This window comes from Mycobacterium sp. NGS11 (assembly GCF_059813315.1).
The window spans coordinates 56,540-137,966 of sequence record NZ_JCALEJ010000012.1 but is presented as its reverse complement, the minus strand read 5'-3'; the positions used below and the strand labels follow the sequence as shown (position 1 = coordinate 137,966).

Here is an 81,427-nt window from a genome sequence, read left to right as displayed (position 1 = left end):
TCGAGCCGCGGGACCGAACCCAGCAGCCCGACGGTGTAGGGCATTCGGCGATCCCGGTAAAGCGTTTGCACGTCGGCGGATTCGACAACCCGCCCGGCGTACATCACCAGGGCGCGGTCGGCGAATTCGGCGACGACGCCGAGGTCGTGCGTGATGATGAGCACCCCGGCGCCGGTGAGGTCGCGCGCCGTTTTGAGCACCTCGAGGATCTGCGCCTGCACCGTGACATCCAGAGCGGTGGTGGGTTCGTCGCAGATCAACAGGTCGGGGTCGTTGGCGATGGCGATCGCGATGACCACCCGTTGTCGTTCGCCGCCGGAGAGCTCATGCGGAAACGCGCGGGCTCGTCGCTCCGGCTGCGCGATTCCGACCAGCTCGAGCAATTCCACCGCCCGCCGGCGGGCGGCCTTCCCGCCCACCCGCGGCTGATGGATTTCGATCGCTTCGGCGATCTGGTCGCCGACGGTGTAGACGGGCGTCAGCGCCGACATCGGATCCTGGAAGACCATGCCGACCGTCTTGCCGCGAAACCGCGACATCGCGTCATCGCCGAGGCCCAGCAGTTCGGTGTCGTGCAACCGCACCGAGCCGCGCACCCGCGCGTACTCGGGCAACAGACCGATCGCCGCCATCGCCGAAACGGACTTCCCCGAACCGGATTCGCCGACCATCGCGACGACTTCTCCGGGTTCGATGTGGTAGCTGACACCGCGCACCGCGGAAACCGGCGTGCCACCCGTCGGGAAGGTGACCGCCAAGTCGGTCACCTCGAGCAGCGCGCTCATCGGCCGCCCCCGCCCAGCACCGCGCTGCCCGGGTCGAACGCATCCCGCAGGCCATCACCGGTGAGGTTGGCGCACACCAGGATCAGCACCAGCACGCCCGCGGGAAACAGAAACACCCAGGGAAAGGTGGTCGCCGATTGGGTGCCGTTGGCGATCAGCGTTCCCAGCGACACGTCCGGTGGCTGGATGCCGAAACCGAGGAAGCTCAGGCCGGTTTCGGCCAGGATGGCCGAGGCGACGTTGAGCGCGGCGTCGATGATCAAGATGGACGCCACGTTGGGCACCACGTGACCGATGATGATGCGGCGGCTGGACACCCCCATATACCTTGCGGCCCGGATGAATTCGCGTTCCCGCAGACTCATGGTCATGCCGCGCACCATGCGCGAGCTGACCATCCAGCCGAACCCGGCGAGCAGCAGGACCAGCATCAACACGTTGGCCGAGTTCTTGATTCGGGGTGTCACGATCGCGATGAGGATGAAGGCGGGCACCACCAGCAACAGGTCGACCACCCACATCAGCGCGCGGTCGCGCCAGCCGCCGAAATAGCCCGCGACCGACCCGACGGTGGCGGCGACGCCGGTGGAGATGACCGCGACGCAGACACCGATCAGCATCGACTTCTGCGTGCCGCGCAGGATCTGCGCCAGCAGGTCTTGACCCAGCGCGTTGGTGCCGAGCCAGTGGCGCGCGTTCGGCGGCTGCAGCAGGGCGGTGAAATCGAGATCGTCGTAGGAATAGGGCAACGCCGCGGGCAGGGCGTAACAACCGACGAACAGCAATACCAAGAACGTCAGCGATGCCACAGCGAACCTGTTTCGGGCAAACCTCCGAAGGACCAGGGTGCGGCGTGAGGTGAAGTCCGCGACTTCGTGACCCGAAAACCCGTGCGCGGCATCGACGTTCGGCTGGGACGTCATGACACCCGCACCCGCGGATCGAGGGCCGCGTAGAACACGTCCGACAGCAGGCCGGCCAGCAGCACCACCGCGCCGGAGAACACGGTGATCGCCGCGATGATGTTGGTGTCCTGCGTCGCGATGCCGGCCACCAGCCATTCGCCCATGCCGTGCCAGCCGAAGATCTTCTCCACGAACACCGCGCCGGTGACCAGGCCGGCCACGCCATAGGCGAACAGGGTGGCCAGCGGGATCAATGCGGTGCGCAGCCCGTGCTTGACCAGCGCCCGCCGGCGCGTGAGGCCCTTGGCGCGCGCCGTGCGAATGAAATCCTGGCCCAGGACGTCCAGCATCGCGTTGCGCTGGTAACGGCTGTATCCCGCCGCGGCGGCCAGCGCCAGGGTCAGGGACGGCAAGACCAGATGCCGCAACCGGTCGAGCAGTTGCGCGCCCGTCCCGCCGCTCACCCCCGGTGAGGTCTCGCCGGTGTAATCGAAGATGTGGATGCCCACGGCCCAGTTCACCCGCAGCGCGCCAAGGATCAGCAGGCTGGCGATCACGAATGTCGGCGTGCTGAGAACCAGCAGTGCCACCATGGTGACGACGCGATCGCTGAGTCGATACTGGCGGATGGCGCCCCACGCCCCGGCCGCTATGCCCAGCACGGTGCCCACCAGCGAACCGATGACCAGCAAGCGCAGGGTTACCCCGATGCGACGCCACAGCGTCGTCCCGACGGGCTGCCCGGTGACGGTCTTGCCGAAGTCCCCGCGCAGGGCGTGCGACGCCCAATGCGCGTAGCGGATCGGTATCGGCTCATCCAGACCCAGCGTGTGGGCCTTGGCGTCGATCACGGCTTGTGGCGGGCGCGGATTGCGCTGCAACAGGCTGTCCAGAGGCCTGAAGGCCACCGACGTCAGGCAAAACGTCAGAAACGATGCCAGCGCCAGCAGCACAACGTAGTTGAGCAACCGGCGTGCCAGGAACCGAGTCATGTCCGCCCGCACACCCCACGTCGCATTGGGACAGGCTATCGATCCCGCAGCACAGCGTCGTCCCGCGGCGCGCGGGGCATTGGTCTCGCCTTCGGATCCGGTTGATTCTCATGCGTGAATCGCGTGTGATCGGTTGTTAGGATCCACCGCGGTGCGAGCCGTGCAGCAAACGCAGCACGGCTCAGGCCGCGACCGTGTGAGGGAGGCCTGCGTGACGGTTACCGATGAATACCTGGCCAACAACGCCGATTATGCGAGCACTTTCGAGGGCCCGCTGCCGATGCCGCCGGGCAAACATGTCGCGGTCGTCGCGTGCATGGATGCCCGCCTCGACGTCTACCGCATCCTCGGACTGGGCGAGGGAGAGGCCCACGTCATCCGCAACGCCGGCGGAGTCGTCACCGACGACGTCGTCCGCTCGTTGGCCATCAGCCAGCGCCTGCTGGGAACGCGGGAGATCATCCTGATCCACCACACCGATTGCGGCATGCTCACCTTCACCGACGACGACTTCAAGCGCAGCATCCAGGAGGAGACCGGGGTCAAGCCGCCATGGGCGGCAGAGGCTTTCGGCGACCTCGCCGAAGACGTCCGGCAGTCGCTGCGCCGCATCGAGGGCAGCCCGTTCGTCACCAAGCACGTCTCCGCGCGCGGATTCGTCTTCGATGTGGCCACCGGCAAGCTCAACGAGGTCACGCTCTAGGGCTCAGCCGAGCCCTTTTCGCCGAGCGTGTTGTCACGGCGAAAAATCGGCCGGAATCTCGCCCTGAGCGCACGCTCGACGACGCGTCGGCTCGAGGCTGCTGCCCGCGGGCTCAGCCGACCTTGTAGGTCGCCAGCGCCTTGGCGACAAGTGTGCCCTGGGCGTCGACGATCTCGGCTTCGCAATTGACCAAGGACCGGCCGCGCCGCAACACCCGGCCGACGCCGATCAGGTCGGTGGCCCGGGCCGGCGCCATGAAGTCCAGCGCGATCGACACCGTGACGCCCCGCAGCTCGGGAGGGGCCTGCGCGCCGCACCATGCCGCCGCCATGACGGTGAGATCGGCGAGCGTGGCGATGGCGCCGCCGTGGACCATGTCGCCGATGGTCACGTTGGAAGGGTCCCAGGGCAGCCGGAGCCGCACTTCGTCCTCTTCCAGCCGGTCGGCGACGATGCCCAGCTTGACGACGAACGGGGACTGCGGGAGGAATTGCGCGATGACGTCACGGCCGCTCGGCGCGGAGGGGGAGGCTGGCATCCGTCCATGTTTGCGCACCCCCATCCGGGCGCAAAAGTGTCGTCGTGGCCCTTGGCGCGATGTGTCCGGTGGCTGGCGCGCACGCCGCGGACCGGGCGCTGGCAGGCCCCGAGGTTGACAGCGCCGGGCCGGCCTGGTGTCATTGCTTGCTAAGATGCTAAATCTGGTCAGTTCTGCCAGGTTTTACGAAGGAAGCTATGACCGGTGATCTGAAGGTGGCCCCCGCCGCAGGGCAGTACGAATTGAGTCATCTGCGCTCGCTGGAGGCAGAGGCGATCCACATCATTCGCGAGGTGGCCGCAGAGTTCGAGCGGCCGGTGCTGCTGTTTTCCGGCGGCAAGGATTCCATCGTCATGCTGCACCTGGCGCTGCGGGCGTTCCGACCCGGCCGGCTGCCCTTCCCGGTGATGCACGTCGACACCGGACACAACTTCGACGAGGTGATCGCGACCCGCGACGAGTTGGTGGCCGAGCACGGCGTGCGCCTGGTGATCGCCTCGGTCCAGGACGACATCGACGCCGGGCGCGTCGTCGAGCCGCGCCAGGGACGCAACTCGATTCAGACCGTGACATTGCTGCGGGCCATCGGGGAGAACAAGTTCGACGCCGCGTTCGGGGGAGCGCGCCGCGACGAGGAGAAGGCCCGCGCCAAGGAGCGCGTGTTCAGCTTCCGTGACGAATTCGGTCAGTGGGATCCGAAGGCCCAGCGCCCCGAGCTGTGGAACCTCTACAACGGCCGCCATCACAAGGGCGAGCACATTCGGGTGTTCCCGCTGTCCAACTGGACCGAATTCGACATCTGGTCCTACATCGGCGCGGAGAACATCGCGCTGCCGTCGATCTATTACGCGCACCGGCGCAAGGTGTTTCGCCGCGACGGCATGCTGCTGGCGGTCGACCGCAACATGCAGCCGGGCGCGGACGAGCCGGTGTTCGAAGCGACTGTGCGTTTCCGCACCGTTGGGGACGTCACCTGCACGGGCTGCGTGGAATCGCAGGCGGCCACGGTCGACGAGGTCATTGCCGAGACCGCAGTGTCGCGGCTGACCGAACGCGGGGCCACCAGGGCCGACGACCGGATTTCGGAAGCGGGCATGGAAGACCGCAAACGGCAGGGATATTTCTGATGACGACGTTATTGCGCTTGGCCACCGCGGGTTCCGTCGACGACGGCAAGTCCACCCTGATCGGTCGCCTGCTGTATGACTCCAAGGCCGTCATGGAAGACCAGTGGGCCGCGGTGGAGCAGACGTCCAAGGACCGTGGACACGACTACACCGATCTGGCGTTGGTGACCGACGGCCTGCGGGCGGAGCGCGAACAGGGCATCACGATCGACGTCGCCTACCGCTACTTCGCCACTCCCAAGCGGAAATTCATCATCGCCGACACCCCCGGTCACATCCAGTACACCCGCAACATGGTGACCGGCGCATCGACCGCACAGCTGGTGATCGTGCTGGTCGACGCGCGACACGGCCTGCTCGAGCAGTCCCGCCGGCACGCCTTCCTGGCGTCCCTGCTGGGCATCCAGCACATCGTGCTCGCGGTCAACAAGATGGACCTGATCGGTTGGGACAGAGAGAGATTCGAGGCGATCCGGGACGAATTCCACGCCTTCGCCGCCCGCCTGGACGTGCACGACGTGGCCACCATCCCGCTTTCGGCGCTACACGGCGACAACGTGGTGACCAAGTCGGACCACACGCCCTGGTACGAAGGCCCGGCGTTGCTGTCGCACCTCGAAGAGGTGTACATCGCGGGCGACCGCAACATGGTCGACGTGAGGTTCCCGGTTCAATACGTCATCCGTCCGCACACTCGCGAACACCAGGACCACCGCAGCTACGCGGGCACCGTCGCCAGCGGGGTCATGCGTCCCGGCGACGAGGTGGTGGTGCTGCCGGTCGGCAAGCGGACCCGCATCACCGCCATCGAGGGGCCGAACGGCCCGGTGGAAGAAGCCTTTCCGCCGATGGCGGTTTCGCTGACTCTGGCCGACGAGATCGACATCTCGCGCGGCGATCTGATCGCCCGCACGCACAATCAGCCCCGCGTCGCGCAGCAGTTCGATGCGACGGTGTGCTGGATGGCCGACAATGCGGCACTCGAACCCGGGCGCGACTACGTCATCAAGCACACCACCCGCACCACGCACGCCAAGGTGACTGCGCTCGACTACCGGCTGGACGTCAACACGCTGCACCGCGACAAGGCGGCAACGGCGCTGCAGCTCAACGAACTCGGCCGCATCTCGCTGCGCACCCAGGTGCCGCTGCTCCTCGACGAGTACACGCGCAACCCCAGCACCGGGTCGTTCATCCTCATCGACCCGCACACCAACGGCACGGTGGCGGCAGGCATGGTGTTGCGCGACGCATCGGCGCAGGCGGCGAGCCCGAACACCGTGCGGCACAAGTCATCCGCCATCGCCGAGGCCCGGCCCCGGGGCAAGACGGTGTGGTTCACCGGTTTGTCTGGATCCGGCAAGTCGTCGGTGGCCATGCTGGTCGAGCAGAAGCTGCTCGAAAAGGGTTCTCTGGCATACGTTCTCGACGGCGACAACCTGCGGCACGGTTTGAACGCCGACCTGGGCTTCAGCATGGCCGACCGGGCCGAAAACCCGCGCCGGCTGGCCCATGTGGCGGCGCTGCTGGCCGACTGCGGCATCGTCGTGCTGGTGCCGGCGATCAGTCCGCTGGCCGAGCAGCGCGCACTGGCCCGCAATGTGCACGCCGACGCCGGCTTCGATTTCTTCGAGGTCTTCTGTGACACCCCGATCGAGGAATGCGAGGCGCGCGATCCCAAGGGTTTGTACGCCAAGGCGCGCGCGGGGGAGATCAGCCAGTTCACCGGCATCGACAGCCCGTATCAGGCGCCGGTGAACCCCGATCTTCGGCTCACCCCCGACGCCACCGTCGAGGAGCAGGCGCAGCGGGTCGTCGACCTGCTCGAATCACGCGGGTAGCCGCCGGATCAGCCAGGCTGCGCCGAAATCGTGTCGTCGGGTGGCACAATCCTGTGCGTGCGCATGTCGGCGAAGGCGGAATATGCCGTGCGGGCGATGGTTCAGCTTGCCACGGTGCCCGACGGAACGCTGGTGAAGACCGACGATCTGGCCCACGCCCAGGGCATTCCGCCGCAATTCCTCGTCGACATCCTGACCAACCTGCGTACCGACCGGCTGGTGCGAAGCCATCGCGGTCGCGAGGGTGGCTATGAATTGGCCCGTTCGGGCAAAGACATCAGCATCGCCGATGTGCTGCGCTGCATTGACGGACCGCTGGCCAGTGTCCGCGACATCGGGCTCGGCGACTTGCCGTACTCGGGACCGACGGCGGCGCTCACCGATGTCTGGCGCGCGCTGCGCGCCAGCATGCGTTCGGTGCTGGAGGAGACGACGCTGGCCGACGTCGCCTCCGGCGGCCTGCCCAAGCATGTCGTGCAGCTGGCCGACGACTATCGCGAGCAGGAAAGCCGGCGGCACGGCACAGCGCGCACCGGCGACTAGGCGCAGCGGTTGCTCGCTCAGCCCGCCGATCCGTACGGGCTGGTAAGGATCTCCATGGCGTGGCCGGAGGGATCCAGGAAATAGACCCCGCGCCCGCCGTGATTGTGGTTGATCTCGCCGGGACGCTTGGCGCCCGGGTCGGCCCAGTGCTGCAGGCCGCGTGAGCGGATCCTGTCGTAGATGGTGTCGAACTCCTGCTCGGACACCAAGAACGCGTAGTGCTGCCGTGCAATGTCCGCGCCTTCGGGTGCGTCAGCGTAGTCGAGACTCACGCCGTGCTCGAGTTCGAGAACCATGAAGTGGCCGAAGGGCTTTGGGCCGGGCAGACCGAAGAGATCGGCGAGAAACCCGGCGGATTCCTGTTTGTCGCGTGACGCGACGATGGTGTGGTTGAAACTGATGGTCATAGTTCTTTCCAGTCAACCACTCCGATGCCCGGCCCGCCAACGCCGCGCTACTTCGGCGCGGTTAACTCCAAGGCGATGTTGTCGGGGTCGCGGAACTCCAATATGTAGGACGGCCCGATGTCTTTGAGCGGCTCGTGAACGACGCCGAGCTCATCGAGATGCGCTGCCGCCGAATCCAATTCATCTTTGCTGGCGAGGCGGAAGGCGATGTGGTCCAAGCCGACTCGGTCCTCGTCGAAGCGGTCATCGGCGACCGGCCGCAGCCCGAGCAGCGTGCCACCGAGGTCGTAGATGACGCCGCCGTACAGGAAGCTCAACTGGTTGCGGGCGGATTCGTCGGCGTTGTCGGGGACTTCCAATAGCACCGGCCAACCGAACACGCTCTCGTAGAACTGCCGCGACCGCTCGATATCGGTGACGGTCAGTCGGACATGTGCGATGGAACTACTCGTGAACGCCATTCGCCCCATGGTTCCACTGAAAGGCCGCATGGGAAACATGCCAGAATCGCCGTCGTGCGGATTGCGATGACCATGCCGGTGATGGAGCCGGATCTGGACGCGACGGTGCTCGAGACGTGGGCGCGCGCCATCGACGAGGGCCCGTTCTCCTCGCTGTGCTGGGGCGAACGGATCGCCTTCGACAACCCGGACAACTTGACATTGCTGGGAGCGCTGGCCGCCTGGACCAACCGGGTGCGGCTGCTGACGACCGTCATCGTGCCGCAGCTGCACGATCCCGTGCTGCTCGCCAAGGGGCTGGCGACCGGGGATCTGCTCAGCGGCGGCCGGTTGACCGTGGGCATCGGGGTGGGCGGCCGGCACGAGGACTACCACGCCGTGAGTGCCGATCCGGCAACCCAGACGATGCGCGGCATGGCCGAACGCGTGGCGGTGATGAGGCGCGTGTGGGCCGGGGAGAAGACCTCCGACTCGGTGCTGCCCGTCGGGCCTGCGCCGGTGCAGCCCGGCGGTCCGCCGTTGTTCGTCGGCAGCATCGGACCGAAAACCATCCGCAGTGCGGCCGCGTGGGCCGACGGGCTGGCCGGCACCACCCTCGACCTCGACGTCGCCAAGCAGAACGAGCTGTTCGACGTCACCCGGGACGCCTGGGCCCGGGCCGGCAAGCCCAAACCCCACCTGATCACGTCGTTCTGGTTCGCGTTCGGGTCACCCGAAAAATCCCGCGCCCAGATCCACCGTCATCTGCGCCGCTACATGAACTGGATTCCGGCCGAATACGTCGACGCGATGGCGCCGGCGACGGGCTGGGCCGGCAGCGAAGACGAGCTGCTGGCCGTGCTGCGGGGCTTCGAGGAGATCGGCACCGACGAGGTACAGCTCATCCCGACGAGCTCGGACGTCGATCAGCTTCGTCGCGCAGCGGACGTTGCCGCACGGCTGTAGTCGCCGTCGCTTCGCCGGCCGAACCGCCAAGCCTCAGGTCGCCGCCTTATCCGTCCGGCGCTCGTCGTTCGCGGCAGGCTCCTCCTGGGGTGGCTGCCCCTTGCGCAGCGTCTCCAGCAGCTCGCGGTACGGCCCCACCAGGTAGACGGTGTCGCCGCCGCGAAGCCACGCGTCCCGGCGTGGGTGCAGCTCGAGGGGCGTGTCCCGGCGGGTGATCGCGATGACACGGGTCTGGGTGGACATCTCGAACATCCGCAACCCGTCTAGTTCGCTACCGGCCGCCACGTGCATGGCGCCGACCATGAACGAACGCTGGCCGACCGAGAACGTGCCCAGCACCTGCAGGCCCATCGCGGCTCCGATGAACCAGGGCGCGGCCAGGTCGACGGTCGAGCGAACGTTCTCGAAACCGAACCGCTTGGCCACCGCGTCGCCGAGGGTGCGGTCATAGATTCGCAGCACGATCGGCACGTCGGGCCGGTTGACCTCGGGCATCACCCGGGGACCGAGCATCTCGCGCAGCACGATTCCGGTCTCGATGTTGACCATGTCGTCCTGGGTCAGCACCGCGACGGCGCGGGCGCGGTCGACGCGGGCCGCCTCCAGCGTCTGGCGCAGCGTCGCGTCCCCGAAGATCACCGGCACGTCGAGTTCGTCCGCGGTCGACAGGAACCGGTTGTTCTCGTCGCGCTCGATCACCGCGACGTCGTACCCGGCGGCGGTCAGGTCGCCGACGACGCGGCTGCCGAACGAGCCCAGCCCGACCACGATGATGTGGTCGCGCAAATGGCGTGCCCGCCGTTCCCCGGCCGACTGCAGGAAGCGGCGTGACAGCAGCAGGTCCGCCAAGAACGCGACGAGCAGCGCGGTGGTTGTCACGCCGGCGAACATCAAGGCGACGGCGAATATCCGCAACCACGCCGACTGGTGGGCGAAGCCGAATTCGCCATAACCCACGGTGGTGATGGTCTCCGCGGTGAAATACAGCGCGTCCAGCCAGGACAGGCGCGGCCTGGTGTAGGAGAAGTGCACGACCACGGTCGACGCGAGCAACAGGGTGATCGCGAGCAGGATCGCGGGGAACAGCATGGGATTGACGTCGTCGCGCATCGCCCGCGCCGCGTCCGAGAGTCGCCGCATCCACGATTGGCGAGAGCGTGTCGCGCTCGGCCGGGGCGTCTTTATCCCGCGCGCGGCCAGCTCATCGGCGCTGCCGATCATGGCCGTCCAGTCACCGGCACGCACCTCATGGTCTCGCCCCGGGCATGGCACCACCTCGGCGGGCGTAGCGGAGTTTTCGCCGTGGATCACGGCTACCGGTGCCAGGTCGCCGTAGATCTCGCGAAGCGTCGCGTCGCGGGGCGCCTCGGCTCCCGACACCAGAAATTCGATCCCGGCCGCCTCGACGGGGTGCGTGTGGCTTGACAGGCAGGCCTCGACGACCGACGGTGCCGCGAGATCGGCGACGTCCAGAATGGCGCCAGGACCGTTGTCGGCGGCCACCGCTGCACGCAGCACGTCGTTGCCCAGGCGGGCGACCACGCGCACGTTCGGGTTCGTTTTCCTTGCCAGCAAGGCGATTTCGAGATTCTTCGCGTCATCAGCACCCGCGCACACGATCGCGCTCGCGCGGGCAAGATCGGCACCGCTGAGCTCCTCGCTGTGCAGCTTGACGATCGTGGCGCCCGCGCGGTTCAGTTCCTCGGCGATCGTGGTCGCGAGCACGTCGTCGCCGCTGACGATGATGTGGCGGCGCGTGCTCATATGCGTTCCGCCGCGACGACCCCGGCACGATCGCGGTCGTTCCAGCATGGTGAGTCGTCACGCATAAACCCCACCTCTGATGACATCGGCGCTCACTTGTTGTTACGACTATCGGGCACTATGCCCACTGACGCCAGCGCGACATGTCCTCAAACGTGAAGATGGTTCGCCGAGGAGGTCCATCACGCGGTAAATGCGCTGAAGTCGACGAAGGGGTCGGCTGAATTCTCAAGCCCGTCAACCTCACTTAAGATCACGACATTCTGTGCTTCGCCTTCGAGCGCGCGAAGTCCAACGGGAGGCCACGACACTGACTACGACCCGCTCCTATGACCGCTAGCTGGCCGGGCCCGAGTTGGCCCAACCCCTTCGACCCCGGCGCGCCGCCGCCTCCGCCGCCGGGCCCACCGCCCCCGCACCCGCCATCGGATGAAGTGAACACGCTGGCGACGCTGTCGGTGGTGTTCGCATTTCTGCTGGCTCCGGTCGGAGTGGTGTTGGGGCACTTCGCCCTTAGGGATATCCGCCGGCGCGGTGACCGCGGCCGCAATCGCGCACTGGTCGGACTGACGCTGTCGTACGCGTTCACCGTGCTCGCCGTCGTCGCACTGGTGTTGTGGGCGACCCTCGGCAACCATCACGCCGGACAGCCGACGGCGCACTCCGGGGGAACCACCGCCGGGGGCGCGGTGAAGCCGAGTGCCACCACGGCCGCACCGCCGGAACCGTCGGTGACGCCCGAGGGCCTGCAATCGCTGGTGCTCACCGGCGAAGACGTCGCGGGCCTCATCAAGGCGCCCGGCATGTACGTCAACAAGACGTGGACCCAGACGCACGAGCTGCAGCCCGGCGACAGCTTTGTCCCCCCGGAATGCACCGAAGCGGTATTCAACGGCTTGACGGCGTCTTATCGCGACAGCGCTTATCGTGCGATCTACGGCGTGGACCTGGGTCAGCACACCAATGGTTTCCCGCACGGGGTCTCGGAGTTCGTCGCGACATTCGACAATGCCGCGGCCGCAAAGAGTTTCGTCACCGGCGCGGTCAATCACATCAACAGCTGCGCCGGAAGACAATTGACGTACTCGCACGGCGGCGTGTCCGGTATCTACAGCGTCGGAAACCCGGTGCAAATTGGGCCGGTGACATCGGTGCGCAGCACCCTGGGGGCCGTGCAGGACAATGGGCGGACCACCGACGTCGGCAACCAGCACACCAGCGCGCTGCGCGCCGTGGCGGCCAAGGCCAACGTCGTGGTCGACGTCGATGTCATCGGACGCGATCTCGGCGACGACGCCACCACCCTGGTGCAGGCCATCCTCGGCCGAATTCCGAGTTGAGCTCTCGGGCAACGAAATCGGCGAGCCTCGATCTATAGGACCTGGATGTCCGCGGGTGACCAGAACGCTCGCATCGACGTGATCTTGGCGTCCCCCATACTGGCGTCGTGACTTTCATCGAACGCCTCGCGAGCCGTGAGATCTATCGGAACGCGTGGATGGTGCTGCGAGAAGATGACATCCGTCGCGCCGACGGCAGCGTGGGCATCTACAGCGTCGTCGACAAGCCGGCCTACGCGCTCGTCATGCCCTACGACGGGCAGCGCTTCCGTCTGGTCGAGCAGTTTCGCTATCCCCTCGATGAGCGGCGCTGGGAGTTTCCGCAAGGCACCGCTCCCGATCTGGCCCACGCCGAACCGGCCGAACTGGCCGAACGCGAGTTACGCGAGGAAACCGGGTTGCGCGCAACGTCCTTCGAAGCGCTCGGCCAGCTCGACGTCGCCCCGGGAATGACCAGTCAACGCGGCTGGGTCTTCTTGGCGACGGGTATCGCCGAAGGAGAAGCCGACCGAGAGCTCGAGGAGCAGGACATGCGCAGTGCGTGGTTTTCGCGTGCAGAGGTCGAGCAGATGATTCGCGGGGGAGTCATCGCCGACGCGCAGTCGGTCGCCGCCTACGGGTTGTTTCTCCTGCGGGGGTGATGAATCCCGCGAGGACACCGTGATCGTGTCCGCGCCGAGATCGCGCCGCGTCATCGAACGCCCACCATTGACGCAATGCGGCCGGGGTTTCGGGTAGTTGCGATGGTTGCCGCCGTCGCCGCGTTGGTCGTCGGAGCACCCGGCGGGTGGGCGAATGCCCTGTCGGCATCGTGGAACGGGAAATACTCGCTGGTGCGGTATGCGGTGAGTAAATCCGGCACCAGCGTCGCCGCCAAACAAGCCGAACCGACCTTCAGCGCGGATTACGTGTTCGTCACCGCATGCTCGTCGGGTACATGCGTGGCCACCGCTACCAACGGCCCCACGCCGAAGAACCCGACGCTGCCCCAGCCGTCGCACTACGTCTGGGACGGAGCCAAGTGGGTCGAGCGCTTCGACTTCCAGTGGGATTGCTATATGGGCGAAGGCGTTCCGAAGGTGTGGGCACCGGCGAGGTCGTGGGCCTTTTACGCACCGCAGCCCGATGGGTCGCTACGCGGAACATGGCACACGGACATCATCAGCGGTCCCTGCCAGGGGAGCGTCGAAATGCCGGTGGCGGCGTTCGCCGCCGGGCCGGCATGACGGAGCCGCCTCGATCAGTCCGGCGGCGCCGGGGTCATCGAGGCGATGTAATACGTTTCGTGCCCGGTCGGGTAGCCGCCGCCGCCGGTGGCGATGTGAACATGGTCGTAATGGTCGGCGGTCTCTGAGCCCAGGTCCGCCATCCAGTTCCCGCCGCCGACGCCCGGGTAGATCTTCTGCCGCCAGATCACGTGGTTGATGCTCCAGCGTTTTGCGTTCGCCAAGGCGTAGCCGGCGATCTGGTTGCCGAGCTCGATGCCCTCGGGGCTACGGAAGTTCGGGATCATCACGTCGATCGCCAGCCCGTTGGGATGCCACGGCAACGGGTCCTCACGGTATCCGCCGATGGTTTTGATCTGAGGAAAGAGCACGCTGATGACGCGGGCCGCCCAAATGGTCTTGACCTGCAACCGTTCCTCGGACGCGACGCCGCGCGGCAAGGCGAGCTGAAATTGCGTGCCTGCGGAAGGCGCGGGGGGTGCCATCGCCGTCAAGGCCTCTACCTCGGCCGGGGTGGCGGCGCGCGGCGCGCCGGGGGGTGGCGGAGCCGCCACCGCGCTGGTGCTGGGAGCCGCTGCGGGGGTCTCGACGCAGCACCGTGGCTTGGTGCCCTGCGCGTGGATCATCGCGGCGGAGACGACGAGCGAAGCCGCGATCGCCAGCCATCGCCAGCGGCCCTTAGCGAACACCTTCGCCCCCACGACCAGCAGCTTAGTGTCGTTTGTGACGCGTGGGGTGCGTTTTTCGGATTGCTTGTCCACTATCGGGCGCAGGCACCACAATGGCAGCATGGCCGAGCGATCGTTTGACGACGCAAATGCCTTCCATCGAGCGATGCGCCGCTTCGCCTCCACGACCGTGGGTGTGGCGCTGCTTCGCCCGACCGCGCACCACCTCGACCGCCTCATCACCAAGGCCACCGGTGGTAGGCGCAGCTTCGCAGAGGTCGCGACCGGGGTCCCCGTCGTCATGCTCACCACCACGGGCGCCAAAACCGGGGAACCACGCACCGTCGCCGTCTACGGCATCCCGCATCCGGACGGCGTGGGCCTCATCGCCTCCAACTTCGGTGGCAGCAGGCATCCGGCCTGGTACCACAATCTGAAAGCCCATCCGCAAGCGACCGTCACCATCGGCCGCGATACCTGGCCTGCCACCGCACGGCTCGCGACGCCACGCGAGCGCGACGAGATCTGGGCCAAAGGGGTCGAGATGTATCCGGGCTGGCGGAAGTACGAAGCGCGGGCCAAAGATCGACGCATCGAGGCGTTCGTGCTGGCACGAAGCTGAAGTGACGGGCGGCAAACCCGGTTTTTGCACAGCCGCTATACGTGTGTCTAAGAAGCATTCCGAATAAGTCACGAAAAAAACACGGCCAGCGAGTCTGGCGATATATGTCCTTACAGTTAGCGAATGAACGTTACGAAAATGGCGATGACGGGCGCTCTAGGGTTCGCGACCGTGATTTCAGCGGCGTCCATAGCATCCGGTTATCCCCACCAGGAGATGCCCACTTTGCTTATGCTGGGTTTCTTCGGCATCCCGACAACTTCGACATGCTACGACAAAGCATGCCAATCACCTTTAGACAGCAATCCGGACGAATCGGCGAGCCTGCGCGCTGAGTCGGTGGCGATCGGCCCAACGCCATGACGGTGTTGTTCGCGACGGAGTGGCCCACGGAGGTATGGGCCGTCGAGCACACCAATATCCGCAACGAGCGGGTGGTAGAGGTCATGGAGGATTTGCATGCCGCCCAACGGTTCATCGACAAGGTGGACAGGAACTATTGGGCGGAGCCAGTACTTCTGCACAGCAGGGTGAACTTCTTCCCCTGCACGCCCGATCGCAACGGTTCAGACCATATCGACGAAGAACCCAAACCTGCCAAGCGGCAATGGTCGCTTTTCAAATCGGCGGTTAGCATTAAGCGCAGATATTCACGCCATACCGGGGACTACGCGAATATCCCCAAATGACGTGAGGAATGTGCCAACGGCCGCATCCGGATTTCGCTTATGAAATCCGGATCGCGCATGTGTCGTCGAATTAGCTCGGCGAAAACGGCCGAGCAGGACCGGTGATCACAATCTGGGACTAACGGCACCGCGTTGCGCGGACTTGTGGCCGTACTGGTCAGGTGGTGCCCCCGGCAGGATTCGAACCTGCGGCCTTCTGCTCCGGAGGCAGACGCTCTATCCCCTGAGCTACGGGGGCGCACCGACATACCTGTTGCGCCATGGGGCTTTCGAACAAGCACGGACAGACTAACGCATTGAACTTCCCGCCCTGCCACCGCAATGGATTCGGGGCGGGGGCACCCCAGCCAATAGGATGAACGTTCGTGACCCCCGCTGACCTCGCTGAGCTGCTCAAGACCACCGCCGCCGCGGTGTTGGTTGAGCGCGGGCTGGATGCCGCCTTGCTGCCGCAGGCGGTCACGGTGGAGCGGCCCCGCAATCCCGAGCACGGCGATTACGCCAGCAACCTGGCGCTGCAGCTGGGCAAAAAGGTCGGCGCCAACCCCCGCGAACTGGCCGGATGGCTCGCCGAGGCGCTGTCGCAGGCCGCCGGCATCGCGTCGGCGGAGGTCGCCGGCCCCGGCTTCATCAACCTGCGCCTCGAGGCATCGGCGCAAGCCGTCGTCGTCACCAACGTCATCGACGCGGGCGACCGTTTCGGCCACTCCGACGCGCTGGCCTGCCGCCACATCAACTTGGAATTCGTGTCGGCGAACCCCACCGGGCCGATCCACATCGGCGGCACCCGCTGGGCCGCCGTCGGCGACGCGTTGGGCCGGCTGTTGTCCACCCAGGGCGCCGACGTGGTGCGCGAATACTATTTCAACGATCACGGCGCCCAGATCGACCGGTTCGCCAGCTCGCTGATCGCCGCGGCCAAGGGCGAGCCCACACCCGAAGACGGCTACGCCGGCGCCTACATCAACGACATCGCCGCCCAGGTGCTGCAAAAGGCGCCGGAGGCGCTGAGTCTGCCCGACGACGAGATGCGGGAGACCTTCCGCGAAATCGGTGTCAATCTGATGTTCAGCCATATCAAAGAGTCGTTGCACGAGTTCGGCACCGACTTCGACATCTACACCCACGAAGACTCGATGCACACCAGCGGTCGGGTCGACCAGGCCATCGCCAGGCTGCGCGAGACGGGCAACATCTACGAGAAGGACGGCGCAACGTGGTTGCGCACCAGCGCCTTTGGTGATGACAAGGACCGCGTCGTCATCAAAAGCGATGGCAAGCCGGCCTATATCGCGGGCGACATCGCCTACTACCTGGACAAGCGGCAGCGCGGCTTCGACCTGGCCATCTACATGCTGGGAGCCGACCACCACGGCTACATCGCCCGGCTCAAGGCCGTGGCCGCCGCCTTCGGCGACGACCCGGCTCACGTCGAGGTGCTCATCGGCCAGATGGTCAACCTGGTCCGCGACGGCCAGCCGGTCCGGATGAGCAAGCGGGCCGGAACCGTGATCACGCTGGACGACCTCGTCGAGGCGATCGGCGTCGACGCCGCGCGCTACAGCCTGATCCGTTCCTCGGTGGACACCCCCATCGATATCGACCTGGCGCTGTGGTCCTCGGCGTCGAACGAAAACCCGGTCTATTACGTGCAATACGCGCATGCCCGGCTCTCGGCACTGGCCCGCAACGCCGCCGAACTCGGGCTGATCCCCGACACTGCGCACCTCGAGGTGCTCAGCCACGACAAAGAGGGGACGCTGCTGCGCACCATCGGCGAATTCCCCCGGGTGCTCGACACGGCGGCGACGCTGCGCGAACCCCACCGGGTGTGCCGGTACTTGGAAGACCTCGCCGGCGACTACCACCGGTTCTACGACTCGTGCCGGGTCTTGCCGCAGGGCGACGAGCAGCCGACCGATCTGCACACCGCGCGCCTGGCGCTGTGCCAGGCGACCCGCCAGGTGATCGCCAACGGGCTGGCGATACTGGGCGTCACCGCCCCGGAGCGAATGTGAACGTTCACCCCGCCGGTCCTCGGCACGCCGAAGAGACCCGCCACGCCGAAAGCCCACTGCGCCCGCAATCCTCCGAGGAGTTGCTGCTGCTGGCGCCGAACGTGTGGCCCCGCAACGTCGCTCGCGACGAAGCCGGAATCGCCAGCATCGCGGGGGTCACGGTGACCGACCTCGCCCAGGAGTACGGTACCCCGCTGTTCGTCGTCGACGAGGACGACTTCCGTTCCCGCTGTAAAGAAATCGCGTCGGCCTTCGGTGGCGGCGAAAACGTCCACTATGCCGCCAAGGCGTTCCTGTGCACCGAAATAGCGCGCTGGATCGACGAAGAAGGCCTGTCACTCGACGTGTGCACCGGCGGTGAACTGGCCGTCGCGCTGCACGCTGACTTCCCGCCTGAGCGAATCACCTTCCACGGCAACAACAAATCCATTGCCGAGCTGACGGCAGCGGTCAAAGCCGGTGTCGGCCACGTCGTGTTGGACTCGATGGTTGAGATCGAGCGGCTCGATGCCATCGCGGGGGAGGCGGGCGTCGTCCAGGATGTCTTCGTCCGTCTCACGGTCGGTGTCGAGGCGCACACCCATGAGTTCATCTCCACCGCGCACGAGGACCAGAAGTTCGGCCTGTCGTTGGCGAGCGGTGCGGCTTTGGACGCCGTCGGCAGCGTATTCGAAACGCAGCACCTGCGGCTGGTGGGTCTGCACAGCCATATCGGCTCGCAGATCTTCGACGTCGCCGGCTTCGAACTCGCCGCGCGCCGGGTCATCGGTCTGCTGCACCAGGCTGTCGAAAAATTCGGTGTCGAGAAGGCCACGCAGATCTCCACCGTGGATCTGGGTGGCGGACTGGGCATTTCCTACCTCGCCGCCGACGATCCGCCGCCGATGGGCGAGCTGGCCGCCAAGCTGAGCGAGATCGTGCGCAACGAGTCGGCGGCGGTCGGGCTGCCGACCCCGCGGCTGGTGGTGGAGCCGGGTCGCGCCATCGCCGGGCCCGGCACCATCACGCTCTACGAGGTGGGCACCGTCAAGGACGTCGATGTGAGCGCCACCGCGAACCGGCGCTACGTCAGCGTCGACGGCGGCATGAGCGACAACATCCGGACCGCACTCTATGACGCGCAGTACGACGCCCGTCTGGTCTCGCGGCTCAGCGATGCACCGGCCGAGCTGGCTCGCATCGTCGGAAAGCATTGCGAGAGCGGCGATATCGTGGTGCGCGACACCTGGGTCCCCGGGGATCTGCGACCGGGCGACCTGATCGGGGTGGCCGCCACCGGTGCATACTGTTATTCCTTGTCGAGTCGTTACAACATGATCTGCCGCCCCGCGGTCGTCGCGGTGCGCGACGGGCGCGCGCGTCTGGTCCTGCGCCGTGAGACGGTCGACGATCTATTGAGTCTGGAAGTGAGGTGAACTGTGCCCCGTGACGAAAAGCCGGTCGGTGTAGCGGTACTCGGGTTGGGCAACGTCGGCAGCGAAGTTGTCCGAATCATCGAGGACAGCGCTGACGACCTCGCCGCTCGTGTCGGCGCACCCGTGGTGTTACGCGGCGTCGGAGTGCGCCGCGTCGCCGAGGGCCGCGGTGTCCCCGTCGAGTTGCTCACCGACGACATCGAGGAACTCGCCGCGCGGGAGGACGTCGACATCGTCGTGGAACTGATGGGGCCGGTGGAGCCCGCCCGCAAGGCCATCCTGTGCGCGCTCGAGCACGGTAAATCGGTCGTCACCGCGAATAAGGCGCTGCTGGCCACCTCCACCGGCGAGCTGGCGCAGGCGGCCGAAAGTGCGCATGTCGACCTGTATTTCGAGGCGGCCGTCGCCGGTGCCATCCCGGTGATCCGTCCGCTGACGCAGTCGTTGGCCGGCGACACGGTGTTACGGGTGGCCGGGATCGTCAACGGCACCACCAACTACATCTTGTCCGCGATGGACGAGACCGGCGCCGACTACGACACCGCGCTGGCCGAGGCGAGCGCGCTGGGTTACGCCGAGGCCGACCCCACCGCGGACGTCGAGGGGTACGACGCGGCCGCCAAGGCTGCGATTCTGGCGTCCATCGCCTTTCACACCCGGGTGACCGCCGACGACGTTTACCGCGAAGGCATCACCAAGGTCACCCCCGCCGACTTCGAGTCGGCCCAGGCGTTGGGCTGCACCATCAAGCTGCTGTCCATCTGCGAGCGCATCACGACCGACGATGGACAAGAGCGAGTTTCGGCGCGCGTCTATCCGGCGCTGGTCCCGTTGTCGCACCCGCTGGCCACGGTGAACGGCGCCTTCAACGCGGTGGTGGTCGAAGGTAAGGCCTCCGGCCGGTTGATGTTCTACGGCCAGGGTGCCGGCGGCGCCCCGACCGCGTCCGCGGTGGCAGGCGACATGGTGATGGCGGCGCGTAACCGGGTGCTGGGCAGTCGCGGGCCCAGGGAATCCAGATACGCCCAACTCCCCGTCGCCCCAATGGGTTTCATCTCCACGCGCTATTACGTCAGCATGAACGTCGCCGACAAGCCCGGCGTGCTGTCCTCGGTGGCAGCCGAATTCGCCAAGCGCGAGGTGAGCATCGCCGAGGTCCGTCAGGAAGGCGTCGCGGACGAAGACGGACGACGGGTGGGGGCCCGCATCGTCGTCGTCACCCACACCGCCACGGACGCCGCGCTGTCTGAAACCGTGGATGCGCTGGCCGATTTGGACGCCGTGCAGAGCGTGACCAGCGTGCTGCGACTGGAAGGGACCACCCTATGAGCGCCCCTCGCACCGCCGTTCATCAGCCGTGGCCCGGTCTCATCGAGGCTTACCGCGACCGGTTGCCGGTCGGCGACGACTGGACCCCGGTCACCCTGCTCGAGGGCGGTACACCGCTGATCGCGGCGGGCCGGCTCTCGGAAAAGACCGGCTGCAACGTGCATCTCAAGGTCGAAGGCCTCAATCCCACCGGCTCTTTCAAAGACCGGGGCATGACAATGGCGGTCACCGACGCGTTGGCCCGTGGCCAGCAAGCTGTGTTGTGCGCGTCGACCGGAAACACCTCGGCGTCTGCGGCGGCATATGCGGCGCGTGCCGGCATCACCTGTGCGGTGCTCATACCGCAGGGCAAGATCGCGATGGGCAAGCTGGCGCAGGCGGTCATGCACGGCGCCAAGATCATTCAGATCGACGGCAACTTCGACGATTGCCTGGAGCTGGCCCGCAAGATGGCGGCCGACTTTCCGACGATCGCCTTGGTCAACTCCGTCAACCCGGTGCGCATCGAGGGCCAGAAGACTGCGGCGTTCGAGATTGTCGACGCGCTTGGCGCCGCACCCGACGTGCACGCGTTGCCCGTCGGCAATGCCGGAAACATCACCGCGTACTGGAAGGGATACACCGAGTATCACCACGAGGGCCTGATCGAGAAGTTGCCGCGCATGCTGGGCACCCAGGCGGCCGGCGCGGCCCCGCTGGTGCGCGGCGCCCCGGTCAAGAACCCGGAGACGATCGCCACCGCCATCCGCATCGGCGCGCCGGCATCGTGGACGGCGGCCGTTGACGCGCAGCGGCAATCGAACGGGCGATTCTTGGCCGCAACCGACGAAGAGATCCTGGCCGCCTATCACCTGGTGGCCGAGTCCGAAGGGGTGTTCGTCGAGCCCGCCTCGGCGGCCAGCATCGCCGGCCTGCTCAAGACCGTCGACGACGGTTGGGTGGCTCGCGGATCGACCGTCGTGTGCACGGTGACCGGCAACGGCCTCAAGGATCCCGACACCGCGCTGCGCGATATGCCAACCGTGACCCCGGTGCCGGTGGACCCGGTACTCGTGGTCGAGAAGCTGGGGCTGGCCTAGTGGCGATCGCGACCCCGACACTCCCTGTCGGGTTGGTGGCCAGCGCTGTGGTCTCGGCGTCCAGCGCCAACCTTGGCCCCGGCTTCGACACCCTCGGTCTGGCGTTGAGCCTCTACGACGAAATCATCGTCGAGACAACGGAATCCGGACTCGTTGTGCTGGTCGAGGGTGAGGGCGCAGGTCAGTTGCCGGTGGGGCCCGAACACTTGGTGGTTCGTGCCCTGGACTGCGGGCTGCGCGCCATGGGGGTCCGCGCACCGGGCCTGATAGTGCGTTGCCGCAACGCCATTCCCCATTCGCGTGGCCTCGGCTCCTCCGCGGCGGCGGTGGTCGGTGGCCTGGCGGGCGCGAACGGCCTTGTCGCACAAACGGATTGGACGCCGCTTAGCGACACTCAACTGATCCAGCTGTCCTCGGAGTTCGAGGGTCATCCCGACAACGCGGCGGCCGCCGTTTTGGGCGGTGCGGTCGTCGCGTGGGCTGACCGCAGCGGTACCCACCCGCAGTACGCGGCGGTGCCGCTGCGGCTGCACCCCGATATCCACCTGTACTGCGCGATTCCCGAGGAGCGCTCACTCACCGCGGACACCCGCATCCTGCTGCGCGAGCAGATCAGCCACGAGGACGCGCGGTTCAACGTGAGCCGCGCCGCGTTGCTGGTGGTAGCACTCACCGAACGCCCGGATCTGCTCATGGCGGCCACCGAAGACGTGTTGCACCAGTCGGAGCGCGCACCGGCCATGCCGGCCTCGGCGGAATATTTGCGACTGCTGCGGCGTCATAACATCGCGACGACGCTTTCCGGGGCGGGTCCTTCGCTGATTGCGCTGACCACAGCGCCGGAGTTGCCCGCGGAAGTCATGGACTATGGAGCCACGATCGGCTTTACCATCACCGAGATGACCGCTGGCGAACCAGCGCGCTGGAGCCCGGGAGTCACCGTCGTCGGTTGATCCATGGCGTGGCCGGAGGGTTTGCTTGCTTCCAGCAGGGATGGGGGCTATCCTCGGAGCCGTCCAGCAATCGCAGCATCTGCATCTGCATCCATACTGCCTTGCCGCTAGGACAACACCAATTCTTCTTGTGGACGAGGTTCGCCGCTTACTCCGCCGATCCAGGCGATCACCGTTGCAATGTCGATGATTGGGCGCACTCGGCAATTTGCCTGAATGCAACGAACCCCCCGTATGACCTGATCAGCGGGGGAAGAAAGGAAATCCGTGACTGATACGGACCTGTTCACGGCTGGCGAAAACACTGACGCCAATCAACTACCGAATGCCGTGAGGGCAGACACTCCAGACGCGAAACCCAATGTCTCGGGCGGTGCACTGTCCACGATGGTGCTGCCCGAGCTGCGCGCGCTGGCCAATCAAGTTGGCGTCAAAGGGACGTCGGGTATGCGTAAGAACGAACTGATCGCCGCGATCAAGGAAGTCCGGGGCCAGGCCAACGGCGCCCCCGCCAACGGCACGAAGTCCACTGAGGACAGCGGCAAGTCGGGCAACCAAGAGTCCGACAAGAACGACAACAGCGGCGCCGAAGCGCCGGCGGCCGAGCGCGGCCAGAACGGTGCGACGACCGAGGCGCCCCGCCGCGAACGACGCGGCGCTTCCCGCGAAGCGGGATCCTCGGCCCGCGGCAACGACGAGGCCGACCGCGAGAGCTCAGGCAGCCGCGAGGGCGCCGCTCCTAGTGAGGCGGACCGCCGCGAGAAAGCCAAGCAAGACAACCAGAATGACGACCGCGGCCAAGACGGCGGCAGCGACCAGGACCAAAGCTCCGGTGGCCAGCAGGGCCGCGGCGGCGCGAACCAGCAGGACGACGACGGCGAGGGCCGTCAGGGCCGGCGGGGCCGCCGCTTCCGTGACCGGCGCCGCCGGGGCGAGCGATCCGGTGAGGGTGGCGACACCGAGCTGCGCGAAGACGACGTCGTTCAGCCGGTAGCCGGCATTCTTGACGTCCTCGACAATTACGCTTTCGTCCGCACCTCCGGCTACCTGGCCGGCCCGCACGACGTCTACGTGTCGATGAACATGGTGCGCAAGAACGGCCTTCGTCGTGGTGACGCCGTTACCGGCGCCGTCCGCGTGCCGAAGGACGGCGAACAGCCCAATCAGCGGCAGAAGTTCAACCCGTTGGTGCGCCTGGACAGCGTCAACGGCGGCTCGGTCGAGGACGCCAAGAAGCGGCCCGATTTCTCCAAGCTGACGCCGTTGTACCCCAACCAGCGGCTTCGTCTGGAAACCACCAGCGACCGGCTGACCACCCGCGTCATCGACCTGATCATGCCGATCGGCAAGGGCCAGCGCGCGCTGATCGTGTCGCCGCCCAAGGCCGGTAAGACGACGATCCTGCAGGACATCGCCAACGCGATCACCCGGAACAATCCCGAATGCCACCTGATGGTCGTGCTCGTCGATGAGCGCCCCGAGGAGGTCACCGACATGACCCGCTCGGTCAAGGGCGAGGTCATCGCCTCGACCTTCGACCGGCCGCCGTCGGACCACACCTCGGTCGCCGAGCTGGCGATCGAGCGGGCCAAGCGGCTGGTCGAGCAGGGCAAGGACGTCGTCGTGCTGCTGGACTCGATCACCCGCCTCGGGCGCGCCTACAACAACGCGTCGCCCGCGTCGGGGCGGATCCTGTCCGGTGGTGTCGACTCGACCGCGCTGTACCCGCCGAAGCGGTTCTTGGGCGCCGCCCGCAACATCGAGGAAGGCGGGTCGCTGACGATTATCGCCACCGCGATGGTCGAGACGGGGTCCACCGGTGACACGGTCATCTTCGAGGAGTTCAAGGGCACCGGTAACGCCGAGCTCAAGCTCGACCGCAAGATCTCCGAGCGGCGGGTCTTCCCGGCTGTCGACGTCAACCCGTCGGGTACGCGTAAGGACGAGTTGCTGCTGTCGCCGGATGAGTTCGGCATCGTGCACAAGCTGCGCCGCGTGCTGTCGGGCCTGGACTCGCATCAGGCCATCGACCTGCTGATGTCGCAGCTGCGCAAGACCAAGAACAACTACGAGTTCCTGGTCCAAGTGTCCAAGACGACGCCCGGCGCGATGGACAACGACTAGCCCGGTCCGCCGGCCGCCGCGACACTTAAACCACGCACACGACACGCCGCGTGAGATCGCCGTGGTTTATGTCTCGCGCAGGCCGCCCACGCGGCGGGAATGCCCAGGGGCGCCCCCGTGTTTTGGGAGGACAGTGGTTGACCTGGCATAATCACGCTCGACAAGACCGAAGAGGACATCATGAAAGCTGACATTCACCCCGCCTACGCGGAGACCACGGTGCTCTGCGGGTGTGGCAACACCTTCCAGACGCGCAGCACCAAGGACGGCGGGCGCATCGTCGTCGAGGTGTGCTCGCAGTGCCACCCCTTCTACACCGGCAAGCAGAAGATCCTCGACAGCGGTGGCCGCGTGGCCCGCTTCGAGAAGCGGTACGGCAAGCGCAACGCCGGCGCTGCGGCCGACAAATAGCTCGGATACCGACGCCCGAACTGTGCGCACCGTCGCACGGGCCGGGCGTCGGTTTGCGTTTGCGGTGATGACAGGCGAAGCGGGGCAGGAGGTGCGGCAGTGACCAAGCCGGTACAGACCATCGACGTGCTGCTGGCCGAGCATGCCGACCTCGAGCGCCGGCTGGCGGACCCCGAATTGCACAGCAATCCCGACGAGGCCCGCCGGGCCGGGCGGCGGTTCGCGAGGCTGGCCCCGATTGTGGGCACCTACCGCAAGCTGGTGGCCGCGCGCGACGACTTGGAAACGGCGCGCGAGTTGGCCGCCGACGACCCGTCATTCGCGACCGAGGTGACCGACCTGGAGACCCAGGTGTCCGAGTTGGACACCCAGCTCACCGACATGCTGGCACCGCGCGACCCGCACGACCCCGACGACATCGTGCTCGAAGTGAAATCCGGTGAGGGCGGCGAAGAATCGGCCTTGTTCGCCGCCGACCTGGCGCGGATGTACATCCGCTACGCGGAACGGCACGGCTGGACCGTCACCGTGCTCGACGAAACCACTTCGGACCTCGGCGGTTACAAGGACGCGACGCTGGCCATCGCCAGCAAGGGCGACAGCGCCGACGGGGTCTGGTCGCGGATGAAGTTCGAGGGCGGAGTTCACCGGGTGCAGCGTGTCCCGGTGACGGAATCCCAAGGCCGCGTTCATACTTCGGCGGCCGGCGTGCTGGTGTATCCCGAACCCGAGGAAGTCGGGGAGGTGCAGATCGACGAGTCGGACCTGCGCATCGACGTCTACCGGTCGTCGGGCAAGGGCGGCCAGGGCGTCAACACCACCGACTCCGCGGTGCGCATCACGCACCTGCCCACCGGCATCGTCGTCACCTGCCAGAACGAGCGCTCGCAACTGCAGAACAAGGCGCGCGCCCTGCAGGTCCTGGCCGCCCGCCTGCAGGCCCTGGCCGAAGAGCAGGCGCTGGCCGATGCCTCGGCGGACCGGGCCAGCCAGATCCGCACGGTGGACCGCAGCGAGCGCATCCGCACCTACAACTTCCCCGAGAACCGGATTGCCGATCACCGCATCAATTTCAAGTCGCACAACCTGGATCAGGTTCTCGACGGCGACCTCGACGCCTTGTTCGACGCTCTGGCCGCCGCCGACAAGCAGTCCCGGCTGCAACAGGCATGAACGCCCTGCGGCGCGCGATCGACGATGCTGCGGCCACCCTCGCCGAAGCGGGAATCGATTCTGCGCGTTGGGATGCCGAGGAGCTGGCCGCACACCTGGCGGGAACCGATCGCGGACGCCTGGGCCTGCTTCGGGCCCCCGACGACGACTTCCTAGGGCGCTACCGCGAAGTCGTGGCCGTGCGTTCGCGACGGGTGCCGTTGCAACATCTGCTGGGGACCGCGGCATTCGGCCCCGTCATGCTGGACGTGGGTCCCGGGGTTTTCATACCCCGTCCCGAGACCGAGGCCCTGCTGGAATGGGCCACCTCGCAACAACTCGCGCCGCGGCCCGTCATCGTCGACTTGTGCACCGGTTCCGGTGCTTTGGCCGTGGCGCTCGCTCACCACCTGCCTGACGCGCGAATCATCGCCATCGATAACTCCGACGCCGCGCTCGACTACGCGCGTCGCAATACGCAGCGCACCGCGATCGAACTGCTGCGCGCCGACGTCACCGAGCCGGGACTGCTCGCCGAACTGAATGCTCGAGTCGACATGGTGGTGGCCAACCCGCCCTATGTTCCCGATGATGCCGTGTTGGATCCCGAAGTCACCCAACACGATCCGCGCCAGGCCGTCTTCGGCGGTCCGGACGGATTGGCGGTGACCGCCCCGCTCGTCCGCCTCGCCGGTCGCTGGCTGCGCCCGGGCGGACTGATCGCCGTCGAGCACGACGACACGACGTCGGCGCAGACGGTGGAATTGTTCGATCGCACAGGGTCTTTCGAAGACGTCCGGGCGCGGCGCGATCTGACCGGCCGGCCGCGATTCGTCACGGCCCGCAGGGCAGCGACACCGGGGGAGAACGGCGCCAATGACTGACGTCTTCGACTGTGCGGATCCCGGTCAGCGCTCCCTCGGAATCGCCGCGGCCGCGGGGGCGCTCAGGGGCGGCCGCCTGGTCGTCATGCCGACCGACACCGTGTACGGCATCGGTGCCGATGCGTTCAACAGCGCCGCGGTCGCCGCCCTCCTGTCGGCAAAAGGCCGGGGGCGCGACATGCCGGTGGGTGTGCTGGTCGGCTCCTGGCATACCATCGAGGGACTCGTCTACACCATGCCGGACGGGGCCCGCGACCTGATCCGCGCCTTCTGGCCGGGCGCGTTGAGCCTCGTGGTGAGCCAGGCGCCGTCACTGCAGTGGGATCTCGGCGATGCCCGCGGCACGGTGATGTTGCGGATGCCCCTGCACCCCGTCGCCATTGAACTGCTGCGCGAAGTCGGGCCGCTGGCGGTCTCGAGCGCCAATGTCTCCGGCCGCCGTGCCGCCGTGAACGCCGACGAGGCGCGCAGCCAACTCGGCGATCTGGTGGACGTCTACCTGGAGGCGGGCCCGTCCGATCAAGGGGCGGCCTCCACGATCGTCGATCTGACCGGTGCCTCGCCGCGAATTCTGCGGCCGGGTCCGGTGAGCGCGGAACGGATCGCGGAAGTACTCGCGGTCGATCCGGAGAGCTTGACCGCCCCGGCCTGACTGGAGCGGGTGTCGAGGTGCCAGCTTTGTCCAGTACGGTCTCGGTGATGTCCAGCGACGTGACCAACCTTGCCGGTGGGTTGCTCGCGCTGGGAGACCGCGGTGCCGGCGTTCCGCTTCGTGAGCTGGCGCTGGTCGGGTTGACCGCGGCGATCATCACGTACTTCGCGACCGGGCCGGTGCGGGTGCTGGCCACCCGGCTGGGCGCGGTCGCCTATCCGCGGGAACGCGACGTCCACGTCACGCCGACCCCCCGGATGGGCGGGCTGGCGATGTTTCTCGGCGTCATCACTGCCGTCTTTCTGGCGTCCCAACTTCCGGCGCTCACCCGCGGGTTCGTCTACTCCACCGGCATGCCCGCGGTCCTGGTGGCCGGTGCGGTCATCATGGGCATCGGCCTCATCGACGACCGTTGGGGTCTCGATGCTTTGACCAAGTTCGCCGGTCAGATCACGGCGGCCAGCGTGCTGGTCACCATGGGCGTGGCGTGGAGCGTCCTGTACATCCCCATCGGTGGCGTCGGCACCATCGTGCTCGACCAGGCATCGTCGATCCTGCTGACCCTTGCGCTGACCGTGTCGGTCGTCAACGCGATGAACTTCGTCGACGGGCTCGACGGTCTGGCCGCAGGCCTGGGGCTGATCACCGCGTTGGCGATCTGCATGTTCTCGGTCGGCCTGCTGCGCGACCACGGCGGTGACGTCCTGTTCTACCCGCCCGCGGTGATTTCGGTGGTGCTCGCAGGCGCCTGTCTGGGCTTTCTGCCGCACAACTTTCATCGCGCCAAGATCTTCATGGGCGACTCCGGGTCCATGCTGATCGGTCTGATGCTCTCGGCCGCGTCGACGACGGCCGCGGGCCCGGTCTCCCAGAACGCCTACGGTGCCCGTGACGTGTTCGTGCTGCTCTCCCCTTTCCTGCTGGTGGCCGCCGTCATCTTTGTACCGATGCTCGATTTGCTGTTGGCGATCGTGCGCCGCACCCGCGCGGGCCGCAGCGCGTTCAGCCCGGACAAGATGCACTTGCATCACCGGTTGCTGCAGATCGGCCATTCGCACCGCCGCGTGGTGTTGCTGATCTATCTGTGGGTCGGGATTGTCGCGTTCGGTGCGGCCAGCACGATCTTTTTCCGCCCACGCGATACCGCGGCGGTAATGCTGGGCGCCATCGTGGTGGCCGGAATCGCGACCGCGATACCGCTTCTGCGTGGCCGCGACGAGTACTACGACGACGAGTAGTAGTGGGGGTCGCCGGTGTGGTACGGTGCTGGTAGAACCCCAAAAAGCCGCGCAGGCTACCGGTCCATCGGAGGCTGATCCGACCGGGCTGGATCAAGACCGGCCTCGGGATATACCCCTTGGGTGATTCAACTGTGACGTGCGATACGCTCGGCGGACCACCGATCAGTCGGTCGGGGGGGTTCCCGTTTTACCAACCTGGGATTGAGGTGCTGCAGTGACGACACCAGCGCAGGACGCGCCGTTGGTGTTTCCCTCTGTTGCTTTCCGTCCGGTTCGGCTCTTCGCGATGAGCGTTGCCATCACCGCGGTGGCGGTGCTCGCCGCCGGACTGTCCGGTCACCTGATGGTTGGAGTCTTCTTCGGTGTCGGACTTCTCCTGGGTTTGCTCAATGCGGTGCTGGTGCGTCGCTCGGTTGAATCGATCACCGCCAAGGATCACCCGCTGAAAAGGTCGATGGCGGTCAACTCCGCGTCACGGCTGGCGATCATCACGATCGTCGGGCTGATCATCGCCTACGTCTTTCGGCCCGCCGGCCTGGGCGTCGTGTTCGGATTGGCGCTTTTCCAAGTCCTGCTGGTGTTCTCGACAGCGCTTCCGGTGTGGAAGAAGCTGCGCGCCGGCGACTGGGCGGAGCCTTCGGACGGTGCCGCAGGCGGCGTGATCGCGGGGTCCGACGGAACGGAAGGTAAGGAACAGCAACGATGACTGGGACGACGTTCCTGGCCGAGTCGGCAATCGAGGTTGGCGAGCACAACAAAGCCACCTGGCTTGGCCTGACCGTCAACACCGACACGATCCTGTCGACCGCGATCGCCGCGGTGATCGTGCTCGGGCTGGCTTTCTTCCTGCGCGCGAAGATCACTTCCAAGGGCGTGCCCAGTGGCGTTCAGTTGTTCTGGGAGGCGATCACCGAACAAATGCGCGGGCAGATCGAGAGCGCTATCGGCATGCGGATCGCCCCGTTCGTGCTGCCGTTGGCGGTCACGATCTTCGTGTTCATTCTGATCTCCAACTGGCTGTCGGTGCTGCCGCTGCAGTACAAAGACAAATCCGGGCACGCCTCCGAGCTGCTGAAGTCGGCGGCGGCGGACATCAATTACGTTCTGGCGCTGGCCCTCTTCGTGTTCGTCTGCTATCACGTGGCCGGCATCTGGCGCCGCGGCATAATCGGGCACCCGCTCGCCGTGGTCAAGGGCCACGTGGCGTTCCTGGCGCCGATCAACCTCGTTGAAGAGCTCGCCAAGCCCATCTCGCTGTCACTGCGACTCTTCGGCAACATCTTCGCCGGCGGCATCCTGGTCGCGCTGATCGCGCTTTTCCCGCCGTACATCATGTGGGCACCCAACGCGATCTGGAAGGCCTTCGACCTTTTCGTCGGCGCGATCCAGGCGTTCATCTTCTCGATCCTGACCATCTTGTACTTCAGCCAAGCCATGGAGATCGAGGATCACCATGATTGAGTCGCAGATGAAGTGTTTTGTCCCACGCACCATTACAAGGGCCTGGTAGACCCCTACCAGTTATCAAGGAGGAAACGAATGGCAGGCATGGACCCCCAAATCGCTGCCGCCGCTCTCATCGGCGGTGGCCTGATCATGGGTGGCGGCGCGATCGGCGCCGGCATCGGTGACGGCATTGCCGGTAACGCGCTGGTTTCGGGCATCGCCCGCCAACCCGAGGCGCAGGGCCGGCTGTTCACGCCGTTCTTCATCACGGTCGGTCTGGTCGAGGCGGCCTACTTCATCAACCTGGCGTTCATGGCGTTGTTCGTCTTCGCTACCCCGGTCAAGTAATTCGCCGCAATGCGTGACGCGAGTCTGAGCATTCTGGTATCCAGCCAGGTGGTGGCCGAGGGCGGCAACAACTTCCTCGTCCCCAACGGCACCTTCTTCTTCGTGCTGGCCATCTTCCTGATCGTGCTGGCCGTCATCGGCACATTCGTCGTGCCGCCGGTGATGAGGGTGCTGCACGAGCGCGAGGCCATGGTCGCCAAGACCGCCGCCGACAACAAGAAGGCGACCGAGCAATTCGAAGCGGCAAAGGCCGATTACGAAGAAGCGCTGAGCGAGGCGCGGGTTCAGGCGTCGTCGTTGCGCGACAATGCCCGCGCCGAAGGTCGTAAGGTGGTCGAAGACGCGCGCGCCCGTGCCGAACAACAGGTGATGTCGACGTTGCAAATGGCATCCGAGCAATTGAAGCGGGAGAGGGACGCCGTGGAACTCGATCTGCGTGCCAACGTGGCGTCGATGTCGGCGACGTTGGCAAGCCGCATCCTCGGCGTCGACGTCGCCCCCGCCGCCACCACATCCGCAACCAAGACATCCGGACGGTAAACACGTATGTCGACTTTCATCGGCCAGTTGGTGGGCTTCGCGGCCATCGTGTTCCTGGTGGTGCGCTACGTCGTGCCGCCAGTGCGTCGGCTGATGGCCGCGCGGCAAGAGGCCGTGCGTCAACAGCTGAAAGATGCTGCGACGGCGAGTGATCGGCTGACCGAGTCGACCACGGCGCACAACAAGGCCGTGGAAGACGCGAAGACAGAGGGCGAACGGGTCGTCGAGGAGGCCCAGACGGACGCGGGCCGTATCGTCGAGCAGCTGCGGGCGCAGGCGGATGTCGAGTCCGAACGCATCACCGCACAGGGCAGCCGTCAGGTCGATCTCTTGCGCACCCAGTTGAGCCGGCAGCTCCGGTTGGAACTCGGCCATGAAGCGGTGCGCCAGGCGGGCGAGTTGGTGCGCAATTACGTCGCCGACTCCGAGCAGCAGTCGGCCACCGTCGACCGGTTCCTCGACGAACTCGATGAGATGGCGCCCGTTGCGGCCGACGTCCAGTATCCGCTGATGACCAAGATGCGTTCGTCGAGTCGCGTCGCACTGGGCAACTTGTCGGACAAGTTCAGCGCCCTAGCCAAAGACCTTGACAACAAGGGGCTTTCGGCCGTCTCCAGTGAACTGGTAGAAGTTGCTCAGATGCTGGACCGCGAGATCGTCGTCACGCGCTATCTGACCGTTCCGGCCGAGGATGGAGCCCCCAGGGTCCAGTTGATCGAGCGGCTGCTCTCCGGCAAGGTCGGTGACGTCACCCTCGACGTGCTGCGCTCGGCCGTATCGGAGCGTTGGTCGGCCAACTCCGACCTCATCGACGCCATCGAACACGTGTCTCGGCAGGCGCTGCTCGAAGTAGCCGAACGTGAGGACAAGGTCGACGAGGTCGAAGAGCAGCTGTTCCGGTTCTCCCGCGCCCTCGACGCGGAGCCGCGGTTGGCGATCCTGCTGGGCGACTACTCCGTTCCGGTGGAGGGGCGAGTCGGCCTCCTGCGCAAGGTTTTTGACACCGCGAGCGGCCGGGTCAATCCGATCACGATGGCACTGCTGGCCCAGACTGTGGAGCTGCTGAGGGGCCAGAACGCCGATGAGGCCATTCAGTTCCTGGCCAAGGTTGCGGTGGCGCGCCGCGGCGAAATCGTGGCGCAGGTCAGCGCGGCAGCCGAACTCAGCGATGCGCAGCGCACCCGCCTCATCGACGTGCTCGGCCGCATCTACGACCACCCGGTGGCGGTGCAGCTCCAGATCGATGCCGACCTATTGGGCGGGCTGCTCATCTCCGTGGCCGACGAAGTGATCGACGGGACGCTCGCTTCTCGACTTGCCGCGGCCCAGGCTCAATTGCCCGACTGACCACCATTCGACCAATCACAATCACACGCGAACCAAGATCAAGTAGGAAGACGAAAAGCCATGGCCGAGTTGACCATCTCCGCTGAGGACATCCAGAGCGCCATCGAGGAGTACGTAGGCTCCTTCACCTCCGATACCGCCCGCGAGGAGGTCGGCTCGGTCATCGAGGCCGGCGACGGCATCGCGCACGTCGAGGGCTTGCCCTCCGTCATGACCCAGGAGCTGCTCGAGTTCCCCGGCGGCGTCCTCGGTGTCGCCCTGAACCTCGATGAACACGACATCGGCGCGGTGATCCTGGGTGACTTCGAGAAAATCGAAGAAGGCCAACAGGTCAAGCGCACCGGCGAAGTCCTGTCGGTGCCCGTAGGCGATGCGTTCCTCGGGCGCGTGGTCAATCCGCTCGGCCAGCCGATCGACGGCCAGGGCGACATCGATACCGACATTCGCCGCGCGCTGGAGATCCAGGCGCCGTCGGTGGTGCAACGGCAGAGCGTGAGCGAGCCGCTGCAGACCGGGATCAAGGCCATCGACGCGATGACCCCGATCGGGCGCGGCCAGCGCCAGCTGATCATCGGCGACCGCAAGACGGGCAAGACCGCCGTCTGCGTGGACACCATCCTCAACCAGCGGGAGAACTGGGAGAGCGGCGACGAACGCAAGCAGGTGCGCTGCGTGTACGTGGCCATCGGCCAAAAGGGCACCACGATCGCCTCGGTGCGACGTGCGCTCGACGAGGGCGGCGCGATGGACTACACCACCATTGTGGCGGCGCCGGCGTCCGACTCCGCCGGTTTCAAATGGCTTGCGCCGTATACCGGTTCGGCGATCGCGCAGCATTGGATGTACGAAGGCAAGCACGTGCTGATCGTCTTCGACGACCTGAGCAAGCAGGCCGAGGCCTACCGTGCCATCTCCCTGCTGCTCCGCCGCCCGCCGGGTCGCGAGGCCTACCCCGGCGACGTGTTCTACCTGCACTCGCGTCTGTTGGAGCGTTGCGCCAAGCTGTCCGACGATCTCGGCGGCGGTTCGCTGACCGGTCTGCCGGTTATCGAGACCAAGGCGAACGACATTTCGGCCTACATTCCCACCAACGTCATCTCGATCACCGACGGGCAGTGCTTCCTGGAGTCCGACCTGTTCAACCAGGGTGTGCGGCCGGCCATCAACGTCGGTGTGTCGGTGTCCCGCGTGGGTGGTGCGGCGCAGATCAAGGCCATGAAGGAGGTGGCCGGCTCGCTGCGACTCGACTTGTCGCAGTACCGCGAACTGGAATCGTTCGCCGCCTTCGCCTCGGACCTGGATGCCACCTCCAAGGCGCAGTTGGAGCGCGGCGAGCGGCTGGTCGAACTCTTGAAGCAACCGCAGTACCAGCCCATGCCCGTTGAGGAGCAGGTGGTTTCGATCTTCCTGGGCACCGGCGGTCACCTGGACTCCGTGCCGGTCGAGGACGTCCGGCGTTTCGAGACCGAGCTGCTCGACCACATGCGGGCCTCGGAGGAGAAGTTCCTCAGTGGTGTGCGCGACAGCGGGAAGCTGTCGGAGGAAGGCGAAAACCAGCTCACCGAGATCATCAACAAGTTCAAGAAGGGGTTCGCGGCCACGGGCGGCGGATCGGTGGTGCCTGACGAGCACGTCGAGGCCTTGGACGAAGAGGATCTGGAAAAGGAGTCCGTGCAGGTCAAGAAGGACAAGCCGAAGGACACAAAGCAGTCCAAGGACACCAAGAAGGAATCCGCCAAGGCCTCCGGCAAGGACAAGAAGTAGCTACCGATGGCGGCAACACTTCGCGAATTACGAGGCCGGATCCGATCGGCCGGGTCGATCAAAAAGATCACCAAGGCCCAGGAGATGATCGCGACCTCGCGCATCGGCAAGGCGCAGGCCCGGCTGGAATCGGCCCGGCCCTACGCATTCCAGATCACGTCGATGCTCACCACTTTGTCCTCCGAAGCCGCGTTGGACCATCCACTCCTGGTCGAGCGAGACGAGCCGAAGCGCGCGGGCGTCCTGGTGGTGTCTTCGGACCGTGGTCTGTGCGGGGCGTACAACTCGAGCATCTTCCGCCGCTCCGAGGAGCTGTTCTCCCTGCTGCGAGAGGAAGGCAAGACACCCGTCGTCTACACGGTGGGCCGAAAGGCGCAGAACTACTTCAAGTTCCGCAACTGGGACATCACCGAATCGTGGACGGGTTTCTCCGAGCAGCCCCAGGTGGAAAACGCCCGGGAGATCGCGTCCACGTTGGTCGACAGTTTCATGGCCGGGGTCGGCGATGACGAGTCACAGGACGACGAGGGCGTCGACGAACTGCACATCGTGTACTCGGAGTTCAAGTCGATGATGTCCCAGGCCGCGGTTGCCCACCGCATCGCTCCGCTGGTCATGGAATACGTCGAGGACACCGACGAGCTCCACACCCTGTACTCGTTCGAACCAGACGCCACAACGCTTTTCGAGGCGCTGCTGCCGCGGTACGTGACGACCCGGGTGTATGCCGCTTTGCTCGAGTCGGCGGCATCGGAGCTCGCGTCGCGTCAACGAGCAATGAAGTCGGCGACCGACAACGCCGACGACCTGATCAAAGAGCTGACGTTGATGGCAAACCGCGAGCGCCAGGCCCAGATCACCCAAGAGATCAGCGAAATCGTCGGCGGCGCAAATGCGCTGGCTGACGCTCAGTAGCACACGAGGAAGAAGAAAAATATGGCTGCTACTACCAAAAGCACCGAGAAGACCGACAAGAGCTCGACCAATGGCGACACCAGCGGCCGCATCGTACGGGTGACGGGCCCCGTCGTCGACGTCGAGTTCCCGCGCGGCTCGGTACCCGAGCTGTTCAACGCGCTCAACGCGGAGATCACGTTTGAGGAGCTGAAGAAGACCCTGACTCTCGAGGTTGCGCAGCACTTGGGCGACAACCTCGTTCGAGCCATCTCGCTGCAGCCCACCGACGGCTTGGTGCGCGGCGTTGAGGTCACCGACTCCGGTAGGTCGATCTCGGTGCCGGTCGGCGAGGGCGTCAAGGGCCACGTCTTCAACGCCCTGGGCGACTGCCTGGACAAGCCCGGGTACGGCGAGGAGTTCGACCACTGGTCGATTCACCGCAAGCCGCCGGCGTTCGAAGAGCTCGAGCCCCGCACGGAGATGCTGGAGACCGGCCTCAAGGTCGTCGACCTGCTCACCCCGTACGTGCGCGGTGGCAAGATCGCGCTGTTCGGTGGTGCCGGTGTGGGCAAGACGGTGCTGATTCAGGAGATGATCAACCGTATCGCCCGAAACTTCGGTGGTACTTCGGTTTTCGCCGGCGTGGGGGAGCGCACCCGTGAGGGCAACGACCTGTGGGTCGAGCTGAAGGAAGCCGACGTGCTCAAGGACACCGCGCTGGTGTTCGGTCAGATGGACGAGCCGCCCGGCACCCGTATGCGGGTGGCGTTGTCCGCGCTGACCATGGCCGAGTGGTTCCGCGACGAGGCCGGCCAGGACGTGCTGCTGTTCATCGACAACATCTTCCGATTCACCCAGGCCGGTTCGGAGGTGTCGACGCTGCTCGGTCGTATGCCGTCCGCGGTGGGCTACCAGCCGACGCTGGCCGACGAGATGGGCGAGCTGCAGGAGCGCATCACCTCGACGCGAGGCAAGTCGATCACGTCGATGCAGGCCGTCTATGTGCCCGCCGACGACTACACCGACCCGGCGCCGGCAACGACCTTCGCGCACCTGGACGCCACCACCGAGCTCTCGCGAAACGTGTTCTCCAAGGGCATCTTCCCCGCGGTGGACCCGTTGGCGTCAAGCTCGACCATCCTGGACCCGAGCGTCGTCGGTGACGAGCACTACCGGGTGGCCCAGGAAGTCATTCGGATCCTGCAGCGGTACAAGGACCTTCAGGACATCATCGCGATCCTTGGTATCGACGAGCTCTCGGAAGAGGACAAGCAGCTCGTGCAGCGCGCACGGCGCATCGAGCGGTTCCTCTCGCAGAACATGATGGCGGCCGAGCAGTTCACCGGCCAGCCCGGTTCGACCGTGCCTCTGAAGGAGACCATCGAGGCATTCGACCGGCTGACCAAGGGCGATTTCGACCACATCCCAGAGCAGGCGTTCTTCTTGATCGGTGGCCTCGATGACCTGGCTAAGAAGGCCGAAAGCTTTGGCGCCAAACTTGATTCCTGAGGCATGAGCGAACAGGCTCTGAAAGGCTCTGTCATATGGCGGAATTGAACGTCGAGATAGTCGCCGTCGACCGAAAGATCTGGTCGGGTGAGGCAACGTTTCTGTTCACCCGCACCACCGTCGGTGAGATCGGCATCCTGCCGCGGCACATCCCGCTGGTGGCGCAGTTGGTCGACGACGCAATGGTGCGCGTCGAAAGAGAGGGCGAAGACGATCTGCGGATCGCGGTGGATGGCGGATTTCTCTCTGTCACCGAGGAATCGGTGACGATCCTCGCCGAATCCGCCGAGTTCGAATCGGAGATCGACGAGAGCGCCGCCAGAGAGGCTGCTGAGTCTGACGACCCGCGTATCGCCGCCAAGGGGCGCGCGAGATTGCGTGCCGTCGGCGCGATCGACTAACCGCCGATGAGCGCGCCCATGATCGGCATGGTCGTGCTCGTCGTCGTGCTGGCCGCCGCCGTCATTGCGCTGAGTTATCGGCTGTGGAAGCTGCGCCAGGGCGGCACGGCGGGGATCATGCGAGACATTCCCGCGGTCGGAGGCCATGGCTGGCGCCACGGCGTAATCCGTTACCGCGGCGGCGAAGCCGCGTTCTACCGTCTCTCCAGCCTGCGATTGTGGCCCGATCGGCGGCTGAGCCGCCGAGGCGTCGAGATCGTTTCCAGGCGGGCACCGCGCGGCGACGAGTTCGACATCATGAGCGACGAGATCGTCGTCATCGAGCTGCGCGATACGACCCAGGACCGCAGGTCCGGCTACGAGATCGCTTTGGACAAAGGCGCGTTGACCGCGTTCCTGTCCTGGCTGGAGTCGCGGCCGTCGCCGCGGTCCCGCCGGCGCAGCCTGTAGACCGCGTGAGTCGCCGGTCGAAGAGCGCTCGGCTAACTCGTGGTGGCGTTCTCGCCGCCCGGCTTCCACAGCACGTCGCCATCGGGGTTGGCCACCCGCGACAGGATGAAAAGCAGATCCGACAGGCGGTTCAAGTATTTCGCGGGCAGCACGTTGACCTGGCCGGGGGCGGCATCGACCGCCGCCCACGCCGAGCGTTCGGCTCGACGGACCACGGTCCGGGCGACGTGCAGCAGCGCCGACAACGGCGAACCACCCGGCAGCACAAACGAATTCAGCTTGGGCAAAGGCGCGTTGTACGCGTCACACCATTTCTCGAGCCGGTCAATGTAGGGCTCGGTGACGCGCAGCGGCGGATACTCGGGGTTCTCGACAACAGGAGTCGACAGATCCGCGCCGGCGTCGAACAAGTCGTTCTGGATCTGCCGCAGCACGCCCGCGAGCTTCTCGTCGGGCTGACCGACGGCGACCGCCACCCCGATCGCGGAGTTGGCTTCGTCGCAATCGGCGTAGGCCACCAGCCGAGGATCGTTCTTGGAAACCCGCGAGAAGTCGCTCAATCCCGTCGTGCCGTCGTCGCCGGTTCGGGTGTAGATGCGAGTCAGGTGTACAGCCATGAGCAAACCGTACTCGGGTGTGGCTCGGCCGACTGACAAGCCGATACCGCTTCACTAGACTGACGCGGGTGGCTGAGCGATTCGTGGTGACCGGTGGCAACCGGTTGTCAGGCGAAGTCGCAGTAGGGGGCGCCAAAAACAGCGTTCTCAAGCTGATGGCCGCGACGCTGTTGGCCGAAGGCACCAGCACGATCACCAACTGTCCGGACATCCTGGATGTGCCGCTGATGGCCGAGGTGCTGCGCGGCCTGGGCGCAACCGTCGAACTGGACGGCGACGTCGCCCGCATCACCTCTCCGGACGAACCGAAATACGACGCCGACTTCGCCGCGGTACGACAGTTCCGGGCGTCGGTGTGCGTGCTGGGACCGCTGGTCGGCCGGTGCAAGCGCGCCCGCGTCGCGCTGCCGGGCGGCGATGCGATCGGGTCACGTCCGCTGGACATGCATCAGGCCGGCCTGCGACAACTCGGTGCGCAATGCAACATCGAGCACGGATGCGTAGTGGCACAAGCCGATACGTTGCGCGGCGCGGAGATTCAGCTGGAGTTCCCCTCGGTGGGTGCCACCGAGAACATCCTGATGGCCGCGGTCGTGGCCGAGGGGGTCACCACGATCCACAACGCGGCCCGCGAGCCGGACGTCGTGGATCTCTGCACGATGCTGAACCAGATGGGCGCGCAGATCGAGGGCGCCGGTTCGCCGACGATGACCATCACCGGCGTTCCGAAGCTGCACCCGACCGAACATCGCGTGATCGGCGATCGCATCGTCGCCGCCACCTGGGGAATCGCCGCCGCGATAACCCGCGGGGACATCACGGTGACCGGTATTGACCCGGCGCACCTGCAGGTGGTGCTGCACAAGCTGCACGACGCGGGCGCCACCGTCACGCAGACCGATGACAGTTTCCGGGTGGCGCAGTACGAGCGCCCGAAGGCCGTCAACGTGGCGACCCTGCCGTTCCCCGGATTTCCCACCGACCTGCAGCCGATGGCTATCGCCCTGGCCTCGATCGCGGACGGCACGTCGATGATCACCGAGAACGTATTCGAGGCGCGCTTTCGTTTCGTCGAAGAAATGATCCGCCTCGGTGCCGACGCCCGAACCGACGGGCATCACGCCGTCGTTCGGGGCTTGCCGCAATTGTCGAGTGCACCGGTGTGGTGTTCGGACATTCGGGCGGGCGCCGGCCTGGTGTTGGCTGGGCTTGTCGCCGACGGAGACACCGAGGTCCACGACGTCTTCCACATCGATCGCGGTTACCCGCTGTTCGTGGAAAACCTGGCGATTTTGGGAGCGGAGATCGAGCGGGTACAGTAACCAAAGTCAGTGCCCCACAAGCGCGGTCACCAACGCGAAGGTGAACGGAAGCGGGGCCTTGACTCCCTCGCTGGATTGGTACTAGCCTGGCACGGCTGCTCCCGACACGGTCTCTCGAAGATCAAAACTGGGAGTTGACTAACCTGCCGGACCTGTATTAAGCTGGCAGGGTTGCCCCAAAACGGGCGAAACAAGTGTTGTTTGAGAACTCAATAGTGTGTTTGGTGTTTATTATTTGTTGTTGTTTTTTGACCATACCTAACACCCCCCGTGTGTGGGTGTGGTCGTTATTTTGATGCCAGTTAATTGGTGTCTTTTTGTTAGGTCAGATTTTCTCTGATTGTAAATTCACCTCGTTTCTACGAGGAGTTTTTGTTTGGAGAGTTTGATCCTGGCTCAGGACGAACGCTGGCGGCGTGCTTAACACATGCAAGTCGAACGGAAAGGCCTCTTCGGAGGTACTCGAGTGGCGAACGGGTGAGTAACACGTGGGCAATCTGCCCTGCACTTCGGGATAAGCCTGGGAAACTGGGTCTAATACCGGATAGGACCTTTAGACGCATGTCTTTTGGTGGAAAGCTTTTGCGGTGTGGGATGGGCCCGCGGCCTATCAGCTTGTTGGTGGGGTGATGGCCTACCAAGGCGACGACGGGTAGCCGGCCTGAGAGGGTGTCCGGCCACACTGGGACTGAGATACGGCCCAGACTCCTACGGGAGGCAGCAGTGGGGAATATTGCACAATGGGCGCAAGCCTGATGCAGCGACGCCGCGTGGGGGATGACGGCCTTCGGGTTGTAAACCTCTTTCACCATCGACGAAGGTTCGGGTTTTCTCGGATTGACGGTAGGTGGAGAAGAAGCACCGGCCAACTACGTGCCAGCAGCCGCGGTAATACGTAGGGTGCGAGCGTTGTCCGGAATTACTGGGCGTAAAGAGCTCGTAGGTGGTTTGTCGCGTTGTTCGTGAAATCTCACGGCTTAACTGTGAGCGTGCGGGCGATACGGGCAGACTAGAGTACTGCAGGGGAGACTGGAATTCCTGGTGTAGCGGTGGAATGCGCAGATATCAGGAGGAACACCGGTGGCGAAGGCGGGTCTCTGGGCAGTAACTGACGCTGAGGAGCGAAAGCGTGGGGAGCGAACAGGATTAGATACCCTGGTAGTCCACGCCGTAAACGGTGGGTACTAGGTGTGGGTTTCCTTCCTTGGGATCCGTGCCGTAGCTAACGCATTAAGTACCCCGCCTGGGGAGTACGGCCGCAAGGCTAAAACTCAAAGGAATTGACGGGGGCCCGCACAAGCGGCGGAGCATGTGGATTAATTCGATGCAACGCGAAGAACCTTACCTGGGTTTGACATGCACAGGACGCGTCTAGAGATAGGCGTTCCCTTGTGGCCTGTGTGCAGGTGGTGCATGGCTGTCGTCAGCTCGTGTCGTGAGATGTTGGGTTAAGTCCCGCAACGAGCGCAACCCTTGTCTCATGTTGCCAGCGGGTAATGCCGGGGACTCGTGAGAGACTGCCGGGGTCAACTCGGAGGAAGGTGGGGATGACGTCAAGTCATCATGCCCCTTATGTCCAGGGCTTCACACATGCTACAATGGCCGGTACAAAGGGCTGCGATGCCGTAAGGTTAAGCGAATCCTTTTAAAGCCGGTCTCAGTTCGGATTGGGGTCTGCAACTCGACCCCATGAAGTCGGAGTCGCTAGTAATCGCAGATCAGCAACGCTGCGGTGAATACGTTCCCGGGCCTTGTACACACCGCCCGTCACGTCATGAAAGTCGGTAACACCCGAAGCCAGTGGCCTAACCCTTGGGAGGGAGCTGTCGAAGGTGGGATCGGCGATTGGGACGAAGTCGTAACAAGGTAGCCGTACCGGAAGGTGCGGCTGGATCACCTCCTTTCTAAGGAGCACCACGAAAAGCACTCCAATTGGTGGGGTGCGAGCCGTGAGGGGTTCTCGTCTGTAGTGGACGAAAACCGGGTGCACAACAGCAAATGATTGCCAGACACACTATTGGGCCCTGAGACAACACTCGGTCGATCCGTGTGGAGTCCCTCCATCTTGGTGGTGGGGTGTGGTGTTTGAGTATTGGATAGTGGTTGCGAGCATCTAGATGAACGCGTAGTCCTTCGGGGCCGGCGTGTTCATCGAAATGTGTAATTTCTTTGATTAACTCTTGTGTGTAAGTAAGTGTTTAAGGGCGCATGGTGGATGCCTTGGCATCGAGAGCCGATGAAGGACGTGGGAGGCTGCGATATGCCTCGGGGAGCTGTCAACCGAGCATTGATCCGAGGATTTCCGAATGGGGAAACCCAGCACGAGTGATGTCGTGTTACCCGTATCTGAATATATAGGGTGCGGGAGGTAACGCGGGGAAGTGAAACATCTCAGTACCCGTAGGAGAAGAAAACAATTGTGATTCCGTCAGTAGTGGCGAGCGAACGCGGAACAGGCTAAACCGCACGCATGTATAACCGGGTAGGGGTTGTGTGCGCGGTGTTGTGGGAGTGATATGTCTCAGCTCTACCTGGCTGAGGGGTAGTCAGAAAGTGTCGTGGTTAGCAGAAATGGCCTGGGATGGCCTGCCGTAGACGGTGAGAGCCCGGTACGCGAAAACCCGTCACCTACCTTGTATCAGTTCCCGAGTAGCAGCGGGCCCGTGGAATCTGCTGTGAATCTGCCGGGACCACCCGGTAAGCCTAAATACTTCTCGATGACCGATAGCGGATTAGTACCGTGAGGGAATGGTGAAAAGTACCCCGGGAGGGGAGTGAAATAGTACCTGAAACCGTGTGCCTACAATCCGTCAAAGCCTCCTCGTGGGGTGATGGCGTGCCTTTTGAAGAATGAGCCTGCGAGTCAGGGACACGTCGCGAGGTTAACCCGTGCGGGGTAGCCGCAGCGAAAGCGAGTCTGAATAGGGCGCATCCCCTTTGGGGTGTAGTGGCGTGTTCTGGACCCGAAGCGGAGTGATCTACCCATGGCCAGGGTGAAGCGCGGGTAAGACCGCGTGGAGGCCCGAACCCACTTAGGTTGAAGACTGAGGGGATGAGCTGTGGGTAGGGGTGAAAGGCCAATCAAACTCCGTGATAGCTGGTTCTCCCCGAAATGCATTTAGGTGCAGCGTTGCGTGGTTCACCACGGAGGTAGAGCTACTGGATGGCCGATGGGCCCTACTAGGTTACTGACGTCAGCCAAACTCCGAATGCCGTGGTGTAAAGCGTGGCAGTGAGACGGCGGGGGATAAGCTCCGTACGTCGAGAGGGAAACAGCCCAGATCGCCGGCTAAGGCCCCTAAGCGTGTGCTAAGTGGAAAAGGATGTGTAGTCGCAAAGACAACCAGGAGGTTGGCTTAGAAGCAGCCACCCTTGAAAGAGTGCGTAATAGCTCACTGGTCAAGTGATTATGCGCCGATAATGTAGCGGGGCTCAAGCACACCGCCGAAGCCGCGGCACATTCACGTTTACGTGGATGTGGGTAGGGGAGCGTCCCCCATTCAGCGAAGCCGCCGGGTAACCGGTGGTGGAGGGTGGGGGAGTGAGAATGCAGGCATGAGTAGCGATAAGGCAAGTGAGAACCTTGCCCGCCGTAAGACCAAGGGTTCCTGGGCCAGGCCAGTCCGCCCAGGGTGAGTCGGGACCTAAGGCGAGGCCGACAGGCGTAGTCGATGGACAACGGGTTGATATTCCCGTACCCGTGTATAGGCGTCCCTGATGAATCAGCGGTACTAACCACCCAAAACCGGATCGACCATTCCCCTTCGGGGGCATGGAGTTTCGGGGCTGCGTGGGACCTTCGCTGGTAGTAGTCAAGCGATGGGGTGACGCAGGAAGGTAGCCGTACCAGTCAGTGGTAATACTGGGGCAAGCCTGTAGGGAGAGCGATAGGCAAATCCGTCGCTCATTGATCCTGAGAGGTGATGCATAGCCGATTGAGGCGAATTCGGTGATCCTCTGCTGCCAAGAAAAGCCTCTAGCGAGCACATACACGGCCCGTACCCCAAACCAACACAGGTGGTCAGGTAGAGAATACCAAGGCGTACGAGATAACTATGGTTAAGGAACTCGGCAAAATGCCCCCGTAACTTCGGGAGAAGGGGGGCCGGAATACCGTGAACACCCTTGCGGTGGGAGCGGGATTCGGCCGCAGAAACCAGTGGGTAGCGACTGTTTACTAAAAACACAGGTCCGTGCGAAGTCGCAAGACGATGTATACGGACTGACGCCTGCCCGGTGCTGGAAGGTTAAGAGGACCCGTTAACCGTAAGGTGAAGCGGAGAATTTAAGCCCCAGTAAACGGCGGTGGTAACTATAACCATCCTAAGGTAGCGAAATTCCTTGTCGGGTAAGTTCCGACCTGCACGAATGGCGTAACGACTTCCCAACTGTCTCAACCATAGACTCGGCGAAATTGCACTACGAGTAAAGATGCTCGTTACGCGCGGCAGGACGAAAAGACCCCGGGACCTTCACTACAACTTGGTATTGGTGTTCGGTACGGTTTGTGTAGGATAGGTGGGAGACTTTGAAGTACAGACGCCAGTTTGTATGGAGTCGTTGTTGAAATACCACTCTGATCGTATTGGACACCTAACGTCGAACCCTTATCGGGTTCACGGACAGTGCCTGGCGGGTAGTTTAACTGGGGCGGTTGCCTCCTAAAATGTAACGGAGGCGCCCAAAGGTTCCCTCAACCTGGACGGCAATCAGGTGTTGAGTGTAAGTGCACAAGGGAGCTTGACTGCGAGACCTACAAGTCAAGCAGGGACGAAAGTCGGGACTAGTGATCCGGCACCTCTGAGTGGAAGGGGTGTCGCTCAACGGATAAAAGGTACCCCGGGGATAACAGGCTGATCTTCCCCAAGAGTCCATATCGACGGGATGGTTTGGCACCTCGATGTCGGCTCGTCGCATCCTGGGGCTGGAGCAGGTCCCAAGGGTTGGGCTGTTCGCCCATTAAAGCGGCACGCGAGCTGGGTTTAGAACGTCGTGAGACAGTTCGGTCTCTATCCGCCGCGCGCGTCAGAAACTTGAGGAAACCTGTCCCTAGTACGAGAGGACCGGGACGGACGAACCTCTGGTATACCAGTTGTCCCACCAGGGGCACGGCTGGATAGCCACGTTCGGACAGGATAACCGCTGAAAGCATCTAAGCGGGAAACCTTCTCCAAGATCAGGTTTCTCACCCTTTTAGAGGGATAAGGCCCCCCGCAGACTACGGGTTCGATAGGCCAGACCTGGAAGCCCAGTAATGGGTGCAGGGAACTGGCACTAACCGGCCGAAAACTTACCAACACACAATCGCAACCACAGTCCAGTTCACGGCAGCAATGTCGTGTAACGCCACACCCCCCACCAAACAAATTTAAATAGAGTTACGGCGGCCACAGCGACAGGGAAACGCCCGGTCCCATTCCGAACCCGGAAGCTAAGCCTGTCAGCGCCGATGATACTGCCCATACGGGTGGAAAAGTAGGACACCGCCGAACATACACAAAAACACCCCCGGAAACGGGGGTGTTTTTGCATTCGCAATCAATCGAATAGCGTCATATTCTCCCGTTGCTTTTCTAATTCGAGCAACGTGCGCTTTCGGCCGAGCCCACCGCCGAATCCGGTGAGGCTGCCGTTGGCGCCGATGACGCGATGGCAGGGAACGACGATGGCGATCGGATTGTGCCCGTTGGCCAACCCGACGGCACGGGCGGCGCCCGGTGCCGCGATCTGCTCGGCGATTTCACCGTACGAGCGGGTTTCGCCGTACGGAATGGTCAGCAGGGCCTGCCATACGCGACGCTGAAATTCGGTGCCCCGCAGGTCGAGCTGAACATCGAAATGCGTCAGCTCGCCGGCGAAATACGCGCCGAGTTGCTCGACCGCCTCGCCGAACGCCTGCGGGTTCGGCGACCAGTCCGTGCGGCTCGGCTCGTAGGTCTGGTCGACCATGCGAAGATTCGTCAGCACCGAGCCGCGACCAGCCAGGGTCAGCAGTCCGATCGGGCTGTCGATAATGCGGTACTCGATCATGCGACCTCCTGTGGCGGCCATTGATTTACCGGATGCTCGAGAGTGGTCCAAAGGTATTGGGTGGCATAGGAACGCCAGGGTCGCCACCGCGCACTGCGCGCGACGAGCGAGCGTTCGGCGGACGGCAGACCCAGCTGTTTGGCGGCCAGGCGCAGGCCCAGATCGCTGGCCGGGAATGCGTCGGGGTCGCCCAGGCCGCGCATCGCGATCACTTCCGCGGTCCAGGGACCGACACCCGGTAAGGCCAGCAATTGTGTTCGGGCGCTTTCCCAGTCGCATCCGGCACCCAACTCGACACTTCCGGCGGCGAGGCCGGCGACCAGAGCGCTCAGCGTCCGTTGCCGGGCCTTGGGCACCGCCAGATGGATGGGGTCGATGTCCGCGAGTTGCTCGACCGATGGGAAGATGTGGGTCAACGTTTTCTCGGGATCATTGATCGGCTGCCCGTAGGCGGCGACCAGTCGGCCCGCGTGAGTGCGCGCTGCCTTGGTGGACACCTGCTGGCCCAGCACCGCGCGCACCGCCAGTTCGGCTTCGTCGACCGTGCGCGGGATCCGCTGGCCCGGCGCCTTGGCGACGACGGCGCAGAATTCCGCGTCGTCGCTCAGCGCTTCGTCGACCGCGTCCGGATCGGCGTCGAGGTCCAGCAGCCGCCGGCAGCGCGCGATAGCCGTTGTCAGATCCCGAAAGTCGTCGAGTACGAGCACGCACCGGACATGATCGTCGGCGGGTGTCAGGGTGACGATTGCGTTGCCGAACGGAAGGCGCAGACTGCGTCGGTAGGCGCCATCGCGGACTTCCTCGCAACCGGGGACCGTGCTCGCGGCCAGGTGACCGAAGACACCGCCATAGGCGAAGGGTGTGCGCACCGGAAGCCGAAGACACACGGTGCCAGGGGATTTTGGGCTCGAGCCGGAGCGTGTGGTCGCGCGCTGGCGCAGCGCGCGCGGTGTGTTCTCGAAGACGGACCGCACGGTGTCGTTGAACTGACGGATGCTGGAAAAGCCGGAGGCGAAGGCGACATCGCCGAAGGGCAGGTCCGTGGTTTCGATCAGCACCCGGGCGGTCTGAGCCCGTTGGGCGCGGGCCAGGGCGAGCGGGCCGGCCCCGACCTCGGCCTGTAGCAGCCGCTCCAGCTGCCGGGTGGTGTAACCGAGATGGGCGGCCAGACCGCCGACACCTTCGCGGTCCACCGTCCCGTCGGCGATCAGCCGCATCGTTCGCGCCACGACGTCACCGCGCACATTCCACTCGGGAGAACCCGGGGACGCGTCAGGGCGGCACCGCTTGCATGCTCGAAAGCCCGCTCGCTGAGCGGCCGCCGCCGTCGGGTAAAACCGCACGTTACGCGCGAACGGTGGCCGCACCGGGCAGCTGGGCCGGCAGTAGATGCGGGTGGTCAGCACCGCGGTGACGAACCATCCGTCGAACCGGGCGTCCTTGGACTGGACGGCGCGGTAGCAGCGTTCGAAATCGTCGTGCACGTTTCCAGATTTACACCCGCGCGCCGACAAAACTGGCGGAAAAGCGACATCGTCGTGGAAGCTGGGACAAGCCGAGTCGCCATTCCAGGTAGCCGGTCTTAGTCGCGGTGACCGACGCATTGAATATTCATGGGTCGACGGGCGACGCCAGCTGAGTGGGACGCTCATGCCCGCGCAGGGTCACGGTGTCGCCCAACGACCAACGCGCCCGCTCGTTTTCGCTTGCGCCCTCGATCGCGTCGGCCGTCGCGAGAAGTCGGCTCGAGTGTGACTTGGCAAGCTCGCACAGCCGGGCCGCTTCGTTGACCGGTTCACCGATCACGGTGTATTCGAAACGCTCCCTGGCGCCGACGTTTCCGGCGACGGCGCGACCCGCCGCCACACCGATGCCGGCCGACAGCTCGGACATTTCATTGGCCAGCCGCTCGGTGATGCAGCGGGCGGCGGCGAGCGCCGCGTCCTCCGGGCTGTCGAGGCGGTTCGGTGCTCCGAAGATGGCCAGCGACGCATCGCCTTCAAACTTGTTGACCAGTCCGCAATGTCGATCCACCTCTTCGACGACAATGGCGAAGAATTGGTTGAGCACACTGACGACTTCGGCCGGTGGGCTGTTCGTCACCAGCTGCGTGGAGCCGATGATGTCGATGAATACGACAGCGACGTGGCGTTCCTCGCCGCCGAGCTTCGGCCGCTCGCGTTCGGCGGCCAGGGCGACTTCGCGTCCGACATGCCGGCCGAAAAGATCGCGCACGCGCTCGCGTTCGCGCAAGCCATCGACCATCGCGTTGAAACCGCGTTGCAGCTCACCGAGTTCCGTTCCGTCGAACACCACCAGATCGCCGCGGAGGTTTCCCCGCTCGACGCGCCGCAACGCCGCCATGACGACGCGCACCGGTGTCGCCGTCAGCCACGCCAGGATCCACATCAAGATGCATCCGAAGATCAGCGTCGCAAACGACACCATCAGCACAGCGACCGCGAACTCGGTCTCGGTCAAGTTTTTCATCAGGAGCTGGAAGGCGGTCAGGACGACGATGCCGATGACCGGCACACCCGACCCGAGGAACCACACCGTCATGGTCCGGCCCATGATGCCGGCCGTCAGTCGCCGTGGCGGCGGCCCCGCCTCGAGCGCCTGGGCGGCCACCGGCCGCAGCGCGAACTCGGCGAGCAGATAGCTCCCGGTGGCCACCAGAACCCCGCAGAAGCCAACCCCCACCAGGAACCGCGGGATGAACAAGGTGTTGACCAGGCCGTAGAGGACTGTGAGCACTACCGCCCCGACGCCCCACAAAACGAGGTCGACCAATGCGATTCGCCACGGGGCGATGAACGTGTTGCGCTCGTCCTCAGGGGTCGGCGCGCGCTCCTCGATCGCCCACCGCAATGCGAGCACGGTCCGGCGAGTGATCCAGTAGACGCCTATGGTCAGGGCCAGTGCGACATAGGCAGGCGCGGCGCCGAAGGTGACCCACCAGGGCGCGTCGTTGAACACGCTCGGTGCGGGAATGGCGACCGTCACCAACAGCAGCGCGGCGCCGATGCCGATCAGGTTTGCGCCCAGCACCAGCACGGTCAGGATGACCTGAATGCGGATGCGGCGGCGGTGTTGGCTCTCCGAGACCCGCCCGAGTAGGAATGACCCGTATGCAGGTGTTTCCGGCAGACGTCCGCTCTGACGGGTGACTCTCTCTAGCACCCGCCCTATACGTCGTGCCATCGTCTGACTGGCCAACATGGTGGCGTCAGCCTAATTCGTCGGCCAGGCTCTAAGGTGAGTCGGGTGCGTCTAGTGATCGCTCAATGCACGGTTGACTATGTCGGCAGGCTCACCGCGCATCTGCCTTCCGCCCGCAGGTTGCTGCTGTTCAAGGCCGATGGATCGGTCAGTGTGCACGCCGACGACCGCGCCTACAAGCCATTGAATTGGATGAGCCCGCCGTGCTGGCTGACCGAAGAGACCGGCGATCGGGCCCCGGTGTGGGTGGTCGAAAACAAGGCGGGCGAACAGTTGCGCATCACCGTCGAGGAGATCGAACACGATTCCAGCCACGAGCTCGGCGTCGATCCGGGGCTGGTCAAGGACGGCGTCGAGGCGCACCTGCAGGCGCTGCTCGCCGAGCACGTGCAACTGCTGGGCGAGGGGTACACGCTGGTTCGCCGCGAGTACATGACGGCCATCGGCCCGGTCGATCTGCTCTGCCGTGACGAACGCGGTGGCTCGGTGGCGGTGGAGATCAAGCGTCGCGGCGAGATCGACGGCGTCGAACAGCTCACTCGCTATCTGGAGCTGCTCAACCGCGACTCGGTGCTCGCGCCGGTGAAAGGCGTGTTCGCCGCCCAACAGATCAAGCCGCAGGCCCGCACACTGGCCACCGATCGCGGAATCCGTTGTCTGACATTGGATTACGACAAGATGCGCGGGATGGACAGTGACGAGTACCGGCTGTTTTGACGGCTCGCACTAGACTGCGCCCATGGCTCGGCGCCGTACCCCGCCACGTCGGCAGCGGCCGTTGGCGCCGCCGCCGGCGCCGCGGCGGGTGGAACTCGGGCCCGACGGCCACGAGTACGAAGTGCGTCCCGTCGCGGCGGCCCGTGCGGTCAAAACGTACAGGTGCCCCGGTTGCGACCACGAAATACGCTCCGGCTCAGCACATCTGGTGGTATGGCCGATCGATTCGACACTCGGGGCAGGCCCCGGTCAAGTCGAGGACCGCCGCCATTGGCACACGCCGTGCTGGGCGCACCGCGCTACGCGCGGTCCAACCAGGAAGTGGTCGTGAAAAGCCGGTTTCAGGCGCCCGGTTCGACGAGTTCGATGAGAACGCCGCCGCCGTCCTTGGGGTGGATGAAGTTCATCCGGGAGTTTGCCGTGCCGCGCCGGGGTGCGTCGTAGATCAGGCGCACGCCCTGCTCGCGGAGCTGTTCGGCGAGGGTGTCGAGGTCGCTGACCCGAACGGCCATCTGCTGGATGCCCGGCCCGCGCTTGTCGAGGAACTTCGCGATCGTCGAGGACTCGTCGATCGGGGCCATCAACTGGATTTGCGCGGTGCCCGCCGGGGCGCCGCGCACGGCCAGCATGGCTTCGCGGATTCCCTGCTCCTCGTTGACTTCCTCGTGCACCAGGATCATGCCGAGGGTGTCGTGGTACCAGGTGATTGCGGCGTCCAGGTCGGCGACTGCGATGCCGACGTGATCGATCGCCGTCACCAGTGAGGTGGCCAGGATCTGACGGGCGTCAACTTGATCGGTCGTCATCACATAACGGTAACCTGACGGCAAAGATTGCGCTTCTCCGGGAGGCCGAAACGGCCATCGAGGGAGCGCCTAGCAGGCCTTAGGAGATAGTCATGACGACGTCGGTGATCGTTGCTGGAGCCCGGACACCCATCGGAAAGTTGATGGGTTCGCTGAAGGACTTTTCCGCCAGCGATCTGGGGGCGATCGCGATCGCGGGCGCACTGGAAAAGGCCAAGGTTCCGGCCTCCGCAGTCGACTACGTGATCATGGGCCAGGTGCTCACGGCCGGGGCCGGTCAGATGCCGGCGCGCCAGGCGGCCGTGGCGGCCGGTATCGGGTGGGATGTTCCGGCGCTGACCATCAACAAGATGTGTCTGTCCGGTATTGACTCCATCGCGCTGGCTGACCAGCTCATTCGCGCCGGGGAGTTCGACGTGGTGGTGGCCGGCGGCCAGGAGTCGATGACCAAGGCGCCGCACCTGCTGATGGACAGCCGCTCGGGCTACAAGTACGGCGACGTGACGGTGCTGGACCACATGGCCTACGACGGCCTGCACGACGTGTTCACCGACCAGCCGATGGGGGCGCTCACCGAGCAGCGCAACGACGTCGACGAATTCACCCGGCAGGAGCAGGACGAGTTCGCTGCGCGGTCCCACCAGAAGGCAGCCGCGGCATGGAAGGACGGCGTCTTCACCGACGAGGTGGTGCCGGTCAACATCCCGCAGCGCAAAGGTGATCCGCTGCAGTTCACCGAGGATGAGGGCATCCGGGCCAACACCACCGCCGAGTCGCTGGCCGGCCTCAAGCCGGCATTCCGCCGCGACGGCACCATCACCGCCGGTTCGGCCTCGCAGATCTCCGATGGCGCGGCCGCGGTGGTGGTGATGAGCAAGGCCAAGGCCCAAGAGTTGGGCCTGACCTGGCTGGCCGAGATCGGCGCGCACGGCGTGGTGGCCGGACCGGACTCCACCCTGCAGTCGCAGCCGGCGAACGCGATCAAGAAGGCGATCGGCCGTGAGGGCATCTCGGTGGACCAGCTCGATGTCATAGAGATCAACGAGGCGTTCTCCGCGGTGGCGCTGGCGTCGACCCGCGAACTGGGCGTGAACCCCGACCTCGTCAACGTCAACGGCGGCGCGATCGCCGTCGGGCACCCCATCGGGATGTCTGGGGCGCGGATCACGCTGCACGCCGCGCTGGAGCTGTCCCGACGCGGGTCCGGGTACGCCGTCGCCGCGCTGTGCGGGGCCGGCGGGCAGGGCGACGCCTTGATTCTGCGCGCGGGCTAGCCGCAGTCAGGGGCTTATCGGACGTTGCTGGGACGACGCGCCGATGAATAATTGTGATCTTCGTCATATTTGCTGTTGACGACCCCGCCCGGGGCCCTTTTCGCCCGGTCGTGGCGCCGCCTGACGCGGTCGCGACCGGGTGGATGGGCAGCCCGGGCGCATGACAAACTTGACGGCGTGACGCGTCCGCGACCCTCTATCGGCCCCGCCCTGGCTGGTGCGGTCGATCTCTCCGGTCTCAAGCAACGGCCCCAGCCGGCGGGCGGCCCTCCCGCGGGGGCGGCGCCGTCGGCCGGCGAGGGCGACACCGGAATCATCGCGGTCACCGAGGCCAACTTCGAGGCCGAGGTGCTGCTCCGCTCCGAGGAAGTCCCCGTCGTGGTGCTGCTGTGGTCACCGCGCAGCGACGCGTGCGTGCAGCTGCTCGACACCTTCGCCGGCCTGGCCGCGCAGGACAACGGCAGGTGGTCGCTGACGACGGTCAACGTCGACGTCGCGCCGAGGGTCGCGCAAATATTCGGCGTCGACGCGGTCCCCACCGTCGTGGCCCTGGCCGCCGGTCAGCCGATATCGAGTTTCCAGGGAATGCAGCCGACGGAGCAGTTGCGCGGCTGGTTGGACCAGATTCTCTCGGCGACCGCCGGAAAGCTCAGAGGCTCAACGGGTCCCGGTGAGACGGAGGCCGTCGATCCGGAGCTGGCCGCGGCCCGTCAGCAACTGGAAGACGGCGACTTCGAAGCGGCCAAGACGTCGTATCAGTCGATACTGGACGCCAACCCCGCCAACGCCGAAGCCAAGGGTGCGATCCGCCAGATCGAATTCCTCACGCGCGCAACGGCGCAACCCCCGGATGCCGTCGCGGCTGCCGACGCCGCGCCCGGCGACATCCAAGCCGCCCTGGCCGCGGCCGACGTGCAGATCTTGAATCAGGATGTCGCAGGCGCCTTCGACCGTCTGATTGCCTTGGTGCGCACCACATCCGGCGACGATCGCACCCTGGTGCGCACCCGGCTGGTCGAGCTGTTCGAGATCTTCGACCCCGCCGATCCAGAGGTTGTCGCCGGCCGGCGTAACCTCGCCAACGCGCTGTACTGACGCGACCGTTACTCGGGTTCCAGCCACAGCGCCGAGGTGGGCGGTAGCACCAACAGCGCCGAGGCGGGCCGGCCATGCCACGGGTCTTCCGTAGCGTCGACGCCGCCCATATTGCCGATACCCGAACCGTTGTAGACCGTCGCGTCGGTGTTGAGCACCTCGCGCCAGCGCCCCGCCTGTGGCAGACCCAGCCGGTATCCGCCGTGCTCGGCGCCCGCGAAGTTGAACACGCACGCCATCACCGAGCCGTTCTTGCCGTAACGCAGGAAGCTCAACACGTTGTTACCCGAGTCGTTGGCGTCGATCCAGGAGTATCCGTCGGGCACGGTGTCCTGGCTCCACAACGCCGGGTGACTGCGGTAGACGCCGTTGATGTCGCCGATCAGGCGCAGGATCCCGTTGGAGAACCCTTGCTCGTCGAGCTGCCACCAATCCAGGCCGCGCTCCTCCGACCACTCGGCGCGCTGACCGAATTCCTGTCCCATGAACAGCAATTGCTTGCCCGGGTGCGCCCACTGGTAGGCGAGCAGGCTGCGCAGCCCGGCCGCCTTGACGTGGTTGTTGCCCGGCATCCGGCCCCACAGGGTGCCCTTGCCGTGGACCACCTCGTCATGGCTGATAGGCAGCACATAGTTCTCGCTGAACGCGTACAGCATCGAGAACGTCATCTCGTGGTGGTGGAAGCTGCGGTAGATCGGATCGCGACTGATGTAGTCGAGCGTGTCGTGCATCCAACCCATGTTCCACTTCATCGAGAAGCCCAGACCGCCAAGGTTTGTCGGGCGGGTGACCCCCGGCCACGAAGTCGACTCTTCGGCGATGGTGACGATGCCCGGGGCGGTCTTGTGCACCGTAGCGTTCATCTCCTGCAGGAACTGCACGGCCTCGAGGTTCTCCCGTCCGCCGTAGATGTTGGGGGTCCAACCGCCTTCCGGGCGCGAGTAATCCAGGTAGAGCATCGAGGCGACCGCGTCCACCCGCAGGCCGTCGACGTGGAACTCTTCGAGCCAGAACAGTGCGTTGGCCACCAGGAAGTTGCGGACCTCCCGTCGACCGAAGTCGAATACGTAAGTGCCCCAATCGAGTTGCTCGCCCCGCTTGGGATCGGAGTGCTCATACAGCGGCGTGCCGTCGAAGCGGCCCAGCGCCCAGGCATCCTTGGGGAAGTGGGCCGGCACCCAGTCCACCAGCACGCCGATGCCGGCCTGGTGCAATGCGTCGACCAGCGCCCGGAACTCGTCCGGTGTCCCGAAGCGCGACGTCGGAGCGTAATACGACGTCACCTGGTAGCCCCACGATCCCGCGAAGGGGTGCTCGGCGACCGGCAGCAGCTCGACGTGGGTGAACCCGTGCTCCACCACGTAATCGGTGAGCTCACGGGCCAACTGCCGATAGTTCAGGCCGGGACGCCAGGAACCCAGGTGGACCTCATAAGTGCTCATCGGCTCGAACACCGGGTTGCGCTGCGCGCGTGCCGTCATCCAGTCGGCGTCCTCCCAGGTGTACTGGCTGCGGGTGACCCGCGATGCGGTGTGCGGCGGCACCTCGGTGGCGAATGCCATCGGGTCGGCGCGGTCGGTCGCCACGCCGTCGGCGCCGTGTACGCGGAACTTGTACAGCCCCTCGAGCGGGAACCCGGGCCAGAACAACTCCCAGACGCCCGATGACCCCAGCACCCGCATCGGGGCTTCGGTGCCGGTCCAGCCGTTGAACTCACCGATCAGAGTGACACCTTTGGCGTTGGGCGCCCACACCGCGAACGACACGCCGGTGACGACGCCGTCGGCCGTGGTGAATGAGCGGGGATGTGCGCCAAGGACTTCCCAGAGCCGCTCGTGGCGTCCCTCCCCGAACAAGTGAAGGTCGACCTCGCCCAAAGTCGGCAGAAAGCGGTACGCGTCCGCGACGACGTACGGCTCGGCACCTTCATAGGTGATCTGCAGCCGATAGTCGATCAGGTTGACGAACGGCAAGACCACGGCGAAAAGGCCGGAATCGATGTGCTGCATCGGGAATCGGTCGTCACCGACCAGCGCGACGACTTCGGCCGCATGCGGCCGGTACGCCCGGATGACGGTGTGATCGCCGTATTCGTGAGCGCCAAGAATGCTGTGCGGGTTGTGGTGTGTGCCGGCGACCAGGCGCGACAGGTCGGCCGGATCGGGCGCCAAGTGTGTCCGAGCGAGTTGGTCGGCTTGGCTCATATCCCTTTCACCTCCGGTCCGTTTCATCGCCTGCGTATCAGGGTCATGCGTGCGTCATGCGGTATGAGCGGCATATTGATGATGTGCGCGACGGCCTGACCGGGGTCGATGCGAACGTAATTAGCCTGCCCCCATTGGAATTCCTGGCCGGTGATCTCGTCGCGCACCCAAAACCGCTCGTAGGGCTCCATACCCAAAGCGGCCATGTCTAAAAACAGGGTCGCTTCCTCGGCTCCGTACGCGTTGAGCGTCACGACCACCAGCACACAGTCGCCGGTCGCCGGGTCGAACTTCGAGTAGGCCAGCATCGCGTCGTTGTCCACGCCGTGGAAATGGATGGTGCGCAGTTGCTGCAGGGCGGGATGAAGTCGGCGAATTGCGTTGAGCTGTGTGATGAATGGCTCGAGCGATCGTCCCTCGGCGAGGGCGCCCGCGAAATCACGGGGCCGCAACTCGTACTTCTCGGAGTCCAGGTACTCCTCGCTGCCCTCCCGCACCGCGCGGTGCTCGAACAGTTCGTAACCCGAATACACGCCCCAAGCCGGCCCCATGGTGGCAGCCAGCACCGCACGGATGGCGAACATTCCGGGCCCGTTGTGCTGCAAGACGGCGTGCAAGATGTCGGGGGTGTTGACGAACAGGTTGGGGCGGCGAAAGTCGGCGAGGCTGGCGATGTCGTTGCCGAATTCGGTCAATTCCCACTTCGCCGTGCGCCAGGTGAAGTAGCTGTAAGACTGGGTGAACCCCAATTTCGCCAGACCGTACTGCCGCGCCGGTGGCGTGAACGCCTCGGACAAGAACAGGACGTCGGGATCGGCGGCCTTGACCGTGGCGATCAGCCAGGCCCAGAAATCCGGCGGCTTGGTGTGCGGGTTGTCGACGCGAAAGAACTTGACGCCGTGGTCGATCCAATACCGGACCACGCGCAGCACCTCGTCGTAGAGGCCGGCCGGGTCGTTGTCGAAGTTGATCGGATAGATGTCCTGGTACTTCTTGGGCGGGTTTTCCGCGTAAGCGATGGTGCCGTCGGGCAATTCGGTGAACCAGTTGCGGTGGTCACGCGCCCACGGATGGTCCGGCGCGCATTGCAGGGCGAGGTCCAGCGCCACCTCCATGCCCAGCTCGCGCGTCGCGGCGACGAACGCGTCGAAGTTCTCGATGGTGCCCAGGTCCGGATGGATGGCGTCATGGCCGCCCTCGTCGCTGCCAATCGCCCAGGGAGAACCCACATCGCCGGCTGCGGCGGTCGGGGAGTTGTTGCGCCCCTTGCGATGTACCTTGCCGATCGGGTGGATCGGCGGCAGGTAGACGACGTCGAATCCCATTGCCGCGATGCGCGGAAGCTGGGCGGCGGCGGTGGCGAAGGTGCCGTGCACCGGGTTGCCGTCGGCATCCCATCCGCCGGTCGAGCGGGGAAACATCTCGTACCAGGAGCCGAACCGCGCCAGCGGCCGGTCCACCCACACGCCGTGCTGTTCGCCGCGGGTCACCAGATCGCGCAGCGGGTAGTCGGCCAGAATCTCTTCGATCTCCGGTCCCAGCGCCAGCGCGGTGCGGGTGACTGGATCACCGGGCTTGCGCAGCGCAGTCGCGGCGGTCAGCAGCGGTTCGCGCAGCGGGCGGGGCACGCCCGTGGCCGCGCGCTCGAACAACCCGGCGCCGACCAACAGATCGTTGGACAGTTCGGTTTCGCCTTGACCCGCGTCCAGTTTGGCGATCAGCCCGTGTCGCCACGAATGAATCGGGTCGCCCCACCCGTCGACCCGGAACGTCCACAAACCGACCTGGTCGGGGGTGAACTGACCATGAAAGACATAGGGCTCGAGACCCATCGTCATCGGCAGCGACAGCGGCTTGATCCGTTGCTGATTGACCTTGCCGTCGCGTTCCGTGACCGGCTTTGCCGGCGCCTGAACCGCCTTGATCCGGCGGGTCTCGGTTACCTGCGGATAGCCGGTGCCGAGGTAGCGCACCACCAAGGTGGCCGCGACGGCCTCGTGACCCTCGCGCCATACCGCGGCGCTGACCGGTACGACTTCGCCGACCACTGCTTTCGCGGGATACGCGCCACAGGAAACGACCGGTTGGACGTTATCGATCTCGACACGACCGGGCACCAGCACTCCGTTCCGATTGTGTGCGGCCAACCCCCGCGATGTGTTCCGTGCGGATTGCCGCTCGTCGGGAAACTTCCTGTCGTGGGGAACTTTCTGTGCGGGGAGGCATCGTTGCGACCCCGGTAACTACCCGATACCCACCCTAGTCTCCGGTCACACACCGGCGAGGAAAGCGATCCTGTCCGCCGTGCGGCGGCGCAGAACCTCAGTAAGGTATTAACGCGTGAAAGCCCTCCGCCGGTTTACCGTCCGTGCTCACCTTCCGGAGCGTTTGACCGCGCTGGACCAGCTGTCGACCAACCTGCGATGGTCGTGGGACAAGCCCACCCAAGAGCTTTTCGCGACTATCGACCCCGAGCTGTGGGAGCGGTGCAGCAGCGATCCAGTCGCGTTGCTGGGCGCGGTGAAGCCGGCGCGGCTCGACGAGTTGGCGCTCGACGAGGCGTTCCTGGGCCGGCTCGATGCGTTGACCGCCGATTTGAACGATTACCTGAGTCGCCCGCTGTGGTACCAGCAACAGCAGGAGCGCAGCGCCGAAATGCCGGCCGCGATTGCCTACTTCTCGATGGAGTTCGGCATCGCCGAAGTGTTGCCCAACTACTCCGGCGGTTTGGGCATCCTCGCCGGCGACCACCTGAAGTCCGCGTCCGATCTGGGTGTCCCGCTGGTAGCGGTGGGCCTTTACTACCGCTCCGGATACTTCCGTCAGTCGCTGACGGCCGACGGCTGGCAGAACGAGACCTACCCGTCGTTGGACCCGCAAGGCCTGCCACTGCGGCTGCTGACCGATGCGACCGGCGAACCCGCGCTGGTTGAGTTGATGCTGCCGGACTCCGCACAGCTGCACGCCCGGATCTGGGTCGCTCAAGTGGGCAGGGTTCCGTTGCTGTTGCTGGATTCCGACGTCCCGGAGAACGAGCACGATCTGCGCGGCGTCACCGATCGCCTGTATGGCGGTGATCAAGAACATCGGATGAGGCAGGAGATCCTGGCGGGCATCGGCGGGGTGCGGGCGATCCGTGCCTTCACCGACATTCACGGACTGCCCGCGCCCGAGGTGTTCCACATGAACGAGGGCCACGCGGGCTTCCTCGGAGCGGAACGCATCCGCGAACTGATGACCGGCTCCGGGCTGGACTTCGACACCGCGCTGACGGTGGTGCGCTCTAGCACGGTGTTCACCACGCATACGCCCGTGCCCGCCGGGATCGACCGGTTCCCCATCGACATGGTGCGGTTGTACTTCGACGACCACGCGGGCGACGAAGCCGAACCCGCCGGTAAGGCCGCGACGTCTGACGCCTCGCCGGTGCTGCTGCCGGGTGTGCCGACGGCTCGCATCCTGGCGCTCGGCGCCGAGGACGACCCCACCAAATTCAACATGGCGCACATGGGCCTACGGCTGGCCCAGCGCGCCAACGGGGTGTCGTCGCTGCACGGACGGGTGAGCCGGTCCATGTTCAACGAACTGTGGCCCGGTTTCGACGCGAGCGAGGTGCCGATCGGCTCGATTACCAACGGAGTTCACGCCCGCACCTGGGCGGCGCCGCAGTGGCTGCAGCTGGGCCGCGAGCTGGCCGGTTCGGATTCGTTCAGCGATCCGGGGGTCTGGCTGCGCCTCAAGCAGGTCGACGCGGGCCACCTGTGGTGGATCCGCTCGCAGCTGCGATCCCTCCTGGTCGACGACGTCCGGCAGCGGCTCCGTCGGTCATGGCTGGAACGTGGCGCCTCGGACGCCGAATTGGGTTGGATCGCAACGGCATTCGATCCAGAGGTGCTGACCATCGGTTTCGCTCGGCGGGTGCCGACGTATAAGCGGCTGACGCTGATGCTGCGTGATCCGCATCGGCTGGAACACCTGCTGCTCGACCAGGAGCGGCCCATTCAGCTGATCGTCGCGGGGAAGTCGCACCCCGCCGACGACGGCGGCAAGGCGCTGATCCAGCAGGTGGTGCGCTTTGCCGACCGGCCAGAGGTGCGCCACCGCATCGCTTTTCTGCCCGATTACGACATGTCCATGGCGCGGCTGCTCTACTGGGGCTGCGACGTGTGGTTGAACAACCCCTTGCGACCGTTGGAGGCTTGCGGCACTTCGGGAATGAAGAGCGCACTCAACGGCGGCCTGAACCTGTCCATCCGCGACGGCTGGTGGGACGAATGGTACGACGGCGAAAACGGTTGGGAGATACCGTCTGCCGATGGCGTGACCGACGAGAACCGGCGCGACGACCTGGAGTCCAGTGGGCTCTACACACTGCTGGAAGAAGCCGTCGCACCGAAGTTCTACGAGCGCGACGAACACGGCGTGCCGCCGCGCTGGATCGAGATGGTGCGCCACACCGTGCAGACGCTCGGACCAAAGGTGTTGGCGTCCCGCATGGTGCGCGACTACGTCGAGCAGTACTACACCCCGGCCGCACAGTCGCTGCGCAAGACGATCGCACCGGCCGACGGTGCCGAAGACGCGGCGGGCGGCGGCGAGTTCGGCGCGGCCCGTGAGCTGGCCGCCTACCGCCGGCGCGCCCAGGAGGCCTGGCCCAAGATCGTCATCACCGATGTCGACAGCACCGGCCTGCCGGACAGTCCGGTGCTCGGCTCGAAGCTGACCCTGACCGCCACCGTCGCGCTGGCCGGGTTGGCGACCGACGAGGTCACGGTCCAGGCGCTGGTGGGCCGGGTCGACGCCAGCGATGCCCTGCTGGAGCCGATCACCGTCGAGATGTCCTACGCGGGTACCGCCGAGGGCGGCAACCAGGTCTTCTCCACGACGACGCCGCTGCCGCTGGCGGGATCGGTCGGCTACACCGTGCGCGTGCTGCCGCACAACCCGATGCTGGCGGCCAGCACCGAGCTTGGCCTGGTCACGCTGGCGCGATAGCCGGGTCGGTCAGGCCGACAGGCCCTCTTCCGAAGGCGCCGCGGTGCGCAGCCGCTGCAGCGCCTGGCGCACCTGGTCGCCGTTGGTGGTCTGCCAAAACGGTGGCAACGAGGCCCGCAGGTAGCCGCCGTAGCCGGCGGTGACCATGCGGGAGTCGAGCACAGCAACCACGCCGCGATCGCTGACGCGCCGCAACAACCGCCCCGAGCCCTGCGCCAGCAGCAGTGCCGCGTGGTTGGCGGCGACGGCCATGAAACCATTGCCGCCGCGCGCGGCGACCGCGCGCTGCCGCGCACCCAGCAGGGGGTCGTCGGGCCGGGGGAACGGGATGCGGTCGATCAGCACCAATGACAGCGACGGCCCGGGCACATCGACGCCCTGCCACAGCGACAGCGTGCCGAACAGCGACGTCTGCGGGTCGGCGCTGAACTGCTCGACGAGCGCCGAGGTGCTGTCGTCGCCCTGACACAGCACCGGCGTCGACAGCCGCCCGCGCATGGCCTCGGCCGCCGCCCGGGCCGCCCGCATCGACGAGAACAACCCCAGCGTGCGTCCGTCAGCCGCGGCGATCAGCTCGGCGATTTCGTTCAGCTGCTCGGCAGAGCCGGTGCCGTCGCGTCCCGGTGGCGGCAGGTGCGCGGCCACGTACAGGATTCCGGCCTTGGCGTGCTGGAACGGCGAGCCCACGTCGACGCCGCGCCAGCGCGCGTCGTCGCCTTCCTCGGCCGTCAGTCCCCAGGCCGCGGCCATGGCGTCGAACGAGCCGCCGATGGTCAGCGTCGCCGACGTCAGCACCACGGTCGAACGCGAGAACACCCGCGACCGCAGCAGCCCGGCGACCGACAGCGGCGCCACGCGCAACACCGGGCGCGAGGAACCCCTGATCTCTTCGTGCTCGAGCCACACCACGTCGGTGCGGTCGGGGATGGCCGGACCGAACGATCCCAGCACGCGCGACGCGGTGTCCGAGATCTCGCTCAGTGCCGCAACGGCTTCCGCGCGCGCCGACGCCGCCTTGGGGTCGTTGGTGGTGTCGATCGCCGAGCGCGCCACGCTCGCCACGTCGCGCAGCGCGGTCAGGTAGGTCGCCAGCTCGTCGTCGAGGCGGTCGATGCGGCCCGGCGTGCCGTCGTGGATGATCGAGGCGAAGTTCGCCGTCGCCGCCTCCAGCCGCTGGATCAACTCCGGCTCCACCAGGCGGGCGATGCGCCGGGCGGCCACGCCGAGGGAGGCCGACGTCAGCTCCGCGGTGGCCACCGATGTCACCCGATCGACCAGCTCGTGCGCTTCGTCGACGACCAGCAGCGCATGCTCGGGCAGCACCGCCGATTCGGCCACGGCGTCGATGGCCAGCAGCGCGTGGTTGGTGACCACGACGTCGGCGCGCCCGGCCCGGCTGCGCGCCCGCTCGGAGAAGCACTCGGCGCCGAACGGGCAGCGCGCCACGCCGAGGCATTCCCGCGCGGAAACGCTGACCTGCGACCAGGATCGGTCTCCGACGCCGGGTTTGAGGTCATCGCGATCACCGGATTCGGTGCTCGACGCCCATTCGGTGAGGCGCTGGACGTCGCGGCCCAGCGCGCTGACCGCCATCGGGTTGAACAGTTCCTCCTGCGGCCGGTCGTCGCCCTCTTCACCGTCGGCTGCCCCGCCATTGTGAATCTTGTTCAGGCACAGATAGTTTCGCCTGCCTTTGAGTAAAGCGAACTGCGGACGGCGCGGCAGCGCAGCGGCCAGCGCGTCGACCAGCCTGGGCAGATCGCGGTCGACCAGCTGGCGCTGCAGAGCGATCGTCGCCGTGGACACGACGACGGGGGACTCGTCGTCGATCGCGTGGACGATCGCGGGCACCAGATACGCGAGCGACTTGCCGGTGCCGGTGCCGGCCTGCACCACCAGGTGCTCGTCGGTGTCGAAAGCGCGCGCCACCGCGGCGGCCATCTCCTGCTGGCCGCTGCGCTCACTGCCACCGAGCGCGGCCACCGCGGTAGCCAGCAGCTCGGATACGGAAACGTCGGACGTGGCTACCCTCTTCGCTGTTCGGGGGCGGGAATCTGTGTCGTCGTGATCGCGGGATCGCCGTGCGACAAGTTCAATCCCTCCCACGGCAGAGTGCGCAGCCCGGAAGTTACCAGCTCGCGCGCCGCGGCGAGGTTCGGTTTGGACACCAGTTCGCCACCGCGGACCAGCGGGATGGTCAGCACCCGAGCCGGTTCGGAGACGACGGGCCGGTGACCGGCCGGATACACCACCTCCTCGGTGACGATGCCGGAATCGCGCGATAGGCGCAGCGCCTCCTTGCGCCCGCCCTGGGATCCCTTGTGGCTGCTGCGCTTTTGCACCGGCAATCCGTCCACCTCGACGAGTTTGTACACCATGTTCGCCGTCGGGGCGCCCGAGCCCGTCACCAGCGACGTGCCCACGCCGTAACTGTCCACCGGCTCGGCGGCCAAGGCCGCGATGGAGTACTCGTCGAGGTCGCCGGAGACGACGATGCGGGTCCCGGTCGCTCCCAGCTCGTCGAGCTGTTCACGCACCTGCCGGGCCAGCACGCCCAGCTCGCCGGAGTCGATGCGCACCGCGCCCAAGCCGGTACCGGCGGCGGCCACCGCATTGGCGACACCGGTCGTCACGTCATAGGTGTCCACCAGCAGGGTGGTGTTAACCCCGAGCGCGTCGACCTGTGCCCGAAATGCCGCCAATTCGGTGGATTCCGTGGGGGAGTCGGCGCGAGCATGCAGCATGGTGAACGCGTGCGCGGCGGTGCCCTCGGCGGGTACCCCGTAGCAGCGCTGCGCCTCGAGATTGGACGACGCCGCGAAACCGGCCAGATACGCGGCGCGGGCCGCGGCGATGGCGGCCTGTTCGTGGGTTCGTCGTGACCCCATCTCGATCAGCGGGCGTCCCCTGGCCGCGCTCACCATCCGCGCCGCGGCCGACGCGACCGCGGTGTCGTGATTGAAAATCGACAGCGCCAGCGTCTCGAGCACCACGCATTCGGCGAACGTCCCGGTCACCGACAGGACGGGGGATCCGGGGAAGTACAGTTCGCCTTCGGCGTAGCCGTCGATGTCACCGCCGAATCGGAATTCGCGTAAGTACCGCAACGTATCCGGGTCGAGGAACTGTGCCAGCGACTGGCACGCCTGGTCATCGAAGCTGAATTGCGGCAGCGCCTCGAGCAGCCGGCCGGTTCCCGCGACCACGCCGTAGCGGCGGCCGTCGGGAAGCCGGCGGGCGAAAAGCTCGAAGGTGGTCCGTCGATCCGCGGTGCCGTCTCGCAGCGCCGCGGCCAACATCGTCAGCTCGTATTTGTCGGTCAGCAGCCCAGTGACGACCGGGTCGTTCATTCCATAACGGTATCGGCTGCCATTGGGGCTCGGAAACGTCGTGCACCCCTCGGTATCGTGTACGCCATGGTTGTTATGTCAGCGCCCACTAAGCCGGGCACTACAGGACAACGAGAGTCCGCACCGGTAGAGGCCACGGCGAGCCCGTGGGTCACGATCGTCTGGGACGACCCGGTCAATCTGATGACCTATGTGACCTATGTGTTCCAGAAGTTGTTCGGCTACAGCGAGCCGCACGCCACCAAGCTGATGTTGCAGGTGCACAACGAGGGAAAGGCCGTGGTGTCCGCCGGCAGTCGTGAGTCCATGGAAGCCGATGTGTCCAAGCTGCACGCCGCCGGTCTTTGGGCGACGATGCAGCAGGACCGCTGAACCTCGAGGCGCTGGCGATTTCCTGTGCGCAAATGGAAGCGGGTCGAAACCGCTAGCGGCCCTCGCTTTCGGTCGTCCCTGGCATCGCACGAGGCCGCCCTGCTCAAGAACTTGGCCACCGCGATGATCGGCCTGCTCGACGAGCGTGAATCGTCTTCGCCCGCAGACGAACTCGAGGAGATCACCGGGATCAAGACGGGCAATGCCGATCCCCCGAAAGATCCCACGCTGCGCCGGCTGCTGCCCGACTTCTACAGGTATCACGACGAGGACACCGCGCCGCCCGATTCCGCGGACAGCCTGAACGCCGCGTTGCGCAGCCTGCACGAGCCCGACATCGTCAACGCCAAACGCGTTGCCGCACACCGATTGCTGAGCACGGTTCCCGACGATGGCGGCCGCTTCGAGCTGACCGAGGACGACGCGAACGCATGGATCGCGGCGGTCAACGACATCCGGTTGACCCTGGGAGTCATGCTCGAGGTCGGGCCGGAGGGTCCGGAGCGCCTGCCCGCCGACCATCCCCTGGCCGTGCACTTCGACGTGTACCAGTGGCTGACGGTGTTGCAGGAGTACCTGGTCCTGGTGCTGATGGGGCCCCGCGACCGATGAACGCCATCACCGACGTCGCGGGCATCCGCGTCGGCCACTACCAACGTCTGGATCCCGACGCGTCCCTGGGCGCCGGCTGGGCTTGCGGCGTCACCGTCGTGCTCACCCCGCCCGGCACCGTCGGCGCGGTGGATTGCCGCGGCGGAGCGCCCGGCACCCGGGAGACCGATCTCTTGGATCCCGCCAACACCGTGCGGTTCGTGGACGCGGTGTTGCTCGCCGGGGGCAGTGCCTACGGGCTGGCCGCCGCCGACGGCGCCATGCGCTTCCTGGAAGAACGCGAGCGCGGTGTGGCGATGGACGGCGGCGTGGTGCCGATCGTGCCGGGCGCGGTGATCTTCGATCTGCCGGTCGGGGGATGGGAGTGCCGCCCGACGGCGGAGTTCGGTTACGCGGCGTGCGAGGCCGCCTCGCAAGACGGCGAAGCCGGCGCGGCGATGGGCGTCGGGACCGTCGGCGCCGGGGTGGGGGCGCGCGCCGGGGCGCTCAAGGGCGGAGTCGGAACCGCGTCGAGGGCGCTTCCGTCCGGCGTGACCGTCGGGGCGGTGGCCGTGGTGAACTCCGCCGGCGAGGTCGTCGACCGGACCACCGGGCTGCCGTGGATGGCGGACCTCACCCGGCAGTTCGGGCTGCGGCCGCCGCCGGCCGAGCAGATCGAGGCGCTCGCCCAGTTGCCGTCCCCATCGGATCCGGTGGACAACCCGCTCAACACCGTCATCGCGGTGGTGGCCACCGACGCCGCCCTGAGCCCGGCGGCATGTCGGCGGGTGGCGATCGCCGCCCACGACGGCCTCGCCCGCAGTATCCGGCCGGCGCACACGCCGGTCGACGGTGACACGGTGTTCGTGCTGGCCACCGGGGCGGTCGAGGTAGGCGCGGACACCAGTCCGAAACCGGTGCCCGCCGCCTTCTCCCCAGAGACCCGGCTTGTCACCGAGGTGGGCATCGCCGCCGCCGATTGCTTGGCGCAAGCGGTGCTGGGCGGCGTGCTGGCCGCCGAATCGATCGCCGGCATACCGAGCTATCGCGACGTGCTGCCGGGTGCATTCGGTCGATGAGAGGCGACCGGCCGCGGCGCCGGTAGCCTTGACGATGCTGGAAACACGCTGGAAGGGCAGCCATGGGTAAGAGGACTCCCACCGGACGCCCCGGCGCGCCTGCAGCCCAGCCGAGGAAGCGGTCCGCCGCCGCCGTGGGAGCCGTCACGATCCTCACGTTCGTGGCCCTGCTCTACGTCGTCGAGCTGATCGACCAGCTGACGCGGCACTCGCTGGACGCCAATGGCATCAGGCCGCTGGAGGCCGACGGCCTGTGGGGCGTCATCTTCGCCCCGGTGTTGCACGAGAGCTGGCAACACCTGATGGCCAACACCGTGCCGCTGCTGATCCTTGGATTCCTGATGACGCTGGCCGGCCTGTCCCGGTTCGTCTGGGCTACCGCCATCGTGTGGATCGTCGGTGGCCTCGGCACCTGGGTAATCGGCAACGTCGGCAGCAGCTGCGGGCCCACCGACCACATCGGCGCGTCGGGCCTGATCTTCGGCTGGCTGGCCTTCCTGCTCGTATTCGGCATCTTCGTGCGCCGGATGCGCGACATCATCATCGGCCTGATCGTGATGTTCGCCTATGGCGGCGTCCTGCTCGGAGCCATGCCGGTGCTCGGCAGATGCGGAGGCGTGTCATGGCAGGGCCATTTGTGCGGAGCGATCGCCGGCGTCGTGGCCGCCTATGTGTTGTCCGCACCGGAGCGTCAGGGCCGAACGTCGGGGAAGGCCCGCACCGCTGTGCCGCGGCCCAAGATATGAGCTCGGCACTGGCGCCCATCGGGGTATTCGACTCCGGCGTCGGGGGACTCACCGTCGCGCGGGCGATCATCGACCAGCTGCCCGACGAGGACATCATCTACGTCGGCGACACCGGCCACGGTCCGTACGGCCCGTTGACCATCCCCGAGGTCCGCGCGCACGCGCTGGCCATCGGTGACGACCTCGTCGGCCGCGGCGTCAAGGCGTTGGTCATCGCCTGCAACACCGCATCCGCGGCGTGCTTGCGAGACGCTCGCGAACGCTACGACGTGCCCGTCGTCGAGGTCATCCTGCCCGCGGTGCGCCGCGCGGTGGCCACCACCCGCAACGGGCGCATCGGCGTCATCGGCACCCAGGCGACCATCAACTCGCACGCCTATCAGGACGCGTTCGCCGCCGCGCGCGACACCGAGATCACCGCGGTGGCATGCCCGCGCTTCGTCGACTTCGTGGAGCGCGGCGTGACCAGCGGCCGGCAGGTACTCGGGTTGGCCGAGGGGTATCTCGAGCCGCTGCAGCGCGCGCAGGTCGACACGCTGGTGCTCGGCTGCACGCACTACCCCCTGCTCTCCGGGCTCATCCAGTTGGCGATGGGGGAGCACGTGACGCTGGTTTCCAGCGCGGAGGAAACAGCCAAGGAAGTGCTTCGGGTGTTGACCGAACGGGACGTGCTTCGCCCGCACGACGCACCCCCTGCGACTCGCATTTTCGAAGCCACCGGCGACCCCGACGCATTCACCGCATTGGCGGCGCGATTCCTGGGTCCCGCGGTCACCGGTGTCCGGCCCGTTCATCAGGTGCGCATTGATTGACGACCGGACGAGATTCTCGTCACACCAATGCGGCGATGTTTTCGTCACGGTCCTACCGGGCATGGCACAGTAGTGTCCGTGCGAATAACCGTGCTCGGCTGCTCGGGCAGTGTGGTCGGTCCGGATTCGCCCGCGTCGGGTTATCTGCTCCGGGCACCGGACACTCCGCCGTTGGTCATCGACTTCGGCGGGGGCGTCCTCGGCGCGCTACAGCGGTATGCCGACCCCGGTTCCGTGCACGTGCTGTTGTCCCATCTGCATGCCGATCACTGTCTGGATTTGCCCGGGCTTTTCGTGTGGCGGCGCTACCACCCGACGCGTCCGCTGGGCAAGGCGTTGCTCTACGGCCCGGGGGACACTTGGTCGCGCCTGGGCGCCGCGTCGTCGCCCTACGGCGGTGAAATCGACGACTGTTCAGACATTTTCGACGTTCGGCATTGGATCGACGGTGAGCCGGTGACCATCGGCGCGCTGACGGTGACACCGCGTGTGGTGGCTCATCCGACCGAGTCCTACGGCCTGAAGATCACCGATCCCTCCGGCGCATCGTTCGTCTACAGCGGCGACACCGGTACGTGCGATCAGCTCGTCGAGCTGGCTCGTGGCGCCGATGTCTTCCTCTGCGAGGCTTCGTGGACGCACTCGCCGGATCGGCCGCCCGCGTTGCATCTGTCGGGCACCGAGGCCGGCCGCGCCGCGGCCGAGGCCGGCGTTCACGAACTGTTGCTGACGCACATTCCTCCGTGGACCTCGCGTGAGGACGTGATCAGCGAGGCCAAGGCCGAGTTCGATGGTCCCGTGCATGCGGTGGTGTGCGGGGAGACGTTCGATATCCGCCGCTACGAGCGGGTCTGAGCCACCCGCGGCGGTGGTGAATTGCCCGCTAGTGTTGGCGGCGTGACGAGACGAGAAGACGGCCGCCTCGACGACGAGCTCCGGCCCGTTGTCATCACCCGCGGTTTCACCGACCACCCCGCCGGTTCGGTATTGATCGAGTTCGGCCACACCAAGGTCATGTGTACGGCCAGCGTGACCGAGGGGGTGCCGCGCTGGCGCAAGGGATCGGGCCTGGGGTGGCTGACCGCGGAGTACGCGATGTTGCCGTCGGCAACCCACACCCGCTCGGACCGCGAATCGGTAAGGGGCCGCCTGTCCGGCCGCACCCAGGAGATCAGCCGCCTGATCGGGAGGTCGCTGCGTGCGTGCATCGACCTCGCGGCACTGGGGGAGAACACCATCGCCGTCGACTGCGACGTCTTGCAGGCCGACGGTGGCACCCGCACCGCGGCCATCACGGGTGCCTTCGTGGCGTTGTCCGACGCGGTGACCTATCTCGCGGCCTCGGGCAAGTTGTCGGATCCCCGGCCCTTGTCCTGTGCGATCGCGGCGGTCAGCGTCGGCGTGGTCGACGGGCGGATCCGCGTCGACCTGCCCTATGAGGAGGACGCCCGCGCCGAGGTCGACATGAACGTCGTCGCCACGGACACCGGGACCCTCGTGGAGGTGCAGGGGACCGGTGAAGGGGCGACCTTCCCGCGCTCGACGCTGGACAAACTGCTCGACGTGGCGCTGGCCGCATGTGACAAGTTGTTCGCCGCGCAGCGCGACGCGCTCCAGCTCCCATATCCCGGCGTGCTCCCCGAGGGCGCGCCGGCGCCGAAGGCGTTCGGCAGCTGACCGTGCCCGATGGTGACGACCCGCCGCCCCCGGCTTCGCCGCGGTTGCGATCGGCACGCCTGCTGGTCGCCAGCCGCAACCCGAAGAAGCTCGCCGAGTTGCACCGGGTGCTCGATGCTGCCGGCCTGACCGGGTTGAGCTTGGTGTCGCTCGACGATGTGGCGCCGTTCGAGGAAGCGCCGGAAACCGGCGCGACCTTCGAGGACAACGCCCTGGCCAAGGCGCGTGACGCGTTCACCGCGAGCGGTCTGGCGAGCGTGGCCGATGATTCCGGGCTGGAGGTCGCCGCGCTGAACGGCATGCCCGGTGTGCTGTCGGCGCGCTGGTCGGGCACGCACGGCGACGACGCGGGCAACACCGCGTTGCTGTTGGCGCAATTGCGCGACGTGCCCGACGGGCGTCGCGGTGCGGCATTCGTGTCCGCCTGTGCGCTGGTCTCGGCCGCAGGCGAGGTCGTCGTGCGCGGCGAGTGGCCGGGAAGCATCGCGCGCGAACCGCGCGGCGACGGGGGCTTCGGCTATGACCCGGTCTTCGTCCCCCATGGGCACGACCGCACCGCGGCAGAACTGAGCCCAGCGGAGAAGGATGCGGTCTCGCATCGCGGTCGCGCCCTGCGGCTGCTGTTGCCGGCGCTGGAAACGCTGGCGCGTTCCGGAATCAGCTAGGTTGGCGAGGTCCGGCCAGGCGTCGTTCACTTTCGCCCCACCAGACGCTCCGCGGGTTGATAGGCGTTTTGCCCGCCTTCGAGCGACAACTTTTCCTTGCCTGACCTTGTCGCTCCGAGGTGGGCATTCGCGGTGCCATACCGAGAAGGATCGGTGTGGCGGAGGTGGCCTACAAGCCGAAACGTGCCTTGACGTCCCGGGTTTGGAAGTGCTCGACGATGATGCCGAGCAGCGGGATGGTCCCGGATAGCAGCACACCGACCGTCTTGCCGAGCGGCCAGCGCACCTTGATCGCCAGATTGAACGCGGTCAAAACGTAGATGAAGTACACCCAGCCGTGGACGACCTCGATCCAGCGGATCTCGTGGTTGAAGGCGAGGTGCGAGACGATCTCGTAGCACAACGCGATGAGCCACACGCCCGTCGTCCACGCCATGACGCGGTAGCCGAGCAACGCGGTGCGGATCTTGTCGACGGGGACTGCGGGCGCCGATGTTCCGGGCGTCTCCGGTGTCGTCATGCGGTTGTCCTCTTCTGCTTTTCGGCGTCTTGCGCGGCGAGCTCGGCCAGGTAGGCGTTGTACTCCCGCAGCGCTGGGTCATCGGATGTCTGCGGCGCAAGCTTGGGTCGGTCGGGCAGCAACCCGGCGGGTATCTCCGTCATCGCGTCTGTGGTGCGCGGCTGTGGTGGTTCCTCTTCGTAGCGAACGAATTTGCGGTACGCGTAAACGCAGAACCCGGCGAACAGCGGCCATTGCAACGCATAGCCGAGGTTCTGGAACGAGCCGGAGACGGAATTGAACCTGGTCCACTGCCACCAGCCCAGGGCCAGGCAGCCGCACGCCGCGACGACCACCAGCGCGATCAGCGCCGGCCTGCGACGATGCGTAGTGGACACCCCTTGACCGTACCGCTCATGATTTGGGCCCGACGAATTCATCGGGTCCGCTCGTGACAACTTCAGGCTTTCGCAAGCGATACGATTGCCGGGCGCGCGGGCGTGGCGAAATTGGTATACGCGCCGGCTTTAGGTGCCGGTGCTCGAAAGAGCGTGAGGGTTCGAGTCCCTCCGCCCGCACTCGGAGCCGGCACCGAGGCCGTGTCACCTCAGCCCGTCGGTTCGGCCGACGCACAGCCTGAACAGGTGCCAGGAGATCTCGGCATGCACGCCGGCCTGGTCCAGGTACCTTCGCCAGTCGCTACGGCGAAAGCTTCGCGCGATGGAGATGACCCCGTCCTCGCGCAGGATGCGATGCCAGCCCATCAGGCGTGCCAGAGCCGGGAAACTGTAGTACGGCAGCGCGTGGCGCTGCAGGTCGACGATATGCCAACCGTACCTGGAGTTTTCGTTGAGCCAGGTCAAGAACTTGACGACATCCTCGTCGCTGAGGTGGTGGGTGAAGTCTGACGTGACGATGAAATCAGGCCGCTCGGCGAGGGCGCAGCGAAACACATCCGCCGTCTGGTACTCGATATCCATCCATCCAGGCGTCGCCGCACGTGCGATCACTGCACTGCGTGGATTGACGTCGATGCCCGACAGGCGCACTTTGAGCCCGCGCTGGTGCGCCCAGGCGGCGATGGCGCGCAACAGATCGCCATGCCCGCAGGCGACGTCCAACACGCTGACTGTGGCGTCGGCAGGGCGTGCCTCAGTGGCCCGCGCCAGCCACCGAAGCGTCGGGTAGTGGGTGAGCGTCAGGCGATTGACGACGCAAAGCTCATCCAGGCATCGGTGATAGGTGGCCAGGTCTGTGCTCTGGTCGTCTAATTGTTCTGGTTGCGTACTGCGCGCTGAGAGGCGCATCGGCCGCCCCTTTGCTTGCTTCTGCTGTCGGAGCGAGCGTAGGACGCTCGGACGCGGCGCGAGGCGAAAAAGCGAACATGCGATGCCAGGAGAATGCCCAGCCCGCCGCCGGCATCACGCGGAAGTACAGCAGGTCATGAATGACTCTGAGCGGCTTCGAGTTCGGCCGGCTGAAGTCCAGCACCATCAGGCGGCCACCCGGCCGCAGGACACGCCGGAATTCACGTAGCGCCTTCCCGCGATCCGCGACGTTGCGTAACCCGAAGCCGATGGTGACTACGTCGAACCGTGCGTCCGGGAACCGCAGATCCGTGGCGTCCCCTTCCTGGAAGGTGACGGACCCGTGCTGTCGGCCCCGGCCGACGTCGAGCATCGCTTCACAGGAGTCGACGGCCACGACCTCGCCGTCTAGGCCGACCGCGGCGTCCTCCACCAAAGCAAGGTCGCCCGTCCCGGTGGCGACATCCAGCACTCGTTCGCCGGGGCGGAGGGCGCAGAGTTCGATAGCCTGTCGCTTCCACACGCGATGAAGCCCCACCGTCCAAAGATCGGTCATCACGTTGTAGCGCGGCGCGAGCGCCGAGAACAGCTCCTTGACGTACCTGCTCTTAGCCTCGTCCGACTGGTTCCATCGCCGTGTAATCATCGGAAGCCTCCGCATATCGCGACGTTGCCCCCGATTCGTCGATGGGAGCATAAGCGCTGCCATGCTTATTCACTTCGGTAATTCCGGAATTACCGCGTCTGGTCGTAGCCCATCTCGGCTAGGTCACGACGGCAGGCGGGCGCGAAGCACTGGATCGTGCCTATCGGCGGCCGACAAGAAACTGGCAATCCCACGCGGGCCATCGGCGTGAATTCAGCGATTCAGGCACCCCACCTATGACGTTCCAGAACCGTCGGGGACATTGAAGTCTTTTCACCGATTAAAGGGTATTGCACACGCGCCCAATGACCGATATAACATCAATAACCGTCGGCGCTCAGAGCCACGGTGATTCAACTCGGAGAAAGGCGCGACCGATGAGGACAAAGAGCACCAAGAAGCTGCTGAAAGCCGCAGCACTGGCCGCCGTGTTGACCGGTGTGATGCTGGGATCCTCGGGCTGCATAACGATCGACCTTGGTGCGCCGGGCCGAATCGCAGCGCAATAACGCGCTGGCCGTACGCCGGAGATAAGGCCCGGCCCTTATCGCCGGCGTCGGCCACTGGCTCGGATAATGGCCGCCGTCACGTGCGCGCGGTCAACCCAAACAGGGCATTCCAATGCTTTGATTGTTCGTGCCGCGATGGCCGCCGTTACTATCGTTGAATAGACCGCACGCACACTGCGTTGGCAACGTGCCTATTCGGCATGCTTAACCGAAACGCCGATCACAACGCAAACGGTTTCATCCTCGCGGCCTGTGCGACGCGGCGACGAATTGTCACCGAATGCAGCCCAAAATCATTGCGGTTGACGATGCGATTCCTGGCCCCGGCTGCATTTGATGATGACACCGGCACGGCACTGAGAGCGCTGCCGTCTCGGAAGCGGAAGGCGTCCCGAACGGGCCGAAATCTCGACCGGCGTGAGCGTCAAATCCCTCCTGGCGGGTATCTGGAACCCACAGGAATACAAGGGAGGCGCCATGCCCACCGGAAACGAGCCATCACCACGAGGCGAAAACGCCGTCACCGCAGAAGATGTCGAGCTCGCCGAACGTAACGCCGCGGCGGCGCGCAAGCGCGCGGCTCGCGCGGGACTGTCCGCAGCGCAGAGTTTGGAGGCATCCGCGGCCCGCCACGAGCGATTCGCGAAGATCCAAGATCAAACTGTCCAACAAGGCGTCTCGCACACGGAAGAGCACCGCAGTTCGGCACTTAAGCACCGCCAAGCCGCCGAAGACGACCGCAGGCTGGCCGAACTGAAGCGGAAGGAATCCGAGGCGGACCTCGCATCGGCGCCGGGCACCGACTGACGCGCGGTCAGTCCTCGACGAAACGGGCGCGGACCTCCGGCGCCGGCAACGGGCAGCTGTCGTACTTGCCGCCGACGCGGTATCGAATCGCGGCGAACCTGTCGTAGAGCCAGTCGCGTAGTGGGGTTGGAATCACGCGCGCGACCGTGAACGCCCGCCACGCACCGCCGAGATAACTCGCAACGCGCAGCACTGCTTCGGACCGGACGGCCACCCGTTCCGCCGCCCCGCCCGGGTCATCCACGAATACCACCGAGTCGACGCTGCCGATCTCCGGGTGCCGCCCGATGATCGCTTTGGCGAAAACGCTCTCCAAAGCCGCGAACCGCAGGGGGCCGGTGGGATCGAATCGCAGGATCGTCCGCACCGACCGATTGCACACTCCGCAGACCCCGTCGTACAGCAGCACGGGCGCCGCCGACTCACCGCTCATGCCTCCCAGGTTACTTGAGCGGGATCCAGGTTGACCTATGGTAAGGCAACCCTTAGTTTGTGGGGTAACGTACCAGTTCGTGATCGCCCGGCCGCTGATCGCGGCGCCGATGTGGGGTCGTGGCAGGGCCGCATCCAGGCTCTGCGCCGCCCATGCGGGCCACATCGATCCGTGGCCTCGCGGTGGTGAATCCGCCGGGCCGACGCCGTCGATGGCGCGGGGCGCCGCGAGAAAGGACCGCTAATGGCACGCGGATTCTCCGGTGTGATGCTGCGCAGCTTCGGCGCGCGCGACCACACCGCGACGGTGATCGAAACCGTCCGGATCGCCCCGCATTTCGTGCGGGTGCGCATGACATCGCCGACGCTGTTCGAAGACGTCGATGCCGAACCGGCTGCGTGGCTGCGGTTCTGGTTCCCGGACCCGGACGGATCGAAAACCGAATTCCAGCGCGCCTACACGATCTCGGAGGCGGACGTTCCCGCCGGACGTTTCGCGGTCGACATCGTGCTGCACGATCCCGCCGGCCCCGCGTCATCATGGGCGCGCACCGTGCAGCCCGGGGCCACCATCGCCGTCATGGCCCTGATGGGCTCGTCGCGGTTCGACGTGCCCGACGAACAGCCGGCCGGCTACCTGCTGATCGGCGACTCGGCATCCATCCCGGGGATGAACGGCATCATCGGGGTCGTCCCCGACGACGTCCCGATCGAGATGTACCTCGAACAGCACGACGACAACGACACGTTGATCCCGGTCGCGCAGCATCCCCGGCTGCGGCTGCACTGGGTTGTCCGCCACGACGAGAAGTCGCTGGCCGCCGCGATCGAGAGTCGGGATTGGTCGGACTGGTACGCGTGGGCGACGCCGGAGGCCACCACGCTCAAGCAGGTGCGAGCGCGGCTGCGCGACGAATTCGGCTTCCCCAAATCCGAGGTGCACGCCCAGGCCTACTGGAGCGCCGGGCGCGCGATGGGCACGCGCCGCAACGACGAGCCGGAATCACCCGATCAGATCACGCCCAGCATTTCCACGGAAGACATTGCGGCGCAACTGGAATCGGCTCAGCAGGTGACTCCCGCCCAGGCGGCCCGCGGTAAGTGGCGTGCCCAGGGCGCCGGCCGACTCCTCGCGCCGCTGCGGTCGGCGCTGATCGTCTCGGGCGCGCTGCAGGCGGTGATCACCCTGGTGCAACTGGCGCCGTTCGTGTTGCTGGTCGAGCTGGCCCGCCTGCTGGTATCCGGCGCGCCCGCGTCCCGGCTGTGGGATATCGGCATCGCCGCGGTGTCGCTGCTGGGCCTGGGCGCGTTGCTCGGCGCCGCGCTCACCCTCTGGCTCCACGTCGTCGACGCGCGGTTCGCCCGTGATCTGCGAAAGCGGCTGTTGCTCAAGTTGTCTCGGCTACCCCTGGGCTGGTTCACCGCACGCGGGTCGGGATCGATCAAGCAGCTGGTGCAGGACGACACGCTGTCCCTGCACTACTTGGTCACCCACGCCATCCCGGACGCGGTCGCCGCTGCCGTCGCACCGGTCGCGGTGCTGGTCTACCTGTTCGCCGTCGACTGGCGGGTGGCGTTGGTGCTGTTCGTGCCCGTCCTGGTGTACCTGGTGTTGACGTCATCGCTGACGATCCAATCGGGCCCGCGCATCCCGCAGTCGCAACGCTGGGCGGAGACGATGAGCGGCGAGGCCGGCGCATACCTGGAAGGCCAGCCGGTGATCCGCGTCTTCGGTGGTGCCGCCGCATCCAGCTTCCGGCGCCGCCTGGACGACTACGTCGGCTTCCTGGTCGCCTGGCAGCGCCCGCTGGCCGGCAAGAAGACCTTCATGGATCTGGTCACCCGTCCGGCCACGTTCCTCTGGCTCATCGCGGTGACCGGCACCTTGCTGGTGGTCACGGGCCGGATGAACCCGGTGGACCTGCTGCCGTTCCTGTTGCTGGGCACCACATTCGGCGCGCGGCTGCTCGGCATCGCCTACGGTCTGGGCGGCATCCGCGCCGGCCTGTTGGCCGCCCGGCGCCTGCAGAACGCGCTCGACGAGGCCGACCTCGCCGTACACGACCACGACGAAGCCGACCAGGATTCGGCGGGCACGGTGGTGTTCGACAACGTCGGCTTCGGCTACCGACCCGACGTTCCCGTCATCCACGATGTCTCGCTGACCTTGCGGCCCGGCACGGTCACCGCGCTGGTTGGCCCCTCCGGGTCGGGCAAGTCGACGCTGGCCGCCTTGCTGGCCCGGTTCCACGATGTCGGGCAAGGCTCGATACGTGTTGGGGGACAGGATATTCGGTCGATGACCGCCGACCAGCTCTATGCCCAGGTCGGGTTCGTGCTGCAGGAGACGCAATTGGTGCACGGCACCGTGGCGGAAAACATCGCCCTGGCTGTGCCGGATGCCACCGCGGCACAAGTCGAGCAAGCGGCCCGCGACGCCCAAATTCACGATCGCATCATGCGACTGCCGAACGGCTACGACACCATGCTGGGCGCCGGAAGCGGGCTTTCGGGCGGCGAACGCCAACGGCTCACCATCGCCCGCGCGATCCTGGCCGACACCCCGGTGCTGATCCTCGACGAGGCCACGGCCTTTGCCGACCCGGAATCGGAATACCTTGTGCAGCAAGCGCTCAACCGGTTGACGCGGGACCGCACCGTGCTGGTGATCGCGCATCGATTGCACACCATCACCCGGGCCCACCAGATCGTCGTGCTCGACCACGGCCGCATCGTCGAACGCGGCACGCACGACGAGTTGCTGACCGCCGACGGCCGATACCGGCGGCTGTGGGAGGGCGGCCGCCGCGACCAGCTGACCGCAGGCACGTCCGGCGAGGGGGCACGATGATCCGCACGTGGTTGAGTCTGGTGCCGGCGGATCGCCGCAACCGGGTCATCACCTACACGGTGCTCGCATTGATCTCCGTGGTGGTGCGCGCGGTCGCCACCGTGCTGCTGGTCCCCTTGGTCGGGGCGCTGTTCAGTGACGACCCACGGCGCGCGCTGGTCTGGCTGGGCTGGCTCACCGCGGCCACCGTGACCGGCTGGGTGATCGACACCGCAACGGCGCGTATCGGTTTCAACCTGGGCTTCGCCGTGCTGGATCACAGCCAGCACGACGTGGCGGACCGGCTGCCCGGCGTGCGGCTGGATTGGTTCACCGCCGAGCACACCGCGACGGCACGGCAGGCGATCGCGGCCACCGGTCCCGAACTCGTCGGCCTGGTCGTCAACCTGCTCACGCCGCTGATCTCCGCCATCCTGCTGCCCGCCGCCATCGCGGTGGTCCTGCTGCCGGTCTCCTGGCAGCTGGGGGCCGCCGCGCTGGGCGGCCTGCCGCTGCTGTTGGGCGCGCTGTGGGCATCGGCCCGCCTGGCGCGGCGCGCGGATGCCGCGGCCGCCGACGCCAACAGCGCGCTCACCGAACGGATCATCGAGTTCGCCCGAACCCAACAGGCGCTGCGGGCGGCGCGACGCGTCGAGCCCGCCAGGAGCCTCGTCGGCGACGCACTGGCCGCACAACACGGCGCCACCATGCGCTTGCTCTCGATGCAGGTTCCCGGGCAGCTGCTGTTCAGCCTCGCCAGCCAGCTGGCGCTGATCCTGCTGGCCGGGGCGACCACAGCGCTGACCGTGAATGGAACGCTCACGGTGGCCGAGGCCATCGCGCTGATCGTCGTCATCGTGCGCTACCTCGAACCGTTCACCACCATCAGCGAGCTGGCGCCGGCGCTGGAAAGCACCCGCGCCACGCTCGACAACATCCGCTCGGTGCTCGCCGCACCGCTGGTGAAGGTCGGCGCTGCCTCACTGGCCGGCGGCGCCACGGCACCCCGCGTCGAATTCGACGACGTCGTATTCCGTTACGACGGCGCCGGTGCGCCGGTGCTCGACGGGGTGAGCTTCACCCTGGAGCCGGGCAGCACCACGGCGATCGTCGGACCGTCCGGCTCGGGCAAGAGCACCATCCTGGCGCTGATCGCCGGGCTGCACGAGCCCACCGGCGGCCGGGTGTTTATCGACGGAGTGGACGCGGCGACGCTGGACGGCGAAGCGCGGCGAGCGGCCAGCAGCGTGGTGTTCCAGCATCCCTACCTGTTCCACGGGTCGATCCGCGACAATGTGTTCGCCGGAGATCCCGGCGCCGGCGACGAGCAGTTCGCGCGGGCCGTGGCGCTCGCCCGCGTCGACGAACTCGTCGGGAGGCTTCCCGACGGTGCCGACACCGTCGTCGGAGAGGCCGGCTCGGCACTGTCCGGTGGTGAGCGACAACGGGTCAGCATCGCCCGCGCTTTGCTCAAGCCCGCACCGATACTGCTGGTAGACGAGGCCACCAGCGCGCTGGACACCGAGAACGAGGCCGCGGTGGTCGACGCGCTGACCGCCGACCCGCAATCGCGCACCCAGGTGATCGTCGCGCATCGGCTGGCCAGCATCAGTCACGCCGACCGCGTCCTATTCGTCGACAACGGCCGAGTGGTCGAAGATGGAACGGTTGACGAATTACTCGCTGCGGGTGGTCGTTTCGATGAATTCTGGCGCCAGCAGCACGAAGCTGCCGAATGGCGGATTCTGGCCGACTAGCGCACCGCGGTTGACCGCAACACTTGCGGTATGCCTTACAGTTTGTCAGTCGGACCCGAGCTGTACAGGAGGCGTGCTGCTAATGAGTGCTGTGCTGTCGATACCGCGTTACCCGGGCGATGTGACCCCGCAGTGGTTGTCGGCCGCGCTCAGCGGCGGCGGCACGCCCGTCGAGGTCGCCGACGTGGAGGTGCTCGCGATCGGTACGGGACAAACCGGGGCGACCTACCGGGTTACCGCCCGCTATGCGACGGATCCCGGCGACTTGCCGCAGACCTTTGTGATCAAACTGCCGGCCCAGGACGATACGGTGCGCGACCGCGTGGTGATCGGCTATCGCAGCGAATGCGCGTTCTACTCCTCGGTGGTGGATAGGGTCCAAGTGCCGACGCCACGGTGCTTCTATTCCGAGATCACCGATGATGCAATGGACTTCGCCCTGTTGCTCGCCGACCAGGCGCCGGCGGTGCAGGGCGATCAGCTCGTTGGGTGTGGCGAAACCGAAGCGCGCCTTGCGGTTACGGCGCTGGCGGGGCTGCACGCACCCAGCTGGTGCGATCCCGTCTGGCTTGATTTTCCTGGCATCGCGTTCGACCGGCCGGATGAGGCCGGCGCGAACGGTATGGGCGAGGTGGCCAAGATGAGCGCCGACATCACCCTGGAGAAGCTGGGCGATCGGATGAGCCCGGAAGACCGGGACACCTTCAGCGCGGCAATGGGTTCGATCGCACCGTGGCTGCTATCCGAGTACGACCGGTTTGCCTTGCTGCACGGCGACTACCGGCTGGACAACCTGCTGTTCGATCCCGAACGAACCAGGGTCAGCGTGGTCGACTGGCAGACGCTCGGTGTGGGCTTGCCGGCCCGAGATCTCGCCTACTTCACCGCGACCAGTCTCAATTCGCAGCTGCGCGCCGGCATCGAGGAAGACCTCGTCGCCGACTATCACCGCGCGCTGACGGCCGGTGGGGTCAGCGACTACGACAGCGAAACATGTTGGCGCGATTACCGCCTCGGGGTGCTGCAGGCGCCACTGATCTCCGCGCTGGGTTTCGCGTTCGCCGCGGCCACCGCGCGAGGTGACGACATGGTGCTGACCATGCTCAGCCGCGGCTGCCAGGCGATCCGCGAGCTGGGGACGCTTGACCTAATCGGCCACTGATCGGCGAGACGATTCCTGTGCCAACTGCATCCGCGACGTGAGCCCGAGTTTGGCGTACACGTGGGTGAGATGGGTCTGCACGGTGCGCGGGGAAATGAACAGCCGGGCGCCGATGTCCTTATTGCCCAGGCCCTCGCCGACGAGGCGGACGATATCGTGCTCGGTCGGGGTCAGCGAGTCCCAACCGCTCGGCGGGCGTTTGCGTTCGCCCCGCCCGCGGCGCGCGTAGGCGATCGCCTCGTCGGTCGGCAGGACCGCGCCGGCGTCCCAGGCCGCGTCGAATTCGTTTTCTGTCAACGCCGTGCGGGTCGCCTCGACCGACGCCGCGAAATCCGCGTCGTACACCCGGAAGCGGACTATGCCGGTGCGCTGCCGCGTCGCGTCCGCGGCCCCGAAAAGCCTGGCCGCTTCCAGGTGGCTCCCGCCGAGGTGGGCCAGCGCGGCCAGACACTCGAGCAGGTCGGGAACGAACAGGTGGGCCTGCGTCTCCGCGGCGCGGGTCAGCGCGTCATGGAGATCGCGTTCGGCCTGCCCCGGCTCGTTTTCCGCCAAGGCCACGCGAGCTCGAGTGAGCAGCGCCTGCACCGTGAACCAGCCCACCGCGGCCGCGACGTCTTCGTCGGCGAAGCGACGCGCAGCCGACAAATCGCCACGGGCCAGCGCGACCTCGGACGAGGGCTTGGCGGTGATGCTCGCAAGCGGCAAGCCGGCGAACCGCTCGCGTGCGGCATCGCTGGCATCGGTGGCCGCGCCCACGTCGCCACCGGCGAGCGCCGCGAAAGCCAGCGCCGCGTAAACGACACCTTCCTGGTACCGGCCGATCGCCACGGCATCGTCGAGCGCCTCCAGCGCGATCGCCCGGCCCGCGTCCGCCTGTCCGCTGTGGGCCAGCACGTGACCCAGGGCCGACCTGGCATTAACCTGCCAGATTAACGCGTGGGCCGCGTCCGCTTCGATCATCAATTCGCGATGCCGCGCTTCGGCCCCCGCGACATCGCCGCGCACCCATTGCACGTTGGTGAGACACCACCGGAATGCGCGCGAGTAGCCCCGGTCGCCGACCTCGTCGGCGAGGACGCGGCCCTCCGTCGCGGCCGCGGTCGCGGCGTCCAGATCTCCGGCGCCCAGCGCTGCAGTTAACGCCTGGCTGTAGAGGAGCTGGCTCAGTCTCCATCGGTCGCCCATGGCGCGGACCAGGTCCTCCGCCTCCGACAAGTACGGCCGAGCCAGTTCCGCGTTCCAGGCGGCGAGGCGGCCGCAGGCGGTGAGGGTGCGCGCCAGCAGCGCCGGATCATCCAGCTCGCGAGCTATTGCCAGCGAGCGCTGGGCTCGCGCAAGGCTTTCCGCGTCCCGCATGTTGTCCAGGAATGCCTTGTCGGCCAATGCCCGCGCCATTGTCCGGCGCGTCACCTCGGCGCCGGCCTCCGTGTCGGCCAGGCCGACTTCGAGCCAATCCGACCCTTCCTTGAGTCCGCCCCGCGTCAACCACAGCGGCTGCAGGGACGTGGCCAGTTGCAAAGCGCCGTCGGTATCGGAGTTCTCCCGGCTCCACGCGAAGGCGGCACGCAGATTGTCGATCTCGGTCTGCGCTCGATCGAGCAGGGGCTCCAGGCCGATGTCACCCGGAGCGTCGAGCACCGCCGCTATCGCGGTGAAATGGTCACGGTGCCGGTCGCGGACAGCGATGGCCTCAACCGATTCGCTCAGCCTTTCCTGCGCATACTGGCGGATCGTTTCCAGCAATCGGTATCGTGTTGCGCCGCCGACGGATTCGGCGATCACCAGCGACTTGTCAATCAGCAAAGCAAGCACATCGAGCACCTGGTGCGGCGCCAGATTCTTATCGCAGACCACTGCTCGGCAGGCGTCGAGGTCGAAGCCGCCCATGAAAACCCCGAACCTACGGAACAAGATCCGCTCCGGTTCGGTCAACAGCGCGTAGGACCAGTCCACCGACGCTTGCAACGTCTGCTGGCGGCGCACGGCCGTCCGCGACCGGCCCGTCAACAACCGAAATCGGTCTTGCAGGCCGGCCAGGATTTCGTCGGGAGACAACGCGCGCACTCGCGCCGCCGCCAGCTCTATGGCCAGGGGCATTCCGTCGAGCCGACGGCAGATCTCGTTGACCGCGACGGCGTTGTCGTCGTTGACGTTGAACCCGGGACGCGCGTGGCGGGCGCGGTCTTCGAAGAGCCGCGCGGCGTCGCCCTCGAAGGACAGCGACGGCACCCGCCATATCACCTCGCCGCTCACGCCGATCGGCTCGCGACTCGTCGCCAAGGCCGTCAGTCCCGGGCAGGACGCCAGCAACGCCGTGGCGAGCCCGGCGCTGGCATCCAGCAGATGCTCGCAGTTGTCGAGCACCATCAGCATGTGCCGGGCGCCGAT

General features: G+C 66.0%; 73 protein-coding genes, 2 tRNA genes, 3 rRNA genes and 1 pseudogene (1 of these 79 only partly in view). 55 read left to right on the top strand and 24 right to left on the bottom strand.

From position 1 onward, the window contains the following. The 3 genes from AC5Y4T_RS16010 to AC5Y4T_RS16000 form a co-directional block, all read right to left on the bottom strand. Nucleotides 1-785 (bottom strand): ABC transporter ATP-binding protein (locus AC5Y4T_RS16010; protein WP_499954265.1); only part of this gene is annotated, 785 nt, incomplete at its 3' end. Continuing rightward, the gene (locus AC5Y4T_RS16005) at nt 782-1,708 is read right to left on the bottom strand and encodes an ABC transporter permease (RefSeq protein ID WP_499921187.1); all 927 of its coding nucleotides are present in this window, start codon (nt 1,706-1,708) and stop codon (nt 782-784) included. The genes AC5Y4T_RS16010 and AC5Y4T_RS16005, both read right to left, overlap by 4 nt. Continuing rightward, nucleotides 1,705-2,682, bottom strand: coding sequence for an ABC transporter permease (locus AC5Y4T_RS16000; RefSeq protein WP_499921190.1), 978 nt, complete (start codon nt 2,680-2,682; stop codon nt 1,705-1,707). The genes AC5Y4T_RS16005 and AC5Y4T_RS16000 overlap by 4 nt, the downstream gene beginning before the upstream one ends. A 211-nt stretch (nt 2,683-2,893) precedes the next feature. Here AC5Y4T_RS16000 and AC5Y4T_RS15995 point away from each other — a divergent pair, with 211 nt between their 5' ends. Next, nucleotides 2,894-3,385, top strand: coding sequence for a beta-class carbonic anhydrase (locus AC5Y4T_RS15995; protein WP_499921192.1), 492 nt, complete (start codon nt 2,894-2,896; stop codon nt 3,383-3,385). A gap of 112 nt (nt 3,386-3,497) precedes the next feature. On the opposite strand, the gene AC5Y4T_RS15990 is transcribed toward AC5Y4T_RS15995, so the two are convergent. Beyond that, nucleotides 3,498-3,923 (bottom strand): PaaI family thioesterase, encoded by a 426-nt coding sequence (locus tag AC5Y4T_RS15990; RefSeq protein WP_499921194.1) that lies wholly within the window; start codon nt 3,921-3,923, stop codon nt 3,498-3,500. Nucleotides 3,924-4,120: 197 nt separating this feature from the next. Between AC5Y4T_RS15990 and cysD the strand changes: the two genes are divergently transcribed. Genes cysD through AC5Y4T_RS15975 form a run of 3 tightly spaced genes read left to right on the top strand, consistent with a single transcriptional unit; the run spans nt 4,121 to nt 7,434 of the window. Beyond that, on the top strand, nt 4,121-5,050 hold the full coding sequence (gene cysD / locus AC5Y4T_RS15985) for a sulfate adenylyltransferase subunit CysD (protein ID WP_499921195.1): 930 nt from the start codon (nt 4,121-4,123) through the stop codon (nt 5,048-5,050). After that, nucleotides 5,050-6,891, top strand: coding sequence for an adenylyl-sulfate kinase (gene cysC / locus AC5Y4T_RS15980; RefSeq protein ID WP_499954263.1), 1,842 nt, complete (start codon nt 5,050-5,052; stop codon nt 6,889-6,891). The genes cysD and cysC overlap by 1 nt, the downstream gene beginning before the upstream one ends. A 57-nt stretch (nt 6,892-6,948) precedes the next feature. Continuing rightward, nucleotides 6,949-7,434, top strand: a complete 486-nt coding sequence (locus AC5Y4T_RS15975; protein ID WP_499921199.1) for an Rrf2 family transcriptional regulator — start codon at nt 6,949-6,951, stop codon at nt 7,432-7,434. A gap of 17 nt (nt 7,435-7,451) precedes the next feature. On the opposite strand, the gene AC5Y4T_RS15970 is transcribed toward AC5Y4T_RS15975, so the two are convergent. Together AC5Y4T_RS15970 and AC5Y4T_RS15965 are read right to left on the bottom strand one after the other, a co-directional pair. Then, the gene (locus tag AC5Y4T_RS15970; protein WP_499921201.1) at nt 7,452-7,841 is read right to left on the bottom strand and encodes a VOC family protein; all 390 of its coding nucleotides are present in this window, start codon (nt 7,839-7,841) and stop codon (nt 7,452-7,454) included. A 47-nt stretch (nt 7,842-7,888) separates the two neighbouring features. Beyond that, nucleotides 7,889-8,302 carry a VOC family protein gene (locus AC5Y4T_RS15965; protein ID WP_499921203.1) on the bottom strand — a complete coding sequence of 138 codons (414 nt, stop codon included), beginning with the start codon at nt 8,300-8,302 and terminating at the stop codon, nt 7,889-7,891. Between the two features lie 66 nt (nt 8,303-8,368). Between AC5Y4T_RS15965 and AC5Y4T_RS15960 the strand changes: the two genes are divergently transcribed. Beyond that, the gene (locus AC5Y4T_RS15960) at nt 8,369-9,247 is read left to right on the top strand and encodes an LLM class flavin-dependent oxidoreductase (RefSeq protein ID WP_499921388.1); all 879 of its coding nucleotides are present in this window, start codon (nt 8,369-8,371) and stop codon (nt 9,245-9,247) included. Nucleotides 9,248-9,280: 33 nt separating this feature from the next. On the opposite strand, the gene AC5Y4T_RS15955 is transcribed toward AC5Y4T_RS15960, so the two are convergent. After that, the gene (locus tag AC5Y4T_RS15955; RefSeq protein ID WP_499921205.1) at nt 9,281-11,011 is read right to left on the bottom strand and encodes an NAD-binding protein; all 1,731 of its coding nucleotides are present in this window, start codon (nt 11,009-11,011) and stop codon (nt 9,281-9,283) included. Nucleotides 11,012-11,340: 329 nt separating this feature from the next. Here AC5Y4T_RS15955 and AC5Y4T_RS15950 point away from each other — a divergent pair, with 329 nt between their 5' ends. The 3 genes from AC5Y4T_RS15950 to AC5Y4T_RS15940 all read left to right on the top strand — a co-directional run bounded on the left by AC5Y4T_RS15950 (nt 11,341) and on the right by AC5Y4T_RS15940 (nt 13,577). After that, nucleotides 11,341-12,351 (top strand): sensor domain-containing protein, encoded by a 1,011-nt coding sequence (locus AC5Y4T_RS15950; RefSeq protein ID WP_499921207.1) that lies wholly within the window; start codon nt 11,341-11,343, stop codon nt 12,349-12,351. A gap of 158 nt (nt 12,352-12,509) precedes the next feature. Further along, the gene (locus tag AC5Y4T_RS15945; RefSeq protein WP_499921390.1) at nt 12,510-12,992 is read left to right on the top strand and encodes an NUDIX domain-containing protein; all 483 of its coding nucleotides are present in this window, start codon (nt 12,510-12,512) and stop codon (nt 12,990-12,992) included. A gap of 75 nt (nt 12,993-13,067) precedes the next feature. Beyond that, nucleotides 13,068-13,577, top strand: a complete 510-nt coding sequence (locus AC5Y4T_RS15940) for an Rv2253 family sensor-like surface protein (protein WP_499921209.1) — start codon at nt 13,068-13,070, stop codon at nt 13,575-13,577. Nucleotides 13,578-13,591: 14 nt separating this feature from the next. Here the strand turns inward: AC5Y4T_RS15940 and AC5Y4T_RS15935 are convergent, their stop codons facing one another. Next, nucleotides 13,592-14,266, bottom strand: a complete 675-nt coding sequence (locus AC5Y4T_RS15935; RefSeq protein WP_499921392.1) for a VldE C-terminal domain-containing protein — start codon at nt 14,264-14,266, stop codon at nt 13,592-13,594. Nucleotides 14,267-14,366: 100 nt separating this feature from the next. Between AC5Y4T_RS15935 and AC5Y4T_RS15930 the strand changes: the two genes are divergently transcribed. From AC5Y4T_RS15930 to AC5Y4T_RS15920, 3 genes are all read left to right on the top strand, one after another. Then, a complete protein-coding gene (locus AC5Y4T_RS15930) occupies nt 14,367-14,867 on the top strand; it encodes a nitroreductase family deazaflavin-dependent oxidoreductase (protein ID WP_499921211.1) in 501 nt (166 codons plus the stop codon). 123 nt (nt 14,868-14,990) lie between these two features. After that, nucleotides 14,991-15,230, top strand: coding sequence for a hypothetical protein (locus tag AC5Y4T_RS15925; protein WP_499921213.1), 240 nt, complete (start codon nt 14,991-14,993; stop codon nt 15,228-15,230). Then, nucleotides 15,227-15,556, top strand: coding sequence for a hypothetical protein (locus AC5Y4T_RS15920; RefSeq protein ID WP_499921215.1), 330 nt, complete (start codon nt 15,227-15,229; stop codon nt 15,554-15,556). The genes AC5Y4T_RS15925 and AC5Y4T_RS15920 overlap by 4 nt, the downstream gene beginning before the upstream one ends. Before the next feature lie 162 nt (nt 15,557-15,718). Here the strand turns inward: AC5Y4T_RS15920 and AC5Y4T_RS15915 are convergent. Further along, nucleotides 15,719-15,794: transfer RNA gene (locus AC5Y4T_RS15915), tRNA-Arg, on the bottom strand. A 127-nt stretch (nt 15,795-15,921) separates the two neighbouring features. On the opposite strand from AC5Y4T_RS15915, the gene argS reads away from it, so the two are divergent. From argS to AC5Y4T_RS15810, 21 genes and pseudogenes are all read left to right on the top strand, one after another. Continuing rightward, entirely contained in the window at nt 15,922-17,574 is a 1,653-nt protein-coding gene (gene argS, locus AC5Y4T_RS15910) for an arginine--tRNA ligase (protein WP_499954261.1), read from the top strand. A gap of 56 nt (nt 17,575-17,630) precedes the next feature. Continuing rightward, complete coding sequence (lysA, locus tag AC5Y4T_RS15905; protein WP_499954269.1) at nt 17,631-18,989, top strand: diaminopimelate decarboxylase; 1,359 nt, start codon at nt 17,631-17,633, stop codon at nt 18,987-18,989. Nucleotides 18,990-18,992: 3 nt separating this feature from the next. Continuing rightward, complete coding sequence (locus tag AC5Y4T_RS15900; RefSeq protein WP_499921275.1) at nt 18,993-20,318, top strand: homoserine dehydrogenase; 1,326 nt, start codon at nt 18,993-18,995, stop codon at nt 20,316-20,318. Beyond that, nucleotides 20,315-21,397, top strand: a complete 1,083-nt coding sequence (thrC, locus tag AC5Y4T_RS15895) for a threonine synthase (protein WP_499954259.1) — start codon at nt 20,315-20,317, stop codon at nt 21,395-21,397. The genes AC5Y4T_RS15900 and thrC overlap by 4 nt, the downstream gene beginning before the upstream one ends. 5 nt (nt 21,398-21,402) lie before the next feature. Next, nucleotides 21,403-22,350: a homoserine kinase gene (gene thrB / locus AC5Y4T_RS15890; protein ID WP_499921398.1), complete on the top strand. Its 948-nt coding sequence runs from the start codon at nt 21,403-21,405 to the stop codon at nt 22,348-22,350. Nucleotides 22,351-22,617: 267 nt separating this feature from the next. Beyond that, on the top strand, nt 22,618-24,474 hold the full coding sequence (gene rho / locus AC5Y4T_RS15885) for a transcription termination factor Rho (RefSeq protein ID WP_499954257.1): 1,857 nt from the start codon (nt 22,618-22,620) through the stop codon (nt 24,472-24,474). 180 nt (nt 24,475-24,654) lie between these two features. Beyond that, entirely contained in the window at nt 24,655-24,885 is a 231-nt protein-coding gene (rpmE, locus tag AC5Y4T_RS15880) for a 50S ribosomal protein L31 (protein WP_066873624.1), read from the top strand. Between the two features lie 99 nt (nt 24,886-24,984). Then, nucleotides 24,985-26,058, top strand: coding sequence for a peptide chain release factor 1 (prfA, locus tag AC5Y4T_RS15875; RefSeq protein ID WP_499921281.1), 1,074 nt, complete (start codon nt 24,985-24,987; stop codon nt 26,056-26,058). Beyond that, entirely contained in the window at nt 26,055-26,921 is an 867-nt protein-coding gene (prmC, locus tag AC5Y4T_RS15870; RefSeq protein WP_499954256.1) for a peptide chain release factor N(5)-glutamine methyltransferase, read from the top strand. Before prfA ends, prmC begins: the two co-directional genes overlap by 4 nt. Further along, a complete protein-coding gene (locus AC5Y4T_RS15865) occupies nt 26,914-27,573 on the top strand; it encodes an L-threonylcarbamoyladenylate synthase (RefSeq protein WP_499954254.1) in 660 nt (219 codons plus the stop codon). Before prmC ends, AC5Y4T_RS15865 begins: the two co-directional genes overlap by 8 nt. Before the next feature lie 28 nt (nt 27,574-27,601). After that, nucleotides 27,602-28,811: pseudogene (locus AC5Y4T_RS15860) on the top strand (glycosyltransferase family 4 protein); the annotation flags it as partial. 217 nt (nt 28,812-29,028) lie between these two features. Further along, complete coding sequence (locus AC5Y4T_RS15855) at nt 29,029-29,520, top strand: ATP synthase subunit I (RefSeq protein ID WP_499954252.1); 492 nt, start codon at nt 29,029-29,031, stop codon at nt 29,518-29,520. After that, the gene (atpB, locus tag AC5Y4T_RS15850) at nt 29,517-30,275 is read left to right on the top strand and encodes a F0F1 ATP synthase subunit A (protein WP_067137958.1); all 759 of its coding nucleotides are present in this window, start codon (nt 29,517-29,519) and stop codon (nt 30,273-30,275) included. The genes AC5Y4T_RS15855 and atpB overlap by 4 nt, the downstream gene beginning before the upstream one ends. An 87-nt stretch (nt 30,276-30,362) precedes the next feature. Beyond that, entirely contained in the window at nt 30,363-30,608 is a 246-nt protein-coding gene (locus AC5Y4T_RS15845) for a F0F1 ATP synthase subunit C (protein ID WP_065052998.1), read from the top strand. A 9-nt stretch (nt 30,609-30,617) separates the two neighbouring features. Further along, the gene (locus AC5Y4T_RS15840) at nt 30,618-31,148 is read left to right on the top strand and encodes a F0F1 ATP synthase subunit B (protein WP_499954250.1); all 531 of its coding nucleotides are present in this window, start codon (nt 30,618-30,620) and stop codon (nt 31,146-31,148) included. Nucleotides 31,149-31,154: 6 nt separating this feature from the next. Beyond that, entirely contained in the window at nt 31,155-32,495 is a 1,341-nt protein-coding gene (locus AC5Y4T_RS15835) for a F0F1 ATP synthase subunit B/delta (protein WP_499950272.1), read from the top strand. 60 nt (nt 32,496-32,555) lie between these two features. Next, nucleotides 32,556-34,259: a F0F1 ATP synthase subunit alpha gene (gene atpA / locus AC5Y4T_RS15830; protein ID WP_499921291.1), complete on the top strand. Its 1,704-nt coding sequence runs from the start codon at nt 32,556-32,558 to the stop codon at nt 34,257-34,259. A 6-nt stretch (nt 34,260-34,265) separates the two neighbouring features. After that, complete coding sequence (locus AC5Y4T_RS15825; RefSeq protein WP_499921293.1) at nt 34,266-35,174, top strand: F0F1 ATP synthase subunit gamma; 909 nt, start codon at nt 34,266-34,268, stop codon at nt 35,172-35,174. Nucleotides 35,175-35,195: 21 nt separating this feature from the next. Beyond that, complete coding sequence (atpD, locus tag AC5Y4T_RS15820; protein WP_499921295.1) at nt 35,196-36,665, top strand: F0F1 ATP synthase subunit beta; 1,470 nt, start codon at nt 35,196-35,198, stop codon at nt 36,663-36,665. A gap of 35 nt (nt 36,666-36,700) precedes the next feature. Beyond that, complete coding sequence (locus AC5Y4T_RS15815) at nt 36,701-37,066, top strand: F0F1 ATP synthase subunit epsilon (protein WP_499921296.1); 366 nt, start codon at nt 36,701-36,703, stop codon at nt 37,064-37,066. Nucleotides 37,067-37,072: 6 nt separating this feature from the next. After that, a complete protein-coding gene (locus AC5Y4T_RS15810; RefSeq protein ID WP_499921298.1) occupies nt 37,073-37,516 on the top strand; it encodes a DUF2550 domain-containing protein in 444 nt (147 codons plus the stop codon). A gap of 32 nt (nt 37,517-37,548) precedes the next feature. On the opposite strand, the gene AC5Y4T_RS15805 is transcribed toward AC5Y4T_RS15810, so the two are convergent. Further along, on the bottom strand, nt 37,549-38,133 hold the full coding sequence (locus AC5Y4T_RS15805; protein ID WP_499954249.1) for a cob(I)yrinic acid a,c-diamide adenosyltransferase: 585 nt from the start codon (nt 38,131-38,133) through the stop codon (nt 37,549-37,551). Nucleotides 38,134-38,201: 68 nt separating this feature from the next. On the opposite strand from AC5Y4T_RS15805, the gene murA reads away from it, so the two are divergent. From murA to rrf, 4 genes are all read left to right on the top strand, one after another. Continuing rightward, on the top strand, nt 38,202-39,455 hold the full coding sequence (gene murA / locus AC5Y4T_RS15800; RefSeq protein WP_007773898.1) for a UDP-N-acetylglucosamine 1-carboxyvinyltransferase: 1,254 nt from the start codon (nt 38,202-38,204) through the stop codon (nt 39,453-39,455). Nucleotides 39,456-39,828: 373 nt separating this feature from the next. Further along, nucleotides 39,829-41,359, top strand: a 16S ribosomal RNA gene (locus AC5Y4T_RS15795). Nucleotides 41,360-41,643: 284 nt separating this feature from the next. Then, a 23S ribosomal RNA gene (locus tag AC5Y4T_RS15790) occupies nt 41,644-44,753 on the top strand. Between the two features lie 81 nt (nt 44,754-44,834). After that, a 5S ribosomal RNA gene (rrf, locus tag AC5Y4T_RS15785) occupies nt 44,835-44,947 on the top strand. Together the 16S, 23S and 5S rRNA genes form the textbook arrangement of a ribosomal RNA operon. Before the next feature lie 46 nt (nt 44,948-44,993). On the opposite strand, the gene AC5Y4T_RS15780 is transcribed toward rrf, so the two are convergent. The 3 genes from AC5Y4T_RS15780 to AC5Y4T_RS15770 all read right to left on the bottom strand — a co-directional run bounded on the left by AC5Y4T_RS15780 (nt 44,994) and on the right by AC5Y4T_RS15770 (nt 48,707). Beyond that, the gene (locus tag AC5Y4T_RS15780) at nt 44,994-45,485 is read right to left on the bottom strand and encodes a methylated-DNA--[protein]-cysteine S-methyltransferase (RefSeq protein ID WP_499921301.1); all 492 of its coding nucleotides are present in this window, start codon (nt 45,483-45,485) and stop codon (nt 44,994-44,996) included. After that, nucleotides 45,482-46,969, bottom strand: coding sequence for an AlkA N-terminal domain-containing protein (locus AC5Y4T_RS15775; RefSeq protein WP_499954247.1), 1,488 nt, complete (start codon nt 46,967-46,969; stop codon nt 45,482-45,484). The genes AC5Y4T_RS15780 and AC5Y4T_RS15775 overlap by 4 nt, the downstream gene beginning before the upstream one ends. A 127-nt stretch (nt 46,970-47,096) precedes the next feature. Continuing rightward, a complete protein-coding gene (locus AC5Y4T_RS15770; protein WP_499921304.1) occupies nt 47,097-48,707 on the bottom strand; it encodes an adenylate/guanylate cyclase domain-containing protein in 1,611 nt (536 codons plus the stop codon). A gap of 45 nt (nt 48,708-48,752) precedes the next feature. On the opposite strand from AC5Y4T_RS15770, the gene nucS reads away from it, so the two are divergent. Together nucS and AC5Y4T_RS15760 are read left to right on the top strand one after the other, a co-directional pair. After that, entirely contained in the window at nt 48,753-49,424 is a 672-nt protein-coding gene (gene nucS / locus AC5Y4T_RS15765) for an endonuclease NucS (protein ID WP_499921306.1), read from the top strand. Nucleotides 49,425-49,446: 22 nt separating this feature from the next. After that, on the top strand, nt 49,447-49,755 hold the full coding sequence (locus AC5Y4T_RS15760) for an Rv1322 family protein (protein WP_499921308.1): 309 nt from the start codon (nt 49,447-49,449) through the stop codon (nt 49,753-49,755). Nucleotides 49,756-49,765: 10 nt separating this feature from the next. Here AC5Y4T_RS15760 and mce read toward each other — a convergent pair whose 3' ends face one another. Further along, nucleotides 49,766-50,233, bottom strand: coding sequence for a methylmalonyl-CoA epimerase (gene mce / locus AC5Y4T_RS15755; RefSeq protein ID WP_499921310.1), 468 nt, complete (start codon nt 50,231-50,233; stop codon nt 49,766-49,768). Nucleotides 50,234-50,322: 89 nt separating this feature from the next. Here mce and AC5Y4T_RS15750 point away from each other — a divergent pair, with 89 nt between their 5' ends. Together AC5Y4T_RS15750 and AC5Y4T_RS15745 are read left to right on the top strand one after the other, a co-directional pair. Then, nucleotides 50,323-51,504: an acetyl-CoA C-acetyltransferase gene (locus AC5Y4T_RS15750; protein WP_499921312.1), complete on the top strand. Its 1,182-nt coding sequence runs from the start codon at nt 50,323-50,325 to the stop codon at nt 51,502-51,504. 177 nt (nt 51,505-51,681) lie between these two features. Next, complete coding sequence (locus AC5Y4T_RS15745) at nt 51,682-52,599, top strand: co-chaperone YbbN (RefSeq protein ID WP_499921314.1); 918 nt, start codon at nt 51,682-51,684, stop codon at nt 52,597-52,599. An 8-nt stretch (nt 52,600-52,607) separates the two neighbouring features. Here the strand turns inward: AC5Y4T_RS15745 and glgB are convergent, their stop codons facing one another. Both glgB and AC5Y4T_RS15735 read right to left on the bottom strand, forming a co-directional pair. Further along, nucleotides 52,608-54,803: a 1,4-alpha-glucan branching protein GlgB gene (gene glgB, locus AC5Y4T_RS15740; RefSeq protein ID WP_499921316.1), complete on the bottom strand. Its 2,196-nt coding sequence runs from the start codon at nt 54,801-54,803 to the stop codon at nt 52,608-52,610. Nucleotides 54,804-54,826: 23 nt separating this feature from the next. Beyond that, complete coding sequence (locus AC5Y4T_RS15735; RefSeq protein WP_499921318.1) at nt 54,827-56,920, bottom strand: alpha-1,4-glucan--maltose-1-phosphate maltosyltransferase; 2,094 nt, start codon at nt 56,918-56,920, stop codon at nt 54,827-54,829. A 223-nt stretch (nt 56,921-57,143) separates the two neighbouring features. Between AC5Y4T_RS15735 and glgP the strand changes: the two genes are divergently transcribed. After that, entirely contained in the window at nt 57,144-59,798 is a 2,655-nt protein-coding gene (gene glgP / locus AC5Y4T_RS15730) for an alpha-glucan family phosphorylase (RefSeq protein ID WP_499954245.1), read from the top strand. 9 nt (nt 59,799-59,807) lie between these two features. On the opposite strand, the gene AC5Y4T_RS15725 is transcribed toward glgP, so the two are convergent. Further along, nucleotides 59,808-61,796: an ATP-dependent DNA helicase gene (locus AC5Y4T_RS15725; protein WP_499921400.1), complete on the bottom strand. Its 1,989-nt coding sequence runs from the start codon at nt 61,794-61,796 to the stop codon at nt 59,808-59,810. 26 nt (nt 61,797-61,822) lie between these two features. Next, nucleotides 61,823-63,148, bottom strand: a complete 1,326-nt coding sequence (locus tag AC5Y4T_RS15720; protein WP_499954243.1) for a nicotinate phosphoribosyltransferase — start codon at nt 63,146-63,148, stop codon at nt 61,823-61,825. Nucleotides 63,149-63,214: 66 nt separating this feature from the next. Here AC5Y4T_RS15720 and clpS point away from each other — a divergent pair, with 66 nt between their 5' ends. From clpS to rdgB, 8 genes are all read left to right on the top strand, one after another. Next, a complete protein-coding gene (gene clpS / locus AC5Y4T_RS15715; protein ID WP_067127731.1) occupies nt 63,215-63,520 on the top strand; it encodes an ATP-dependent Clp protease adapter ClpS in 306 nt (101 codons plus the stop codon). 24 nt (nt 63,521-63,544) lie between these two features. Continuing rightward, nucleotides 63,545-64,132: an oxidative stress transcriptional regulator AosR gene (aosR, locus tag AC5Y4T_RS15710; RefSeq protein ID WP_499921323.1), complete on the top strand. Its 588-nt coding sequence runs from the start codon at nt 63,545-63,547 to the stop codon at nt 64,130-64,132. Continuing rightward, nucleotides 64,129-65,190 carry a P1 family peptidase gene (locus tag AC5Y4T_RS15705; RefSeq protein ID WP_499954241.1) on the top strand — a complete coding sequence of 354 codons (1,062 nt, stop codon included), beginning with the start codon at nt 64,129-64,131 and terminating at the stop codon, nt 65,188-65,190. Before aosR ends, AC5Y4T_RS15705 begins: the two co-directional genes overlap by 4 nt. Nucleotides 65,191-65,252: 62 nt before the next feature. Continuing rightward, nucleotides 65,253-65,936 carry a rhomboid family intramembrane serine protease gene (locus AC5Y4T_RS15700; RefSeq protein ID WP_499954239.1) on the top strand — a complete coding sequence of 228 codons (684 nt, stop codon included), beginning with the start codon at nt 65,253-65,255 and terminating at the stop codon, nt 65,934-65,936. After that, nucleotides 65,933-66,748, top strand: coding sequence for a glutamate racemase (murI, locus tag AC5Y4T_RS15695; protein ID WP_499954237.1), 816 nt, complete (start codon nt 65,933-65,935; stop codon nt 66,746-66,748). The genes AC5Y4T_RS15700 and murI overlap by 4 nt, the downstream gene beginning before the upstream one ends. Nucleotides 66,749-66,820: 72 nt before the next feature. Next, nucleotides 66,821-67,603 carry a cyclic nucleotide-degrading phosphodiesterase gene (locus AC5Y4T_RS15690; RefSeq protein WP_499954235.1) on the top strand — a complete coding sequence of 261 codons (783 nt, stop codon included), beginning with the start codon at nt 66,821-66,823 and terminating at the stop codon, nt 67,601-67,603. Nucleotides 67,604-67,645: 42 nt separating this feature from the next. Continuing rightward, complete coding sequence (gene rph, locus AC5Y4T_RS15685) at nt 67,646-68,425, top strand: ribonuclease PH (protein WP_499954233.1); 780 nt, start codon at nt 67,646-67,648, stop codon at nt 68,423-68,425. Between the two features lie 44 nt (nt 68,426-68,469). Then, nucleotides 68,470-69,090, top strand: a complete 621-nt coding sequence (rdgB, locus tag AC5Y4T_RS15680) for an RdgB/HAM1 family non-canonical purine NTP pyrophosphatase (RefSeq protein ID WP_499921334.1) — start codon at nt 68,470-68,472, stop codon at nt 69,088-69,090. Between the two features lie 169 nt (nt 69,091-69,259). On the opposite strand, the gene AC5Y4T_RS15675 is transcribed toward rdgB, so the two are convergent. Together AC5Y4T_RS15675 and AC5Y4T_RS15670 are read right to left on the bottom strand one after the other, a co-directional pair. Further along, complete coding sequence (locus AC5Y4T_RS15675; RefSeq protein ID WP_499954231.1) at nt 69,260-69,610, bottom strand: DUF3817 domain-containing protein; 351 nt, start codon at nt 69,608-69,610, stop codon at nt 69,260-69,262. After that, complete coding sequence (locus AC5Y4T_RS15670) at nt 69,607-69,987, bottom strand: hypothetical protein (RefSeq protein ID WP_499954229.1); 381 nt, start codon at nt 69,985-69,987, stop codon at nt 69,607-69,609. The genes AC5Y4T_RS15675 and AC5Y4T_RS15670 overlap by 4 nt, the downstream gene beginning before the upstream one ends. A 96-nt stretch (nt 69,988-70,083) precedes the next feature. On the opposite strand from AC5Y4T_RS15670, the gene AC5Y4T_RS15665 reads away from it, so the two are divergent. Next, nucleotides 70,084-70,167: transfer RNA gene (locus AC5Y4T_RS15665), tRNA-Leu, on the top strand. Between the two features lie 24 nt (nt 70,168-70,191). Here AC5Y4T_RS15665 and AC5Y4T_RS15660 read toward each other — a convergent pair. Then, nucleotides 70,192-70,896, bottom strand: a complete 705-nt coding sequence (locus AC5Y4T_RS15660; protein ID WP_499954227.1) for a methyltransferase domain-containing protein — start codon at nt 70,894-70,896, stop codon at nt 70,192-70,194. Next, a complete protein-coding gene (locus AC5Y4T_RS15655; protein ID WP_499954225.1) occupies nt 70,811-71,542 on the bottom strand; it encodes a ubiquinone/menaquinone biosynthesis methyltransferase in 732 nt (243 codons plus the stop codon). Before AC5Y4T_RS15655 ends, AC5Y4T_RS15660 begins: the two co-directional genes overlap by 86 nt. 377 nt (nt 71,543-71,919) lie before the next feature. On the opposite strand from AC5Y4T_RS15655, the gene AC5Y4T_RS15650 reads away from it, so the two are divergent. Continuing rightward, complete coding sequence (locus AC5Y4T_RS15650) at nt 71,920-72,051, top strand: hypothetical protein (protein WP_499921343.1); 132 nt, start codon at nt 71,920-71,922, stop codon at nt 72,049-72,051. Between the two features lie 477 nt (nt 72,052-72,528). Beyond that, a complete protein-coding gene (locus AC5Y4T_RS15645; protein WP_499921401.1) occupies nt 72,529-72,858 on the top strand; it encodes a hypothetical protein in 330 nt (109 codons plus the stop codon). Between the two features lie 7 nt (nt 72,859-72,865). Here the strand turns inward: AC5Y4T_RS15645 and AC5Y4T_RS15640 are convergent, their stop codons facing one another. After that, complete coding sequence (locus AC5Y4T_RS15640; RefSeq protein WP_499954223.1) at nt 72,866-73,291, bottom strand: thiol-disulfide oxidoreductase DCC family protein; 426 nt, start codon at nt 73,289-73,291, stop codon at nt 72,866-72,868. A 243-nt stretch (nt 73,292-73,534) separates the two neighbouring features. Here AC5Y4T_RS15640 and AC5Y4T_RS15635 point away from each other — a divergent pair, with 243 nt between their 5' ends. The 3 genes from AC5Y4T_RS15635 (at nt 73,535) to AC5Y4T_RS15625 (ending at nt 79,039) form a co-directional block, all read left to right on the top strand. Further along, nucleotides 73,535-76,141: an ABC transporter ATP-binding protein/permease gene (locus AC5Y4T_RS15635; RefSeq protein ID WP_499954220.1), complete on the top strand. Its 2,607-nt coding sequence runs from the start codon at nt 73,535-73,537 to the stop codon at nt 76,139-76,141. Then, nucleotides 76,138-77,877: an ABC transporter ATP-binding protein gene (locus AC5Y4T_RS15630; RefSeq protein ID WP_499954218.1), complete on the top strand. Its 1,740-nt coding sequence runs from the start codon at nt 76,138-76,140 to the stop codon at nt 77,875-77,877. The genes AC5Y4T_RS15635 and AC5Y4T_RS15630 overlap by 4 nt, the downstream gene beginning before the upstream one ends. Nucleotides 77,878-77,959: 82 nt before the next feature. Beyond that, nucleotides 77,960-79,039, top strand: coding sequence for a phosphotransferase family protein (locus AC5Y4T_RS15625; RefSeq protein ID WP_499954216.1), 1,080 nt, complete (start codon nt 77,960-77,962; stop codon nt 79,037-79,039). Here AC5Y4T_RS15625 and AC5Y4T_RS15620 read toward each other — a convergent pair. Then, nucleotides 79,025-81,427, bottom strand: partial view of a helix-turn-helix transcriptional regulator gene (locus AC5Y4T_RS15620; protein WP_499954214.1) — the 3' portion only. Its footprint extends 921 nt past the window's final position; only the last 2,403 of its 3,324 coding nucleotides appear in the window; its start codon lies off the right edge, out of view — the gene reads right to left on this strand; it ends in the stop codon at nt 79,025-79,027. The genes AC5Y4T_RS15625 and AC5Y4T_RS15620 overlap by 15 nt on opposite strands.

What these genes read in the sequence shown, in the direction of transcription:
- AC5Y4T_RS16005 (WP_499921187.1), bottom strand. Translation starts at nt 1,708, where the DNA reads ATGACGTCCCAGCCGAACGTCGATGCCGCGCACGGGTTTTCGGGTCAC.
- AC5Y4T_RS16000 (WP_499921190.1), bottom strand. Translation starts at nt 2,682, where the DNA reads ATGACTCGGTTCCTGGCACGCCGGTTGCTCAACTACGTTGTGCTGCTG.
- AC5Y4T_RS15990 (WP_499921194.1), bottom strand. Translation starts at nt 3,923, where the DNA reads ATGCCAGCCTCCCCCTCCGCGCCGAGCGGCCGTGACGTCATCGCGCAA.
- cysD (WP_499921195.1), top strand. Translation starts at nt 4,121, where the DNA reads ATGACCGGTGATCTGAAGGTGGCCCCCGCCGCAGGGCAGTACGAATTG.
- cysC (WP_499954263.1), top strand. Translation starts at nt 5,050, where the DNA reads ATGACGACGTTATTGCGCTTGGCCACCGCGGGTTCCGTCGACGACGGC.
- AC5Y4T_RS15970 (WP_499921201.1), bottom strand. Translation starts at nt 7,841, where the DNA reads ATGACCATCAGTTTCAACCACACCATCGTCGCGTCACGCGACAAACAG.
- AC5Y4T_RS15965 (WP_499921203.1), bottom strand. Translation starts at nt 8,302, where the DNA reads ATGGCGTTCACGAGTAGTTCCATCGCACATGTCCGACTGACCGTCACC.
- AC5Y4T_RS15960 (WP_499921388.1), top strand. Translation starts at nt 8,369, where the DNA reads ATGACCATGCCGGTGATGGAGCCGGATCTGGACGCGACGGTGCTCGAG.
- AC5Y4T_RS15955 (WP_499921205.1), bottom strand. Translation starts at nt 11,011, where the DNA reads ATGAGCACGCGCCGCCACATCATCGTCAGCGGCGACGACGTGCTCGCG.
- AC5Y4T_RS15950 (WP_499921207.1), top strand. Translation starts at nt 11,341, where the DNA reads ATGACCGCTAGCTGGCCGGGCCCGAGTTGGCCCAACCCCTTCGACCCC.
- AC5Y4T_RS15945 (WP_499921390.1), top strand. Translation starts at nt 12,510, where the DNA reads ATGGTGCTGCGAGAAGATGACATCCGTCGCGCCGACGGCAGCGTGGGC.
- AC5Y4T_RS15940 (WP_499921209.1), top strand. Translation starts at nt 13,068, where the DNA reads ATGCGGCCGGGGTTTCGGGTAGTTGCGATGGTTGCCGCCGTCGCCGCG.
- AC5Y4T_RS15930 (WP_499921211.1), top strand. Translation starts at nt 14,367, where the DNA reads ATGGCCGAGCGATCGTTTGACGACGCAAATGCCTTCCATCGAGCGATG.
- AC5Y4T_RS15925 (WP_499921213.1), top strand. Translation starts at nt 14,991, where the DNA reads ATGAACGTTACGAAAATGGCGATGACGGGCGCTCTAGGGTTCGCGACC.
- AC5Y4T_RS15920 (WP_499921215.1), top strand. Translation starts at nt 15,227, where the DNA reads ATGACGGTGTTGTTCGCGACGGAGTGGCCCACGGAGGTATGGGCCGTC.
- thrC (WP_499954259.1), top strand. Translation starts at nt 20,315, where the DNA reads ATGAGCGCCCCTCGCACCGCCGTTCATCAGCCGTGGCCCGGTCTCATC.
- rpmE (WP_066873624.1), top strand. Translation starts at nt 24,655, where the DNA reads ATGAAAGCTGACATTCACCCCGCCTACGCGGAGACCACGGTGCTCTGC.
- prmC (WP_499954256.1), top strand. Translation starts at nt 26,055, where the DNA reads ATGAACGCCCTGCGGCGCGCGATCGACGATGCTGCGGCCACCCTCGCC.
- AC5Y4T_RS15865 (WP_499954254.1), top strand. Translation starts at nt 26,914, where the DNA reads ATGACTGACGTCTTCGACTGTGCGGATCCCGGTCAGCGCTCCCTCGGA.
- atpB (WP_067137958.1), top strand. Translation starts at nt 29,517, where the DNA reads ATGACTGGGACGACGTTCCTGGCCGAGTCGGCAATCGAGGTTGGCGAG.
- AC5Y4T_RS15845 (WP_065052998.1), top strand. Translation starts at nt 30,363, where the DNA reads ATGGACCCCCAAATCGCTGCCGCCGCTCTCATCGGCGGTGGCCTGATC.
- AC5Y4T_RS15840 (WP_499954250.1), top strand. Translation starts at nt 30,618, where the DNA reads ATGCGTGACGCGAGTCTGAGCATTCTGGTATCCAGCCAGGTGGTGGCC.
- AC5Y4T_RS15835 (WP_499950272.1), top strand. Translation starts at nt 31,155, where the DNA reads ATGTCGACTTTCATCGGCCAGTTGGTGGGCTTCGCGGCCATCGTGTTC.
- atpA (WP_499921291.1), top strand. Translation starts at nt 32,556, where the DNA reads ATGGCCGAGTTGACCATCTCCGCTGAGGACATCCAGAGCGCCATCGAG.
- AC5Y4T_RS15825 (WP_499921293.1), top strand. Translation starts at nt 34,266, where the DNA reads ATGGCGGCAACACTTCGCGAATTACGAGGCCGGATCCGATCGGCCGGG.
- atpD (WP_499921295.1), top strand. Translation starts at nt 35,196, where the DNA reads ATGGCTGCTACTACCAAAAGCACCGAGAAGACCGACAAGAGCTCGACC.
- AC5Y4T_RS15815 (WP_499921296.1), top strand. Translation starts at nt 36,701, where the DNA reads ATGGCGGAATTGAACGTCGAGATAGTCGCCGTCGACCGAAAGATCTGG.
- AC5Y4T_RS15810 (WP_499921298.1), top strand. Translation starts at nt 37,073, where the DNA reads ATGAGCGCGCCCATGATCGGCATGGTCGTGCTCGTCGTCGTGCTGGCC.
- AC5Y4T_RS15805 (WP_499954249.1), bottom strand. Translation starts at nt 38,133, where the DNA reads ATGGCTGTACACCTGACTCGCATCTACACCCGAACCGGCGACGACGGC.
- AC5Y4T_RS15780 (WP_499921301.1), bottom strand. Translation starts at nt 45,485, where the DNA reads ATGATCGAGTACCGCATTATCGACAGCCCGATCGGACTGCTGACCCTG.
- AC5Y4T_RS15770 (WP_499921304.1), bottom strand. Translation starts at nt 48,707, where the DNA reads ATGTTGGCCAGTCAGACGATGGCACGACGTATAGGGCGGGTGCTAGAG.
- AC5Y4T_RS15760 (WP_499921308.1), top strand. Translation starts at nt 49,447, where the DNA reads ATGGCTCGGCGCCGTACCCCGCCACGTCGGCAGCGGCCGTTGGCGCCG.
- AC5Y4T_RS15750 (WP_499921312.1), top strand. Translation starts at nt 50,323, where the DNA reads ATGACGACGTCGGTGATCGTTGCTGGAGCCCGGACACCCATCGGAAAG.
- glgB (WP_499921316.1), bottom strand. Translation starts at nt 54,803, where the DNA reads ATGAGCCAAGCCGACCAACTCGCTCGGACACACTTGGCGCCCGATCCG.
- AC5Y4T_RS15720 (WP_499954243.1), bottom strand. Translation starts at nt 63,148, where the DNA reads ATGAACGACCCGGTCGTCACTGGGCTGCTGACCGACAAATACGAGCTG.
- clpS (WP_067127731.1), top strand. Translation starts at nt 63,215, where the DNA reads ATGGTTGTTATGTCAGCGCCCACTAAGCCGGGCACTACAGGACAACGA.
- AC5Y4T_RS15705 (WP_499954241.1), top strand. Translation starts at nt 64,129, where the DNA reads ATGAACGCCATCACCGACGTCGCGGGCATCCGCGTCGGCCACTACCAA.
- AC5Y4T_RS15700 (WP_499954239.1), top strand. Translation starts at nt 65,253, where the DNA reads ATGGGTAAGAGGACTCCCACCGGACGCCCCGGCGCGCCTGCAGCCCAG.
- murI (WP_499954237.1), top strand. Translation starts at nt 65,933, where the DNA reads ATGAGCTCGGCACTGGCGCCCATCGGGGTATTCGACTCCGGCGTCGGG.
- AC5Y4T_RS15675 (WP_499954231.1), bottom strand. Translation starts at nt 69,610, where the DNA reads ATGACGACACCGGAGACGCCCGGAACATCGGCGCCCGCAGTCCCCGTC.
- AC5Y4T_RS15660 (WP_499954227.1), bottom strand. Translation starts at nt 70,896, where the DNA reads ATGCGCCTCTCAGCGCGCAGTACGCAACCAGAACAATTAGACGACCAG.
- AC5Y4T_RS15655 (WP_499954225.1), bottom strand. Translation starts at nt 71,542, where the DNA reads ATGATTACACGGCGATGGAACCAGTCGGACGAGGCTAAGAGCAGGTAC.
- AC5Y4T_RS15650 (WP_499921343.1), top strand. Translation starts at nt 71,920, where the DNA reads ATGAGGACAAAGAGCACCAAGAAGCTGCTGAAAGCCGCAGCACTGGCC.
- AC5Y4T_RS15645 (WP_499921401.1), top strand. Translation starts at nt 72,529, where the DNA reads ATGCCCACCGGAAACGAGCCATCACCACGAGGCGAAAACGCCGTCACC.
- AC5Y4T_RS15640 (WP_499954223.1), bottom strand. Translation starts at nt 73,291, where the DNA reads ATGAGCGGTGAGTCGGCGGCGCCCGTGCTGCTGTACGACGGGGTCTGC.
- AC5Y4T_RS15635 (WP_499954220.1), top strand. Translation starts at nt 73,535, where the DNA reads ATGGCACGCGGATTCTCCGGTGTGATGCTGCGCAGCTTCGGCGCGCGC.
- AC5Y4T_RS15630 (WP_499954218.1), top strand. Translation starts at nt 76,138, where the DNA reads ATGATCCGCACGTGGTTGAGTCTGGTGCCGGCGGATCGCCGCAACCGG.
- AC5Y4T_RS15625 (WP_499954216.1), top strand. Translation starts at nt 77,960, where the DNA reads ATGAGTGCTGTGCTGTCGATACCGCGTTACCCGGGCGATGTGACCCCG.